The following is a 115,343-nucleotide window of genomic DNA, read 5'->3' on the forward strand; positions in this document are numbered from 1 at the left end:
GAAGAGATATGATCTACACCAAAAACCTTGCATATGCCCATCCCAACGGGCGTTTGCTGCAGTTCCCGGACATTGCCTGCGAAGGCGGCCAGGCATTGCTCATCACGGGGCCTTCCGGCACCGGGAAAACCACGCTGCTGCACTTACTGGCGGGCCTGCTCAAACCGGCTTCCGGCGATGTGCGGGTGGGCAACACTTCCCTCCCCCAGCTGAAAGCCGCTGCCATGGATGCTTTCAGGGGTAAAAATATCGGGCTGGTATTCCAGCAGCCACATTTCATCGCTTCGCTGAGCATCCGGGAAAACCTGCTGCTGGCGCCTTCGCTCGTGAAAGAGCATGCGTCGGAAGAACGGCTGCGGCAGCTGGCGGGCACCTTGCGCATTGAGAACCTGCTGCACAAAAAGCCCGCGCATCTCAGCCAGGGTGAGCAGCAGCGGGCGTCCATCGCACGGGCGCTCATGCAAAGCCCGCAGGTGCTGCTGGCAGACGAGCCCACCGCCAGCCTCGATGACCATAACTGCGCTTCTGTCGCGCAATTGCTGGCCTCGCAGGCACAGCAGCAAAATGCCGCCCTGCTCATCGTTACGCACGACAACCGGCTGAAACAAATTTTCCGGGACCATATCCAACTCTCATGATCATCCGCATCGCTTTTAAGAACCTTCTCCATAAACCGCTCTACGCCGTGCTTTGCTGGCTGCTGCTGGCTTGCAGCACGGCTGTGCTGCTGGTGCTCATTTCATTGAACCGCCAGTCGCGCGAGCAGCTGGAAAAGCAGATAGACGGCATAGATATGGTGCTGGGCGCCAAGGGCAGTCCCCTACAGTTGATCCTCAGCAGCGTCTACCACCTGGATGCGCCCACCGGCAATATTTCCCTTGCAGCAGCCAGCCGCTTCATGCAGCACCCTTTGGTGGAATCCGCCATTCCCCTTTCCCTCGGCGATTCTTACCACGGCTACCGCATCATCGGCACCACACCCGCTTATCTGGAAAAATACCAGGTGAAACCTGCTTCAGGCAAAGTATTCTCCAAATCCATGGAAGTGGTGATCGGCGCTACTGTTGCAAAACGCACCGGGCTCGGTATCGGGCAGACCTTTGCCGGAACACACGGCCTGGGCGAAAAAGGGCATGTGCATGAAGAACATATGTACGTGGTGACAGGCATTTTGCCCGCTACCGGCCTTTCGCTGGACCAACTCATACTCACCCCGCTGGAAAGTGTGTGGACCATCCACGAAACCGTGAAGCACCATGATGAGCACGATCATGAAGAAGGTGAAAACAGGGATGAGCATGATCATGAAAAAGAAGACGCGGCAGGTTTAACTTCGCAGAACGGACACCATCACCGGGAAACCGGCAGATCAGCACAGCCTGCCGACAGTGACCCACACGACGATCACGACGAACAGCAGGCGCAATCGCCGGCGAACGGCGGCGCGGGCATGCCTTTCATGGCCATGCAGCCCACGCCGGGCACGGATCCCGGGCAGCAGATCACCGCGGTGCTGATCAGGTTCAAAAGCCCGCTGGCCCAATTGCAGCTGCCGCGGATGATCAATGAAAACACGAATATGCAGGCCGCCGTGCCCGCCATAGAAGTGAACCGCCTGCAATTTTTACTGGGCGCAGGCACGGAAATACTCCGCATCCTGGGCTGGCTGTTGGCCGCGCTCGCTGCCTGCAGTATCTTTGTGATGCTGGTGCAGGGCACGCATGAACGCCGGTACGAACTGGCGTTGATGCGCAGCATGGGCAGCAGCAGGATGAAGCTGCTGGGCCTCGTGCTATCCGAAGCGGCTATGCTGGCTCTGGCAGGCATTATCAGTGGCTTTTTGCTAAGCCGCGCGGCTCTAATCCTGCTGCAACAGGAGATATTCACGCATTATCACCTGGACTTTTCCAATGCCTGGAAAATCGCCGGTGCAGACCTGTATACCGCGGCCGCCATCCTGGCCGCCTGCTTGCTGGCTGCGCTGTTCCCGGCTGTGAGGGCTTTCAGGCTCAATATTTCTAAAACACTTGCCAATGCATAAAACAGAAAAGATATTAGTGGGCCTGATGGCTTTTTTCCTGGTCTCCTGTTCCAATATTTCCCAATACTGCAAACACGGCATCAATGCCGGCTACCTGGGCCGGGTGCTCCGGCTGCAACAACAGGCCGGCAACAACGTGCCCACATCCACCGTAGACGTCCCTGAAGCCCGCACCTGGGCAGATACCACGGCAGTGAACGTTACCTGGAAACAATTATCGGATGTGATCTTCGACCGCAAGTGGGACGAAAAGATGCAAATGCCGATGCTCTATCCTTCCTTTTCCCGCAACATTAAAGCCATGAATGGCAAAACCATCACGATCAGCGGGTACGTGATACCGGTAGACGTGAAAGGCGGCATGTATGTGCTTTCCGCCAACCCAAACAGCTCCTGCTTCTTTTGCGGCGGCGCGGGCCCGGAAACGATCATGAACCTGAAATTCAAGTCCGGCAAACCGGCATTTGAAACGGATGATTACGTGAAATTCAAAGGCCGGTTAAGGCTCAACGAGAAAAACATTTACGAATTATATTATAACCTGGACGATGCCGTGCTGATCAGCAAATAGTCGTAACTTTACAGGTCAGATTTTAAGCGCAATTGATATGTCAAAAAAAGCAGTCTTCTATATCATCTTTTTCGTGGTGCTGAGCGTGGGTTTCATGGTGTTTTCGGGCCTGATGATCAAAGAAGGCACGGGTGAGTTTTTCGGGAAAGAAAAACTGCCGTTGCTGGGCACGCCCGGGCATAAAGTGCAGGGCTTTTCTTTTACGGACCAGGAAGGGAATACCGTCACGCAGGACCATGTGAAAGGGAAGATCTATGTGGCGGAATATTTCTTCACCACCTGCACCAACATTTGCCCGGTGATGAACAAGAACATGGAAAAGGTATACGCAGCCTATAAATCCAACCCGAACTTCATGATCCTGTCCCATACGTCGGACCCGGATTATGATTCCATTCCTGTTTTGAAGGCTTATGCTGAAAAACATGGCGCGGATGCGAAGAACTGGCACTTCCTCACCGGCAACAAACGGCAGCTGTATAAAATGGCCCGCGAAAGCTACCTGGTAGACGATGGCCATTTCACCGGGGAAGATGATTTCGTTCACACCCAATGGTTCGCGCTGGTAGATGGAGACGGGCAGATACGCGGGCTGTACGAGGGAACGAAAAATAAAGATATTGACAAGCTGATCAAGGATATTGACCGCCTTGTACACGAATAAAATAGTTTTAACATGCCTTCAAAGAACAAAGAACTCATAGTAGAGTTATTGAAGTCCAGTAAGCTGAGCATTACGGAAACGCGGGTTAAAATACTGGAGTTGTTTCTGAAAAGCAACGGTGCGCTGGAACATGCGGATTTTGAGAAATTAAGCGGGAAATCTTTTGACAGGGTAACCATTTACCGTACCCTGCAAACTTTCCTCGATAAAGGGATCGTGCACAAGATCCCGACCACAGACACTTCCGTGCGTTATGCCATCTGCCGGTCCGAGTGCCGGGAGCATGAGCACCATGACCATCACGTGCATTTCCGCTGTGAAGAATGCGGCAGCACGCAGTGCCTTGACGAAACCGACATCCCGGTGATCTCCTTACCGAAAGGCTATGACGTGCACAACGTGGAAGTGGTGGTGAGCGGGGTTTGCAAGGCCTGCCACTGATGAAGATCCTGCGGTATTAACCATATTGAAAAAGAGCGTTCTGACAATAGAACGCTCTTTTTTTATGCTTTGAATTTCGCTTACACGATCTTGTCGATCTCCTGCTGCACGAAACCTGCCAGCTCTTTCACATACTCCGGTGAGAAGTCGAAGCGGATGCCTGCGGCGGTGTAGAGTTCGCGCAGTGTTTTGGTGTAGCCCAGGCTAAGCGCTTTTTCGTAGTTGTCGAGCGCCTGTTGGGGATTCTCTTTGTATTGTTTCCACATGGCGATGGCGCCCAGCTGCGCGATGCCGTATTCGATGTAATAGAACGGCACTTCGAACAGGTGAAGCTGCCGCTGCCAGCTGCTGGCGCGGAAGTGCTCAAAGCCTTTCCAGTTCACGTTGCCGGGGGAGAATTCGTCCAGGATGCGCGTCCAGGCGGCGGTGCGTTCTTCCACGGTATGTTGCGGGTGCTCGTATACCCAGTGCTGGAATTTATCGATCGTGGCGATCCAGGGGAAAATGGTGATGGCCCTTTCCAGCTGCTGCAATTTCGCACGGCGCAGCTCTTCCGGGCTGTCGAAGAAAATATGCCAGTGGTCCATCGTGAAAAGCTCCATGCTCATGCTCGCCACTTCCGCGATCTCCATCGGGTATTCCTTGAACGCGCTCAGCTTCAGCGGGTGGCTCAGGAAGGAATGAATGGCATGACCACCTTCGTGCACCATCGTGGTAAGGTCTTTCATTTGTCCTGCGGCATTCATGAAAATGAAAGGCACGCCGGTTTCCGCCAGCGGACAGTTATACCCACCGGGCGCTTTATTCTTGCGGCTGTCCAGGTCCAGGCGGCCCATGTCTTTCATCACAGTAAGGCATTCCCCGAAAAAGGGGCGCAGTTCGTTAAAGCACTGGATGGATTTATTGATCATTTCTTCCCCGCTTTTGAACGGCTCCAGCGGCAGCGTGCCTTCGGGCTCCGCGTCGCTGTCCCAGGGCCTCAGTTCATCCAGCCCCAGCTTCACGCGCTGGCGTTCCAGCGACTCCCGCACCAGCGGCAGGATGTGTTCTTTGATGGCGGTGTGGAACTGGAAACAATCTTCCTTGCTGTATTCGAACCTGCCGAGCTCCACGAACTTATAATCGCGGTAATTCTCATAACCCGCGTTCAGCGCTACCTGGTGGCGTTTTGCAACGAGGGAGGAATAGAGCTCGTCCAGCTTGTCTTTATCCTGCAGGCGGCGGGTATTGGTTTTGGTGAACACTTCTTCGCGCAGGTTGCGGTCCGGGCTTTCCAGGAATTTGGCGGCTTGTTGCAGCGTATATTCCTGGCCGTTGATGTTGATGGTCATTGCGCCGGAGATCACGCCGAACTGTTGCGCCATCACGCTTAGTTCAGCCTGGATGGGAATGTTCTGTTCATTAAAAAGCTGTATCTGTTTTTTGACGTTGCGGAGGTAAGTGAAATACAGTTGCTGATCCAGCTGGTCTTTGTATTTACTGGCCATCAGCTTGCGGTTGAGCGCATCTGCGTAGGGTTGCAGCTTGGGCTGTATCTCCATGCAGAAGTAGGTGAATGCTTCTTCGTAGGATTTGTTGGCCGTGTCGCGCGTCATGCGGATCTGGCGCCAGCAGGCGTCTTCACTGATCACGGCTTCCAGTTCGCTGAGGTCTGCCAGCCATTGTTCGAGGTCTGCCTTGCTGTTGATCTCCCTGTTCTGCAGCGTTTCAAAATACGGTTGCAGTGCATCCCAGGTGGTCAGCGTAAAGTCTTTTGGTAAAAATTGCCTTGGCGGCGCGGTTATATGTGCATTTTGCATGACGTAAAATTAGGTCCGTAAAAATAAAGAAAAGGGCCGTACCAGGTTCAAGGTACAGCCCAACTCTACATATCGGCAGTTCGAAACTATTCTTCTGTTTTCTTCTTGCGGGTGGTCTTTGGTTTCTTTTCCTCTCCTTCTGCGGGTTCCGCGTCTGCAGCTGCTTTTTTAGCGGCGGCTTTCTTTTTCGGAGCTGGTTTCTCTTCTGCTGGCACTTCTTCGCCGGCAGCTTCTTCTTTCTTCGCTTTTGCCTTGGCTTTGGGTTTGGCTTCCTCTGCGGATGCAGCAGGGGCGGCTTCTTCCGCTGCCGTTTCTTCAGTTTCTTCCTCAAATTTGAGCAGGTCGTTCTTTTTGAGGATGGCGAACCATTTCACCATTTTTTTCATATCGCTTACGTATACGCGGTCCTCGTCGAATTCGGGGAACACGTTCTTAAAGTAAGCTTTGATAGCGTTGTTATCCGCTTTGGCGTCAGCCGGGGCGAATTGCGCTTCTTTTTCCTGCATTGCTTTGAAAACCGCTGTCAGGTTCACGTTATCACCCGTTGTAAATACTTCAATGCTTTCCAATGGGGTAAAATTATGTACCCGGGAAGACACGAAGCGGGTGCTTTGATCTTCCAGCGATCTTACAATAGCGCCGTCCTGTTTGCTGGCCAGCAATTGGAATAAACCGCCTAATCCGGTTACTGCAACAATTTCTCTGTACTGCATGAATTCATTTTTAAGAACGGCAAATATAAAAAATTAGCAATAGATATAACGCTGACAAATTTTCACCCGGCCGCCGCAGGGGCCGGGCATAGACCTCCCTTCAGCCATAGAAGCGGGTTCTGGCGGGAAATGTTAATCTCCCGGGAAATGGCTGTTCCGGGGTAAAAATGCCCTGTTTATCATAATTTCCCATCAATGCCACCTGCCAAGGCCGTCTTTGCCCAAAATGTCGTCATTGCGAGAAGCAGCGGGGGTTTCGTGCAGGAGCTGCGACGAAGCAATCTCCAAATACCGGGTACATCAATCCAATGCGGGGGATTGCTTCATCGCCCCGTTCGCTTTGGCCTTGCTGCTTCTCGCAAGGACAGGTTACCAGGCTTTCAGCCCTCCACACAATGATGGTTTATCTTCTCTTCAACACTACCGCCTGCTTCCAGGACTTCACCTTCCCGCCCGTATCAAACGCCCTGGTAAAAATGATATAAATGCCCGGCAACGCGGCCATTCCGCCTTCTTTCTGGCCATCCCAGCCAATGCGGCCCGTGTTACCGGCCAAAAGATTCCTGGCCAGGTGCCGGGCGATGCGGCCCTCTGCATCGTACACCGTGATATTGACGGTAAAGCCCGCTGCCGGAAGGTTCCAGCTGATGAAAGCCAGGTCGTCCACGCCGTCATTATCCGGGCTGAAAACCGGCGGCGCCACACTGAACCACTCTTCGCCCTGCATTTCCGGGGCCTGCTGCGAATTGCGGTAGCCTGGCGTGGCATAACCCGCCGCAGCAGCCGCGGAATGCCAGTTCCCCGGCTGCTGCGCGGGCTGCTCCATCGACAGCCTTTCGAGAGACACGCCCTTGGTATCATGTAAGATCCCGGCATGCATATTTTTGTGATAACTGCATTCATCCAGCACCAGCCCGTCTGCCTTCAGCAATACGATAGTCCCCACGTCCTGCGGCATCGAAGGCAGGGCCGGAACAGGCTCAACGCGGCCAAGGCAGGTATAATGCCGGCAAAGCGCCGCTGCATCTTCCGTAAAAGCGATGTATTCGCCGGGCATCAGCAGGTAAGGCGCGCGCAGCAAGGGCGACGGCGGTTTAAGCACACCCGGCTCATCGCGCTGGGCAAGATAAAGACCGTTCAGGTCGATGGCTTTTGTGCTGCGGTTATACAGCTCCACGAAATCCTGCGCGCCCTGCGGAGGATCAAACAAAAGTTCGCTGAGCACCAGGTCTCCCGCTGCTACCTCCTGCGGCAAAGCGTAGGATGCGGCGGTGGCGGGCATTTCCCGGCCAGTGCAATCCTGCAGGCCATGCAGGTTAATGTTGTAGATCTTCCCGGGAAGCATCGTTTCAGGCAGGCGCACTGAAAGCGTAGAAAATAAAGGCGCTTCGGCAATACCTATGTGCGAGGCGGACACACTGTCGAGCCCGGCGGTGTAGTGCAGGCGCAGGTGTTGGGAATCGATGACGGAAATACGTGACAATCCGGGCAGCGCAGGAGCCGGAATATTTACTTCCACCATATTCTTTCTGCCCGGCGACCCGCCCGCAGCAAAATTCTCCCCGCCCGCGCAGGGCCATTTCACATCTTTCATCTCCAGGCTCCAGCCGCCCTGCGCTTTAATGCCGCCGCCATACCACTCCGCATGGTAATCAATAGCATGGATCACCTGGCCTTTGTTGTCATACAACGTAAGCAGCTCGCCTTCATTCAAAAGAGAGAATGAACGTCCCGCGCTGAGAGAAGGCTGGAACATTGAAGCATTGGATGAGGAGGAGATCACCACTGCACTGTCCTGCAACAACTTGTAAGCGGGCAGCACCGCGTGTATGCTGCGCCCCTTCAGCAGCCAGCCGCCAAGGTCGATCTCATGGCCGCTTACATTGCGCAGCTCGATGTATTCGGCTTCGGGCAAACCTGCGGATGGCGAAGGGTCTGCCATGATCTCGTGTATCAATACATCATAACGTTTCGCCACATATGGTGGCATAACGTCTAATGACTTAATAATCACGTCATCAAAAAAATGTTCCGTGGGAAATGACGTGTCAGGTTGAAAATGCCGGCTCCGCAGTTTCCCGGCCTTCACCCCGAACGAGGTCCCGGGCGGGTTCTGTGCAAAATTTTCACTGGTAAATGATGCTGAAAGCTGCGCCTGTGCAGCAATGGGTAACAGGGCCAGCAGGAGGCCGCAAACAATGGGTTGCATGATCACAATATTTAATAGGTTAACAAACTCACCGAATATAACAAAATCTTCTTTTTCTGTATTAATTTTGGGTCCTCATTTTAATAATTAAATAACACAATGAAAGTAGCCGTAGTAGGAGCTACCGGACTGGTAGGCTCTAAAATGTTGCAAGTACTCGCGGAAAGGAATTTCCCTGTGACGGAACTGATACCCGTAGCTTCCGAGAAATCTGTTGGCAAGGAAGTGGTATTTAAGGGTAAGCCGTACAAGGTGGTGAACGCAGATACGGCTATTTCCATGAAACCGAACGTAGCCATTTTTTCCGCAGGCGGCAGCACATCGCTGGAATGGGCGCCCAAATTTGCGGCAGCAGGTATTACTGTGATAGACAACTCTTCCGCATGGCGCATGGATCCTTCCAAAAAACTGGTAGTGCCCGAAGTGAACGCGCATGCGTTAACGCCTGAGGACAAGATCATTGCAAATCCCAACTGTTCCACCATTCAAATGGTACTGGTACTGGAACCGCTGCATAAGCAATATGGCATTCAGCGCGTTGTGGTTTCCACCTATCAATCCGTTACAGGTACCGGCGTAAAAGCCGTTGACCAGCTGATGAATGAGCGCAAAGGCGTGGATGGGCCCAAAGCATATGCGCACCAGATAGACCTGAACGTGATCCCCCAGATCGATGTGTTCCTGGACAATGGTTATACCAAGGAAGAAATGAAGATGGTGAAAGAAACCGTTAAGATCATGGGCGACGAAAGCGTAAAAGTAACGGCCACGACTGTACGAATTCCTGTAATGGGCGGGCATAGCGAAAGTGTGAACATACAGTTCGCGAAAGACTTCGACCTGGCGGAAGTACGCAGCATCCTGGCAGCGGCTCCCGGTGTTGTGGTGACGGATGATCCTGCAAATGCAGTATACCCGATGCCGAAAGATGCGCATGATAAAGATGAAGTTTTCGTGGGCCGTATCCGCAGGGATGAGTCGCAGGCTAACACGTTAAATTTGTGGATCGTGGCAGACAACCTGCGTAAAGGCGCGGCAACAAACGCTGTACAAATCGCGGAATATCTTAATCAAAAGAACTGGTTATAAACCAGTTGAAAAATAAATTATAAAAGGCCGGAAAGTGTTATAACATTTTCCGGCCTTTTTGTTTGAAATTGTTATAAAGCTGCTGCTCAATCACTTACCCCTAGCTAATTTCAACCGATTATCAAATAGTTTGATCTGTCCGTTTCCATAATGGTACCATCCACCGTTTAGTGTCAAGGAATTATACAATTGAACATTTGGAATTTGTAAAATTTTAATGTAATTTCATTTCCCCGTCAAAAAAATACGATGAGGGTTATACGAAAAATCTGTCCTTGAGTGCACTGAGAGGGTGCCACCTGTCCAACTATTATTTCTTCGTTCATTTTTTGTTAATGCAGTGCACATAAAAACTACACAGAAGTAGTATTGATATGTGGGGGATAAAGTCCAACTTTGATATTACAATCCTATGCTAATAAATTCTTTATCTGAAATTTCCATGAAAACTAAACTATCAAACTAAACACCCTTTATCCTATGAAAACCAACACGAACCGTGAACTTTTGTTAATGCACAAGTTTACCGAAGAGTGGAGCACTAATTTTTCCTCGCAAGTCTCCCGCATTATGAACATCGTAGATCAGAAAGATACGCTCGACGGTATCATCCCGATCATCGAAGTTGCCAATGTCTACAATCAGAAATTTGCACAAACCAGGGTTGACAAAGAAAATTTATTGAAGAACCGTAAATCCCGCCCGTTTGAGTTTTTGATACACAAGAATTGATTTACTGTTTTCCTCAACATGTTTCCGTCCTGTTACATGTACGAAATTTTACACTAGTTGCCGGGAGAACTTACGACAAGTTTTTCTCCGGTAACTAGTATAAGAAGTGGGTGGTAGTTTTTATTCTTCCTGTGCGTGGTTTAGAAAATTGATAAAGGGTTGCATGACGGCGAATTTTTTCAGTAATTCCCGTACAAGTGTCGGCTGGATGGTTTCTTCATCGGTAATGCCTGCATTCACCACGAGGCTCTTGAGTTTGATATAAGCAATAGCGGGATTGTCTTCATGATATCCCTGGGGCGCGGTCTTCAATGAATCGCCGTTCACTTTCCCGAATACACGGATAAAATCCTTCTGTCCCACGATCCCCTGGAATTCTTCGAAATTATAATCTATTTCCTGGCGTACCTTTTTGAGCATGGGCGCTTCCGGCATCCACAGGCCGCCGGCTACAAAGCTGTTCCCTCCCGGCTCCAGCTGGAAATAATAACCTGCATACGGGCTCTTTTTGCCGCCTTTGGCAAAGTATGCGCCCATATTGGTCTTGTAAGGGGTTTTGTCTTTGGAGAACCGTACGTCCTTATAGATGCGGAACACGCAATCCTTAACGCTCAAGGCTTCCATTGCCGGGTCCATACGGGCCAGCCCGTCTATTAATTGCTGGGTGAGACTGTCGAAATCCTCTTTGGCCTGCTGATACTGGGTCTTGTTGTCGTCAAACCAGGGTTTATTGTTGTTCTGCCTGAGGTCTTTCAGAAATTTCAATGTGGAACGTTGTAGCATATAATATAGCCCCTTTGGAGGCCATAAGATACAAAAACTCCTGTTTGCCAAACGGAAATTTTCCGCCGGGCAAACAGGAGCCTGGTAAAGGGCCGGCTAAAATAACCGGCCCTTGTGCATAATGGTTTGGTTAAACCTTCTTATATGAGCCTGTGATTAAGATCAGAATTTATAGATCGCCGCCAGCAGCACATTAGCGGAAGAGCTCTTGGGCATATTCTCCTTGTCGAAGAACACGTCTTTGGACCCGCTGTCGAACCGCACCTCGGGGATCAGCGTGAAACCGCCGATCTTGTACTGCGCGGAAAGCGTGAGTGCAAAGATGTTGCCGCCTTCAGGATACTCTGTTTTATCTGTATATACTTTGATGTTGTCTTTATCGCCGAAGTATTCGCCACGCAGCGTCAGGCCGATGGTTTCGTTCGGGTCGTAGCTGAAGTACAGCGCAGAACCGTACCAGTTGGTGCTTACGCCGTTCTTATACATGGAGTAAGTACCGTTGTAACCGATCCCGAATTTGGGGGCTACCTGGTAAGTGATCACCGCATCCAGCTGGTCGTTGCGGGTCTGGAAGGTGTCCCTGCCGCCGATGTAGTTCAGGTAGAATTTTAAAGGCACGCTCGCCGGCGCAAAGCCGTACTGGGCGCCGATAAACTTGATCCCACCCCAGGTGGCAGATTTGAAGTCAGTCGGGTTAAACACCCCTACCATAAAGCTGTGCTCCCCGAATGTCAGATCTGCCTTCACCCCGGTGTGGAAGAAGGGTCCGTAGGAAAACATATATGACATGCTATAGTTCCTGTTGGCATATGCGTCCACCAGTTCGTAACCTACGTGCGTAGCATAACTACCCATGGTGAATTTCAGCCAGGAAGCCGGAGCATAGGAAATGTACAATTGTTTGATGGCCAGGCGGGTCTTCTCATCGTTGTAAGAGAAATCTTCCGCTCTTTTACCGAAACCGATATCCGCTACCATGCCCACGTTTTTGAAGGAGCTTTCGAGCTTGAGGGATATCATATTCAATTCAAATGAGTTGTGCGTATTGGTAAAGCTGGTCTTACCGTCTGTGCTTTCGTTGAAGTTGTATTTATAATAAACATCAGCGGAGCCGGAGAGCTTAAAACCAGGGGGCAGCAGGCGTAAGGAATCCTGGGCTTGGGCAGACATAGCGAATAAGACAGCCAGGAGTGCGAATAAACTTTTTCTCATCATGGGAATTTTGAATTTGGTTAATAAAATGATTAAGGGTTTGGCTGCTGATTTTACGTTGAGGTGCTGATTCCTGCCGGGCAAAGCGATTCCGGATCGCTCGCCGCCACGGCGCTTTTGGCTACCGTGGCGACAAACAATGTATCCGGATCAAACAAAAGGAACTAACTATAGTGGTTGATAAAAATTGTAAGGGATAAAGGACTAGTGGTGCTGAACACCTACTTCTTCTTCAGCGATCTTGCCATGACCGTTTACGCTCATCATGTTGGGATGATAGATCTCGTTGTGCTGGGTAACGTCCAGGCCGAGTTCTTCTTCTTCTTCAGTAACGCGCAGCGGGTGGATGAAGTTGATCACTTTGAAGATCAGCCAGGATACGGTGAAGCTGTAAGCTACTACCAGGAGCAGGCCGAGTACTTGTTTGTAGAACAGGCTGAAGTTTCCGTAAGCCCAACCGTCTGCAGCAGCAGGGTTGATAGCGGTGGAAGCAAATACGCCTGTGAGGAGCATGCCGGTCATACCGCCTACACCGTGGCAGGGGAATACGTCCAGCGTATCGTCGATGGAAGATTTGTTTTTGAAGTGAACCACCAGGTTGGAAACGATGGCTGCAACGAAGCCGATGAACAGGCTCTGCGGAACGCCTACGTAACCTGCAGCGGGTGTAATGGCAACCATGCCAACTACTGCGCCGATACAGAAACCAAGCACTGAAGGTTTGCGGCCGCGGATCACGTCAAAGAAGATCCAGGAAAGACCGGCAGCAGCGGTGGCAGTATTGGTAGCAGCGAAGGCTGAAACAGCCAGGCTGTTGGCAGCCAGGGAAGAACCGGCGTTGAAACCGAACCAGCCGAACCAGAGCAGGCCTGTACCGATCAGTACGAAAGGAATATTCGCAGGCTGCAGTTCTTTTTTCTGAATATGATCCTTACGGCGTTTCAATACCAGGGCACCGGCGAGGGCAGCGCAACCAGCGGAAATATGCACCACGGTGCCACCTGCAAAGTCAAGCACGCCGAGCTTGAAGAGGATACCGTCTGCATGCCAGGTCCAGTGCGCGATAGGCGCATATACCAGGAGGCTGAACAGTACCATGAACAGTACATAAGAGGTGAAGCGGATACGCTCTGCCACAGCGCCTACCACGAGGGCCGGGGTGATCACCGCGAATTTCAGCTGGAACAGCGCGAACAATAATAAGGGAATAGTACCCCAGGGCTGTCCCGAACCTACATTATTAAAGAAGAAATAGGTGGAAGGGCTACCGATCAGCCCACCCTGAGATTCGCCGAATGCAAGGCTGAAACCAACCACCACCCAGATAATGCTGATGAGGCCGGTTGCGATAAAGCTTTGCATCATGGTTGAGATCACATTCTTCCTGTTCACCATGCCTCCGTAAAAGAAGGACAAACCAGGTGTCATTAAGAATACCAGGGTAGTTGCCACCAGAATCCAGGCAACATCTGCAGCGTTGTACTTGCTTGCATCAGAAAAAGTAGGCACAGTTGGGAAAAAAATGCCAATTACTGCAAGCGCAGTCAAAAATATGAATGGCAGATAATCCTGAAATGAAATTTTCTTCATAGCGTTTCATTTTAAATTTCGTAATAAAAGTAGTTATGGGCTTTAAAACTTCAAATAGAAGGGCTGAAAATTGGAAAACTTTGAAAATATGGGGAAATACAGGGGCGCAAAAGCAATCACATTGCAATAAATTACAATATAAAATATGTTTTTGGGTATTATGACAAGGTTAAGAGAAGGTTAAAATCAGGTATAACTATATGATATTCATTAATTTGTAATGCTAGTCAGCTATGGGTTACAAAAATCTAATCCGCCGGTACTAATGTGCTACTGCAAAATACATAAAACCGACTGAAACGCTTGACTGTAAAGGGATTAAATATTAAAAGGGATAATACTGTTTCTCAGGAAACCGCATTATCCCTTCATTCATATTACAAATATTTCTATCTAATGTTTGTTGTTTTAGCAACTACTTCCGCTTCATATTCTCCAATTCCTGCTGCATGGCAAACATCTGGTCGCGCAAACGGGCCGCTTCCATAAAATCTAGGTCCTTCGCCGCCTTTTCCATCTCCTTTCGTACCCGCGTGATCGATTTCTCCATCTGCGGAATGCTTTGCACGGTATTCCGGTTGAAAGCAACGCCCTCATCGGCCACCACAGCCATTTCATCGTGCACGGCATACGGGCTGCTCTCGTCAAAGTTGCGGATAGACAGCACGGACGTCTGCCCCATGATCTGCTCCTTCGATTTCAGCACGGTTTTCGGCACAATTCCATGCTCCTCATTGTATTTACGCTGCTTTTCGCGCCTGCGATCCGTTTCGTCGATGGTGCGCTGCATGCTCTCTGTGATCTTGTCTGCATAAAATATAACCAGCCCATCCACGTTCCTTGCCGCGCGGCCGGCAGTCTGCGTCAGGGAGCGCTCATCGCGCAGGAATCCTTCTTTATCTGCATCCAAAATGGCCACCAGCGATACTTCCGGCAGATCCAGCCCTTCCCTCAGCAGGTTCACCCCCACCAGCACATCTATATTGCCCAGGCGCAGGTCGCGTAATATCTCCACCCGCTCCAGGGTATCCACCTCCGAGTGGATGTAACGGCTCTTTATATTGATACGGTGAAGGTATTTGTCCATTTCCTCGGCCATCCGCTTGGTGAGGGTGGTCACCAGCACGCGGTCGCCTTTCAGCACGCGTTTGTCGATCTCGTCCAGCAGGTCATCCACCTGGTTCTTGCTGGGACGCACTTCTATCGGCGGGTCCAACAGGCCTGTGGGCCTTACTACTTGCTCTACCACGATCCCCTCGGTTTGTTTCAGCTCGTATTCGCCGGGGGTGGCACTCACAAAAATGGTCTGGTTCAGCAGGTTCTCGAACTCATGGAAGTTCAGCGGCCGGTTGTCCAGCGCGCTGGGCAGGCGGAAACCATAATCTACCAGGGTGAGCTTGCGCGAGCGGTCGCCGCCGTACATACCGCTCACCTGCGGGATGGTTACGTGGCTTTCATCTATCACCAGCAAAAAGTCTTTCGGGAAATAATCCAGCAGGCAGAAGGGGCGCGTGCCGGGCCTCCGCCGGTCCAGGAACCGCGAATAGTTCTCGATCCCACTGCAATAACCCAGCTCGCGGATCATCTCTATATCATAATTAACGCGCTCGGATAAACGCTGCGCTTCGATGAGCTTGCCTTCGGCCTTGAAGTATTCCACCTGCGCGGCCAACTCGTCCTGTATTTCATGGAGGATCTGCACCATCAGGTCTTTCGGGGCCAGGTAAAGGTTGGCGGGAAATATCGCCGCCGTGTCCATCATGCCGATGCGTTTACCATTACTCACGTCAAAGCTTTCGATCTCTTCAATTTCATCGCCGAAGAAAGTAATGCGGTAACCGTAGTCTACATAAGGCAGATTAATATCTACCGTATCGCCCTGCACCCTGAAGTTGCCGCGGTTGAAATCGCCGGTGGTGCGGGTATACAGCGCGTTCACCAGCCCGTGCAGCAGCGTGTTGCGGCCAATGGTGAGCCCTTTGTGGATGCGGATGATCCCGTTCTCGAAGTCTGTAGGGTTACCCATACCGTATATGCAGGATACGCTGGCCACCACGATGATGTCCCGCCTGCCTGACAGCAGGTTGGACGTGGCGCGGAGCCTGAGCTTGTCCAGCTCTTCGTTGATCGCAAGGTCTTTTTCGATATAGGTGTCGCTCACCGGCATGTAGGCTTCCGGCTGGTAATAGTCGTAGTAGCTCACAAAATATTCCACCGCGTTCTCCGGGAAGAATTGTTTGAACTCCCCGTAAAGCTGCGCCACGAGGGTCTTGTTGTGCGTCAGCACCAGGGTGGGCTTCTGTGTGTTCTGGATCACGTTGGCAACGGTAAAGGTCTTGCCTGAACCGGTAACGCCCAGCAGGGTCTGTGCCAGTTCACCGTCCTGCAGGCCTTCCGTCAGTTGCCGGATGGCCTCAGGCTGGTCGCCGGCGGGTTTATATGGAGCATGGAGCTTAAAGGGCATAATTTTACTGATTTGTATCCGGGATCACGAATTTCGGATTTTATAAGGGAACAAACTTGTTAAAGTTTTCTCTGCTCAATTCAGAATTCCAACCGAAATTCGGGTACAAAATTCGACAAACCGCTTTACATGAAGAAGTACTTTTTTAGCCTGGCATTGACCGCCCTGATACTGGCCAACAGCCTGCAGACCCGCGCCTGGGGCCCCACGGGGCACAGGGTCACGGCAGAGATCGCGTCCTTTTACCTCAGCCCCAAAGCCAAACTGGCCATCAGCAAGATCATCGGGAAGGAAAGCCTGGCCATGATCGCCAACTGGCCCGATTTCATCAAATCGGATACCACCGGCGCCTACAATCATACGTCCCCCTGGCATTACCTGGACTTTCCCGGCCATATTTCCCGCCAGGAATTTGACCGCCTGCTGGCGGAAGCCAAGGGTGAGAACCTTTACAGCCAAACGCTGGCGATGATCAAAGAGCTGAAATCCCCGTCTGTCAAACCGGAACGTAAACGTTTTGCGCTGGCGTTCCTCGTACACATGATCGGCGATATGCACCAGCCCCTGCACGTGGGCCGTGATGAAGACATGGGCGGCAATAAGATACAGGTCAGCTGGTTCGACCGGCCTACGAACCTCCACAAAGTATGGGACGAATACCTGATCGATTTCCAGCAGTACAGCTACACGGAATATTCCAATATCCTGAACCGCGTGGTGACCGCTTCCGCCGCAAGATCCATGCAGACGGGCAGTATCCAGGACTGGATGTGGCAGTCGCATGTATTGTCTGACAAGATCTACGACCGCACCAACAGCGGCGACAAGCTGAGCTACCGGTATAATTTCCTGTTCGTGGAGGACCTGAACAACCAGCTGCTGAAAGGCGGGCTGAGGCTGGCGCAGGTGTTGAATGATACGTTCAAATAACTTCTTTCCTTATATGAAAAAAAAGAGCGTGCAGGTTTGCACGCTCTTTTTTATTAGAAATTCAATTCAATGCTATACTAAATCGATATCGAAATTGACGAGCTGAACGAATTGTTCCAGCCGTGCGCTGATATCTTCTTTGGTAATTTCCCTCAGCTTCTGGGCGCCGAATTTCTCCACGCAGAAAGAAGCCATGGCAGAACCTACGATGATGGCGGTTTTCATGTTTTCGAAAGAAATATCCTTCGTTTTGGCGAGGTGGCCTATAAAGCCGCCTGCAAAGGTATCGCCCGCGCCGGTGGGGTCGAATACTTCGTCCAGCGGCAGGGCGGGCGCAAAGAATACGTGATTGCCATGGAAAAGCAGGGCGCCGTGCTCGCCTTTCTTAATGATCAGGTATTTGGGGCCCATGGTGAGTATCTTTTTCGCGGCTTTAACGATGGAATATTCGCCGGTCAGCTGGCGTGCTTCGCTGTCGTTCACCATCAGCACATCCACCATTTTGAGGGTTTTGAGCAGGTCTTCCAGTGCAACGTCCATCCAGAAGTTCATCGTATCCATCACGATCAGCTTGGGGCGCGGGTTCATCTGGTTGATCACGCTCATCTGCACCTGCGGGGTGAGGTTGCCGAGGATCAGGAATTCGCTGCCCTGGTAAGACGGCGGGATTACCGGCTGGAAATCAGCCAGCACATTCAGTTCCGTAACCAATGTATCGCGGGAGTTCATATCCAGGTGGTAGCGGCCGGCCCAGTAGAAAGACTTTTCATCTTTTTTTACCTGCACCCCATCAAGGGCAACACCGCGGTTGGTAAGCGCATCCAGTTCTTCCTGGGGAAAATCCCCGCCGATAACAGACACCTGGTTCACAGGCTGAACAAAGTTTGAAGCAGCCCACGCAATGTATGCGGCAGATCCGCCAACGATCTTATCAGATTTACCAAAGGGCGTCTCGATATCGTCAAACGCCATGGTACCCACTACGGTAAGAGACATGTATAGAAAGGATTAGAGGTTTAAAACGCAGCAAATGTAACAAATTCGCTACTAAACCTTTACTTTCTTCCAGTTTCCTCTCCTGAATATAACAATGGCAGTCACCGCGATGGCCGATTCCGCGATCACGATCGCCCAGAACACGCCCGTGGGGCCCCATTTGAAGACGATAGCCAGCAGGTAGGCCAGCGGTATTTGCAGCACCCAGAACCCGAACAGGTTGATGTAAGTGGGCGTTTTAGTGTCGCCGGCGCCGTTAAACGACTGGGCCATCACCATGCCGAATGCATAGAACACGTACCCGATGCTGATCAGGCGCAGTCCTTCGATGCCGTAGGCCAATACGCCTGCGTCTTGCGAGAACACGCGCAGGATATAGGGCGCGAACACCATAAAAATGACGGATATGCTGCCCAGGAAAAACATGTTCAGGTAAGCCGCTTTCCAGACGCTCTTTTCAGCCCTTTCCGGCTCCTTTGCGCCCAGGTTCTGCCCTACCAGCGTAGCGGCGGCATTGGCAAGGCCCCATGCCGGCAGGATGGCGAATACGATGATGCGGATAGTGAAAGTATAACCAGCCATAGCATCCTCACCAAACTGCGAGATGATGCGCATGAGGAATATCCAGCTGGCGGAGCCGATCAGCATCTGTAAAGCGCCGCCGGCAGCCAGTTTGACCATTTTCAGGATCACGGAAAGCCTTGGCCGGGCATGCCGCCAGTTCACGGAGATCGTTTTTTTGCCGCTAAGCAGGTAATACAGTTGATACACCACCCCTGTGCCGCGGCCGATCATGGTAGCGATAGCCGCGCCTTCGAGACCCAGGGCCGGCACCGGTCCCCAGCCGTAGATCAGCAGCGGGCAAAGGACGATATTGAGCGCATTGGCCAGCACCAGGCTTTTCATGGCAATGCTGGCGTCGCCCGCGCCACGGAAGATGCCGTTGATGATGAACAGGAATACGATCACCACGTTGCCGCCCATGGCGATCCTGGTATAACCGTGGCCGTATTCCACCATGGCTGCATCCGCACCCATCAGCGTCAATACTTCCCGCGACCATATGAGGCCTACGATACTTACCACCAGGGAAAAGCCAAGCGCGAGGTATAATGCCTGCACAGCGCCTTTGGATGCGCCTTCAGGGTCTTTTTCACCTATGCGTCGGGCCACCAGCGCAGTGGCAGCCATGCTGATGCCGAATGCCAGGGCGTAAATGAGGCTCAGCACAGATTCCGTGAGACCCACCGTCGCAATGGCCGCCTTGCCGAGGTGACCTACAAAATAGGCGTCTACCAAGGCAAACAGCGACTCCATGCTCATCTCCAGCACCATCGGTATGGCCAGCAGGATCAGCGCCCGGTTAATGCTGCCTTCGGTGTATATTCTTTCTTCGCCTTTAAGGGCTTCTTTAATGAGCGTAAATAATCTTTTCGTACGCGAAATAACGTGCGCCATGTATCTGCATGCTTTTACTGAAATAAATAATCGGGTGAATTGCGTTCCAGCTGAAACGCCAGTTTTTTTGAGCGAGGTCCGTCAGCATTATGGCCGACACGTTTAGAATTTCATATGCGTAAAATTGAAGGCTACAAAGGTAGGAGAATGTTTGATTCAGCCGGGGGCTTTTTTATGAATCCGGCTCGTCCGGCAGCGTGGCCTGACGAAAAGGTTTTGTCCCGGGAATGCATGCCACAACGGGATCGCACCGCCCTATAATTTCCAGATATTTCTGAACCGTCCTGTAACTTTTGAACCCTTCGCCCGTTTTATTCCCGGTATCACAACCGGAAACATAGACTGAAGCACAAACTTATTGACGGAAACCACGCTTCAATGCCATGCCCTTACCAACCGGAACGGTAGCCGCTGAGATGTGACCATCACGCGGGCTCCTGTTCCGGGAGGGTTATGGATCTTTTTCCTCCTCCCTGATTTATTCGTACAATTTTTAGTTGATAGATGGATTCAGCTGTCCTGCTGTATGGCAGGGCAGCTTTTTTTATTCCCCGGGAAAAAATAAAGTAGCCGGGCTTCTCCCGGCTACAGATTGTATATGAATAGGATATGGTTCATGATGGGAAGGAATTCCCGGTAAGAACGACTTTACTGCTTTGCATTTAATTCCGTAATACTTTGAATTCCGTCCGCCGGTTCAGCTGGCGGCCATCGGGATTGTCCTTACCGTTGGGCAGGGTGTTAGGCGCCACCGGCCTGGATTCGCCATAACCTTTGCTGACAACCCTGCTGGTGGGAATGCCTTTGCCGACCAGGTAATCCACGCAGGATTTGGCCCTGGCGTTGGAAAGTTTCAGGTTGTAAGCGTCCGTGCCTTTACTGTCTGTATGCGCACCCAGCTCGATCTCCATTTTCGGGTTATCCAGCAGCAGGTAATACAGGCTGTCCAGGATCAGTTTCGATTCGGGACGCAGGGTAGCTTTGTTGTAATCGTAGAAAATATCGTTGATCACGATGGGTTTGTTGATCTCGAATCGTTTCAGGCACACCGTGGGGTTCATCATGGAATCTACCATGGAGAGCTGTTCGGTGTTGAAGGTGTAGTTCTTGGAGAAATAATTATCCTTTTCGATCACCACCCGGTATTTTTTATTCATTTCCACTTCGAACATGTAATTGCCTGCAATGCCCGACTGCTGTACTTCCACGGCTTTTTGCATGCTGTCCAGCAAGGTGATCTTCGCGCCCTGGAGCGGCTTGTTCGTTTCGCAATCCAGCACCATGCCGCCGGCCATTTTCACCCTTCTTTTGAAGGCGAAGATCTCCAGGCAACAGATGGATTCGCGGTCTGAGCTGATGAAGCCTTTCTGCATAGCGCTGGCCGGTGTGAGGCCGGCGTAATACTGGTCGTCTTTCGCGGAGTTGATGGGATAGCCCATATTTTCCGGGGTAGACCATGCGCTGCTGAAATCGCCTTTGCTCGAATAGAAGTCCTGCCCGCCAAAACCCACGCGGCCATTAGAACTGAAGATCAGTACCTGTTTCGCGGGATCGTAGAAGGGCGCGCTTTCGTCGCCGGGGGAATTGAGCGTTTTGCCCATATTGCTGGGTTCGCTGAGGCTGCCGCCGTTGATGGACGACACCCAGAGATCGAACTTGCCGGCGCTGCCCGGGCGGTCTGAAGCGAATAACAGGTATTTGCCATCTGCCGTTACGAACGGTTCTTTATCATTGTATTCCGCAGCTTTGAAGAGCAGTTTCGGTTCGGTCCAGCCATTGCCGGAGCGGGTGCTGCGGTAGATGGATGATTTTTTCTGACCGTCCTTCACCGTCCAGCGGGTTACGTAGAGCGTGTTGCCGTCCGGCGCAATGGACGCCACGCCTTGTTCCACGCCTTTCTCCATCGGAATGGTTACTTTTTCCCTGCTGTTGAAATTGCCCTGGTCGCCCGTTGCAACATAGAGGGTATTGATGAAGGGATTTGTTTTTTTGTTGATGAGCGAAGAGTCCGGCCGGGATGAAGTGAAATAAAAGGTCCGGTCGTTCACCGGTACCGGCGCGTAGTTGGCGCCGCCCTGGTTGATGTTGCCGGTGACCTTTGCCACTTCATACCGCGGCGGGTATTGCATTTCTTCGATCGCGAATTCGCAGTTCTTTATTTCCAGGTCCGCATTCTTCGAATGATCGTCGAATGTTTTGTATCCTCCTTTGAATTGTTTGAATTGCGCCAGCGCTTTTTCGTAATCCGCGGAAGTTTTTGCATTGGACCTCACGCATACCGCATACCAATAGCGGGCCAGCGGGAATTGTGCGGCGTCGAAGCTCGTGGCTTCCTCATAATATTTCGCCGCGTTGCCGAAGTCGTTATACATACGGTATGATTCCGCGAGGCGGTACACCACCTGTTCGTAATCTTTGAGTTTCTTCTGTTTGCTCTTGCCGTCTTTATCCAGCTGGTAGGGCCTGTATTCGCCGGGTTTCACGGAAAAGGTGCCCAGGGCTTTGCTGTAATACTGAGCGGCGGAGTAGAAGTCTTTCTGCTCGAAATACAGATCGGCCGTGCGTTTGTAGTCCTGTACGTATTGGGCTTGCAGGGAGCTGAAGAGCCCGGCCAGCGCCAATATGCATATGAGTGTAAATCTTTTCATAAGGTTCATCGTTTGATGTTACTGGGGCGGTAATTATAACCTGGGGCAAATGAAATATTCAGGCTGCATGATCCTGCGTTTGCGGCCGATGAAAGACAGCGATACTTCAAACGCGTTGCTGCCTTTAGTGAGCCTGCGCAGGTTGGAGGTATTGGCGTCGTAGCTGAGGCCGAGCGTGAAATTCTTGTAATGGAAACCCGCAAACGGCGTAAGCGCGTCGTTGATGCGGTAGTTGGCGCCCAGCAGCAGGTCAAATTCGAGGTTCACCCTGATCTGCGAATAAACGCCTGCAACAATTTCTTCTGCGTTGCCCTGGCGCATGTAAAGACCATGCGGCGTAATGCCCACCATGTCCGTCAGCCGTATGCGCGAACCGCCATGCACGGTATACCGTATGGGCAGCGACCGGCTTTCCTGGTCTTCCGCCACAAACGGGTCTTCGGGCTGGGTAAGATGCGCTCCGGCCACGCCGATGAACGGGTTGAAGCGATGGTTGGGGTTACCGTCAAACAGGAGAAGGCCGGCATTAGCGTCAAAAACAGTAGAGGAAGTGGCGCGCAGCGTTTCCCCGGAAGGAATGCTGGGATCGAAGCCCATTACGGGATTGTATTGGCTGCCCAGCTGGAATTTGGACTGGTCTACCCGGCGGTTGATCACACCCGCCTGGATGCCTGCTACCAGCTGCGTGGTACCGTTCTTGCCCATTTTAACACCGCTGTACGAAACGGTAGCCATGGCGTTGAAGTAATTGTATCCTGCATCGCCGGCAGACATATTCAGCGCTGTAATGCCCAGGCCAAGGTTCTTCTTGGTAGGCGCGTCGAACGAAACGCCGGCGGTGGAGTAAGGGTTGCCGAAATTGGCCCATTGGTTCCGGTAATTCCCGGTAAGCCTGTAATCCCCGTCTATCACGCCTGCCAGCGCAGGGTTCAGCCATAAAGGATAAGCATAATACTGGGAAAAATGCGGGTCTACCTGTGCGTTCGCGTTGTTTGCAAATAATGCGCAGAAGAACATCACAGTGATTAATATTTTATTCTTCATAGGAACATATTTTTAGTGTTTTGTTAAGCCGGAATGAAGCGGGGTTGCTTCATTCCGGCAGATTTTTGTTTTGTGCCAGCCAATTACTGCTATCTGATAATAGTGATGGTTCCGCGTTTCTGTACGGTCGTGCCATCCTGCAGGGTAGCGCGGAGTGCGTAGTTGTATACGCCTACCGGCTGTTTCTTCCCGCTCATGGTGCCATCCCATCCGCGGCCTTTGTCTCTCGTTTCAAATACCTGCTGACCCCACTGGTTGTATATCCTCATTTCAAGCGTTGCAATGGTGGTGCCGTATACATACAGGATGTCGTTGGTACCGTCGTTGTTCGGCGTGAATGCGTTCGGCACGAAGATGAGGTTGCCCGCAGGGTTATCCGTGCTGCCGCCGCCCTGGAACCATGCGCTGTTTGCACAGGCGCTGGCGCCTACAGACATCACCTGGAGGGTGACAACCTGGTTCGGCTGGAGGTTGGTAACAGTATGGGTAGTGCCTGTGAGGCCGGAGCTCGGTTGCGTGAAGGTTATACCGCCGTCTGTGGATACCCTGTAGCCCAGCGCTCCTGCTATCGCATTCCATGTGAAGGTCACTGAATTGGCCGTTCTGTTGGTCAGTGATACCGTTGGTGCAGGCAGTGCTGCGTAAATGTTCACAGTCACCGGTGTGCGCGTTGCGCTTACGCATCCGCCGTTATAGCTGGCTGCTACATAATAGGTGGTTGCTGCGGTGAGGCCCGGGGTGGTGAACACCGGTCCGGTGAATATTGCGTTGCCGCCTGTTGCGGATGTATACCAGCTGAAGGTTACGCCTGCATTGGCAGAGCTTGCTCTCAGCGTTGCGGTGCTGTCCGGGCAAACGGTGCCGGCGTCTGCTGTCACAACCGGCGCAACCGGTATGTTGCCTACAGTTGCGGACGCTTTAGCCCTGCCTGCGCTGGCGCAGCCGCCGCCTATCACAGCTTCAACATACACGTCGAGGTTGGCAGTGAGCGCCGGCGTTGTGAAGCTCGGGCTTGCGCTGCTTTGCAGGAGGTTACCGTTCACTGCGGCATCGTACCAGCGGTAAGTGGTATTCGGCAGCGGGTTTTGTACTGTGAAGGTGGCTGTTGAGCCGGTGCAAACCGCTACGGTACCGCCATTCACTAATGCAGGCGTGCCCGGTGCATCCGCGGCTATGAGTATCACCTGGCTGCGGCCATTGCTGGCGCAGGTTCCGCCGGTTACTACTGCTTCAACATACACAGTATCCCTGGTGTTGAGCGGGCTGGCGGTGGTGTACACTGAACCGGTGAAGAGAAGGGTTCCTCCGATCGGCGCGTCGTACCAGCGGTATTGCAGGTCGGTGCGCGGGTTGAGAATGCTGGAGGTTGCCCTGGTGCCGCGGCATACGGTTACCGTGCCAGCGGTTACCGCAGGTACTGCAGGGCCGCTGGTGATGGTTACGCTCACCCTTGTGCGCGTTCCGCTGGTGCAGTTGGTGGAATTCAGGGCTTCCACATAGAAGTCTTTATTAGCCGTGATCGGGCTGGTGATGTAAGTCGTGTTGGTAGACAGTACCGTACCGCCCGTTGGCACATCGTACCAGCGGTAAGTGAGGCCAGGCTGTACGTTCGTTACATGCAGGGTTGCAGTGTTACCGGCGCATACAGACTTGGTTGCCGCATCCACTGTTACAGCAGCCGGAACAGGATTCACTGTTACGGTTACCGTGGTTCTGCCCGCGCTGGTGCAGGTACCGCTTGCTGCTTCCACGTAATAGGTGGTGGTAGCGGTTACGCCTGCCGGCGCAAAGGTTGTGCCCTGTGCCAGGCGTGTACCGCCTGTTGCAGTGCTGTACCAGCTGTAAGTAAGCCCTGGCAGCGGGTTGGTAATGGTAAGGCTTACAGGCGCGCCAAGACAAACGGTGGTGCTGCCGCCCACAACCGGTAAGGCCGGTGGTTCGGTAACGGTTACGTCCACTTTTGTAAGGGCTGCACTGCCGCATCCGGCTGCGCTTTCAGCTGCCACATAATAATCAGCCGGGCCGGTGATGGCGGCGGTGGTATATGCGGTGCCGGTGAACAGCAAGGTGCCGCCCGGGGTATCATACCATTTGTAAGTGATGCCTGCTACCGCGTTCGTTACACGCAGGGTAGCCGTCGCGTTGCGGCACACCGCCACGCTGGTAGCCTCCACGGTCGGCGCGACAGGTCCTGCCGCTATCGTTACGGACACTTTGGTCCTGGTGGTGCTGGTGCAATTGCTGGCATTCACTGCTTCAACATAGAAGTCTTTATTAGCGGTGAGCGCCGCGGTAACATAATCCGGCGTAGCAGCCAGCACTGTGCCGCCTGTTGGCACATCATACCAGCGGTAAGTGATGCCCGGTTGCGGGTTGGTCACATGCAGGTCGGCGGTGTTGCCGGTGCAGACTGTTTTCGCAGTGGCGTCCACAGTTACGGCCGGCGGAGCCGGGTTCACGGTAACGGTTACAGAAGTTCTGCCTGCGCTGGTGCAGGTACCGCTCGCAGCTTCCACGTAATAAGTAGTGGTGGCGGTTACGCCTGTTGGTGCGAATGTGGCTCCCTGTGCCAGGCGCGTTCCACCTGATGCAGCGTTGTACCAGCTATAGGTAAGCGCGGGCAGCGGGTTCTGGATGCTCAGGCTGATCGGGCTGCCCTGGCATACTGTTGTGCTGCCTGTGATCACCGGCAATGCGGGCGCATCAGTTGCGGTCACGCTTACCTGCGTGAGGCCTGTGCTGCTGCAACCGCCTGCACCTACCGCTTCAACGTGGTAGGTGGCGTTGGCCACTACTACACCGGTTGTATAAACCGCGCCGGAGAAGAGCAGGTTGCCACCCGGAGCGTCGTACCAGTTATAGGTAACGCCGGCCTGCGGGTTGCTTACACGCAGGATCGCCTGCGAGCCGCGGCATACCGCTACATTGGCGGATTCAACTGTTGGCGGCGGCAGTACGGCTACTACGCTCACTGCCGCTGTTGCACGGCTGGTGCTGGCGCAGTTGCCTGTGCCTACTGCTTCTACGAAGAAGGTAGCCGTATCGGTCAATGCATTGGTAGTAATGCTGGCCCCTGTGAAGAGGAGTGTGCCGCCGGTCGCCGCGCTGTACCAATTGTAGGTCACGCCCGGTTGCGGATTGCTTACAGAGAGCGTAGCCTGCTGGTTACGGCATACGGTGGTTACCGGGCTGGCCAGTACCGGCACAGCCGGTGTGGAGTTCACATTCACCGTCACCTGCAACCTGCCGCTGCCGTTGATGCAGCCGCCTGTGTTGTTCACAGCATCCACGTAGTAGATCGTGGTAGCAGACAGGTTCGGCGTATTGAATGTTGCGCCGGTGTGTATCGGTGTTCCGCCGGATTGTACTGCATACCAGCGGATCGTGAGCCCTGCGGTTGTAGAGGTCACTTTCAGGATAGCGGTATTGCCGGAGCAAATGGTAAGGTTGTTGGATTCAAGAACCGGATCTGCAGGAGCTGTGCCAACGGTCACCGTTACCGGCACCCTGGTAGTGTTGCCGCATGTACCGTTGTATGCTTCTGCATAGTAAGTGGTATTAGCAGTGAGTGCCGGGGTAGTGAACACACTGTCCAGCGACAACGGCGCACCGCCGGAAGCCGCGGCGAACCAGCGGATGCTGTGCGCCGGGTTTACGGTTCTTGCCTGCAGTATAGCGGTATTGCCGGAGCAGATGGAAGTATCCCCGCTCACGATCACCGGCGCATCCGGAACCGGCAGCACCGTAATAGTAACCGGTGTGCGGATCGGATTCACGCAATTGGTGGATGCGCGGTAGCTTTCTGCATAATAAGTGGTAGTGATTGTAAGCGTACCGGTGGTGTACACTTTGCCGGTGAATACAGGCACGCCGCCAACCGCTTGTGTATACCAGCGCACGGTTGCACTGTCTGAGGCTGTGGCCGTCAATGTCGCCTGGCCGCCGGCGCAGAGCGTTGTGCTGGTAGCCGTTACCCTGGGCGATGCCAATACGCGGTTCGCATAATAAATGTTCATGTTCAGCAATGCACCCACAAGGCTCCTGAGCCTGATTTCCACTCTTGTATATGGAGCACCTGGCGCAAACAGCACCGCCTGTTGATTAGCGCCGCCCAGCAGGACGATGCTTAAAGCACTGCTGCTCAGCGAGCGGGTGTCGTTGTTGGAAGCGGCGCCATTATAAGAGGTCACTTCGATGTTGGACAATGCCGCCGCATCCAGCAAACCTGCCGGGGTGGAGAACCTGATCTTCACGGTGTCTCCTGCTGCTGCAAGCCCGCCGAAATCGAAGGTGTAAGCCACGTTCGCGGCAAGGCCAACCGGCACCTGGATGTTCGCGAAATTGGTGGTATCAGTATCTACGGCGTTATCAGGATTGGTCACAGCACAAAGCAGGCAAATACCGTTCACCACGTTGGTTTGCGCGTTCGCGAAGTCGCAGCCCGGGTTAAAGTTGCGGTTCACGTTCACGGTAACGGACGTACGGGTTGTGCTGGCGCAGCCGGTCGGCGCCACAGTTTCCACGAAGTATTTGGTGGTATTGGCAAGCTGCGGCGTTACGTACTGTGCTCCTGTGAATATGGGCGCTGTGCCCAGTGAATCCAGGTACCAGCGGTAAGTGGCGCCGGCAGTGGCCGATGTAGCGGTAAGCGTTGCCGTCTGCCCGTATTCGATGGTGCCGGATGCAGGCAGTATGCTTATTGTCGGCTTCGCAGGCGCGGGGTTCACCTGTACGGTCACAGACCGCGGTGTTGCGCTGATGCATTGTCCGTTGGCCGCAGCTACGAAGTAAGTGGTGGTTGCATTCAATGCGGGTGTAGTGAATACCGGCCCGCTGAAGATAATGCTGTCCAGCGCGGCGCTGGCGTACCAGTTGAAAGTAACGCCCGGCGTTGCAGAGCTTGCGGTAAGCGTTGCCATACCGCCCGCACAGATAGATGTTGTACCGGCAGGCGTGATATCAGGCGTACCCGGACGAACGGATATATTCACCTGTACCGCGGTGCGTGAAGTGCTTGCGCAGCCTCCGGAGGATACGGTTTCTGCATAGTACACCACCGAGCTGTCCAGCACCGGGGTGGTGAACGTTGCCCCGGTGAATATAGCCGTGCCGCCCGTTGGTACATCGTACCAGCGGAAAGTGGCGCCCGCCGGGCCTGTTGCCCTGAGAACGGCGCTGCTGCCGCTGCAGGTCGTAACAGAGGTGCTTTCAAGCGTCGGCGCAACCGGAACGCTGTCTATATCTACCACACCGCGTGTACGTACCGGGTTCGCGCAGTTGGTGGAAGTTTTTATTGCTTCCACATAGAAGGCGGTATCGGTCGTAACAGGGCCGGATTCGAATGAAGTGCCGGTGAACAGCGGCGTACCGCCCGTAGGCGTACTGTACCAGCGGAATATGGTATTGGGCCTGGGCGCCACGCTCAGTGTGGCGGTGCTGCCCGGGCAGGTAGCTACAGTGTCTGACACAAGCACCGGCACTGGCACAAACCGTTGCGCGTAGTGGACATTCACTGCGCTCAGTGCCGTTGCAACACCAGCGTTCATACGCAGTTCCACCCTGTCGAATATCGCGGCGGGCGCAAAGGTCACAAGGGCCTGCGTATTGCCGGGCAACAGGCTGAGGTTAAGCAATCCGCCATTCAGCGTAGTGCGGTCGTTGTTATAGGTAGCGCCGTTATAAGTAGCGAGTTGCAAGGTGCCCAGCAGTCCTGCATCTATAATGGATGCCGGGAAGGAGATCAGCAACCTTACACTGTCTCCCGCGTCGCTTGGAGCGGGGAAGATGAGCGTTTGCTGCACATAGCCTCCCAGTAATCCCGCCACCACATGCAGGGTGGAGAATGTCTGGGTGCTGGCATCCACGGCAGAGCCCTGGTTGTCCACATAACATCCCAGGCAGATGCCGTTGGCATTGCTGATCTGTGTAGTGGCAACATCGCAGGGCGCATCAGGATCGGAGATCACAACATTTGCGATCACAGGGATGCGTATAGCGCTCACACAACCGCTGTCGTTGCTGGCTTCCACGTAGAAAGTGGTGGTGGCATTCAATGGCGGCGTGGTGAAGCTCGGGCCGGTAAACAGCGGCGTACCGCCTGTGGGCACATTGTACCAGCGATAGGTCAGCGTGCTGTCCGGCGTATTGACGTTAAAGGTGGCTGTGCCGCCTTGCGGTATGGTCACTGAATTGGCGGTTACGGAAACCGTGGGCAGACCTACTTTCACGAATACAGGGCTGCGCACTTCACTCGCGCAGGTGGAGCCAGCAGACACTGCTTCCACATAATACACCGCATCGGCGGTGATTTCCGGGGTGGTGAAGGTAGCGCCGGTGAACAGCAGCGTACCGCCAGTGGGAGCGTCATACCAGCGGAAAGTGGCGCCGGCAGGACCGGTGGCATTCAGCACGGCGGTTGAGCCACTGCACACGTTCACCGTATCAGAAGCCAGCGTTGCACGCGGCGTTATTTGCTGTACGTAGAATATGTTGATCTCAGTAAGCGCCGATGCAACACCAGCAATCCTTATTTCTACTTCATCAAACACGGCGGAAGGCGCAAAAGAAACCACCTGTTGTGAGCCGCCGTTCAGCAGCTGCACGTTCAGCAGGCCGTTATTCAATGCTCTCACATCAGCCGCATTTTCTGCACCGTTGTTGCGGGGGCGGATGGTAACATTACCAAGCAATTGCAGGTCAAGCAGGCCCGTGGTGGAACCTACCACTATGCGCAGGCTGTCGCCCGGCGAACTTTGGTTGCCAAACTGGAAACGCTGGTAAGCACCGGCGCCCAACAGGCCCACGGGTACGTGGATAGATGAAGAGGTTTGCGGATTGTCGTCCACCGCCAGGGCTGCATCCTGGACAGAGCACAACAGGCACAGCCCAAAAGTGGAGTTGGTTTGCGTAATGCCGCGGCCGCAGGACAGGTTGGGGCTGGCCGGACCAACAGTTACCGTAATGGGCACTGCGGTACGGATATAGCTCTTCAAACCATCGGGCGTGGAGGCTTCTACATAGAATGTCTTATCAGCGATCAGCACCGGTGTATTAAAGGTAGGCCCGGTGAAGAGCGGCGTGCCGCCTGTAGGCGTGTCGTACCAGCTGAAAGTGGCATCCGGCAGCCTGATGGATGCCGTGATAGTGGTATCGTTGCCGAATGGAACGGTTAATGACGGCGGTGTTGCGGTTACCGGAATGAAGGCGGCCGCTTCGTAGATATTCAAGCTGCTGAGCCCGGAAACAAGCCCGGTAAGATCCACCTGCACACCATCAAAAACAGCATTTACGGGAATGGATACACGGAATTTGCTCACGTTGCCGGTCACATCCACCCCGAGGAGCTGGAGATTCACCAGGTCGTTATCAAGCATAATAGCATCGTTGTTGGGTGTAGCGCCATTGAAGGTCTGCACCCTGATGCCGCCGAGCAACTGGCCGTTGAGGAACTGGCCGGGCACGCCAAGGGTAAAGGAGATGCTGTCTCCTGCCTGGTAGGTGCCGGGGAATTGTATGAGCTGGCCTACGGAGCCGAGGGCGCCCACTGTTATGATGGCCGTTGAAGCAGTTGTGGTATCGCCATCCACTGCCAGGCCGGGGTTCTGCACTACACAGCCCAGGCAAATGCCGCCAACGATGGGGCTTTGCTCGTTATCGCCATATGTCCACAACGGGCCGGGGCCGCCGCCAACAGTAACGGGAACGGCTGTACGGGTAAAGCTTTTCTTTCCGTCCGGCGTGGAGGCTTCTACATAATATTGTTTGCTGCGCGTAAGCGGCGGGGTGGTAAAGCTGGCGCTGGTTCCCAGCGGCGTGCCGCCTGTGGGTGAATCGTACCAGGCATATGTTGCACCCGGCGCTCTCACGCTGGCAGTCATGCTGGCGGTAGTACCTGAAGGGATCACCGGCGCAGGCGGAGTAACGTCTACGGGCATGAAGGCTACTGCTTCATACACGCGCAGGTTGCTCAAAGCGGAAAGCGCTGATGAAGTACCAATGCTCACGCCATCAAATGCGGCATTCACGGGAACGGTTACACGGAATTTGCCGGTGGATCCAACGCCCAGACCAAGAGGTTCCAGGCGCACCAGGTTATTATCGAGTGTAATGGCGTCGCCGTTGGGTGTATTGCCATTGTAAGACTGAACGGTAAGGCCGCCCAGCGCTGCGAGGCTGAACAACTGGTCGGGCAGTTCCAGGTCAAAAGCCACACTGTCTCCCGCTTCGTAGGTGCCGGGGAAATGGATCAGCTGCGAAACGGCGCCCAGTGCGCCTACCGTAGTGGTGATCAGCGAAGAGGTGGTGGTATCTCCATCCACGGCATTATCACCGTCAGTAACGCCACAGCCTACACAAATGCCTGTGATCACCGCCCCGTCCTGCCGGTCACCATACGTCCACAGCGGACCAGGCCCGCCGCCTACGTTCACCGTGGCTGCGGTACGGGTAAAGCTGGTCTTGCCGTCAGGCGTGGAGGCTTCCACATAATAAGTGGTACGGCGGCTCATGGGCGGCGTCACGAAGCTTGCGCCTGAACCAACGGGCGAACCGCCGGTGGGGGAAGTATACCAGTTGAATGTTGCGGTGCTCAGCCTGTTGGCCGCGTTGATGGTAGCGGTTGTTCCGGCAGGCACTGTTTGCACCGCGGGCGTAACCGTTACCGGTATCATGGCGGTGGCTTCAAATACCTGCAGGTTGGCAAGGCCTCCTGCTATGGGTGCAAGTGATATCTGCACTGCGTCAAACGGCGCGGTGGCGGGCAGGGTAACCCTGAATTTACCGGTAGGTCCTACCGCGATACCCAGCAGCTGCGCATTCCCGAGTGCCGTGCTGAAAGCGGCTGCGTCGTTATTGGAAGCAGCGCCGTTGAAGGTTTCCACGCGGATGCTTGACAGGAACTGCGCGCTCAGCAATTGCCCTGCGGGAATAGCCAGGTCGAGGATGATGCTGTCCTGCGCCTGGTAATTGCCTGGGAAGCGGATCAGCTGGCCGGCGGAACTTAATACGCCGAGTGGTATGCTGATGTTGGAAGCAGTAGTCGTATCATGATCTATCGCGAGCCCGGGGTTCTGTACGGAACACCCAACGCAAATGCCACTCAGTTGCGGGCTTTGCTCTGTATCGCCGTAGCTCCACAGCGGACCGTCGGCGCCGCCCAGTGTAACCGGTACCGCGGTGCGCAGGTAGCTGGTCAAACCATCGGGGGTGGAGGCTTCCACGTAATAGGTGGTGCTGCGGGTGAGTTGCGGCGTGGTAAAGGCTGAGCCGGTGTGAACAGCGGTGCCCCCGGTAGGCGTGGTGTACCAGCTGAGGGTAGCGCCAGCCGGGCGAACGGTGCCGTTCAGCGACGCGGTAGTATTATAAGGTATGCGGGCGGGCGAAGGCGTAACCGCAACGGGTATCATGGCGGCTGCTTCGTATATGCGCAGGGCGGCCAGTTCGGCCAGTACTGCGTTCAGTTTTACTTCCACGCCGTCAAACGCGGCAGTGGCGGGTATGCTCACCCGGAATTTATTCGTGCCGCCAATGCCGATGCCCAGCACCTGTACATTGATCAGGTCTGTGCCGAGATTGGTGGCGGCGCCGGCTGTGGCGCCGCCCAGGTAGGGCTGTATGGCGATATTGGTCAGTATTGATTTGGTGTATAATTGCCCGGGAAGTTCCAGGTCGAGGATAATGGAATCGCCGGGCTGGTAAATGCCGGGGAACTGGATAAGCTGCCCCACGCTGCTGAGCGCACCCACAGGGGCGGATAGCAGGGAAGAAGTGCCGGGGTCCGCATCCACGGCGTTCTGCGGATCAGCGACGGTGCAAAGCGCACAGATGCCGCCAAGGCGCGGACTTACTTCCTGGTCGCCATACGTCCACAACAGGCCGGGACCGCCGCCCACGTCTACGGTAACGCCTGTACGAATATAACTTTCACGGCCGTCCGCCGTAGTGGTGGCGGCTACGTAATAAGTATGAACACCGCGGGTAAGCACGGGAGAAGTGAAGGTGGATCCGGAACCGAGCAGGTTGCCGCCTGTAGGCGCATCGTACCAGTTGAAAGTAGCGGCGCCCAGGCGCATGGATGCGTTGAGCGTTGCGGCAGTGCCTGCCGGGGATATCACAGGGCGGGCGCTGGGCGTAATAGTAACGGGCACCATGGCGGTCACCTCATATATGAGCAGGCTGCTGAGCGTGTTAAGCACTGCGCCGATGGTCACTTCCACGCGGTCGAACTGGCCGGGGACGGCCACTACGGCTCTCCGTTTGCCGCTGGCGCCTACGCCGAAGGCCTGTACATTGATCAGCGGGGAGTTGAGCGGTACGTCCAGCACAGGCGTTGTAGAGGTTCCGTTGAACACTGCAAGGCGGATACCGCCAAGCAGCGCGGCGTCCACAATGGCGGAGGGCACCTCAAAATCTACCACCACACTGTCTCCCGCTTCATAAGTACCGGGAAAGATAATACGCTGGCCGGTAGACGCGAGTATGCCCAGCGTGGCATTCACCTGGGCGGCGGTATTGACGTCGCCGTCGTGGCTGAGCGCATCGTTGGTGATGGAGCATAGCGGGCAGAGCAGGATGGAAGGTTTGATCTCCTGGTCGCTTGCGCCCGGGCTGTAAATGGGGCCTGCTGCAAAAAACGCGTTAGCGGCATTGCTGCCGGCGATCAGCGGGGATCTTCCATACCAGTCTTCCGGCACAGCGGAAGCTGTATTGGCTGAGGGATACCACCAGTACTGCGCAAGGGCTGAGGGGACAGCTTTTGCAGCAGCGTGCGCGCCTTCAACCGGCCAACCAAAAAGCCAGGTTACTGAAAAGACAATAAGGGTGCGCAGAAGGCATTTAGGAGTAACATTAAAACTCATATACAATGGTTTGGGTTATAATAAAGTAATGTTTGCTGTAATCGGGACGCCCGAAACGGGCTACCAGCCTGTGTATGAACAGGGGTTATGGTTTTCTGAAAAGCCAATAGTTATACATATAGGAAATGGTTTGCAAGAATGGTTCTGTCAAAAAATCCAGGTATCGGAACTGTTCTTTAGTTTTTGATAGGATACATTCCAGTTAAACAAGTCACAATGATTGATACGATTGATACAGGTATATTCGGAAGCACATGATCTCTGACTCCACGAAATTAAAGGGGTTCGCACATGAAACGATGTGTCATTCTTATTCATTCCTGTGAACAGGATTGAGCTTGTTCATTATTTGAATAGCTGTTCATTTTGTTCATTTTAAAAAAGATTGAACAAAACGCGTTCAAAGAATGTAAGGTGTATTCATTGTGAATGTCACACACCCGTAAAATCAATTCATTTTTATGCATAGCTTTCACTCCTTTATCCATTTCCATCATCCTATTAGAAAGGATTATCCGGCAAAAAAATTTTCTGAAATTTTTTTCCTGTACCATAACCCATCATTTAATTGATAATCAAACCGAAAAACATGTTTGTTCAATTAACTATTTCCTATTCAGTTTATTCATTTACGGAAGCGCCAAATCCAAACATTCATTCGCTTACGTATCTATTCATTCGTACCATTATTCAGGCGTCTCTATAATCCTAATCCATTAATTGTGTGCCCTTATGATCGACCTGTCCTACGACTTCATCATCACCCTGCAGGGTGAGGTGCTGCGACAATTCGGGGTGGAAAATCTTCAGCCAAATCAATGTAAACACCTCGCCCAGGCTATACTTAACCATACCGGAAAACTCGTCAGCGAAACCACACTCAAACGTGTTTTCGGGTTTGCGGTCACGCAACACAGCTTCTCGCGCTATACCCTCAACACACTGGCGCAGTACTGCAGGTTCCGCGACTGGGAAGAGTTCCAGACCCACTTCTACAAAAAAACATTCCGCCGCCCGCCGGAAGACCATTCCAAATGGGGAGACGTGCGAAAGAGAGCTGCCGCCGTTTCGCATTACACCATGCTCACCCTCAAGAACCGCTGCGGCATGCCTTTCGAGAACACCGTGCCCCGGCAATACTGCCTCTCCCACATCGAAAGATTCCTTGAAAGCAGCCACGCCGCCACTGTCCTGATCGCACCCGCAGGCTGGGGAAAATCACTCGCATTGGTACACGCAGCGGAACATTATTGGTTCGGAAGAGACCCTGCGTATCAAAATGACATCTGCTGGTTCATCAACGCGCACGCCGCCGGAAGCCTCCTGCTTAAAGGATTCTCCCTCTCCGCCTGGCTGGACAACCAGCTGAGCCTCGGCAACGGCGACAACTTCCGCGAATACTTCTCCAACCACGCCAACGAAAAAGGCGGCCGCCTCGTGCTCATCATAGACGGCTTCGACGAAATAGCCATGGGCGCGGATAAACTGAAACTGCTCTATAACAAACTCGAAGATTTCGTTTACTCCAACGACCAGCATCCCTGGGTGAAAGTGATCCTCTCCATCCGCTCCAGCACCTGGGGCGAGGTGTTCCACCAAAGCCACCAGTACCCTTCATTCCGCAAATACTGGTACCTGGGCCCGGAAATGGATGAAGACACCAATACCAATATCCCCCTGCTCACCGAACAGGAGGTAAAATCAGTGCTGTATAATTTCGATTTCGACCCGGCCACCGTACGACTGTTCTCAGACAGCTTCCTGCAAAAACTTAGGCATCCTTACTACCTGCAACTCTTTTCACAACTCAATTCCACGCCTGACCAGTCGTTTGTAGACGAGAACCTGAGCCTCTTCGAAGTGATCAGCCGCTTCATCCAGAACCGCGTCTTCAATTCCACCGCCAATTCCTTCAAAGTGCGCATCATTGATAAAATGCTGCAGCTGCTGGATATGGGAAAAGCGGGATTGTATACAGACAAGTGCACACTGCTGAATAAGAACGCAGACCTTTTCCCCGCGTATAAAGAATTGATCGCGGATAATATTCTCGTGGAGGAGAACCTGAGCCAGGAGATCATGTTCAACGTGAAAGTGCGTTTTGCGCACAATTCGCTGCTGGAATACTTCACTGCCATGCATTTCCTGGCGGAGCACGAACAGGCCGTATCCGAACCTTTGCTGCGGCATGTGCTGGATTATTTCCCGCAAAGCCCTTTCCGCATAGCAGTGTTCAAATGGCTGTTGCGTTACGCCATCACGGGCAACCAGGTGGAAAGCATCCGCAATTTTTTCATGCTGCCGCTGGCCACGCTCGAAAAGGCTCACCTGCTCGAATACGTGGTGCTGCATTACCAGCAGGAAGGCTCGCAGCAATTACAGCTCTCCACTATATTCCCGCCGGGCTGGTTCAGGAAGAACCCTTTCAGCCAGTTCATCAACGACGACTTCATTCATTTCAAAAAACGGAAGGTGCTCAATACCCTGCTGGGCATGGCCGAGTCGCCGGACGATAAGCTCAAGATCCGCAGCAACCTTTTTGTGATGGCGCTTATGCAGCTGGATGCGGAACAATGCGAGATAGAATTGTCCAATATCAAAAAGATCTGCACCGGCGGCGAAATGGCCGGTGAAATGTGGATCAGTCCTTACGAAGCCTTCCTTTTCATCTACGAATACCTCAAGTTCGGGCAGGTGGATGAGAAGATGAAAGAGAAGATCTACCATTACGTAGAGCACTGGAACTTCGCCAACCAGAAAACCTTTACCGTAGGGGAAGAAGCCGTGTACCGCGCCATGTGTTTCATTTTTCTCATGCTGGGCGATTACCAGCAGCTGCTGCTGTTTACACAACGGCTTTTCCAGCAGCATCCTTCCATCCTCTTCAACCGTACCGATCCTTTCCGGCTGATGCTGCTTTGCTGGAAGGCCCAGGCGCACATCAGCACCGGCGATATTCCCGCTGCGGCCAGGATCAGCCAGCACGTGGAGAGCGTACTGAAGTTCTATTCCTCCGACTTCTTCAACGGCCGCCATCTTGACACGCTGCAGAAGATCATCGCGGCGCAGATTTATTACCAGGAAAAAGAGTTCAACAAAGCCATCCGGGCCGCAGAATCCGCCATGGATACGGCGCAGAAACTGGACTTCAAAATATTCGCGCTCCTCAATTACGGTGTACTTAACCGAATATACCACCACCTGCAAATGGAAAAGCAGAAGAAAGACGCCCTGCACAAAATGGAGCTGATCCGGGAAAGCACGTCCTTCAAACAGACACTTCCCGCTTTTGAGCCCATATAACAGGGACTGCGGCGCCCCGGGAATGTTGATAGCATTTTAACAATATTTCCGGGGCTGCACAGCACAAATTGGCATAATTTTACGGTACCAGATACCGTAATGCCGATCGATCAAAGCAAATACTCCACCTTCCAGCACTTTTTGCTGAACCTCCTGAGCCTGTTGACCATACTGCCCCTGGCTCCGTATATCAACCGGTTCATGCCTGTTGTGCAGCTTGGGCAGTGGCATATCGACCTTTTCCTTTCCATCCTCATCGCATTCCTGTTCACCCGCCTGCTGCTGTGGATATTTAAACCGCTGATCATCCCGGCATTCGTGCTGGTGGCCGGCATCCTCGTGTTCAACTTCTTTACCGGCCGGTATTCCTTCTCCAACGTGCTGAACGACTACCAGGGCATGGTGCAGGGCAACTGGGGCACGCGGGACAATAAACAGCTGGACATCCTCAGTTTTTACCCGCGCAAGGTGGAGACCTATATGGACAAGACCGTTCGCGGCATCCGGGAGAAGGCCGTTTATAAAGATTCGCTTGTCCGCAACTTTTCTGTTGAACATTCGCTGGATTATTATGACGAATACTTTCCCAAGTACGGCAAGGTGGTGCGGTATCTCTCGCTTTTTAAATACATTCGCCATCATTTCAAGTATGTGAATGACAGCCAGCGCGATGAATACTTTGCCACCCCCATGGAAACCATCCGGAACGGGCTGGGCGGGGATTGCGACGATCATTCCATCCTGATGGCCAGCTGTATGCAGAGCATAGGCGCCCGCACCAGGATCGTACTGATCAAAGGACACGCTTACCCGGAGCTGTATTGTGGAAGCAAGGAGGAGTTTGAAACGATGAAGCAGGCAATTGTCCACCTGTTCAACAATCCGCCTGTTAAAGAGTTATATTATCATGAAATGAAAGGCGAATACTGGATCAACCTGGATTATTCCGCATGGAATCCCGGCGGGCGTTATCTGAACGATAAAGTATATGCGCTGATAGAACTATAGATTTTTTACCCAAAAAAATTATAACCATGAAAGTAAACACCGGAGTTCCCGAGAAACATTTGCAGGCAGTTGCAGATAAATTGCAGGTTTTGCTGGCCGACGAACATGTGCTGTATACCAAAACCCGCAATTATCACTGGAATGTGGTCGGGGACAATTTTCACGAGATGCACCTGTTCTTCGAAGGACAGTATGGCGAATTGGCAGAGATCATTGACGAAGTTGCAGAGCGCATCCGTATGATCGGGCATTTCAGTACTGGCCGCATGGTCGATTTCCTGAAACTGACCAACCTGCTGGAACCCGAATATACCAGCGACCAGGCCCAGCAGATCAAGAACCTGCTGGACGACCATGAGACCATTATCCGCTCGCTGCGTGAGCTGATCACCGAGTTTGCCGACAAACAAAAAGACCTTGGCTCCAGCGATTTCGTGACCGGCCTGCTGCGCCAGCACGAGAAAATGGCCTGGATGCTCCGTGCTTACCTCAGCAAATAACCACCCGGGATACAATTGGAAAGGCCGGTCCATCAAGGGCCGGCCTTTTTTTGCCTGCTTGCCGGTATATAATTAATCCGATCCTTTATAGATGATGATCTCCACCCGCCGGTTGCGTTGCCGCCCTTCCTGCGAATCGTTCGGCGCCACGGGATCCGCTTCGCCCAGGCCGGATACATGCCGGATGTATTTCTCCAATCCTTTGCCCTTCAGGTATTCAGCGACCGCCGTCGCGCGCATACGGCTCAGGTTGAGGTTATAGGCTTCCGTGCCCACATTGTCCGTATACCCGAGGATCTGCAGCTGGATGGTATCGTGGCGCGGGATGCGCGCCACCAGGCTGTCCAGCGACTTAAACAGCTTCGTGTTCAGCTCGCTGCTGTTGAAGCGGAAAAGCACATCCGGGATCACCAGCGTGTCCGGCACGGGTGGCGGCGGAGGCAGGGCGGCAACGGGCGGTGGCTTCGGATGACAGAATTCTATCTCCACAAAATTATTTTCTTCCTTACCGGCCTCGGTGGTGGTGTCGTAACGCGGTTCCATATTGCCCCTGCCGTATACGTCCACATCGTCCATCGCGAAGCCGTGGCGGTATACCAGCACGTCTTTCAGCTTCTGGGCCTGTACTGTAGACAGGATCTTGTTGTACTCGGCCGTTCCGGGTTTAAAGGCATAGCCGGTCACGATCACTTTCGTGCCGGCGTACGGGTCGTATACCCTAATGATGGAATCCAGCCTGACAGCGGTTTCCGGGTATTTTGAACGGCCTTTCGGCGTGAAAATGCTTTCATCTTTTACGGTGAGGGTCAGGCAGTGGCGTTTGTCTTTTTTTATTTCGACTTTTGTTTTTTCTTCGATAACATATTTACGCGGCACGGTGTGGCGGTGATGCCAGGCGTAGAGCGTGTCTTTCACGGCCCGGGCTTCCGGGCAGAGCGGTTGCGGGTCCAGCGGCTCCAGCCCGATGCTGTCTATGTACAGGTATTCTTTCGCGTAGTTACTGCGTTTGGTCTTGTTGAAGTTGCCGATAATGATGTGGGTGGCGCCGGCGGGCGCGGTGAATACCTTTTCCATGCGGGTGAATATCCCGTCTTCCTGGTTTTTCGGCAGCGCGTCGCCGCCGCCGAGCACGATGGTGGGAGGAAGCGTATCCAGCGGAACGGCGGCCAGGCGGTAGATCCAGGTAGTATCCAGCCGGATGCCGATCTCCACGGTTTCATGGCTTTCAGAGCCCGCTACTACTGTGATCTTGTATTGCCGGCCGGCCACTACCGGGCACAGCAGCCTGCTTTGCGCGTAATTGCACATGCCTCCATGGCCGCGGTACATCAGCTTCAGCAGCTGCACTCCTTCCACGGCGGCGCCGGAATACAGGTAATCTATCCGCATATGCTCCGGCGACACACTCACCCAGGCTGAGGGATTGCAGGGTGCATGGTACTCCGTGCAAATGTTCACATCTTCAAAACTTGGATTGGCAATAAGATTCTGCGCATTGCCGGTTGCAAAGCGGCCAAGAACGGGAATTAAAAATACTATATGCCTGTACGTTAGTTTCATAGAGCGGGAACTCTATCATTATAACAGAAAAACACATTAATTATTATATACTTATGGCAAGGTAACACAAATGTGCGAGAGAAGTCACAATTGGCGGAAGTCCTGGTGCAGTGCCGAGGGCTTTTTTTATGCCCTCCTGAAGGCCCGCAGGCCGAAAATCCCGGGTTCCCGCCGCTCATCCAAACAGTTAAAGAAAGATCGCATGCAGGGCAAAGATTATCGGAAAATTGACGTCTTACCTTAAGATGCCCCTTCCGTGAATACCGGCAGCGTGTACGTTACCATTTATCCTGCATATCATGCATATGTGTAAATGTTACTGTTAACAAAAAGCGGGATCGTATTTTTCGGTCATCAACCTATACGTTAAGAATAGATGAGTATCAAGCCAAAATGCGGCACGTCTTTCCTGTGCCTGCTGGGATGTATGTTTTCATTTTTTACGGCACAGGCGCAGCAGCCCCCTTCCAATAAGGATACGGAAACGGGCGCCATCAGCGGGAAAGTTCTTCAGGCTACCAACAAAGAACCCATTCCATTCGCTTCAGTCGCGTTGCTGAATGAAGATGATTCCACTATCGTGACCGGCGTTGCAGCCGATGAAAAAGGCGGTTTCCTCCTGAAACCTGTGCCCTATGGCAGCTACCTCGTGAAGATCGGCACGCTGGGATACAGCCCCTATTTTGTGCACGTAAAGCTGAGCGCGGAAAGAACCCAGCGCGACCTGGGCACCGTGCTGCTCGAAACCGGCGCCCGCAGCCTCAAAGAAGTGACCGTGGTGGGGCAGAAGCAGATGTACACCATGAACAAGGACAGCATCATTTTTACACCGGATGAGAACTTCCTGCCCGGCGGCACCGGCATGGAACTGCTGGAATACGTGCCCGGCGTGACGATCGACGCGAATAATAATATCACCATGGAAGGAAAGGACCGGGTGAAATTTTATGTGGACGACAAGCCCATCGCCCTCACCGGCATGGACGCCAACAGTTACCTGAATAACCTGCCTTCCTTCATGATAGAACGCATTGAAGTGCTGAAAGCCCCGCCGGATGCGGTAGAGGCCGAACAGGCGCTCGTGGAGGGACGGACCAATATCCGGTATATCAACATCATCACCCGCAAAGTGCAGTTCCGCGGCTATTCCGCAGCGTTCACCGCGGGGGTGGACAGCCGGCGCAACCTCAACGCAAAGATGCGCTACAACCTGAACCTCGCCCCTTTCCAGGTTACCTATTTCAACAACGGCCAGTATAATTCAGACAGCAGCTACGTGAACCGCACATATTTCCCGAAAACACCGGGCGGCGACAGCTCCTACCTCTCACAGAAGAATTTCCGCACTTCCTATAACTTCAACCACAACCTGAATGGCCGTTACGAGTTGAAGATCACGGAAAAAGAAAGGCTCCGCGGCTCTGTAACCCTCGGCTGGACGGGCGATGGTAGCGATGCGGAAAACAACAGCATCAACAGCAACTACGCCCAGAAGCCCACCATGATCAAAAACCAGGACAGCCGCAACCGCCGTAATGGCTACCGCGCCGTAACCGACTGGTATTATTTCAAAGAATATGAAGAGAACTCCGAGAAGAAGCTGGAAGCGGGTTTCAACTTCGTGAAAGGCGGCGGCTCCGGTTATGGCAACAACGATTATTTCTATCTGCTTACAGACGATACTTCCCTGCAGCGCAACGACCGGAAGAACGGCAACTTCAACCTCCGTTCCAACATCCACTTCCGCCAGCCACTTTCAAGTGGAAAATATTATGACCTCAGCGCCACGGCAGAACTGAGCAGGGGCACGAACCTCAACAATGCCACACGCAAAAATGTGAACGATCTTGAACTGCTGCCCGCTCCGCAGCTCTCTACCGACTACAGCGACTTCAACCAGAACTACGCCGCCAACGTATCAGTAGGGAAACGCAGCCGCAAGCTGGGATACAATTTCACCGGGCGCCTGGGCTACATCGGCAACAGGTCTGAAGAACTGTATGCCGGCAACCGCTTCAACAATGAAACCTACGAAGTGCGCAGCTCCATGGGCATCAATTACAGCCCCTGGAAAAATCACATGGCCAATTTCCGTTTCAACCCGGGCCTGCAATACTTCAACCAGCTGGCCTTGCTGGATTCACTGAAAAGCAGTGTACCGTTCAAATACACCAACTTCTCGCCAGGCTTCAACTTCCAGTACGATTACAAGCAGCAGCAGCTCACGTTCAACTTCAACCGGAATATGGACCGCCCTTCGCCTGAACAGCTGAATCCTTTCGTGAACACGGCGGACAGCTTCAATATCCGTACCGGCAATCCCAACCTGCGCCCGTCTTTCACAAGGGACTACCGGCTGGAATATACCGCGCAGATCAAAGCCCACCAGGTGAAAATAGGTCTTGAAAAGCAGGACGCCAGCGACATCATCAGCCGTTATACGCAGGTGGAATACATCAACGACAGCACCATCATCAATACGAGCACCTACGTGAACCTCGCGTCCCGCACAGACAGGAGCGCGTATGCCACGATCAACTCGCATTTCTTCAAAGCGCTGGGCAACAACAAAGGTTCGTTCAACATGAATGTGAGCGGAGGTTTGAGGTATTATGAAACGATCACCGACGGCGGGGAGGAAGGAAGGAATGCGGTGAGTGAGAAATTCGCGCACGTATCCGGCTGGACCTCCAACCTTACCATCTGGGCGGCTTACCGCATCCGCGTGTTCTCCATTTCCGTGAACGGCCGCTACAACGGGCCGCGCTACTATTCTCAGGGCAAGCAGGAAGCGCGCTTCAACAGCGGGCTGCGCGGGCAGGTGAACCTTTTCCAGCGCAAGCTGAACGTGGCGTTTACCTGTGAGAACATTTTCGGTTCCAGCGTGCGGAACTTCTACGAACTGACCAACACTTACGAACAATACTCCAACAACCGGAAGAATGTGCGTTTCTTCAGCCTGAACGTTACGTACAACATCCGCAAATTCACGAAGCTGGGCCAGAAAGGCCCGAAAGATTTTGAAAAGGAAGAACCGCTGTAGTTAAGCCATCATGCGCGATTTCAGCTCAAGGTACTTGTTCACCACGTCTACCGTCAGGTGCTCCGGCGTGGTGAGCAGCGACATGATGCCGTACTGCGCCAGCTCCCGCACGATCTGTTTCTTTTCATGCGCGAACTTCTGCGCGATCACCTGGATGTAGATCTGCTCCACATCCTGCACCTGTTTTTCATTCAGTTTTTTGATCTCCGTGTTTTCGAAGAACACGACCAGCAGCAGGTGGTATTTTGCTATCTGGCGCAGGAAGGGCAGTTGCCTTTGCAGGCTGGTGATGGATTCGAAATTGGTGAAGAAGATGAGCAGCGAGCGTTGCGACAGCGAAGCACGCAGGTGCACGCCGAGCCTTTCCACGTCGCTCTCCGTCCAGACGGTGGTTTGGGCGTAGAGCTGCTCTAATATTTTATTCAGCTGCACTTTTTTGCTGCTGGCAGCGAGGATTTCAGTTTGTTTGCCGGTGAAAGTGACGAGGCCGGCTTTGTCCCCTTTGCCGAGCGCCACGTTGCTGAACACGAGAGTGGCGTTGATGGCGTAATCGAGCAGGGTGAGCCCGTCGAAGGGCATTTTCATGGTGCGGCCTTTGTCTATCACGCAGTACACCTGTTGTGAACGTTCTTCCATGAAGTTGTTCACCATCAGCGTACCGCGGCGGGCGGTGGCTTTCCAGTTGAGGGTGCGCACATCGTCGCCGCGGGTGTATTCTTTGATGTGATCAAACTCCATGCTGTGGCCTATTACACGTTTACGGTGAACGCCCATTTCGCTCAGCTTGTGTTTGATGGAAAATAATTCGTAGTTGCGCAGCTGCATGAAGGAAGGGTATACTTTCACCGTTCTCTCCAGCGCTTCCGTGTACCGCCGGGTAACCAGCCCGAAGGCGCTCCGGACATATAATTGCACGTTGCCGAACTGGTATTCCCCTCTTTCCACCGGGCGCAGCTGGTATTTGTACAGTTTCTCTTCTTTGGCCTTCAGGCTGCCTTTCAGGGAAAAGTTGCGCAGCTGGAACTGGAAAGGCAGTTCATCCACGATCTCCAGCTGCACGGGAAACGTGTAGCCGTTGCGGATGAGCAGTTCCACTTCGTTGTTGTCGCCGTTGCTGAAGCGGTCGCTCATGCGGCGTTCTGCCTGCAGGGCGCGGCCCGGCAGGTACAGCAATGCCACATCCAGCAGCAGCACGACCGAGCAAACGATCAGCGCGGTGATGGCAGCCTGGAAGAGCACCGGCACGAAAAAGGCGGTCACAAATGCCATGATGATCACGCCCAGCGCCAGGTAGAGCCTTGTGCTGAGAAAAAATGAACGGTAGAACCGGGTGAGTATTCCCATGTTATTCCTGTTTATCTCGGTACTTCCACCGCTTTGAGAATTTCTGCAATGATCTCGTCCGGCGTGATGCCTTCCATTTCGCGTTCGGGCGTGAGCACAATGCGGTGGCGCAGGATGTGCGGAAGGATGTATACAATGTCGTCCGGCGTTACGAAGTCGCGGTTGTTCATTACTGCTACGGCTTTGGCGCAGTTCATCACCGCAATGGACGCGCGGGGCGAAGCGCCGAGGTAGATGCTAGGGTTCATGCGCGTTTCATTCACGAGGCTGGCAATGAATTGCAGCAGTTTTTCTTCCATGAGCACTTCCCGCACTTTTTGCTGCAGGCGGAGCACGGTAGCGGCGCTCACCACAGGCTGTATCTGCGCCAGCATCTGGTGCTGCCCGCCCTGCGTGTTGGCGGCCTGGAGGATGGAGATCTCATCCTGGAGGGAAGGATATTTCACTTCGATCTTGAACAGGAAACGGTCCAGCTGGGCTTCCGGCAGGCGGTAGGTGCCTTCCTGCTCTATCGGGTTCTGCGTGGCCACCACCATAAAAGGCTGGTCCAGCAGATGGGTCTGCCCGTCGTTGGTGACCTGGCGCTCTTCCATCACTTCAAACAGCGCGGCCTGCGTTTTCGCCGGGGCGCGGTTGATCTCGTCTATCAGGATAATGTTCCCGAAGATGGGACCTTTTTTATATTCAAATTCCTTGCTCTGCGGGTTGAAGATGGAAGTTCCCAGCACGTCCGCCGGCATGAGGTCGGGCGTGAACTGGATGCGCGAGAACTTAGCGTCTATGGCGCCGGCCAGCAGCTTGGCGGCCAGCGTTTTTGCCACGCCCGGCACCCCTTCTATCAGGATGTGGCCGTTGGCCAGCAGGCCCGCCGTGAGCAGGTCCACCATCTGGTGCTGGCCTACGATCACTTTTGCAATCTCTGCTTTGATGGCCGCAATCGCTTCGTGAAGCTCGCTGAGGTCCGTGCGGGGCTCAAAGGTGTTTATTTCCATTATTTCGCTTTTAAATAGAATTGATAGATGCTGTTATAATAGTGCTGTAATTGTTCATCGCTGATGTTGTCCGTCAACTTCACTTCCATGACCATGCCCATCAGCTGTTCTATGAATTCCCGCGGCTGGCCCGACTTGCGGCTGAGCGCGGTCACGAATTCGCCGGAAATGGCGCCGGTGTTCAGGTAATAATTCTGGCGGATATATTCCAGCAGGTGCTGGGTCATTTTGTTGGCCAGGTTGCCGTTGTTGTGATGCAGGTAATACAATCTCCCGAGCGTTTCCGCGAAATCGAGCGAAGTGTTGGCCAGCACAGGTTTTGGCGGAATGAGCCGCTGGCGGCGTTTGCCTTCGAACAAAATGTAGAGCAACAGTAAAACAAGGGCTAGGATAAGCGCCCAGCGCAGGGAAGAATGTTTCAGCAACACCTGCCAGTCGGAAAAATCGTCGCGCTGCGGGCCGTAGAGATGTTTGTAGTATTCATCCCAGTACACATTCAGCGGAAACTCCGGCAGGTAGGACATTTGCAGCTCCAGCGCCCTGATGTTGTTTTTCTTCATCAGGAAATAATTCGTCCAGGTCATGGGGTTGAGCATCACGATCAGCTGCCCGTTGCCATGCGGCACACGGAAAAAATTCGGCTGATGGCGCGCGTTGGTGCCCAGGATGGTAATGATGCCCGAATCCGGCGATGCAAGGTGTCTGTTCTGCGTGAAGCCCCTGGCGGTAAACGTTGTATCCGCGCCGAAATGCGGGTTGGAGAAATGCTGCGTTACAATGGAGTCTCCGGAGGTTTTATTGACCAGCACAATCGGTACGGGAACTGATGTTCCTCTTTTTACCTTGAACCCGAAAGTGGATTCCAGCAGCGAATCGGTTTCTTCTATGGCCAGGAAAAGCTTGTTGCCGTCCTGCACGTAGGAAGACATAGCCTGGGCGTCCGCCTCCGTGAGCCACAGCCGCTCCGCTACAATGATGTAGGCATTGTTCTGCCCTTTCAGGCCGGAAGTGTTGGCGTATGTTCTTGCGAAAGAGCGTGTGGCGGTTTTCGGTTTGGTTCCCTGGAAAAAATTCTCCATCACTTTAAACGGCACGTAGCTGCCGAAGGGCGCTTTGTCGCGGCTGCTGTAGGTGGCCAACCCCGGGTGAAGCCGGGTTTCCTCCGCATGACCGCCCCCGCCACGCGTATTGGCGCCGATGATTATCAACATGAGCAATGCCACGATGATAACACAAATACTTATGATGAAGCCGGTTCTCACGAGAGCTGTTTGATAGATTGGGAAAATGCGGCAAACTGGTCGTCCAGCCGGGAGTACTGCCCGTTGCTGAGCGGGAGCTTCCCGTACCAGATGTATTCGTAATGCAGCGTTAATGCGGCAAAGGGTTTATGAAATGTAGTGCGGGAAAGCTCGCGCAGGAAGTCCATGTTCGTTTTGTCTTTCCCCGGCGCTATCAGTTGCCGCGCTTCCAGCAATTGCAGCGTATGCAGATAACGGAAGCGCACCGCGTCTCTCAGCCTCCCTTCCGCGGCAGCGGTGCGGGCCAGGGCCTCATAGTTCTGCGGACCTTCATCCACGGCGGCTTCCGGGCCATCGTAATTATTCCTGCCGCCGGAAGACCAGCGGAAAGCGATATCGTTCTTATGAATAAACATCACCAGCACGCTCAGCAATAAAACGCCGAGAGAAATGTAGAACGCCATCATGACAGCCTCTTCGTTCCTCCTCTCCCAGGCGCCCAGCTCGTAGAGCCAGCCGCTTTTTTGTTTTTCTTTACCGGGATTCTCATCCTTGTCGTAGTTGAGTGCTTTCATCTTCCGCAGCTCTTCCATGTCCGCGGTTTTCACCGGGCGTATCACCAGGCGCACCTGCGCGCTTTCGTCCCAATCGCCCACGGGCTGCCGGTCCCAGCGGGAGTAAGGCGTCACGCCGTTCCATATTTTTTGTTCGAGGGTGGAATTGTCGTAGGTTTCTTCATCCGCATAAGTGGTGTCGGTCTCTCCCGTCTCAAGGCTGTCGGCGGCATATGCATCTTCAATATCCCCTTCCGCCACGCTATCCACTCCGGCAGAATCGATCACGCGCCATTCGGTTTCATCGAAGTCTTCCTGTTTTTGTTTTTTATCCTGCGCGGTTGCCTGCAGCGCGCAGCAGAACAGGACCGGCATTATCCAGTATCTTAACAGTTTCATGCGGCAGCCGGTTTTAAAAGTTTGCCCTCTGCATCAAGCCGGTAGCCCATTTTCTCCACCCTCAGGGGATAGATCACGAAGTACCATATGATGAAAGCGGCTGATAATGCGAGGATGCTGATACTGAGCGCCAGCGGCATGCTGGTGTGGCGGGTCACGAAACTTTCCAGGAAAGCCGCCACGATGAAGATGGGAACAAGCGCCACAATCACCTTCAAACCATCCATGGCGCCACGTTTCAGTGATTCGGTGCGTGTATGCGTGCCGGGAAACAGCAGGCTGTTGCCCATGATCATACCCGCCGTGCCGGCGATGATGATGGAAGATATTTCCAGTGTGCCGTGAATCCATATCACGAGCACAGACGGCCAGCCCAGTCCTTTCGCGAAAAAGAAATACTGGAAAGAACCCAGCATGATGCCGTTCTTAAATAATATCCACAGCGTGCCCGCGGAAAAAGCAATGCCCATCACGAAACAGATCATGCTTACCTGGATGTTGTTGTAGGCGATGCGCACCCACATCAGCCATTCGTTCTCATTTTTATATACGCCGAAGGGGTCGCCGTTCGCAATGTTCTCCTCCGTCATGTTCACGTATCCATCACCGAGCACGCCGCGTACAAAGGTTTCGTCGTGTGCCGCGGAAAATGCGCCGATGATGCAGAACAGCAGGAAGTAGCAGAATGTGAAAAGGAACAGGCGGTGATGTTTGCGGATGAGCAATGGCAGCAGGTAGTAGAAAAAATTCCGGATGCGGCCTTTATCGCCTTTGTGATTGCGGTATATGCGCTGGAAGATGCCGGATGCCATCCCGTTGATATAGTGGGTCACTTTGCTGTGGCTGTAAAAAGTTTTGGCATAAGCGAGGTCATCAAGCAGGGAAGTGAATCGTTCCGCCATCACATCCGGGTCTTCGGTGGGCTCCTCTTTGATCTTTTTCCACCGGTCCAGGTTCCGTTTTATAAATGAAGATTCTCTCATCCGGTACGGGTCATAAAAATTACTGAAGTGGAAATATAATAAATTTTAAATTTGTTTATGCCTATTATCAAAATACCTACAGTTTTTAACATTGACCTCGAGTTTGAAGCGGCAGACCTGGGGCGTAGAGGCGTGGCTTACCTGGTAGACCTCCTGATAAGGGGCGCATACCTGTGGCTGATGAGCTTTTTCATGAGCAAAGCAGGGCTGAACAGCAACCTGGCGGGTATTTTACTGATCGGGCTGCCGGTTTCCTTTTATTACCTTATTTCAGAGCTGATCATGAAAGGGCAGAGCATTGGCAAAAGGGTGATGGACATCAAGGTGGTGAGCCTGATGGGCAATGTGCCCAGCCTGAGCCAGATATTGCTGCGCTGGATGTTCCGGCTCGTGGAATCGCCGATATTCACCCTTATTTTTATTTTTTCGCTGATGGAAGACCAGGATGCCTGGGCCGCCCTGCTGTCGCTGCTCTTCGGCGTGGTGCCGCTGATCGTGGTGCTGAGAAGCCCGTACAACCAGCGCCTGGGCGACCTGGCGGCGGGTACCATTCTCGTGCGCACACGGGAGCGGCATACCATCCAGGATACGATCTTCCGGGAGATCCACCAGGCAGACTATACCCCGCAGTTCTCCCAGATCCTGCGCCTTAGCGACCGCGACCTGAGCAAGATCAAATCTGTGCTGGACAGTGTTTCCCGCACGGGCGATACTACCATGGCAGAGCGCATTTCCCTGAGGATCAGGGAAGTATTGCATATAGAAACCGATATGGACGCCGTTCAGTTCCTGGAAACCCTGCTGAACGATTACAATTATCTCGTAACAAGAAGATAATTTTTGCCCCGGACCCAACCTTCTCCTCCGGAAAGGGCGTCTTGTAAGATTAGTCCAGTTGGAACCGCAACATCCATACAGACCCGGCGCGGCCGCTGAGCCGGACCATCTTGCATTGCTGCTGGAGGGGTGCCGGAGGCATGACCGTTTGAGCCAGGAGAAGCTGTACATGCATTTCTTCGACAAAATGCTGGCCGTGGTGAAGCGCACCTTCCCGGACCAGGATGCGGCCATCAGCATATTGAACAACGGGTTCCTGAGGGCGTTCACGAAGATCGGGCAATACAGCGGGAGCGGGAGTTTTGAGGGCTGGCTGCGCAGGATCATCCACCATGCGGCGGCCGATTATTTCAGGGAGCACCGGCAGCAGCTGGAAACCGCGCCACTGCCGCCGCATTTGCCGCTGGCGGATGGGCACGACCAGGCGGCTTACAAAGAGCTGTTGCAGTTATTACACTATCTGCCGCCCGCTACGCGGATGGTCATCAATCTTTTTATTATTGAGGGTTATGCTCATAAAGAGATCGGCGCCATGCTGAGCATCAGCACAGGTACCTCCAAGTGGCATGTGTCTGAAGGGAAGCGGCTTTTAAAAGAATTACTTAACCAACAATATGAACGGACAAGGACCCGATATTGAGCGATTGCTGAGAGCTGCGGCCCAACAGGAGCCGGAGCCTGCCGCGCCTGCCGTAAAAGAGCAGGCCTGGGAGCAGCTGCGTCATATGCTGGACGGGCAGGCAGCGCCACCGCCAGGCGGCAGGGGCTGGTGGTTCGTGCTGGCGGAGGTGTTCGTATTGCTGGCGGTTGGTTTGTTGTTTTTGTTCAATAGTGGGCATGGCTTGAAGTCTGAAAGCGTAACCGGGGATAGTGTGGCGGCAGAGAGCGACCTTGCAGGGGGAAGCGTCGATAGCGCGGCAAATGCAGGGAAGGCGGGAAATAGTGATCGTGTTGCGGACGAAAAGTTTGCAGAAAAGAACAATGATAGTGCTGAAGAAGGCAGCTTTGTGAACAAAAGCAATGATAGCATAGAAAAAGCGGGAAAGGAAAATGATAGTGGTGTGGATGGAAGGTTTGTTGAAAAAAACAATGATAAGGAAAATAATGATGGCCTGGCAAAGAACACTCTTTCGAAAGCCGCATGGGAAGTGCATTTGAAGCGGGATGGTGATAAAGCGGAAAAAAATGAAAACAATGGGCCTGGTAATACAAATGGCCGGGGAGAAGGAGCAGGTAAAGGGGGAAAGGAAAAAATTGAAAAAGCGGGAAAAACTTTGACGGATGCGGATAAACCTGTTGATAAACGAGCCGGGAATACCGGGAAGATGTTCAGCGGGGAAAATACCGGTTACAATGCCGGCCGCAGGCAGGATTCCATGTTGGCAAATAACAGGAATCCTGAAGAGAACGCTGTCACTGGAAAGCCTGGTATTCCCAACAGCCCTGGCTTCTTTCCGCTCAGCCTGGAACCTGTTTATCCCTATACTTCATCCACACAAAATGTTGTGGCAGCCAGCCAACGATTACCGCTGAAACCGCACGATTTCCCTGTTTACAGCATCAGCCCGCTTAACCTGAAAGCGGCCGTCATTGGCGCGGACCGCCGAACATGGGCGGGCAATCTGCAGGTGGAATACACATACCGTCTTTCGCCTGCATTTGCTTTCCGTCCATCGGCGGGCCTAACCTATCTTGCCGGGGCGGACAATGCCTATGAACATTTCTACCAGGATGTAAGACCCGACACCGGCACCACTTTCAAAGTGGACACCGCCCGCACCTGGTTCACCCTCAAAAGCACGCTGCATGCCAATATCGGCCTGCAGTTGGCGTACAACGCGGGGAAATGGTCGGTGTTCACCGGCATCACTTACCAGTACCAGCTGATGCAGCAGGGAAGGGACAGCTCCGTTCCGGGCAGCTACAACATTCCCTTCGATTCCCTGCCGCATTACCCCGACCGTTTCAACGCCAATAAACTTCCCGGCAGGAATTTCGTGCAATGGCAGGCTGGCGTGGACTACCAGCTGAGCCCCGTATGGCGCATCGGGCTGCAGTACAACCTGGGCTGGGGTGGCAGCAACGGCAAAGGATTCATGAACGACATCCCCCGTTATCCCAACCGGCAAAGCCTGGAATTGCAGGTGCGTTATTATTTCAGGAGAAAAAACTGATCTCACCCAACCTTTTTATACTTCGCGTTTGTCTTTCATAGAAATAAAACAAACATTCTATGAAAAGGATTGTGCTATTGCCATTGTTTATACTTGTAGTCACCTGCACAATTTTCAGCTGCAGCCAGGAGGGGGAATTGTCTGAGGAAGATGCCCGTACGGGCGATTTAAGAGACAGTACGGATTATATAGACACTGATACGATCCCTTATACTGACCCTGCCTACAGGCCTCTTGAAGGGTTGAATATCACGCCGCGCTCTTCGGGCCGGGGAATATTACTCAGTATAGAGACCAAAAATTATTACCCTCACAAATATGTGACCCTCATGCTGTCCAACTATAATCTCTCCTTCTGGGAGATAACCGTGCATAATGCCTACCCGGTGAAGCCGTATGACCTGGTGCCCTCCAGGGCCAGGTACACGGTACATAATTTTTATGTCAGGGGAGAAACTTCATTCACCATCAAGCTGAGAGACGTGAAATACAGCGGCACGCTGACCGAACTCAACAATATTTATACCTTCAACTGGACACATGATTCGGTGATCACCATCTCGCCCAAATCATTCTCCCGCTGATGCAGGGTGATCACAACCTTTTCAGAAAAACTATCCTCACCCAACCTTTCCTCATCACACTCCCGTCTTTAATGATATAAACAAAAACATTCTATGAAAAGGATTTATTTATTGCCATTGCTTATGCTTGTAACAGCCTGCACAATCTTCAGCTGCAGCCAGGAAGCCGTATTGTCTAAAGAAGACGCCAAATTTGATCTCTCCAAGCTGCAGGACAGCATTCCCGTTGATTCTATTGACTCTACGGACACGCTCCCTACCGACACGGTGCCGCATACAGACAGCACTTATTTCCGCATCGAAGGCCTGAACCTTACGCCCTCTTCCGTTAACGACACCGCCGTGCTGCTGGAAATTGAAAGCACCAACACTTTCCCCAGTGAAAATGTATTGCTCGAAACCTACAGCAACAATGTCGATTCCGGCTGGAGCATCAACGTAACCAGGGCGTATCCTGTTTATCCCTTCAATCCCGGCCCGTCTGTGGCAAAACAAAAAGTATGGCACCCATCGTTCACCAATGGCACAAGACCTTTCAGCATTACCATCGTAGGGGCTACCTACCATGGTACGCTGACCGCCACCAGCACTGGTTATACTATCAGCTGGGCTCACGACAACGTGGTTAACATCAGCCCGAAGTCGTTTCCCCGCTGAAAGCTTTAATAACTGGTGACATAGGACAAAGGGTTGATGTATTCCTGCATCAACTCTTTTTTATGCCTTAAAAAATTCTCCTTTGATGTAAGTGCCGTGCGGCTGGAATTGCCCGTCGAAAATGGTGAGATAAGCAGGTTGGCCGGGTGTGATCAATCCTCTTTCCGGGTGGCCGATCACACGCGCGGGATACGTAGAGGCCATACGTAATGCCTCTGCAAGGTTGATGCCGGCATGTTTTACGCAATTCTCCACTCCCTGCAGCAGCCTGACGGCGGAGCCGGACAAAGTGCCGTCAGGCAGCGTATAGCGGTCGCCTTTGAATACGTGGGGGTAAGCTCCGGTGCTGGGTTCTACGGCGTCCGTGATGAGGAACAGGCGTTCGCCCATTACTTTTTTTGAAACAGACAGTGCTTCATAGTCCACATGAATACCATCGGGAATGATGCTGGCAAAAGCTGCGCTTTGATACACCGCGCCGGGCAAGCCTGTATCGCGGTGATGGAAAGGGCTCATGGCGTTGAAGAGATGCGTGGCGGTTTGAATGCCTCTTTTGAAACCTTCGGCGGCCTCCGTGAAAGTTGCGTTGCTGTGCCCTGCTGAAAGTATCACGCCGTTGGCAAGCAGCAGTTCTATCACTTCCAGGCTGCACATTTCCGGCGCGATGGTCATCATTTTGATGGCGCCCTGCGCCCTGTCCAGCAAGGCTTTCACCTCATCCGTCGACGGCTTTTTGATGCAGGAGAGAATGTGCGCGCCGCGTTTCACCGGGTTAATGAAAGGGCCTTCGAGATGCAGGCCCGGCACGGCGGGATGCGGGTGGTCCCTCACTGTGTCTATCGCTTTTTCAAAAACGCTCATCTCGTTGGTGGCCAGCGTGGGCAAAAAGCCCGTAATACCCGTTTTCACCAGCGCGTCCGCGATGTTCATCAATGCAGATGGGGAGGGGTCGTCCGAAAACAGCTGACCGCCTCCCCCGTAGATCTGCAGGTCCAGCAGGCCGGGTGCAATGTACCTGCCGTTCTGTTGAATGATATGGAAATCTGATGGTATGTTCCCTTCTTCCGACCAGCCCTTTACAACGCCGTTGTCCAGTAATAAAGCTTTTCCTTTGATCTCTTCCTTTCCTGTAAATATAACCGCCTGGGTGAGGGCTGTAAGCATGGTATAAAATTTTTAGATGGAGCCTTACCAGCCTTTGTTCTGCGACAAGGTTACTTTTTTGTCGGAGAACAGTTTGATCTGGTCTTGTGGTATCGGTTCCAAATATACTTTATCGTTGTCATAAATCCGGTCTGCCAGCGGGGAAACTGATGGAATGATGTATCCTTCCTCCGGCCCTTCAAGCGTAACGTTGTTCAGCCATGAACCGCCGGGAGGGTTGGGTTTCAGCCATTCGCTCCGCTTGATCCACGCGCCGCGGTTGAGGTCTGTATGCACGCGGGTATCCATGTAATCCAGCTTGCGCCAGCGGCGCAGGTCGTCGAAACGGGTGCCTTCCATGGTGAATTCCACGCGGCGTTCGCGGCGGATCTCCCAGATCATGTAGGTCACTTTTCCATCGGGGTCTTTCTTTGGATCGTGGTACACGGCGCCGTTCACCGCGGGCTCTCCGCCCAGCACCTGCAGAGGAGGCAGCGGCGCAGGGTTGCCCACGGTGCGGGCGCGCAGCTTGTTGATGGATTTGTCCAGGTCTTCCTGCGTGAGCCCGCCCAGCTCTGCCGCGGCTTCCGCGTAGTTGAGCATCACTTCGCCGAGGCGGATCACCGGGGCATGGGAAACGTTGAGGTTCGATTCGCCGGTGGGCGCTTCGCGCAGGGCGTCGTTGAGGAACTTCCAGGTACAGTAACCTGTCGTGCTGATGCCCAGGTTGTTCGTGCGGGTGCGCGAACCGTTGGGGCGGAGCTCGGGATTGAAGGTGTGCAGCATACGGCTGTCGCGGTTGGCCAGCACGTTTTCGATGGTTCTGTCTCCCTGGTACAATGGGGAAAGGTCGATGGGCAACCCGTCCGTACAGAGGTACGTTTCTATCAGGTTTTTGTTGGGCCCGGTTTGCGGTTCTTTATTGTTGTAACTCATCAGCGAATGCGTGAGCATTCCCGGCGCATAACGCCGGTAAAGAATGATCTCTTTATTGGACGCGAGGTCCGCCGAGTTGAAGGATTCGCGGTAGTTGTGCGAGAATGAGTAGCCGCCTTTGGTGATCACTTCGTTCGCCGCCCATTTAGCGGCTTCAAGGTATTCGCGGCTTTTTGCGTCGCTCAGCTGGTGGTATTTCTGCCAGGTACCTTCAAACAGCATGATCCGGCTCATGAAAGCAAGGGCCACCCATTTGGTAACGTTCAGCCCTTTTTCGCCGTCTGTTTCGCGGATGTTATCTGCTGCAAACTGCAGGTCAAGCAGCATGCTGTCCATCACGAGCGTACGGCTGTCGCGGGGCTTGTATAATTGTTGCTCATCGGCCACTTCCAGCGGTTTGCCGTACCATTGCACGTCGCCGTAGGTTTTTACCAGCTTGAAATAAGCCATGGCCCTAAAAAAGCGGGCCACGCCCATCCAGTGGTTGCGGGTGGCCTCATCCAGCACGCCCATGCCCCGCACGCGCTCCAGCATGATGTTCGCTTTGCGCACGTTGGTAAAATCCCAGGCGGTGCCGGTGGCGGAAGCTGGAACGGTTTTGGTGAAAGACACCGGAGCAGTAGGCGCAAAATCGTCGTTCAGCGGCTGCCCGGAGAAAAAGTATACTTCCAGGGCGAAAAGCCGGCCGTAGCCTGGGAAGTAGGTGGGATAAAAACCATACGCAAAGGTGCGCACGTTGTTTTCGTTGGTCCAGTAAGTGGCGTCGTCCATCTGGTCCAGCGGGAGGCGGGTGAGGAAGTCTTTTTTACAAGCCGTTCCCAACGCCGCCAGCAATACCGCCCATAATATTTTCGATTTCATACCAGTCAGTTTTTCGCTTTAGAAAGTGATTTGAAGGCCAAAAGAAAATTCCTTGCGGTAAGGATATACCCTTCCGAAAGCGGAGCGGTCTGTTTGCTCTGCGGTGTAATCGATCTCCGGGTCGATGGGCACGGACATATGATCCCAGGTGAGCAGGTTCTCGCCGCTCACATACAGCCTTGCGGCTTTGATATGCGCCCTGCGGCTGAGGCTGGCGGGAAGGGTGTAGCCCAGCGTCACGTTCTTCAGGCGCAGGTACGACATGTCCAGCAAATAACGGCTCTGGCGGAAAAAGTTCTTATTGCTTTCAGCACGGTCATGGTTGGTAGGACGGGGATAAAATGCATCGGTGCGCTGCGGCGTCCAATAGTCCATCTGGTGGGAATACCAGGCTTCTGCTTCGTTGAAGCCGGGAATGAAGATGGGGCCTGAAGGCCACAGTTCTCTTTTGCCTACGCCCTGGAAGAACACGCCGAGGTCTATGCCTTTCCAGTCTGCGCCCAGCCTGATGCCGTATTGATAACGCGGGGTTGAATTACCGATCACGCGCAGGTCTCCCGGGTCGTCCGTGGTTTCGGAGCCCCAGGTTATTTTACCGTCGCCGTTGATGTCTGTGTATTTCACGTCGCCGGGTGTGTAATAGAACCATGCGCTGCCTTGCGTCAGCGCGCCCTGGCCGGGGATGCCGGCTTTGGGTTCCCATTTGTCGCCTACTTTGTTGAAGTCACTTTCCTGGAAAAGCCGGTCTGTCACATATCCCCATATCTCTCCTATCTTCTTGCCCTGGTAATTGCGGTACACGTTGGTGGTGGCGCTGGCAAAGCGGGTAAGCTCTTCCTGGAAGTCAGACAGGGTGCCGAGCACATGCAGGCGGATACCGTTATCGAAAGTATGGGTGTAATCGATGGCCAGCTCCCAGCCGCGGGTCTGCATTTCGCCGAAGTTCTCCTTGGGCACGGCGCCGCCAAAAGTAGCAGGCAGGCCTACGGGTTCGCCGATCATGTCTTGCGTGATCCTGTTATACCAGTCGAAAGTGAGGCCCAGCTTGTTGTCCAGGAAACGCGCGTCCAGCCCGAAATCCAGGGTGGAGATGGTTTCCCAGGTGAGCGAGCGCGGTACGAGGTTAGGCGTGCTGAAGGTGGTCATGTTGTTGTTGCCGATCAGCCAGTTGGAATTGCTGGCGGTCATGACAGACAGGAAGGTAACGTCGCCCACGTTCTGATTGCCCACGGAACCGTAGCTGCCGCGCAGTTTCAGGAAGGAAAGGAATGGTTTGGCCATTCCCATGAAGTTCTCTTCTGAAAGAATATAACCCGCGGAAACGGAGGGAAAGAACCCGAACTGGTCGTGCTTCGGGAACTTGGAGGAACCGTCGTAACGGCCATTCACTTCCAGCAGGAACTTATTTTTATAATCATAGTTGATGCGTGCGAAATATCCGTTGGTAGCCCAATGCCCGCGTTTCCCCGAAACAAACTGGTCGCCGGTAGCCAGGTTGATCTCGCCAAGGTTGGGATCTATCATGCCTCTTCTTTCAGACACCTGCGACCAGTTGCGGTAAAGGTCCACATCCATGCCCACAATGCCTTTCAGGTGATGGTTTTCGCTGAGGTTCCTGGTGTAAGTGGCAAATGCGCGGCCGGTGTTCATATCATTCCAGTTGGAAGTATATTTTACGCGGTTCCACTCGGGACCCTGGTAGTTGGATACGTAACTGAAGTTGCCGAACCAGAAGTTGATAGCGCCTGTTTCCCCGCCCACGGAGTGAATGTGCTGGTTGGTATTGGAGTAGGTATAGTCCACGTCAATGGTCAGATCTTTCAGCGGCCGGAGCGTAGCGCCTACCTGCACGCGGGTAAAGGTGCTCTTGTCCTGGTCCATTTTAGCCTGCTGCATTTCCGTGACGGCGCTGCGGAAGGGTTTGCCCTGGTAGGTGCCGTAGGGATAAACTTTCGGCCAGCGGTAGAGGTAGTACCAGGGGCCCAGCTGCGCGGCGGAGAAAGAGAATGGCGTTTCGAGCCTGGATTGTGAAAGCATCATTTTCCCTCTCACGTCCAGCCAGTCTTTCACGGTGGAGTTTACGCTGAGCGTGGCATTGTAACGGTCGAAGCGGTCTGTTTTGAATTTGAGCATACCGGTCTGGTTGAGATAACCCAGGCCAAGGTGGTAGCTGGTTTTGTCGCCGCCGCCGGTTACGGAAAGATCATGTTTCTGCTGGAACGCAAATTTTTTCATATAGCGTTCGTTCGCGTCCCAGGGCCGGTAGGGATAGAAGTTGCCGTTCCTGATCTCGAAGTCGCGGCCCGGCACCATTTCATCGCCAAGGTCCTGCCCCGCGTATTTCTCTTCCCATTCTTTCATTTTCTGGATGCTGATATCATCGAAATACATGCCCAGTACGCCGAAGGAGTTGATGGCGGGGTTGTTGCTGGAACGGCGGCGGTTGAGCAGCACGGCTTCCGCGCCTTCTACGGCGCCGGCAATTACAGGCACGGCGGTGGGTTTGCTCCAGGAGAAATTGTTGGTGTAGCTGATGGCTGCGGGCGCGCCTTTCGCGCCTGATTTGGTGGTGATGAGTATCACGCCCCATGCGCCGCGGGTGCCGTAGATGGAAGCGGAAGCAGCGTCTTTTAATACAGAGATGGATTCAATGTCTTGCGGGTTGATCATCTGCAGGCTGGGGATCTCCACGTTGTCTACCAGTATGAGCGGCTGGGCGCCTGCCGCGCCGGCGTTCAGTGAGCCGGTCATGCCGCGCAGCCTGATGTTGGGATTGCGCCCGAGGTCGCCGCTGGATGTGGTAATGGTGAGGCCCGGCACCGCGCCCTGGAGGCCGCGGCCCACGTCGGTGACGGGCCGCGATCCCAGCGTGCGCTTTACGTCTACGGCAGACACGGCGCCGGTAAGGTTAGCCTTGCGCTGCCTGCCGTAACCTACCACCACGATGTCTTCCAGCCTGCGGCTGTCGGTCTTCAATATAATGCTGATATGGGCAGTATTCCTCACTACATACTCCTGCGGGATAGTGCCCACGGAAGTGAACAGGAGCACCTGCCCGCGGCCGGCAGACAACGTGAATGCGCCCATCCCGTCCGTGAACACGCCCCTGGTGGTGCCGTTCACGCGAACAGACACGCCGGGCAATGGACTGCCGGTCTCATCCAGGACCTTGCCTTTCACTTCAATGGCAGTGTCTGTACCAGGTTGAAAAGTGGCCAGGACAAGCGGCTCGTCCTGCTTCGGAACGATCATAATGGTGTTATCTGTGAGCTGGTAGCCCAGGCCCGTTTGTTTCAAAAGGGCCGCCAGGGTGGCGCTCACGCTGCGGGTAGCCATGTGGAGCTTCACGCGGCTGTAACGCTCCACTTTTTCAGAAGCGTAGGCAATGTGAAACCCGGACAGCTTTTCAACCAGCGACAACGCCTTTTCCAGCGTAACGTTAGACGCCTCCATGGTGATCTTTTTTTCATCCAGCGCCTGGCCTTTGACGGGCATGGCCCACAGGAGGTGAATGCTAACCAGCATGCAAATGATGGTGGTAAGGCTCATTCTCATAATGAAACACATTTGCTTGGAACAAACTGCTGATGCAAGGGCAGGCAATAGCCTGCCTTTAGCAAAAACCATTGATTTTTGCATAAATTGCAATAGTTTAAAATGATGAGAATCAGCCCCAGGGCTGTTTGAATTTTAAGCGAAGCCCCTCCCGACCTACCACAGCACGGAGGGGTTTTTTATATCCATAATTATCAGGAAGGCGGAAACATTTTCCAGCTCATGGCATAAGATTTTGGTACCCGGACATTGTTAGCTGTGTGCGTATCGTGTTATTCTTTCATGCAACCCTCACCGTTGATCGTCACTTCATTATCTTTGATAGCGTAAGAAGCGTTTCCAACAGTACATAAGATATACAGTATTTTATCGAGCGTTTCAGTGCCTTCAAACGTAGCGCGGATGCGGCATTGCCGGAGCGCGTCGTTTGCAAAGCCGATCTTTACCTGGTATTGTTCGCCGATCTGCCGGGCAATTTCCCCGAAGGGCACGGAGTTGAAGTCCATTCCTTTTTTCACCCAGGCTACGGTTTCCACGGCTTTCACAGGTTTGGTGGCCGCCGTTTCGTTTTCGTATACGATCTGCTGGTCTGGCGTGAGGATGCCGAGAAGCTTATTGCTGCCGCCTTCTTCTATCTTCACTTTTCCCCTGGTAACAGTAACGGTCACGGAAGGTTGGCCGGGATAGGCTTTGATGTTGAAGGAGGTGCCCAGCACGGTGGTGACCAGTTTGCCGGAACGGATGCGGAAGGGTTTGCCCGGCTGCTCTTTGATATCGAAATACCCTTCCCCGGTGAGCGTTACTTCGCGGGTCTTGCCTTTAAATGCGTTTGGATATATGAGGGTGCTGCCCTCACGCAATACCACGGTACTGCTATCGGGCAGCAGGATGAAACGTTTACTGTCCGGCTCCGCCGGCACTACCGCCAACACCGGCCCTGAGGCGGGTTCTTTTACGGAAGGGCGGCTGATCCACAGCAGGGCGCCGATGCCGATGATGGGTAAAGCCACAGCTGCGGCTTTCCACCAGGTATTGCCTGCGCCGGTGCGGAACAGGGCTTCCTTGCTGCGGCGCATCTCACGAAAGTCCTGCAGCAGCTCCTGCGCCAGCTCTTCGTCCGGCCGCCACTGCACAGGCCCGGCATCAGGATGGCGCCAGGTCTCATACCATTCTTCCAACGCCTGAAGCTCTTCCGGGGTGCAGGTTCCGGCTTTGTACTTTTCCAGCAATGTTTTTAAATCGACTACGCCCATAGGCTGTAATTATACGAATGTTACCCAATAGGACAAACAACCAAATACAAACCGTTAGTCCTGCTAAAAAAATATTTCTTTTTGTTTTGGTTTTGAAAATAGCCCTTATTTTTCCTTACATTTAACTTACGCTAACAACCAAGGTCTATTCCACACTATACACACCATACGGATGTAGATTTGCTCGCATGCTGGAAAAAGGGCGACCAGGCTGCGTTTGACGCCTTGTACGAACGGTATGCGGTGCTATTGCTCAAGAAAGCATATGAAAAGACGGGCGATAAGGAAATTGCCCGCGAATTTGTACAGGAAGTGTTCCTGGAATTGCTGGAACGGAAAGACCGCCTCGATATCCACACCTCTTTCAAAGCATATATTTTCACCGCCCTCCGCAACCGTGTGCTGAACTACCTGCACCGCCGCTACATCCATCACAAATACGAGGCATTCCAGGAAACGCGGCCGCCCGCGGCGCTCAACGATGTGGAAACTTATCTCTCCCATAAAGAACTTTCGCTGCAGATGACGGACGCCATCCGGCAGCTGCCGGATAAATGCCGCCAGGTGTTCCTGCTGAGCCGCTCGGAAGAACTGAGCAATAAGGAGATCGCCGAACGCTCCGGTATTTCCGTGAACACCGTGGAGCAACATATGCGCAAAGCCTTGCGCTTACTGCGCAACGGGCTGCAGCGCACCACCCTGCTCATCGGTTTCCTGGCCGGCTGGTTATAGCTCCTTCATTTTCTTTCAACGCCAGCAAATAGATCAGCGACGCTGTGCCATCCATGGTAGGTTCGTTTGTACTGTAATCCCCGTAATCATCATGGTACACCACGAGGCTGCTTTGAAACGGCGCATATTCATCGGGCTCTGCAAGACGGATGCCGATCAAACTGTTGTAGATGCTGCCGTACACGGGGCCATCCACGAGGCCGCCGTTTACCGGGTAATTTTTGAGATGCGTGAACGCGGAGTGCGGGTCTGCCGGTGTATCGCCATGCTGTGGCAAACCATATACCATGGCCGTTCCCCAGGGATTACATCCGAAAAGCCAATCCACGTTCGCCTGCGCAAGCGCGGCATAATCGCTCTTCCCGCTCAGCGACTGGTACCAGTAACATTGTATCGCGAAAGCAGCGGTCAGGTTATTGCTGCACCAGATGAAAGGAACGCCGCGGTAGAACGCATTCTCTTTCGCCTTTTGCCATACCTTTTCAATGCCGGACCTGTAATAGCCCAGCAACTGTTTTTTCGCGGCGGCTCCTGCCTGGCGGGCCATTTCGTAATGACCAATATTGATGAAAGGATACCACTGGTAATGGCTGGCCGTATCCGCGCCCAGCCAGGGCGTAACGGTTTCCGCGGCGGCGTACCGCATGCCTTCGGCGAGATAATGTTCGTCCTTCGTAATGGCAAACAGCCGGGCGGCGGCCAGCTCCATGTCATCCGTCCAGTTGTCTTCCGCGTAAATGTAAGGAGACAACACCGAAGCGGTTTGTTGCACGCCAGGTAGCTGAACGCCTAAGGCGTATGCCGTGCCTGCTTTTGTTCTCAGCTTATTCGCGTAAGAGGAATCTTCATTTTGCAGCACTGAATAACCCAATGCAAAGGCGCTGGAAAATTTGCCGGCGGTAGAAGCCACGCCGGTGCTTTTGTTCATCTTTTTATATTTCACGCCCTGCACCTGGGGCTTGCCGGAACAAAAATAGACCGGCCTTTCAAAGCCGCGCCCGTAAAATGAATCCAGCGCAGGAATGCGCATGCCGCGATGGTCGCGGTCGTCTGCTATTTGGTTGAACAGCCAATCGCGCTGCGGATGCATGCGCAGCAGCCAGTCCAGCCCCCAGCGTGCCTCGTCCAGCACATCGGCGGTGCGGTTGCTGCCGGGCAGGCCGTTGGCATCGTGCCGGTCTGTAAATACGCGCGGGAAATCGCGGTAGGCGGCGAGAAGATGGTAAACTGTATTGGCGGAAGTAGTGGAGTATTGCAGGTAATCGCTGGCATCGTGCCAGCCTCCAATGGCGTCTATCCTGGTGCTGTCGGGCATAGGGCCGTAGAGCGTGTAGCCGTCGAAGGTATGGCAGGAGTCTTTGAGGAAAGGATTAAACCCGCAGCGCTGCTGCCGGAGGTAACGCAGGCAAAAATCCGCCGCGCCTTTGTATACATCGCTTCCAATGCGGAACACGGGAGATACGGTGTTGCCCGCTTTCAGATAATAAATGCCGGGAGTTGAAAATGAGGAAAAGTTGAGGCGGTATGTTTGCGCGAAAGGGCCATAACCGCCGAAAGCCTTGCCTGCCGGGGCGGTAAACACCGCTTTGCCGTTGGCGGAATCTATGAGCTGGAACGATTGAAGGGAAGCGGGAGAAAGGCTTCCCCATACCGCTGCTTTAACGCCGGAAGGCAGATACCCGAGTTGATTGATACGGATATACGCTTCCGGCGTTTCTTTTTTTGCAGCTATCAGTAATGGTAAAAAAATCAATAAGAGTATGCAACGTTTCATGATGGGCCGGATATGTTCAAAAATAAGACAATCCGGGCGTTATGAACCGTTATGCAGCGTGCTGCAGCAGCTTCGATGCAGCAATGTATTTCACATCAGGACTGTACATGAACAGGCAGGAGCCGTTCTGTATCTTGCTGATGATCTTTTTATGCAGCGCCACGGGAACTGCAGGGCAGCCAAGGCTTCTGCCAATGTAACCCTGCCTGCGGCCGAGCTTTTCATTCACATAATCCGCCGCATGCATCACAATACCTCTGTCCATGGCGTTGTTGTTGATGCCATCCTCTTCGCCTTCAAGCCTGAGCGAATACCCATGCTGGCCGCGATAGGTGTTGCCGGTCACGTAAAAACCGAGGCTGCTTTTGAAACTCTCGGGAGAGTTCGAAAAATCCGTGGCCATATTCTTACCGGAGTTCCGGCCGTGGCTCACCAGCGAATTGAACAGCAGCTTGCCCGAAGCAATATCTATCACGAACAGGCGCTTCTGCGTGGAAGGCAGGCTGAAGTCCACGATAGATAATATATCGTCATTGCGCAGCTTTCCTTCTTTCAAAAGGCGGTCGTAACCCATAATGGCATACTCATACGCTTCACGGGAAAGCCCCAGGGAATCCAGTGAAAGATGCTCATACAAAGCAGCTGTAGCGGAAACAACAGGAGCAATAGCTACCGGCGCGGTCACACCGCTGTTTTTCTTACCGATCGAGGATACTTTGAGACTAAACAGTGAAGTCAATGCCAGGAAAGGGAGTATGTATCTTTTTTTGCTAATACGTAAATTCATCCACTTCATTTCTTTCTTTTAACAAAAACGGTTTTTCAATAATGGTTGTTGCGAGCACAAAGATACGAAAAATATTACATGGGTATTGTTGTTACAATCATCGAATTGTCTAATTCCAGTCAAAAATGTTCTATTGAAAATCAATTCTTTGTAAACGTCAGGAACTCGGCGCTGCTGGCGTTGTCGTCCGTAAGTTTGATCTCGCGGTCTGTGAGGGAGATCACCATCCAGTCGTCCGTGAGTTCGCCTAATGGTTTATTTGCATCTGTTTTCGGCCCGAAATCAATGGAAAAGCGGGTGCTGGTGCTGTTCAGCGACCAGCTGCCGGATTTGCTCACGCCTTGTTTCACGGCAGAAGCGCTGCCATTGCCTGCAAACGTGAACGTATACCCCGAAAAATCGCCGGTTTCATCGTTTCCCCGTTCTGAAAAGTGGCTCACGCGCCAGGTGCCGGCGGTTACGGCGTCCGGGTTATTATCGCTGCTGGAAGAGCATGCGGTGAAGAGCGCCAGGAATAACAGGCTGAAGGACACAAGCTGCTTCATAAAAGTGGAGGTTGATTTACCGGTTATACGCAAAATGTGGGCGGGTGGTTGCCATGTCGAGGTTGCTTATAATCCTCTTGATAATATAATCAGTAATGGCCGTCACTGCGTAAAAAAACCGTCATTGCGAGAAGCGGAGGGGGGGTTGTGCTTGGGGCTCCTCGCAATGACGGAATTCCTTGCCATGACGGGCCTGCAAATATTTTATTCCTTCGACACCTCCAGTTCCAGGTTCGGCATGCCCATCTCGTCGTGCGGCGTGAGCGGGCGGGCCAGCTTCCAGCTTACGGGGTAATATTTCCCTTTCTCCATCTGCACTGCGGGCAATGTTTTGCGGTAATACACCTGCGGTACGGCGTAATCGATATTAAAAGGAAGCGAGCGTTTGAAATGATTGAAAAGCTTTACCACCAGCTGGTTCTTCCCTTCCGAAAGCGGCAGCAGCACATAATGGACGATGCTGTCTTTTTTGTAAGGATTATTCTGGATGAAAAGGTTCTTCCCGTTCAGGAATACCATCACCGCATCGCCGCTGGTTACCTTCACCAGCAGCTGCTGCCGGCGCGGGGAGGTGATCTCCTGCAAAACGTAATAACCTGTCATCAAACCTGCGGGCAGCTGGTAGCTTGTGCCGTTCTTATATTCAGCATGTTTCACCCAGGGCTTCCCGTTGTTGCCGGGCCAGGGTTTGCCCGGGTCGAGCGCGTGAAGATCGCCATGGGAGCCGCCTACGCCGGAAAACAGCGGGCCTTGCAGGTAGAGCTCGCTGAATTGTATGGCGCCAGGATCGTTATTTAATTTTATTTCTTCGCCGTTGTTCAGATCTACTTCGCTGGTATTTGCGCCCAGCTGCAATGTTATTTTCTTTCCTTTTTCTTCCGCCGCGTAAGTCAGCACCGGCTTGTAAGTGCCACTGCGGGCGGGCGCCAGCGTCCAGGCGTTTTGAATGGTGCTGGTGAAGCTTGTATTATAATCTACGGTCGCGTTGCTGAAATATTTAAATGCGTTGTCATTATTCAATACTACAGGCTTGTCCAGCTGTTGGATATTCACCGGCGGAACGGTATATCCACCGGGTATTTCCAGCACGATCACTTTAAACCACCGGTTTACATCCAGCCCGGCGGGTACCTGCACAGTTATGCCGGCCGCGGTGGCGCTGGTTTTCACCGGCGTTTTATCTTCCAGGAAATATGCTTTAGCGATCTTTCCTTTCAGGCCCGGCAGCAGGATGGTGTTGTTCTCAGGCTGCGTCATTACATGCAGGTAGAGTTTGTTTTCCTTACTGGTAATACTTCCCCAGCCGAAGGGCACATGGAAAGGATCGGGCTGTGTGCCGTAGATGGCTTCGCTGTTCTTTTTGAGCCAATCGCCGATGGCCAGCAGCGTTTCTTCTTCAAAAGGCACTACGGTGCCATCGCCTTTGGGACCAATGTTCAGCAGGAAGTTGCCGCCGCGGGAAGCTACCCGTACCAGGCTGGTGAGCTTTTCCCGTTCTTTTGCACGGATGTCACCCCGCTCCTGCCAGGAACGGTAGCCCCAGGTTTCATGGAAGAACGATGCGGGGCTCTGCCAGGGCACGCCGATGATGTAGTCGGGCTCCTGGTTGTCGCCCATCACGGTGAAGTCGCCCATATTGTTGCCAATGCGGCTGCCGATGAGGCAATCGGGCTGAAGGCGGTGCACCAGTTCGCGCATTTCCCGGCTTTGCTCCAGGGTCATGCTGCCCATGTCGAACCAAAGCTCGGATACGGGGCCGTATTTGCTGAGCAGTTCCGTTACCTGGTTTTTATTGTAGGTATGATGATCGGGCGGGATGGAATCCGAGTTGTGACCTGAAATAGGCATGGCCGCGGGGAAATGCCAGTCTATGAGCGAAAAGTATAGTCCAAACGCAACGCCATGGCGCTTGCAGGCTTCAGACAGTTCTTTGAGGATATCTCTTTTATAGGGTGTGGCGTCCATGATGTCGAAAGTGGTAAAGGCACAGTCCCAGAGCGCGAAGCCGTCGTGGTGCTTGGAGGTGATCACGATGGAGCCCATGCCGGCGTTCTTCGCCAGGATGGCGATGCTGTCCGGGTTCCATTTTTCCGGGTTGAAGGTGGCGGCTACTTCTTCGTAGGTATCGCTGTACAGGCCGGCTGAGTGCGCCCTGATCTGTTCGCTGAGGCCGCGGCTGACGGGCTTATCCTCCCATACCCCGCCCAGTTTTGAGTACACCCCGAAGTGAATGAACATGGAGTATTTGCGGTCTTTCCATTTCTGCATGGCAGCCGGGCTGATCTGCGCCGAAGCGCCGGAATATGCCAGGAGGCAGGCCGCCATGATATACAATATCCTTTTCATCTGTTCAAGGTATTAAAAGATTTTTAAAATTGCTTATCTTCAGCCTGTATCAACTACAACTGTTCGACTGAGATGATGAGTGTGAATGAGCATAACCATTGTTCTTACCGTACAGCTTGCAGGGATGCCGGCGCTAAAGAACTATACCATAGCCAGGAAATACGTGCACAACAAATGAATACGAGCGCCACGCTGCACCCTGCGATTTTAACATTCAATGCCGGCGTTTGCATGGCAGCCGCAAGATGATTGCAGCATCCGCGGAACCGGAACGGTACAATTTACCGGGGAGGGTTTCGTTTAAGGCTTGCGCTCTCTATCTTGCGCGAAAGAACATCATGATGGGGTATTTTTCAGACAAAGTGGTGTGGATCACCGGCGCATCATCAGGATTAGGAGCGGAGCTGGCCAGGCAGCTTTCCCGCGAGGGCGCCAGGCTGATACTTACCGGGAGGAACGCCGCTGCGCTGGAAGCAGTGCGGCAGCAATGCGAAACACCTTGCCAACTGCTGCCTGCAGACCTTGAAAAGGATGCTACGCCTGCGCTGGCAGCTGCTGCGATGGCGGCTTTCAACCAGGTGGATATCCTGGTCAATAATGCCGGCATTACGCAACGGGCCCTGGCGGAAGACACGCTGCCGGAAGTGGAGCGCAGGCTGATGGAGATCAATTTTTTTGCGCCGGTAATGCTCACCCGCCAGCTTTTACCGCATTTCCGCGAACGGAAAAGCGGGCAGGTGGTGGTGATCAGCAGCATGGCCGGCCTGATGGGCTTTCCGCTCAGAACCACCTATGCCGCCTCCAAACATGCGCTGAAAGGCTATTTCGAGACCCTGCAGGTGGAACATACCATTCCCGGGTTCCATATCACCATCGTAAGCCCGGGACGTGTGAACACGCCTATTTCCCTGAGCGCAGTGACCGCCTCCGGCGCCGCACATAACCAGATGGACGAAGGACAGGCAAACGGCATCCCCGTGGCAGACTGCGCCGCGAGGATACTGAAGGCAATGAGAAGAAAAGAGAAACACGTGATCATCGCCAGGAGCGAAAGAGTGCTCTGGTGGTTGCGCAAAAACATCAGCCCTTTGTACTATACCATTGCCCGGAAAGCCGGGATGAAACAATCATAATCCTTTATTATGGCATATATCACAGGAATACAGCAAATCGGGATCGGCGTGAAGAACGTGCGCGAATCCATGTTAGGGTATAAGGACCACTTCGGTATGAACGTGCTCATTTTCGACGACACGTCCGAAGCCGCCCTGATGACGCCTTACACAGGAGGCACCGTATATCGCCGCAGGGCAGTACTTTCCCTGAATATGCAAGGCGGCGGGGGCTTCGAGATCTGGCAGTTCCAGGACAGGCAGCCCGCAGAACCTTTACAGAAGCCGCAATACGGCGATCTCGGCATTTATGCCGCCAAGATCAAGTGCCGCGACCTCGCCGCTGCGCGCAGGCACCTGCTCCAGTATGAAGGCCTGCAGGTAGGCGAGCCCTACAAAGACGCGGAAGGCCACATGCGCTTCCTGGTAACGGATGCCAATAACAACCACTTCGAATTCGTGCCCGGCCATCATTGGTTCCACAACAACAGCGGTGTTTGCGGCGGCGTGTCTGGCGCGGTGATCGGCGTGCGGGATATGGATAAGGCTGTCCGTTTCTACCGCGACATCCTGGGCATCCGCGACATGATCTACGACGAAACCACGCCCTCCTTCCGGAAAGTGTTGCTGCGCAAGCATCCCGGCGGCATCGGCGCGTTCAACAAGCTGCTGGGTTCCGCTGAAATAGAGCTGGTGCAGGCCCTGGACCGCGAGCCGGTGAAGATCTACGACAACCGCTTCTGGGGCGACTGCGGTTTCATCCACCTTTGTTTCGACGTGATCAATATGTGCGCGCTGAAAGAGCATGCTAACGCACATGGTTATACTTTTTCTATTGACAGTGAAGATTCCTTCGCGATGGAAAGCGCGGCGGGCCGCTTCTGTTATATTGAAGACCCGGACGGCACGCTGATCGAGCTGGTGGAAACGCATAAGGTTCCCCTGTTCAAGAAGTGGGGACTGTACCTGAACCTGAAGAAACGGTCGCTGGAGAAGCCGCTGCCGGATTGGATGATCCGCATGCTGTCACTCAGCCGTGTGAAATAAACGATATTCTTTATAGGCCCATGCGGTGAAAGGCAACAGCGGCAACGCGAGCCAGCCCCATGGGCCTGTTGTTGATACCAGTAGTAACGTGACCGCCAGTACGAAAAGAGGATAGGTCAGCATCAGCAGGCAAAACACTACTGAATCGTAGAATACCGTATTCTTCGTTTTTTTCCTTGCAAAGTTCCGCCAGCAAACATAGAACCAGCGCTGCGTTATATACCCGAGCAGCGCGGGCAGGACCAGCAGGATGGAATGGCCTTTGCGGGTGGCGGCAGGCTGCATACCGGCCTGCAGGCGGTTGTACAGCATTTCGTTCAGTTCCCTCACGTTATTTACATCTCCTTTCCTGATCTGTTCCCCGAATGTTACCTCGATGTGTTTCGGCACGGCGGTAAACGAGCTGTAGTTGATGGATACCGGCTGGATCATGAGATCGTCCAGCCCGGGCTCTTCCCAGGCGCTGAAGCTCAGCCTGGCCGTGCCTTTTTTCAGCGGGCGGACGTTGTGTTCGTTCACGCAAATACCTTCCGGGAATATAAGGATGCAGCCGTTTTGCCGGAGCACATGCAGGGAGAGGTTGAAAGTTTCTTCGTTGCGCTGGAGGTTTTCTTTTCCTTCGCTCAGCCTGAAGATGGGGATCATGTGCATGGCCCTCAGCAGCGAGGCCACGCGCGGTTTGCGGAAGGCGTCGCCGCGGGCGAGGAAGTGCAGGCTGCGCGGCATGTAGGCTCCCATCACGATGGCGTCCAGGAAAGAATTGGGGTGGGTGCAGGCCAGGATGCAGGGCGCGTTGCCGCCTTTGTAACGGAACGTGATCTTCCCGCAATAACACCATAAAGCCAGCCTGGCCCAGATTTTCAGCAATGCATACAACAAGTTCGGATCAGGTTTTACTGCCTGTTTACCGGCGAAATTCACATGACGCTGACCGGTAAACGAAATGATTGATTAGTCCGGTTGTAATATCGCTCAATGTTTTCCTGAAAACAAGCCCTCGGGAGCCAAAATTGTGCTAAAATGAGGGAATGCCCGCGGGGCGGGTATCCTGGCGGACAGTTCCTCACAGTGATGATCTCCTAATCCCTGTAATTACTAAGAAAAGGCGTCCAGTCGAAAGGCTGGAAGCGGATGGTGTCAAACTCGGGCAGGCCCAGTCTTTGGAGGATGCCGCGGATGCCTTTTTTGCCGCCGAAATCCCCGCGGTACCAGCCCATGAAAGCAGGCAGGAAGATCGCGCCGGGCGTTTGCCGGGCTTCTTCTTCGAGGTGGCTTTTCATGGCGAGGTTCAGCTGTTCGTCTATCCGCGCATCGTCGTAATAATCGATCGGGGGACAGCTCCTGGCGCCGTAGTTCAGCGCAAAATGGATCCGATGGTCCAGGCGGCTTACGCGGGTTTCTTTTTCAAACTTACCCGGCGACAGTTTTAACAACTCCCCGTTCCTGAATGTGAACGTGCCCCTGCGCAGGATGCCGTGTTCGATATCATCGAGGCTGAGGGCATGGCCGGCTACAGTGATGAGCTTCCTGCGGAAAAATGCGGCCCTGTCGCGATACAGGGCGCTGTTGCCCTGCAGTGCAATCTGTGCGGCAGCATTATATATATTGATCCAGAAGGTCTTTTTCAACCGGTCTGAATCCAGCTGCTGTACCAGCTCTTCGCGGCTTAAGGTGGAAAGCGCCTCCAGCTGCGCATCTACGGGGTTGCCGGTGCGGGCGGCAAAAAGCAGTTCCTGTGAAAGCGGGATCAATGCGTCCTGCGCTTCGTTAATGTATTCGTGGCTGCTCAGCACTGTGTAACAAACGAGATATGGCTTGATGAGATGTTGCATCGTACTACATACGTATTTAAGGGGTGAACCAGATGTTTTTTTGGGGCGTTTGCGTAAAGTTACATTTTACAAACGCGACGTCCAACCTGGTGCGTGGATAACTTATCCACCAATTGAAATAAAAGTTTCTGCATCCCGTCCATCCTGCACATCACCTGCCGCAGGCTTTCCTCTTCCTTCGATTTGTTTTCACCTTTAATGAGCCCCAGCAGGTCGTCGGGCCCGAACGAATAAAAGTTCTCAAGAGTAAGCCCGTATATCGCCAGTATGTCTTCCACCCTGCCCATCGGTATCTTCCTGGTACGGCCCCTTTCCAGGTCTATATAAGCAGAGGTGGAGATCCCTATTTTCCGGGCGACGTATTCCTGGGTGTACCCGTGCAGTATCCGGATGTAATACAATTTTTTACCGGTGCAGTCTTTCATATCAGATTAGAATTTAATTGGTTAACAGAATTAATTTATCGCGCCTAAGTTCTGCCATCCTGTTTTCAGTATTTCACAACTGTGAAAAAAATGGCGTTGGTGAATGATGATGCGAAGTTCTGTTATCCGGTTTTTCTAATACTTCACAAATGTGAAAAAATTTCACGCCGCTCCTTCCTGATCCTGCTAATGGTTCCCGGGCTGACGCCCAGGTAGGAGGCGATAAAATTGAGCGGGACCCGGGCTAACAAATCCGGGTGGTTCTTCTCCAGCTTGGCATATTTCTCTTCTGCTTTATCCATACGCAAAGAGAATGCCCTTTCTTCCATCTGGATATAGTATTTCTGGGTCAGCTCCCGCCCGATAAAATTGAATTCCGGGTATTTCCGGTAAACCGCTTGCAGGGATTCGTAGGAAAGGCCTATGCAGACCGTATCTTCCAGCGCTTCGATCACTTCCCTGCTGGGCGCCTGTTCAAAAAAACTCTGCACTGTAATAATGATATCTCCTTCTTTCATGAACCACGACGTAACACCACGGCCCTTTTCGGTGATGTAATACGCCCGCGCCAGCCCGCAGCCTGCAAAATAACAATACCTGCAAAGCTGCCCGTGCCCGAGGATGATGCTGCCTTTCCGGAACTTTACCACTTCCGAAAGCCGCACGATCTCTTCTTCCACTTCTTTTTTAATGGGATATATCTGCCTGAAATATCCGAACATTCTCTCGTACAATACCACTGATAATTCTTCAGACGGCAACTTCCATAATTCGGGTCTATTAGTGCTCATTGCCCCCGGGTTAAAAGGTTGATAAAGGAATATGGCCGGTTAACAGTGGGTTCAGGCAAATATAAGGAAAGAAGCGGATGAATTACAGCTATCCTTGTTATTCATACTTGTTTGCGCTATCAGGCATATGCTTTGAATGATGATCATTGAACCAAAACAATTTCCATGATCCAGAGAGACGGTCATTGTACCAGCTTATGGCAGGACAGTGGCCATTCCTACAAGCCAGCCCCTCTCAGGAATGTGCAGCAGTACGACGTGATCATTGCGGGCGGGGGCATTACCGGCATCAGTACTGCGCTGCTGCTGGCGGAGCGGGGCAAGCGCTGCCTGGTGCTGGAAGCCCGCGAACTGTGCTTCGGCACTACCGGCGGCACTACCGCGCATATCAATACTTTGCTGGATACGCCTTATAAGACAATAGCAAAGAACTTCGGGAAAGAGAACGCCAAAGCCGTGGCACAGGCCGTGAGAGACGCGCTACAGCTGATAAAAAGCAATATTTCGCGGTTAGGTATCGACTGTGGATTTTCCGAAGCAGATGCGTATTTGTTTGCACAAAACGACGCGCAGGATAAAGAACTGGAACAGCTGTTGGCCGCCACCAAAGAGGCGGGGCTTGAAGCGGACCTGGTGGATGATATACCGGTTCCCATTCCATTTACCACTGCCATGCGTGCAAAAGAACAGGGGAAATTTCACCCGGTGAAATATGTGTTCGGCCTGGCCCGAGCTTTTGAAGCGCTGGGTGGCGGTATCATCCAGCAAACGCGGGTAACCGGCGTAGAGAACAACGATGATGGCGTGATCGTGGAAACTGACCAGGGCCGTTTTGCAGCCGGCGAACTTATTTACGCCACGCACATTCCGCCGGGCGTGAACCTGCTTCACCTGCGCTGCGTGCCTTACCGAAGCTACGCCATGGCCGTTCAGCTGGAAGATGGCGCTTATCCTGAAGACCTGAGTTATGATATGGAAGACCCGTATCATTATTACCGTACGCAGGTCGTGAAAGGCCAGCCTTACCTGATCGCCGGCGGTAAAGATCATAAAACAGGCGAAGCGGAAAATGCCAACGCGCATTTCCTGCAGCTGGAAAGCCATATCCGCAAATATTTCCCCGTGAAAGAGATCAGCTACCGGTGGTCTTCACAATTTTTTGAACCGGCAGACGGCATTCCTTACATCGGGCATTTGCCGGGGCAGCAGGAGCGTATTTATGTGGCTACCGGCTTCGGTGGTAATGGCATGATATACAGCAGCGTGGCGGCCATTCTTCTCCGCGACCTGGTGTGCACGGGCATTGCGCAATATGAAAAGCTGTTCAGCCCGAACCGGCTGAAGCCTGTGGCTGGGTTCACCAATTTCATCAGTCATAATGCGGACCTGGTGAAGCAGTTTGCCATGAAGCTGTTCACCCGTGAAGACCTTGCGCTGCTGGCCGACCTGGCGCCGGGTGAAGCAAAGGTAGTGGCCTACGAGGGTGACAAGATAGCGGTGTACAAAGGCGAGAACGGCGCCATTCACGCTGTGAGCCCGAGCTGCACGCACCTGCAATGCGAGGTGAAGTGGAACAATGCAGAGCTGTCGTGGGACTGCCCCTGCCATGGCGCGCGGTATGATGCTGCGGGCAGGGTGCTGAACGGGCCTGCGTCTATGAACCTGGAAGAAGTAATGATCAGCAAGGAGGCAGAACATGCTAAGTAATAAAATTGCCCGGGCAAAGCCGGCGCGCCCGAAAGCAAAAGCTGCCGGGAAGAAGGCTGCTGCGAAAAAAACGCCGGCAACTGCGAAGAAGGGCACTGCAAAGAAAACCATTGCCCTGACGGCAGCCGTGAAAAAGGCGCCCACGGGCCCGTTCCCGGGAAATGCCCAGCCGATGCTGGCTACGCTGGTAGATAAGCCTTTCGACCGGGAAGGCTGGCTGTATGAAATAAAATGGGATGGTTACCGCGCCCTCGCTTTCATGCGCAAAAATGAAGTGGAGCTGAAGTCGCGAAACAACAAATCCTTCAATGAAAAATTCTATCCTGTATATGCAGCCGTGCAGGATTGGGGCATACAGGCCGTGGTGGATGGAGAGATCGTAGTGGTGAACGACAAAGGCACGGCTAACTTTTCCGCCCTCCAGCAATGGCGCAGCGAGGCAGACGGCGAGTTGCTGTATTTCGTATTCGACCTGCTCTGGTACGAAGGCAAAGACCTGCGAAACCTGCCGCTCACCGAACGGCGGGATCAGCTGAAAAAAATTGTTCCACCGAAAGGGCTCATCCGCCTGAGCCATGACTTTGAGACCTCCGGCACTGAAATGCTGCGCGTGGCGCAGGAGATGGGGCTGGAAGGAATTATTGCCAAGAAGGCGGACAGCCTTTACCATAGCGGTGAGCGGACGAAGGAGTGGCTGAAGATCAAATCCTCTCGGCGGCAGGAAGTAGTGATCGGCGGCTATACGAAGAATGAAGATTCGGCCAAACCTTTCAGCGCGCTGCTGGTGGGCGTTTTCGAAGATGGAAAGCTGGAATACACCGGGAAGGTCGGTACCGGTTTTGGCCTTCAGCAGCAAAAAGAAATGCTGCAACAGTTCAAGCCGCTGCTGGTAAAGAAAAGCCCGTTCACCACTGAGCCTGATATCAACAAGCCTTCCCGCTTCAGGCCTAACCCGCCCAAGGCAAAGGCATTCTGGCTGAAGCCGGTTACTGTTGCGGAAGTGAGTTTCGCAGAAATGACGCCGGACGGCGTGATGCGGCATCCTTCCTTCGAGGGGTTGCGCGAAGACAAAAAAGCGGTGGCCGTTGTGCTGGAAGAGCCGCTTCCTGTTTCAAAGATCGTTTCTCCCATGGCAGGCGTCGTTCCTCCCGGGGAAAGCAGCCGCAAAACGTTGCTGAACCCTACGGACGAAACGCAGGTGCGCAAGGTGAACGGCCAGCAGCTGAAATTCACCAATCTCAGTAAAATTTACTGGCCGAAAGAAAAGATCACCAAACGGGACCTCATCAATTATTATTACCGCATTGCGCCTTTCATATTGCCTTACCTTAAGAACAGGCCGCAGTCGCTGAACCGCCATCCTGACGGCATTGAGGGCGAAAGTTTTTACCAGAAGGACGTGACCGGCAAAGTGCCTGCCTGGATAGAGAAATATCCTTATCAAACGGACGATGGTGCGAAGAAAAATTTCATGCTCGCCACCAACGAAGCCAGCCTGCTTTACATGGCAGGCCTTGGCTGCATAGAACTGAATCCCTGGAGCAGCACTATCCAGAAGCCGGACCATCCTACCTGGTGCATCATTGACCTTGACCCGGCCAAACAATCCTTTGACCAGGTGATACAGGCCGCGCAAGTGACCAAAGCCGTGCTGGATGACATGGAAGTATCTTGTTACTGCAAGACCAGCGGTTCCACCGGTTTGCATATTTACATCCCGCTTGGCGCGAAATATACTTACGAGCAATCGAAGGAATTTGCCCGCATCATTGTGACGCTTGTTCACCGGGAGATCCCGCGCTTTACGAGTATTGAGCGGCAGGTGAGCAACCGTGGCGGCAAAATGTATCTTGATTTTTTACAGAACCGTCCGCATGCTACGTTGGCTGCGCCTTACTCCATGCGGCCTAAGCCAGGGGCCACAGTATCTATGCCGCTGGAATGGGACGAGGTGAAGAAAGGGTTGAAGATGAAAGATTTTAATATTTTCAATGCGGCAGAGCGGGCTGAGAGTATTGGAGATATATTTAAACCTGTGCTGGGCGCGGGGATTGCATTGCAGAAAGTCATTTCAAAATACAGGTCAAAAAATGGATAAAGTTCTCCAGGCAGTAAGGGACTTCGCGGACAAAGCGCACGGCAGTCAAACCCGGAAGTATTCGCCGGAGCGGTACATTGTGCACCCGGTGCGGGTGATGGAGACCTGCCGGGAATATACCGCTGATACAGCGATCCTCGCGGCGGCTTTGCTGCATGATGTGGTGGAAGATACGCCGGTTACGGCTCAGCAGGTGCTTCAGTTCCTTGAATCCGTCATGGATAAAGATACAGCTTCCCGTACTCTTAGTTACGTTACAGAGCTGACGGACGTTTTCACCAAAGCCGCATACCCCCGCCTCAACCGCCGGATGCGGAAAGCCAGGGAACTGGAGCGGCTGGTTTCAACGTCTCCCGAATCGCAGACCATCAAGTATGCGGATATTATTGATAATGCGAAAGACGTGGTAGAGCATGACCCGGATTTTGCGAAGGTGTTTTTGATGGAGTACAGGGCGGTGTTGAAGAGGCTGGATAAGGGAATAGACGATCTGAGGGTGAGGGCGGTTTCATTGGTGGAAGAGGGATTGGAAAACGGTGATTTGTAATTCATATGAACACGCAGCCTTTCCATATCAATATCGATCAGGCCGTACTGGATGACCTGCAACGCCGCATCCATCAGACCCGCTGGCCTGATGCTCCCAGCCTGTCTAACTTAAAAGACCTGGTTGCTTATTGGGCGGACGGTTTCGATTGGAGAAAGACGGAAACCGCTGTAAATGCTTATCCCCAGTTCATCACGGAGATCGACGGTTATAAGATCCATTACCTGCATATCAAAAGCGCGGCTGCCGGTGCGATGCCGGTCATTATCAGTCATGGCTGGCCGGGTTCTTTTATAGAAATGCTGAAAGTGATCCCGCTGCTGGATGATTTTCACCTGGTGATCCCTTCGCTGTTAGGTTTTGGCTTCTCGGACAAACGTGGCGGCAGTACTTCGCTGATGGCAGAGCTTTGGGTGAAACTTATGATTCAGCTGGGTTACGAACGTTTTATTGCGCAGGGCGGGGATTTCGGCGCTACGATTTCTACGCGCATGGCGATGAAATACCCGCAAAACCTGGCAGGGCTGCATCTCAATTATATTCCTTTCAATTACCGGCCTTATTTCCCTTCAGGTGCGGAGCCGGGCGCAGCACAGGAAAAATTCTTTAAAGCAGAGGGCGCCTATTCGCAGGTACAGGCTACCAAGCCAGGGGTATTGTCCTGCGGGTTAAATGATTCCCCGGTTGGCCTTTGCGCCTGGATCCTTGAGATATTTAAAAGTTTTTCCGATCCTTCAGCGTCATTAGACCAGCTTTTTGACAGGGATCAGCTGCTTTCACATATTACTTTGTATTGGGTGACGCAGTGCGTTTATTCTTCCATGTTGTTGTATAGCGAAAAAGAAGGGCTGGATTTTGGGCCGGAGGATTTTATTGAAGTGCCCGTGGGCGTGGCGAAGTATCCTTTCCCGGATAGTTTCCCGAAGAGGGCGTTCGTGGAGAGGGGGTATAACGTGGTGTATTGGAAGGAGAAGGAGGTTGGTGGGCATTTTGCGGGGATGGAGGTGCCGGAGGTGTTTGCGGGGGATTTTAGGGCGTTTGTGCAGGAAATTTTGTTGCATTTGCAACATTTTTAAAAATTGGCGTGGTGTAATTTTAGGAAAATTTCACGCATGCATTTTTTGTACCCCCCTGGCTTCAACAGCACCGACATCCAGCCCCCATATGAACAAGGGTTCCTGCTGCCTTATGCAAGCGCCCGCCATGTGACAGGCCCCTTCGGCGACCTTTTTACCCAGGCCATTTACGAAGAGCAATATTACATTGACTTACAGGTTGCATTCAGTAAAGAGCCTTTTATATTCACCGCCGTTCGCGAACGGCAGTCTACAGTGCTGCTGTATGTATTCCAGGGTGATATTGCGCTGGTGAACGAACGCGGCAGGAAACGAAAACTGGAAGATTTTTCCTGCTATATTGCTTATCTGCCCCAAGGGCATTATACCGTGGAAGTAGGCACGGGCATACATTGGGCCGTGCAGATCGAATTTCCTCCATTCGCGCTTTTCCAACTGGCCAAGTACTTCGAGATATTCATGCTTTGGAATCTTGCTGACAGGGACTCCCGCGCCGATGCGCTTCTCTATATATCCGAAACCAGCAACAAAGTGTCTGACACGATCAGGAATTTATTGCACTGCCCGCTGGCAGCTGAAGAAAGGACACTGTTCCAGATGGGCCGGATCATGGACCTGTTGGTATTCCTGGCCGAAGATATTACCGCTTTGTATAAGGATTCAGCCGGCGCACTGAAATTTACTCCCGATGATATCAAAGCAGTACAATATGCGCTGGACCTGCAAGCCGATCCCGAAAACACCGTCACACTCTATGAACTCGCCCGCACGGTGAATATGCATCCCAGGAAACTCACTGAAGGTTTCAGGCTGCTGAAGGGTAAAACCTCCCGCGAACTGGCCACAGAGGCCAGGATAGAAAAAGCGAAGAAGCTGCTCAGTGAAACACGGATGCAGATTTCGGAGATCGCGTATGAAACAGGTTATTGTAACAGTTCCGCGTTAATCAGGGCTTTTAAGCGCAGTGTGGGCATATCGCCCTCAACATACCGTAAATGAACACCGGAGTACTAGTACCTCCGGCGTTTTTTACGGCCTTGCCCTGTTAGAGCTCCAGTTCCGCGCTGGTTTGATTACCCGGCAGGTCGCTGGCCGTTACCTTTGCTTTAGCCGCCGCGGGCTGGGCTTTGGCGAGGGTGTAGGTCCAGGTATCTGCGCTTTCCGCGGATGCCGTGGCCGGGCCGTCTTCGAGGGTGTTCCCTGTTTCATCCATGATCTGGACATGCACGGACTGGACTTTGAAGTCGTCCGTTGCGTGGATGCGGATCGTGTCTCCGGGGGAGCCGCTGAAGTTTTGGGCTTCGGCTTTTTGGATGGTTGGAGGCTTGAAGTAGTCCGCCAGTGCCAGGTTGTACGGCGTTTGTGCTGCATTTGCTTTGGCGGCATACGCTGCCTTCGTAGCAGAATTTGCCAGTGCCGCTTTCGCGTAAGCGGTTGCTTCCTGGAACCTGGTTCTTACTTCTTGCTGTGATGCTGTGGGATTGTCTGCCTGGAATACCGGCGGCAAGCTGATGATTGTTTTGCCTGCCCGTTGCCTGAATACCAACTCATCTCCCAGGGCGCCACTGGCGCCGCGCATGATTGAATTACGGTTTTGTTTCATAAAATTTAGTTTTTAAAAGGTGAAAAAATTTTGTTTCTACTGTAACTCGTGGATCCTTTCGTTACGATGACAAAGTTGGGGCATTGCGCGGCGGGAGGATTTATCGGATCGGAAAAAAAGTATACCGAATTGGAAAATCCGGTGAGGTGTGTATTATTTTAACTTATGGCTTAGGTGAAGGATGGATATAGGATAGATAAAGGATAGTTATAGGATAGGGCTTAAAGATGTGGGGTAAAATAGTATTACTAGTTTGTTGGTTAACTGAATTTGATTCTGTCTGTGAGGGCGTTGAAATATTCCGGGCTCCAGATATTGAGTACTGTGTCGTCAGGAATGAACCTGACAATATCTTCCCGGATGGCATCAAAGGAAACCGCGCTGATCTTTTCTTTTAGTAGTTGGATTACATCGTCCTGAGTGATAGTATCGGCGATCCAGTCGCCGGTATCTTGCGCTCGGAGAAGGAAATGGGCCAGGTCCAGGGGTACTCCTTTTTTTACGTACCATTCCAGGTCATACCAATCGCGGCCTTTCACCCGCTGTTTCCAGTTCCGGAACAGTAGCGCATGCATTTTTCCCGCGAACAGGCTGGGCAATGTAAAACACTTTACATAAAACGAAAACGGGCGCAGCAGTAGTTTTTCTTCGGTCTCAAATCCCAGCGGCGGTTTCCTGTCCACTTCCAGTTTGATCTTAATTCCCGGTGAAACCTGCACGCCAGCCTGCGGGATAATACCATCCAGCACCAGTTCCTTCCAAACCGTCTCCGATTTAAGGAATGCAGATTCGATATTAGACTGGATGGATTTCTTCTTTTCTTTAATTGATACCGTCATTCCCACAGCTTCGAATTCAGTTACGATGCCTTCAAAATAAGGCTCCAGGGAAAAATCCGGGTCAACTTCCAGCAGTGAAAAATCCAGGTCTTCAGAAAACCTGTCAAGGCCGTAAAAGATCCGCAATGCCGTGCCGCCGTAAAAAGCGGCTTTTTCGAAGAAGCCGGTTCTTTGCAAGCCCGCCAGTGCAACCTCCTGCATGATTTCTCTTAAGGCAGCCTCGGCTTGCTCTTTGTTTTGCGGGTTATAGGTTTGTATCCATTCTTTGATCATAAGTTCTTCAGTGTTTTTACGAGCATGTCTAAACTGCTTTTTTTGGGGGCATCGTTGACCCAGGAGTTCATTTCATCCAGGTTCAGCTTTCGCAGGGAATCTTCGTCTATCCGTAAGTCGTCGGTCAGAAATTCCCGCGCCTGTTTTACACTTCGGAGATAGATGCCGGATGTCATGACGATTTTATCGCAAAGGGCTTTTTCAGGCGAGGCGATTAAAACCACCTGCCTGGGTGTGAGCGATACACTCCGAATGCCAAATGCATAATAAGGCAAAGCGGCATGGGCATATGTGAATCTGCCTACTGACGTTTTATAGGTTTGGGCAGGCTTGATTGTTATAGAACTAACCTCGTATACTCTTTCAGGAATGAAGCCCCAGAAAGAAAGAGCAGATTCCAGGGATACATAACTTGGCCCCCGGAGGTGGTTGGCCAGCAGGAAAGGCTCGGGCTTAGCGATATTTATCTTAGCACCGGGAATGTAAAGTCCCTTTTTTACGGCGATGAGTTCACCGCTTTTAACCAATTCATTGATCTTGTCGTTAGGGCGTTTGTATTCTCGTAGTAAATCCATCATTAGTTGCCTTGTTAAAGGCTCTTCTGCATATTCTTGGACGCTGTCTCGGAAAGTCATTCTGCTGAAAATTTACATGAAAATCGGATTTTTTCCGATTATTGGCAAATAATTTAGCATAAAACTAGTAGAATTTGTGGTGCTATTATTGAAAATATATTGATTGTCGAATTGAATTTATTACACTAGATAGCAATAATATAAACTAATAATTAATCATTTACATATAATATAACTTGATGTTCAATTTGAGCGTAGGCCATGTTCCAAACTCTTATTATATTACTTCCCAATTTGAAGTTACCATCGCTAAGTAAAGCATCTTGAAGATCTTACGTCCCTTTTAATCCATGCGTACCCAGATGGTTGTTCCTTTTAAATAAATAGAATAAAAACAGTTTCGGCCAATATATTTTAGCTATGACCTTTCAGAAAATCCTCGAAAAATATAGGAAGATATCTTATTCCGAACGCGATAAAGGTGAGCGTTTCGAACGTCTTATGCAGGCTTATCTTCTCACAGACCCCCAATATGTATATCAATTCAAAAAGGTTTGGCTCTGGAATGAATTTCCGGGCAAAGACGATCTGGGCGGAGGTGATACAGGCATAGACCTGGTGGCGCTTACTCATCAGAACGAATATTGGGCTATTCAATGTAAATGTTTTGCGGAGAATGCGATAATAGACAAACCTACCGTGGATAGTTTCCTTTCCACTTCCAGCCGGGAGTTTAAAGGGGAGGATTTTAAAACTACACGCTTCTCACAACGACTTTGGATCTCTACGACTAACAATTGGGGGACTAATGCTACCGAGGCGATTAAAAATCAACATCCTCCGGTAACGCGTATCAATCTGCATGACCTTGCAGATGCTCCCGTTGACTGGGAAAAACTGGAACAAGGCATTCATGGCGAAAAAGGAAGGACAGAAAAGAAAAAAGTTTTTCCGCATGTTTTGGAAGTGCGCGACAAAGTGCACGCTTATTTCAAGGAAAATGAAAGAGGAAAACTGATCATGGCCTGCGGTACTGGTAAAACTATGACCTCTTTAAAAATTGCTGAGAAAGAAACCAATCATAAAGGCAACATCTTATTTCTCGTTCCTTCCATTGCTTTAGTTGGTCAAACATTGCGCGAATGGACCTCACAGGCCGATGAGCCTATTAACGCCATTTGTATTTGTTCAGATCCTGAAATCTCCAGGAAGAAAAGTAAGGATGATGAAGACCTTACCAGCACTGTTGATCTGGCCTGGCCCGCCTCCACCGATCCTGATTACGTGCTTAGGCAATTCCAGCATTACAAACATGTAAAGGAGAAAGGAATGACGGTAGTGTTCTCAACCTACCAATCCATAGAAGTAATAGCCAAAGCTCAAAAGGTACTGCTGAAAAACGGATTTCCTGAATTTGATCTGATCATTTGCGATGAAGCGCACCGTACTACGGGTTACACTATTCCCGGCACTGAGGATTCAGCTTTCGTAAGAGTACACAACGCGGATTTTATCAAAGCGAAAAAGCGCTTGTATATGACAGCCACTCCCCGTTTGTACGATGTAGACACGCAATCCAAAGCAGCAAAGAATAATACGCCGCTCTGGTCAATGGATAATGAAGAGCACTTTGGAAAAGAAATTCATCGTATTGGTTTTGGCGAAGCTGTTGAAAAAGGTTTGCTCACCGATTACAAAGTGATCATCCTTACATTGAATGACAAGGATGTGCCGCCCGCGGTGCAAAAGATGATTGCCAAAGGCGAATCTGAAATTAAGACAGATGACCTGACTAAACTGATTGGAAGTGTTAATGCTCTTTCCAAACAATTCCTGGGCAACCAAGCTATAAAAGTAGAAGGCGATGAATTACCCATGAAACGGGCAGTTGCTTTCTGTGGAAATGTTTCCAATTCAAAAAATATTTCTTTGACATATAATCAGGCGTCAGAAAATTACCTGGAATCATTGCCTGAAGATAAACGTAGCAAAATGGTGACCGTGCAGGCCCAACACATGGATGGCTCCATGGCGGCTCCGCAACGCGACCAGATGCTTTCCTGGCTCAAGGAAGAAACACCGGGCAACGAATGCCGCATCATCACCAACGTAAAAGTGTTGAGCGAAGGGGTGGATGTCCCTTCCCTGGATGCGGTACTATTTCTATCGGCTAAAAACTCTCAGGTAGATGTCGTGCAGTCTGTTGGTCGCGTAATGCGCAGGGCTCCCGGCAAAAGATACGGCTACATTGTTATTCCGGTTGTTGTGCCTTCAGATGTAGAACCAGAACGTGCATTGGATGATAATGAGCGCTACAAAGTGGTTTGGACCGTGCTCAATGCATTGCGTGCGCATGATGACCGTTTTAATGCCACGGTTAATAAAATTGAACTCAATAAAAAGCGCCCGAATCAAATACTAGTAGGTGGAACTGAAGTCTCTTTTGATGAAAACGGAACGCCCATTGAAAAAGACCGAAGTGGTGCAGACCATAGCGATCAAACAAAAGAAATAGGCCGGCAGATAGCCTTGCAATTTGAGCAACTACAGAATGTCGTCTTTGCCCGCATGGTAGAAAAAGTAGGGGACCGTGGGTATTGGGATAAATGGGCGAAAGATGTGGCCCAAATTGCCGAACGGCAAATGGAACGCATTACCTACCTGATCACTGAAAAGAAAGACCAGCGGGATGCTTTTAATAAATTCCTGGAAGGCTTACAAAAGAACATTAACCCCAGCATCAACCAGGAACAGGCCGTGGAAATGCTTGCTCAGCACATCATTACCCAGCCTATTTTCGATGCACTGTTTGAAGGTTACTCTTTTGTAAAAACCAACGCTGTTTCCATTGCTATGCAAAGCATGATGGACGCGCTGGAAACCGGGAGCAACCTCGCCGAGCAGGACGAAACCCTGCAAAAATTCTACGACTCCGTACGAAAACGTGCCGAGGGTATAGACAATGCTGAAGGCAAACAACGCATCATTATTGAGTTGTACGATAAATTCTTTAAAATCGCCTTCCCGAAAATGGTGGAGCGTTTGGGCATTGTGTACACGCCTCTGGAAGTAGTAGATTTCATCATCCATTCAGTTAACGATATCCTGAAAAAAGAATTTGGCCGCAGCATTAGCGACGAGAATATCCACATACTCGATCCCTTTACCGGCACCGGCACCTTTGTGACCCGCTTGCTGCAAAGTGGCTTAATAGAGGGAAAGGACCTGGAACGAAAATATAAACATGAGCTGCATGCCAATGAAATTGTATTGCTGGCGTATTACATTGCTGCCATTAATATAGAAAACGCTTATCATGACGCCACACCCGATCCGTATGATGGTATTGGGAAGGCCAATTACACGCCTTTTGAGGGTATTGTACTCACCGATACCTTTCAATTAGGTGAAACTGAAGACGGGGAGAAACTCTTTTCTGAAATGTTTTCGCAAAACTCCGAACGTGTAAAACGTCAAAAGAAAGCACCACTTAGAATAATAATGGGGAATCCGCCATATTCTATCGGGCAGAAATCTGCAAATGATAATGCTCAAAATCAGGATTATCCTAAGTTAGACCAACGTATAGCGGATACGTATGCCAAACTATCTGACGCCGGCCTGAACAAATCTTTATATGATGCATACATAAAGGCATTCAGATGGAGTACAGACCGTTTAGATAAAACAGGAGGTATTATATGTTTTGTATCAAATGGGGCTTGGTTGGATGGAAATAGTACCGATGGTTTTCGCAAATCTCTTGAAAAAGAGTTTTCCTCCGTATATGTATTCAACTTAAGAGGCAATCAACGCACTAGCGGGGAACTAAGTCGTAAAGAAGGTGGTAAAATATTTGGCAGTGGCAGCCGCACCCCTATTTCCATCACCTTATTGGTAAAGAATCCGGATGTAAAAGGGGAAAAAGCCGCAATCTTTTACCGCGACATTGGCGATTACCTCAATCGCGAAGAAAAACTGAGAATTGTCAATGACTTAAAAACTATTACCAATTCGCAACTGGAACTAGAAACATTGCACCCTAATGAACATGGAGATTGGATCAGTGTCAGGAATGATAATTTCAGTTCGTATTTGCCATTAGAGCCAGAAAAAAAGTTTGACATTAAAGCAGAATCAATTTTCAATACGTATGCAGTTGGTATAAATACTGCTAGAGACGCTTGGGTTTACAACTTTTCAGGTTATTCGATCAAAGCCAATATGGGGAGAACAATTATGTTCTATAATCAGATGCTAATGAATTATGAAGTCAGCTTAAAAAACAATCCAAACGTCGAAATTGAGGGATTTATAGATAATGACGATAAGAAAATTAGCTGGTCAGTAAATCTAAAAAGAGATTTTGCAAAACGAGTAAAAAAAACATTTGAAGATAGCGAGATAAAAGAAGCAATTTATCGGCCATTTGAAAAATTAAATTTGTATTATGAACGTTCATTTATTGAGCGCCCAAGTATATTTTCTCAGTTATTACCAGAAGCTCATTCAGAAAATAAATTTATTGTAGTAACAGGAGCAAGTGCTAGTAAAAAATTTTCAGTAATAATAACAAAAAACTTAACAAGTTTCGATACCATTGAAAAGGCTCAATGCTTTCCCTATTACTACTATGAAGAAAATAACGCTGCTCAAAAAGGCTTGTTTGATGAGGATAACAGACAGCAATACATCCGCAAGGACGCTATAAGTGACTTCATTTTGGAACGAGCCAAAAAACAATATGGCAAAAATGTAATCAAAGAAGACATATTCTACTATGTATATGGCTTCCTGCACAGCAAAGAATACAGAGAAACCTTCGCTAACGATCTAAAGAAGATGTTGCCCCGCCTGCCATTGGTAGATGATGTCCGGGATTTCTGGGCATTTAGCAATGCTGGTCGCAAACTGGCAGAACTGCATTTGAATTATGAAACCGTTGTCCCATATCCTGAAGCAATAGTTACGGGTGATGATAGTGCCTTTTATACTGTGGACAAGATGCGTTTCCCTAAAAAAGGTCAAACCGATACCATCATTTACAATAGTCGTATAACTATCTCTAACATTCCCACAAAAGCTTATGAGTATGTAATAAACGGAAAGTCGGCTATTGAGTGGATTATGGAACGTTATCGGGTAACCACCTATAATGACAGCGGCATCACCAACAACCCCAACGACTGGGCAACTGAACACAACCAGCCACGATACATTTTAGATTTACTGTTGAGCATCATAAATGTCAGTGTCCAAACGGTAGATATAGTCGGGAGTTTGCCCAAACTACAATTTGACGTTTCCGATCAGGCTGAAACTGTTACCGTTCCGAAGGCTGCTGAATTTATTCCATCTGAAGCTCCCTCTTCCAACGTAGTTCCTTTATATAATCTGAAAGCAGCAGCAACCAATTTTGACGAACGGCCAGAGGTCGAAGTAAATAGATGGGTTCCATTACCCGCTCATATTAAGCCGTCTAAAGATCTTTTCGCCTTCGAAGTAGTTGGGGAGTCTATGAACAAGATCATTCCCAATGGATCAATTTGTTTATTTAGAAGATATGACGGCGGTTCGCGGAATGGAAAAATTGTTCTGGTACGGTATAATGGTCTCCCTGCTGAAGATGTAGAAAAAGGCTATACGATAAAAGAATATAGAAGTACGAAGCAAATTAACGAGGATCAATGGAACCATGAGTCAATTATATTACGCCCGTTATCGTCGGATCCTTCGTTTCAGGATATTGTACTGGTGAATGATCCATCTATAGACTTTAAAGTATTGGGTATTTTTGAAATGGTGTTACCTACAAACTGACAAAAGATAGCGGACGATACATGCGTGTCCATTTGCTAATTTTCTTTTAGGAACAAAACGGATAGATAGACTGCATTTTATTCAATACCAAAGATTATGCCCATACCCGACTATCAAACCATCATGCTACCCCTCCTAAAGCTTTTGGCAGACGGCAAAGAATATGTATTCAAGAATGTCATTCAAAAGCTAAGCATACAATTCGAATTGACGGAAGATGATCTGAACCAACTCCTGCCCAGCGGGCAGTCATTCATTTTTGACAACCGCGTTGGCTGGGCAAGAACATATTTAAAGAAAGCCGGACTTTTGGCTTCTCCCAAAAGAGGTATGATAGTTATTACACCAAGAGGTATCGACATCTTGAGTAAAAACCCGGCAAAAATCGACAACACCTTATTGAAGCAATTCCCCGAGTTCCTGGAATTTCAAAATTTAAAACGGGAAAATACAGGGTCGGCTTTACCAATAGAAAACTCCCAGGCGGAAAAACAAACGCCTGAGGAAGTCATCGATGACGCCTACCAAAATATCCGTCAATCACTCGCTCTGGAACTGATCGACACGATCCGCGGCATTTCACCTGCATTCTTTGAACGGTTGGTAGTAGAATTATTAGTGAAAATGGGATACGGCGGCTCTATTAAAGATGCGGGAAAAGCTATCGGAAAAACAGGGGACGAAGGCATAGACGGCACTATCAAAGAGGATAAACTAGGCCTGGATATCATCTACATCCAGGCGAAAAGATGGCAAGCCGGTAACATCGTGGGAAGACCAGAATTGCATAAGTTTGTCGGGGCATTAGCCGGTCAGGGAGCAAAGAAAGGAATATTTATCACTACATCATCCTTCTCGAAAGACGCTTTGAATTATTCCCCTAAGAACGAAACCAAGATCGTATTAATCGACGGTGTTCAATTAGCCCAATTAATGATCGATCATAACCTGGGTGTTTCTTTGCAACGTTCGTATGAGATCAAACGATTGGATAATGATTATTTTGAAGAGAGCTAATTCTATACCCAGGCATTTTAGAATAAATGCTTTTTTAATCGGCATAAAAAATAAAGACAAGACCGCTGCCCTGCGGCTTTTCTTATACCCCTCTCCGGCTTCTACATTATTTCCGCCCACCCCATCCCTCAATCTGTCCACTTCCCCGAAAACCCTTTCCCCTCCCGCTGGTTTCGCCCCACCTTTGTTTCACCAAACACATAAAACCAGCGATCATGAATTTAAAAACAACACAGATCATTTATTGGACAGGCGCAATATTAACCTCACTCTGGTTCGGCGCCAGCGGCTTTTTTGAATTGACAAAAAATCCAATTGTATGGGATATCACCGAGCAGCTGGGTTATCCGCCGCACTTCATTTATATCCTGGGCGTAGCTAAACTCTCGGGGATTGCAGTACTGTTAACGCCTAACAGGCTGCTGAGGTTAAAAGAGTGGGTGTTCGCAGGGATATTTTTCGACATCATTTTCGCCTTCTTCTCAAAATTAAGCGTGCTGGAACCGGCATCCGCGGTAGACGCTGTGGTGGCGTTCGCAATGGTAAGCGTTACTTACGCGATGTTCAGGAAGTTGTACCCGGCTGATTATAGCAGGCTGGTTTGACAAGCAAATAAGTGAGGAAGCCCTGCAGAATTGCAGGGCTTCCTAGCTTTTGTGCCTCCTCCGAAACACCCGCGCAAACCCATGAAACACCAACACAAACGGATTATAACTCACAAACCCCTCCGTAATCCCATACCGCACCTTCTCCGTCTCCGGCTGGTAAGTACCAAACACCCTGTCCCACAGCATCAGCACGCCGCCGAAATTCTTATCGATATAAATGGGATTGCAGCCATGATGTACGCGGTGGGCGGAAGGCGTGTCTATAATGCCTTCCAGCTTCCCGAGCTTGCCAACGGCTTCGGTGTGCATCAGGAATTGGTAGAGGAGGTTCAGTCCTACGGATAAGGCGATCATCAGCGGGGGGAAGCCCAGCAGCGCCATGGGGACATAGAAAAACGGGGTCACGGCGGCAGAGAACCAGTTGATGCGGTACGAGGTGGTCAGGTTCATCCAGGGGCTGGAATGATGGGTGAGATGAAAGGCCCATAGCGGCTTCCAGGCGTGCGATGCGCGGTGGAACCAGTAGTAAACGAAATCGCTCAGTACAAAGGTGGCGGCGAATAACCACAGGCCGGGTTCAAAATCAAATACCCGGTAACGGTAGGCCCAGCTGAGCAGGCCTATCTGCCAGCTGGCAAACAGCAGCTTGGATAACTGGAAACCAGCCATGATACCCAGGTTGGCCAGCGTGTCCTTTACCTGGTAAACCTTCTTGTCGTGGCGCCAGCTCCATATCATTTCCGCGATCACCAGGATCAGCAGCAGGCCGGCTATCCATAGCTTGTAAGATGATCTTTCCATTTTATACTATTTATAGATCACAGTTTTCCTGACCACGACCCTTGCCGGGCGGACTACAACGGGCACAGGTCTTACGACTACAGGGCGTACCGCCACAACAGGACGCGGAGCAACCACCACCCGGTACGCCGGGCGCTTCACAATTACAGTCTGCGCCTTGGCTGCAAAGACGGGAAAGCTCAATGCCGCCACCAGGGGAATAATTAGTTTTTTCATGATCTTCATTTTTTAATGTTTACCAAAACTACCACAGCAGGCATTGATAAAAGGATGCAAACACCATGAAAAGGACAAATCGAATGTTGAAAGAACACGCACTTTTGCCGCGCTCATATGCTTTATTGTCCGCTTCATGCCTGGTTTAACACACCCTGTCCGATCATTTGGTATTTTCGTTTTATGAAAAAACCTTACCTGGTTACCGGGCTCGTCATGTCGCTGTTTATAGCGTTGCTGGGGTATGCGCTCCGGCTGAACCGGGAAAATATCGGGGCGTCACTGTTCTCGTTCACCACCTCATTCGTGAATGCATTCCTGAGCTGGCTGCTGGTGCAATACATCCTGCAGTTAAAAAAACCTGCGGGCTATGGCTGGAAAGCCATCGCAGCCATTGCAGGCTGCATGCTGCTCTCGCTTTTGCCCATTATGATCACCAGGCATTTCGCGGAAGTGCGCAGCAGGATAGACGCGGTTCCCAATGGCATGAACGCCATCAGCGTCCTGTTGCTGACGCGGGGATTGGTGATCGGCGGTTTCCTATACTTCATCGCTTACCTGCTGCGGATATCTGAATTGAAACGGCAGTCTGAACTGGAGAACGAACGGCTGAAACAGGAAAACCTCCAGGCCCGGCTGAGCCTCCTTCAGGAACAGGTAAGCCCGCATTTCCTGTTCAACTCCCTCGGCACATTGCAAAGCATGGTGGAAGAGCCCGCCCCGCGGGAATTTATACAACGGCTCTCAGAAGTATACCGCTACCTGCTCAGCAACCGCATGGCAGACCTGGTGCCATTACGGTCAGAACTGGATTTTACACAGGCCTATCTTTATATCTTAAAAGAAAGGTTCGAAGATGCACTGGTAACACAGATCAATATTTCCGAAAACGCCTTGCAGCAGCAACTGCCCCCGGCCAGCCTGCAGTTGCTGATAGAAAATGCGGTGAAGCACAATGTAGCCACCACCGAAACGCCTCTCACCATCAGCATCGACACCACGGAAGCAGGATGGCTGGCAGTAAGCAATTCCCTGCAAAAGAAGAGCCTGGTGAGGAATAGCCTGGGCAGCGGGCTCAGCAACATCATGGAAAGATACCAGCTGCTGGCAGGCCTGAACATTATCATCGAAGAAACCAATACCCGTTTTACCGTACGCATTCCATTGATAACGAAAAGCCAGCAACATGGATATCCTGATCATCGAAGATGAAGCCAAAACAGCGCGGGAACTGAAGAATATGATCCAGCGGCTGGACGACCGGCTGACCGTCACCGGCATTATACCCTCTGTAAAAGCGGCGGCAGACTGGTTCAAAAACAATCCGTCCCCCCAGCTGATCCTGTCTGATATCCAGCTGGCCGATGGACTGAGCTTCGAGATCTTCCGGTCTGTAAACATCTCCTGCCCCGTTATTTTCTGCACCGCCTTCGATTCCTACGCCATTGAAGCTTTCAGCACTTACGGCATCGATTATCTGCTGAAGCCGGTAGATGAAAATAAGCTGGCCGCAAGCCTCCGAAAATATGAACAGATGAAACAGTGGATGGCGCCAAAGAACACCACGGACTACACACAGCTGGAAGCGGTGCTGGCAAAGCTGCAGCCAGCCTATAAAAGCGGCATCCTGGTGTTCAGCAATGAAAAGATCATCCCGGTAAAAACAGCGGATATCGCATTTATACATTCCGCAGGCGGCGTGGTGAAAGTATGTACCAAAAACAAACAATATTACCTGATCAATGAAGTGCTGGACGACCTGGAACCGCAGCTGGACCCTTCCAGGTTTTTCAGGGCCAACCGGCAATACCTGGTGAACAGGGATGTAGTGATAATGGCAGAATATTTTTTTAACCGCCGGCTGGTACTGAAACTGAACATAGAAACTCCGGAGCCCGTCATTATCAGTAAAATGAAAGCCCCGGAGTTGATGGCCTGGATGCAGCGTTGAATAGCGGCTATTCCAGTGTATGCCGGCTGAAAAATTCCCAGATCAGGTCGTTGGCGTCTATCACCTTTGATGGAAGATCGGCCCCCGGCCGCGCCTGCTGGCCTCCCGGCCAGGAATGCCCGCCGTCTTTGGTAAGATAATGCACGATAGACGGTTCCCCGTTTTGATCCAGCCACTGAACAAGTTTATACCGTTCATCGTCGGTCACTACCTGCTGCTCCGGGTTGTAGCGGTTCCGCAGGCTCCATACCCGCAATACCGAATCTACCGGGGAGAAATAATATCCCGCCTTGTTGATGCCGCCGTAATAAGGCACTATCTCATCCCAAACAGAATGCAGGTGGAGGATAGGCACCGCACGCGCCTGTGCCGCAGGCGGGTTGCACACCATGTTGCTGCTCACCGGGGCAATAGCTGCGATCTTGCCGGGCAGTTCCGCCGCGAGCCGGTAAGCCATCATGCCGCCGTTAGACATACCGGTTACATATACCCGCCTGGGATCAACACGGTAGCTGCTGGTCATTTTATCGATAAGGTTGCTGATAAATTGCACATCCGGGATATTGTTCCTCATCGCATAGTCGCAGCAGCTGCCCGCGTTCCAGGAGCGGATAGCCATCCGGCCGTCGCTGGATACACCGTTAGGATATACCGCAATAAACCCCGCCTCGTCCGCTTTCCTGGAAAACCCGTAATGCTCTTCAAACTGTTTAGCATTGCCGCCGGTGCCATGGAGGCCGATTACCAGCGCATAGGTAGCAGTATCTTCATAATATGCCGGCGGAAGGTTCACTAAATAATCGCGGCGCAGGCCGTCTACGTCTATGGCAGCTTCAAAATTCCGCGCCGGCGGCGCCGGATCGTCTTTACATCCGCCGGCCAGCTGCGACATACACAATAGCAGCGCGCCTGGTATAACTTTACTGATCGTTTTCATTTGTTTGATTGATTGTTAACTGGAATGGAAATACCTTTTCTTGTCCTTATGTCCGTTTACTTCTTATCTCCTTCTTCATTTCCTGCTGCATTTTTTGGTACACGGCATACTGGTCTTTATCCAGCACAGCCTTCATCTCCTTGTCCCGCTTGTCGCTGAGCTTGCGGAAAGCTTTCAGCTTCGCCAGTTTTGACCCGCCGGATTCTTTTATACCGGCAAGCTCTTCGAAGTACGCGGTATTGATGACCTTCACCTTTTCCTGCTGGGCCTCCGTCAGGTTCAATTCTGTTTTGTAGGTCTCAAATTTTTCCTGCAATTCCTTTTTTTTCTCCTCTGTTAATTTGGACTGCGCATTTACAAGCCCTGGCGCAAGAACCGCCAGCAGCAGAAACATGATTGTGAATAATGATTTCATGAGTCGATTTTTTTTTCAAAAGTCGGTCATGCATTGAATCATGAAAACAGGAAACCTTATTAACAGGACAAAAAGGCCGATAAAAAGACAAAATCCGCGGCAAGCGCGGATTTTGTTGATAAATATTTCCAGTAAACCGGTCATCACCGCCTCTCCACCACCGGGAACTGCGACACCCTCAAATTCGTACATCCATACGGTACAAGGATGATCTCTTCCTCTTCCTTTGCGGATTCAAACCTGTACGTAATACTGAACGGCAGCGGCCCGGCCATTTCGTTGTACAATTGCCAGGACGGGATACGCCGCGCCCTGGTGCGGATGCTGACCGGCGCATTCTCCAGGTTCCAGGGATATTTGCTCATCGTGGCGCTCCTCTCCACTTTGTAATGTTCTTCCATCTTATCGCGGTCGGTTTGGATGAGACCGTAGTTCCAGGGAGTGGTGGGGCGCACTTCGTAGAATTCTTCGCCGCCATATGATCCTGGCGGATTGGTGTTTTTAACCAGCTTCATTTCCTCTCCGATCTTCAGGCCGTAAGTGATCGGACCACGTTCGATGGAAATGGAATGTTCCTGCCAGGTATTGCGGAAGATGTGCATCGGCAGCGTCAGCTCCACTACATCGCCGGATTTCCATTCCCGTTCTATTTTCACCACCTGGGCGCCTTCGGCTTGCTTCCATGCCTGGCCGTTGATCCTGATGGATGCGCTTTTGCACCATGCGGGTATTCTCAGGTGGAAAGGGAAGTTCACCTTGCCGGGTTTCTTCGGCATGCTGAGCGTGAATTTGATGTCTTCGCTGAAAGGATAATCCGTCTCTTCTTTAATGGTCACTTCCACGCCGGCGGCCTTTGCCTTTACTTCGCTGGGAGAATATACCAGCGCGGCCAGGCCGCCGTCTGCAGTGGCATACCAGAGGTTCTGCGTAAACTTCGGCCAGCCCTGGTGCATATTGGCTGTGCAGCAGGGGTATCCGGTAAGCAGGCCGTAACATACGTCCGTGCCGTCGTGGTTGGTTTCAAAGTTCCGCATCTTGTTCGTGGCCATCACCTGGTTGGCCTGCTGGAAATACTGCCGGTACATGAAATCGTCTGTAGCCTGCGCCGGCAGCGCGTTGAAGGCGATCTTCTCCAGGTGGTCCGCAAAGCCGGGCTGGCCCGTGATCTCCAGCATGCTTTCCAGTGAAAACATCATTTCTACCGCCGAACAAAACTCCGAACCCTGCGTGGGATTGTTGCCATGAAGGGTTTCATCGCCGCCATACAGCCCGTGCGCCATGCCGTTGAATTTGCGGATGTCCGCAAAGCCGGTCTTCACGGCATCCAGGTATTTTTGTTCGGGATGATGCTGGTAATAAATAACCGGCTCCTTGATCCCCTGCGCCAGGTTCACACAGTGAATGCTCCCCTGGGTAGCCAGCATATTCCTTTCGAGGAAGGCGCCCGTGTAATCGAAGGTTTGCCGGTGAATGAGCTCTCCCAGTTCCAGCAGGAAGGCGTCGCCGGTGATGTTGTACAGCCAGTATACCATCATGAGGTTGTCGCCGCCGCGATATTTCGCCCAGAAGGTCCAGTGGTCGAGGGGTTTGGCGGGCAGCTCTTTCAGCTGGTAACGGAAATAATTGGTCATTAACCGGATAACCCTTTTATCGCCGGTGGCGGAATAATATTGTTTGAGCACTTTCAGCATCACCATCTTCGGCCACCAGTCCCGGCTGTTGTCCCGCTGCACGCCGGGTTCAGGACCGTAATCTTTGGAAGGGCCGAAGTAGCCGTCAGGTTGCTGGCTGTTGATGGTCCATTCCACCCAGGGTTTGGTTTTGGCGATCAGTTCCTTGTCGTCCAGGATATAGGCGAGAGGCAGCAGGCCATCGATCCAGTAGGGGCCGCGCTCCCATTGGTCGCCGTCGCCGCCCAGCCATCCGTTGCGGTTGTTCATCACCAGGGGGTAGAGTTTGTCCAGGTTGCCCGTTGCTCCGCTTTTCTGGCGCAGCAACATTTCCTTAAGCCATCCTTCAGCCCTGATGGCGCCAAGCGGCAGCTCCATGTAAGGGTTCTGCCGCAAAGGCGCGCGGCTCCCCGCTGTAGTGCCGTTGCCCTGCTTTTTTTCCTGGGCCGCTGTTTGCAACATCAGTCCTGTACATACAGCAGACAGTATCAATAGTAATCTCATATCCTGCATTTTAGAGCCACAGCAAGTGCGGGCCTAAAGGACAAAATACTTCACAAAATCTGATAAAGAAAGGCCTGCATTTCTGCAAGCCTATCTTTTTAACCCGCCGCAAAGAGCGGCCTGTTGAGTGGGGTGGGAATAATTCAGGACTTAATAAACTCCAGCAGATCCGCATTGATCCTCGCAGCCTCCGTTGCAGGCATGCCATGCGGAAAACCAGGATACGAGATCAGCTTCCCGTTCTTTAAAAGTTTTATCGACTTTTGGCCTGTCAGCGGGAACGGAACGATCTGGTCGTCTTCGCCGTGCATCACCAGCACGGGCACGTCCACGCTTTTCAGGTCTTCCGTAAAATCGGTTTCGGAGAATGCCTTGATGCAATCATAGTGAGCCTTCGCCCCACCCATCATGCCCTGGCGCCACCAGTTGTCCCTGATGCCCTGCGATATTTTTGCGCCTTCGCGGTTGTAGCCGTAAAACGGGATGGTAAAGTCCTGGAAAAATTGTGCGCGGTTGGTGGCCGTACCCTCGCGGATCCCATCAAATACGGATAAAGGAATGCCTTCGGGGTTGTTGGGTGTTTGCACCATGATGGGAGGAACAGCGCTTATCAGCACTGCTTTGGCCACGCGGCCGGCCCCATGTTTTGCCACGTAACGGATCACTTCGCCGCCGCCGGTGGAATGGCCGACGTGTATGGCATTTTTCAGGTCAAGCGCTTTTGCCAGCTCCGCTACATCCGCTGCGTAGGTATCCATATCATGCCCATTGGGGGGTTGAGACGATCTCCCGTGGCCGCGGCGGTCGTGCGCAATCACTCTAAATCCCTTGTTGAGGAAAAACATCATCTGTGCATCCCAATCGTCTCCCGATAAAGGCCAGCCATGATGGAAAACGATCGGTTGCCCGGTTCCCCAGTCCTTGTAATAGATCTCTGTCCCGTCCTTTACTGTGATCTTGCTCATACTCGATTTTTTGATGGTTATTGAAGAATTTAAAGGTAGGTTTTAAACAGATGGAGAAAACAACAGGGTGATTCCGTTTTCGTGGTTTCTTTGGTATGATCGGCGGTTTATTCCTCTAATAACAGGATCATGGAAAGAAGAGTTCACTTCTACCAAACCGGCACAGACCCGCACTAATCTGCGTTTTTCCGAAAAATTCCTGCATTATTTTGCGGGAATTGAAGGTTTTTCGCTACTTTAGGTACAGATCAGCCAATCTGCCGCTTATGCTCAAGAACGAACGTCTAAACGTGATTCTGCATGAAGTAAACCTGCACAACAAAGTGCTGACGACCTACCTGGTAGATCGTTTAGGCGTGTCTGAAGACACCATCCGCCGCGACCTCAACGAGCTGGCCGAAATGGGCAGGATCATCAAAGTGCACGGCGGGGCGCTTTCCAAATCTTTCCACAACTCCTTCAATCCAACAGAAGTATACGCCCGGCCGGAAAAGAAGATCATCGCGCATAAAGCGGCACAACTGGTCCGGAACGGGATGTTCGTACTCACCACCGGCGGCACCACCATCCTGGAGCTGGCCCGCGCCCTGCCGCAACAGCTGCATGCCACCTTCTTTACCGGCAGCCTGCCCGTGGCTTTCGAATATGCCCAACACCCACATATAGACGTGATCCTTATCGGCGACCGCCTGCTTAAAAATTCCAAGATCACCGTAGGCGCCGCCGCCATCGAACAGATACGGCAGGTAAAGGCAGACCTCTGCTTCCTCGGCACCAATGCCATCGACCTGCATGCAGGCCTCACAGATAACGACCTGGACGTGGTACAGGTCAAAAAAGCGATGATCGAATCTTCCTCCAGGGCTGTGTCGCTGGCGATCTCGGAAAAGATCAACACCTCGCAGCAGCTGAAAGTGTGCAATATCAACAGTATCAATACCATCATTACAGAACTCGACCCGGACAACGAACTCCTGCAACCCTACAAGGCTGCAGGGCTGGAAATAATTTAACTACCGGCAGGCTCAGACCAACAAACAACGCAACAACGAAGCACGGCTTTAACCTAACGAAACGCGACCGTAGTGAACAATGACCGGAAGGTGCGGCTATTCATTTCTATGAATAACAGCCCCTGCCAACATCCGTTTTCCCTTTTCATTTTTTATAAACAGATCTCTCATGACAAATCCTTTTAGTAATCCGCAAAGGAGATGGAAAACGTTCCCGTTTCTCCTTCTCTTCCAGCTGACGGCCTGCATTGCGATGGCGCAGGTCCGCTTCAGCGGTAAAGTAACTGCACCAGACGGTTCGGCCATTCCCGGCATCACCGTCGTGCTGCGCAACACATCATCAGGCGCCACTACAGACGGCAACGGCCAGTACAACTTTACGGCCAACGTACAGGGAACGAGCTACACGCTTGAATTTTCGGGCGTCGGGTTCAGGACCCTCAGCAAAACTGTGACCGTTAGCGGCGGCGCGGCCACAGCCGACGCTGTGATGGAAGAAGACGTATTGAAAATGGACGAAGTAGTGGTGATCGGTTCATCTCTCCGCCAGTCGCGCAAGCAGCTGGGCAACACGGTGAACTCGGTAGATGCAAAACAGCTGCTGAACACCGGCTCCGGCAATCTCAGCGCCGCATTGCAAGGCAAGGTGCCCGGCGCACAGATCACCCAGACCTCCGGCGACCCGTCGGGCGGCATCTCCATCCGCATGCGCGGCACCAGCACCATCATGGGCTCGTCTGAACCCCTTTACGTGATCGACGGCGTGGTGATCAGCAATGCCACCACCAATGTGACTAACCTCAACGTGCAGAGCAGCGGGAACCTCGGTCCTGCCGGCAGCAACCGCGGAGAACTGGGCACAAACCGCATGGCAGACATCAACCCGAATGATATCGAGAAGATCGACGTTATCCCCGGCGCCTCCGCATCCGCCATCTACGGCTCGCGGGCAAGCAACGGGGTCGTGCTCATCACCACCAAATCCGGGAAGGCTGGCCAGCTGCGCATCGACTTTGGCACCAGCATCATCATGAACGAGCTGCGTAAAAAAGTGTACATATCCACCTACGGCAAACAATTTGGCTCCACTTCGCTGCGCCTCGGCAACATCAGCGACGGCCCCGCGCCGAACACCGTTTACACCCGCCCTGACGGCCAGACGCGCCGCCTCTCCACCGACCTCGTGGATGTAACGCGTTACGACTACCAGGACCATATCTTCCGGACCGGCTTCGGCACGGATAATTATGTATCTATGAGCGGCGGTACGGAGAAAACGAAATACTATTTCTCCGGCGGCTTTTACAAAAATGAAGGCATCATCCGCAACACCGACTTCCGCCGTTTTAACTTCAAAGCGCGCGTAGACCAGGTGATCAACAAATACATTTCCATCACCGGCGGCGTAGCCTACACCAACAGCTTTTCCAATGAAAAGCCCAACGGCAACGTATTCTGGAGCCCGATCAACTCCATCAACATTACCAATAACATTTATAATATCGAAGAAAGAGACGCCGGCGGCAACCTCAAAGCGGTGGAACCTACGCGCGTAAACCCGCTCAGCGTGATCGAGGATATGTCTCTCACACAGTCCGTCAACCGCACTATCAGCGACTTCCAGGTGAAGATCAAGCCGGTGGAAGGGCTGGGCATCGACTACATTTTAGGTGTCGACAATTTCAGCCAGGAAGGCAACAACTTCATCAAACGTTATCCTTACATTTCCGCGCAGGAAGGGCTGGGATATGCGTCTGTAGCGAACATCAACTCTTTCCTGATCAACAACGACGTCAACATTTCCTATAACGCCAAGCTGGGTGATTTCTCTTCGCAGACCAACCTGGGCTTCAACCACCAGTACCAGAAGATCACGGGACAGTTCAACGAAGGCCGTGATATGTTGCCCGGCATTACCACCATCAACGGCGCCGCCACCAAGCTGGATCCCCGGTATACATCCGACCAGCGGCAGGTATACGGCGCATTCCTCCAGGAAACTTTCGGCTACCGGAATATCTTCTTCCTGACGCTGGCCGCCCGCATCGACGGGTCTACCAGTTTCCCGGAAGACACGCGCAACTACTGGTATCCAAAGGCAAGCCTGGCTTGGAACCTGAATGAAATGGATTTCTGGAAGAACATGGGCACCTGGTTCTCTTCCGCCCGCCTGAGAGGTTCCTGGGGCCTGGCAGGCAACCTGTCCGGCATCGGTTCCTATTCCCGATTCACATCGTATACTTCCGCTTCGCTTAACGGTACTGCCACTTATAACCTCAACCCCGCGCTGGGCAACCCGTTGGTGGAACCGGAGCGCGCCAGCGAACTGGAAGGCGGCGTGGACCTTTCTTTCCTGAACAACCGCCTGGGCATCGTGTTCACCATGTACAACAAGAAGATCGTCGGTAATTCGCTGTTGGTAGAACGCACCCTGGCGCCGTCCAGCGGCGGTTCCAGCCGGGTAGAGAATGTAGGTGACCTTACCAACAAAGGCTGGGAGCTGGGCATTACCGCCACGCCGGTGACGAATAAAAATTTCTCCTGGAACCTTAGCGCTTCTTTGAACCGCAACAAGAACCTGGTAACATCCTCCAGCCAGGTGACGCCTATCACACTGATCAACGTTGCGGGCGCACCATCGGTGATCCTCGCCGGCGAACCCATCGGCGTATTCTACGGCAACTACTTTGAGCGCGACGCAAACGGCAACTGGGCCGTAGACGCGCAGGGCCGGCCTATCGCAGCCATCAACAATCCCACGCAAAAGGTATTGCTGCGCAAGGTGATCGGGAGCCCGCATCCTGACTGGATCCTCAGCTTCGGCAGCTCGCTCGCTTACAAAAAATTCACCTTCAACTTCCTTTTCGACGGGGCACTGGGCCAGGAAGTATTCAATGCAGACCGCCGCACCCGCCAGGGCGTAGGTATCGGGGACATCTCGGAAAAAGAGATCAGGGGCGAACTGCCGCGCGGTTACATCTTTGCCGTTTACAATACAGAAGAATACCGCGTGGAAAGCGGCTCTTACGTAAAGCTGCGCGAAGTGTCGCTCAGCTATGACCTGCCGTCTGTGGCGCGTTTCATCCGCTCTATGACCGTATCGCTGACGGGCCGCAACCTGGTGAGCTTCGACAGCTACGAAGGTTACGATCCTGAAACGAATGCCGGCGGCAACAGCGCCGTGCTCCGCGGCATCGATTTCGGCAACGTGCCCATTCCAAGAACATATCAATTATCGCTTCGCGCCAGTTTCTAAATCCAAATGCTTTGTAACATGAAAACGCATCATATAAAACGATTAGCCGCTGTACTCCTGCTGGGAAGCTCGTTACTTCCCGTCACGTCCTGCAACAAGGAGTACATCAACCCGAGCGAAGCCTCGGTGCCCAGCGTGATCAACAACCCGGACGCGCTGATGACGCTCTGCGCCGGACTGCAATACCGGTATACGATCCGCCGCCAGAGCCCGCTTTACTGTTATGCCGTAGGTGGGGGATACAGCGTGTACGCGCTTTACACCCTCAACATCGGTAACACCAGTGAAAAAGAAATAGAAACGGGCAAAGGTGCCATTACCCTGAATAATTCCTTCATCACGCAGATGTGGACACAATGCCTGCTGACGCGCACTGAAGCAGAAACGGTACTGGCCAACCTCAACGTAGCTGCCGAAGCTGGCGACCGCGTTGGCCTGAAAGCGTATGCCAGCATTTTCTACGCACTCAGCATGGGCATGCTGGTACAATACTATGAGCAGATCCCGCTGGTGAGCGGCCACCATGCCACTTTCAGCCCGCGTGCTGAAGCGCTGAAGAAGGTGATCGCAACACTCGAAAGCGCCGACGCCGAACTGAACAGCACGACGATCAGCACCAAGTTCCTGTCTAAAGTACCCGCCGGCATCGACGCGAAGAACACCATCAAAGCGTTGCTGGCGCGATTCTACAACATCCAGAGCATGATCTCCGGCACTTACAATGCGGCGGACGGCACCAAGGCCATCACTTACGCGCAGGCCGTAGATCCGCTGGTGAAATCTGAATTCCGCTTTTCCACCGCCACCACCAACCCGGTAGGAGAGCTGGCCGCGACAGTGAATGTCTTCGGCGCCATCGACTCCACGCTGGGCCTGCGTAACGGTCTTGCCCCCGTGCCCGCCTCCAGCGACCCGCGCGTGGGTTTCTACATCAGCCGCACGAACGCCACCACTTACCCGCTGAAGGCCTTCGCGCTGAACACCACCGCATCGTACCCGGTATACCTGCCCGGTGAAATGACCCTGATCATCGCTGAAAATTACGCGCGGCAATCGCAGTTCGTCAATGCGCTCTTAGCGCTGAACGCCGTGCGTACAAAAACGAATGATATCTATGGCATTGGCGCCAACCAGCCGCCGTATACCGGGGCAGTGAACCAGGCCGCGATCCTGGCGGATATTTACAAACAGCGCCGCCTGGAGATGTTCATCAGCGGCCAGGAACTGGAAGACAGCCGCCGCTTCGGCCGCCCTGGCCCGAACCAGCCCGGTGAAGAAAGGAACCGCAATTTCTATCCTTACCCGCTGACCGAAAGGGATAATAACCCGAATACGCCGGCGGACCCGACGATTTGAGTAGAATGGAATCAAAAAAAGCCGGTTGCAAAAAACGCAACCGGCTTTTTTGTGGGATATGAAATTTTGTTACGGGTTCGGAGTTGGAATTCATTGGGGTTGTATATGCATTTGCGTATGATTTTCCAATATTTATGATCTTATATGCATTTAGATATAAAATCGCATACCCAATCGAATATTTGGCGCCATGCACTTTACCGGTGAATTAAATATTTCACTAATTTTGCACTCATGAGGATGTCTCCAACACTTTAATACTTCTTCTTTCTTTTACATTTCGCATGTGACAGCTATCGCATGCGCTGTTGTTCCTATTATTCATCCTCATAACATTATTTTATGGAAGAAGTATTGAATTCAATTCAAATAAAACAGTTCATTGAAGAAGGTTTTGTCCGTATAGACAATGCATTTCCCGCTGAAGTCGCCGCTGAGGTCCGCAGTATTTTATGGAAAGATATAGATGCTGATCCCAACGATCCGGCTACCTGGACGAAACCCGTTATCCGCCTGGGCATGTATTCGCAGCCGCCGTTTGTACAATCAGCCAATACGCCAATATTGCATGCTGCCTTCGATCAATTGGTGGGGAAAGACAAATGGATACCGTGTATGAGCATGGGCACATTCCCGGTGCGTTTTCCATCAGCGGAAGACCCGGGCGATACGGGCTGGCATGTGGACGTCAGTTTTGGCGACTCAGCGAATTTTTTAGAGTGGCGCGCAAACTGGCGCTCGAAGAACAGGGCCTTGCTGATGTTATTCCTTTATTCCGATATCGAGGAAAATGATGCGCCTACAAGAATTAAGGTGGGCTCGCATCTGGATATCGCCCGCTTATTAAAATCTCATGGGGAGGAGGGTTTGTCGCTTTTGGAGATGGTTGCACAATTTCCGTCGTTGCCGGAAAGGGAAGAAATAAACGCTACGGGCAAGGCTGGCACCGTATACCTGTGCCATCCTTTTTTAATACATGCTGCACAACGACATCAGGGGGCAGAGCCACGATTTCTGGCGCAGCCGCCGTTATTGCTTAGAAAAGAACTGATGCAGGGAAGCGAAACAGGGGTTTTTTCTCCTGTTGAAATTGCGATACAAATTGGAATAGGCGGGTGAGATAAAAGAGAGGCGTTTGAAGCGCCTCTCTTTTTATTATGAAATAAATTATCAAAAAAGAAAATGATACGTGATTCTACATTGCCGCATCAGATAAACCGGATGATTAATCAAGCCGTGATGCCGCCGTCGATGGAAAGACTGCTACCTGTAATATAGCCCGACTCAGGGCCTGCCAGAAAATTGACTAATGATGCCACCTCCTCAGGTTTTCCAAAGCGCCTGAGTGGAATGGCATTGGTAAAAGCTTCCCGTATTGTTGCATCCCCTGGCAACATATCTGTATCTATGGCTCCCGGCTCTACCGTGTTAACCGTTATGTTCCTTGGCGCAAGATCCCAGGCTAATCCGCGGCCGTAGGCGCTGATTGCAGCTTTGGTGGCTACATAGTCGGAAAAATACGGGCTGCCGATACGCCTTCCCCCGACAGAACCGATATTGATGATACGGCCGCCATCGGGCATATGTTTTTGGACTGCCCTTACCGCTTCAGCAACTGCGCGGATATTGATATCAATTTGCCGGTCGTAGTCCGCAGCCCGGCCGGCAGCACCTTCTATCGGGCCATTCACGGAAACCGCCGCATTATTCACCAGTATATCGATCCTTCCAAATTTTGCCGCGGCATCTTCAATGGCATCCTGAACGGCATTTTTTATCGCCCCGTCCGCTTTGATGGCAAGGGCTTTCCCGCCCGATTTCAAAATATCTGCAACGACAGCTTGCGCCTTTTCATCAGATTGAGCATAGGTAAAAGCAACTGCTGCACCTTCAGCAGCCAACCGTTTCACGATGGCTTCCCCCATTCCGCGTGTGCCGCCTGTCACGAAGGCAACTTTATTATTTAATGATTTCATACTTGTTATTTGATAATGTTTAACTTTCAATTCCGTCAATGGTCAGGTAAGTTCTTTCCAGGCGCAGGGTTTTAATCTTCCATTCGCCATTTACTTTCTCGTACGTTTCATGATAGTGACCGTAGCCATGGAATGTTTTGAAAGGGCCTTCCACGCCCTGAGGAAACCGTATCTGGTCTTCCAGCGCCCATATGCCCTGCGCAGTTGTATCCGACAGGATTTCAATTTCCGGGTTGTGCACATGATGTGCGGTTTTCGCTAATTGTATCGGCTTTACCACCTCCACGAAGGATGCACTTTCATGAAAGGTCATTTCAACCTCTCCCTTGGAAGAAATGAAGACCAGTTGAGGAGAAGGAGCAAATAGCCTGTCCAAAGCTTCCCATTGTTTTGTATCTACCGCGCGGGCGTATTGGGCCTTCAGTTTTTTAATAGCCTCTATTTCAAGAAGCGTGTTTATAGTGTTCGTTTCCATTTTTGATAAGTTATAATTGAATAATTATTTTACCCTGTGTATTATTTTTTTCAATTTCGAGATGCGCAAGCGGGATTTCTTCCAGCTTAAACGTTTTGCCGATATGAGACCGCAATACCCCGTTTTCCAATAAGCGGGCTATTGCTTTCATGTCATCACCATTGGATGTCACGGCATTATAATAGGCCATCACACCTTTTTCTTTGGCAACCTGTTCCCAGCGTGTACCTTGTACTTTATTAAAAAGGCTGATAAGATGGCCGCCCGGTTTAACGACATTTAATGTTCTTGCAAGGTGTTCATCGCGCAATGCTTCCACTACCACATCAACCCTCCCGATGACATCTTCAAACCGCTGAGTTTGGTAGTCAATATGTTCATCAGCACCCAGTTGCAATACAAACTCCCGTTTAGCTGCCGACGCCAGGGCGATCACAGAGGCACCAAAGTGTTTAGCTATTTGTACCGCATAGTGACCTACTCCGCCACCAGCGGCCGTAATTAGTATCCTGTCTCCTTTTTTGATCCCGATCCTGCTTAAAGGTTGCCAGGTCGTTAGAGCAGCCAGAGAGGCCGCCGCCGCCTCAGCGTGCGTGACGTTGGCAGGTTTTAACGCGAGGTGGCCGGCGGGGGCTGCTACGTATTCAGCATAAGCCTTTCCATGCCCCGGGTGGTTTACCATGCCGAACACTTCATCCCCGGCTTTGAACGCAGTAACGTTTTTCCCGGTTTGCACAACCACCCCGGAAATATCCCATCCTAATATCTTCGGCGTTTCTCCTTTAAATATCCAGTCCAATGCTTTATCCTGCCTTACATAAGTCTCAGATGGGTTGATGCTGACTGCCTTTACAGCGATCAGCACTTCATCGTCACCAGGACGGGGTACAGGCAGTTCCACCATTTGTAGGTTCTCTACGCCTCCCTGGGTTTTTAAAATAATTGCTTTCATAAATTCATATTGGAATTACAAGTCCAAAATTAAACATTATTCTGGAATCAAAGTTCCAAATATGGATTTCATGTAAGAATTTAACGTTTTTCTGACAATTGGAATTATAATTCCACAATTGCTTATATTTGTATATAAATCCTAAAAAATGGCCAGAGCGAAAAATTTCGATGAGAACGAAGTGTTGGATAAAGCGGTCGACATTTTCCGGCGGCGCGGGTTCAAGACCACAACACCGGAGGAACTGGTGACGCATTTGGGCATCAGCAGATCCAGTTTATACAATACATATGGAGATAAGCATACCCTCTTTATCAGGGCGCTGCAACGTTACCAGGAACAAACATCTAAAGCGCTGAACGACCTGGCAAACGGCAACGACGATGCTATGACCGCCATCCGTAAAATATTCAATTTCACTGTCAATAACTGCCTGGAGGATGCCATGCCCAAAGGCTGTTTTCTTGTGAATTCGATCGTTGAATTCGGGCCGGATGATAAAGAGACGGTTGATATTGTGAAAGAAAGCATGGATACCAACAGGTCCACGCTGTTGCGTATCATAAAAAAAGGGCAAAAGGAAGGCTCCATTTCAAATAGTGCGAAACCAGGGGCATTGGCTGACTACCTGGTAAATTGTCTTTCGGGTATAAGCGTATCCACGAAAGGTGGCGCAGACCGGGCAACCTGTGAGGCTATCGTCAGGAACTCATTGGCAATTCTCCAGCCGCAGGAAGCTCACGTATCTGCCTGATGAACTACGTCTTCCCAGCTCTTATTGTCGGAACGCGGGCGGGCGCGGAAGTAAAAGAAATTCCTCTTTTATAATTTATGTATCAGACAATGCTTAGTGCTTTTAACACTTGCCGGCGAATTATTAGAAAAAATAAAAAAGGTCACCGAAGTGACCTTTTTAAATGTTTGACAACTTTCTGCTCCCCCTGCTGGACTTGAACCAGCGACCCTCTGATTAACAGTCAGATGCTCTAACCAACTGAGCTAAGGAGGAATTTTTCCCGCTTTACCATTGAATCTCAATCGCAAATTGGGATTGCAAAAATAGACAAAATTTTATTTCTGCAAAATCTATTTCAACTTTTTTTCTAAACACCCCTATTTCAGATATCTTTATAGCAGCCAGAATTAATATGAAGTGGATCCTGTTCACCCTGCTACTGCTTTTAAATGCCAGGGCACATGCCTTGCACGGTAAAGACAGCCTGCTGCATCAACTTAACATCATAATCGAAAAAACCGGGGAATTCGATGCGCAAAAATATGCCCAGCTGAGCTCCCTCAAAACAGCTTTCCACAACGCCCGCCTTCCCGAAGAAAAATACGCCGCCTGCCTCCGCCTGTATGACGCCTATAAATCTTTCAACTACGACTCCGCCTTCTCATACGCCCTGCTCCTCGGCTCCCTCGCCGATAAAATGCAGGACCCCAACCGCATCGCATACGCCAATATCAAGCTGGGCTTCATTTTGCTCTCCTCCGGCATGTTCCGCGAAACTGCCGCCGTTATGGACACCCTCCGCATCATGCACCTGCCGGATTCCATGAAGGCGGAATATTACGTGCTCATCCGCCGCTATTACTACGACCTGGCCGATTATGTGAACGACCGCCACTACTCCCCCCAATACCTCCGTCTGGCCAATCAATATACCGATTCAGCCGCCGCCATGTACCCCGAGAACCACTTCGAACGGCTCAGCTGCCTGGGATACAAATTCTTTAAAATAGGGCAGATGGACTCTGCCCGGCATTACCTCAACCGCTCCCTCGCCCTCAACCTCTCCTGGCACCAGCAAGCCATGATCAAAGCCAATCTCGGTTCCATATATGTCGCTTTAAAAGAATACGACAAAGCGATCGAACTGCTGGCGCAATCCGCCATGGCAGACGCCCGCGGCTCCATCAAGGAAACGACGGCAGCCTTCGCCCTCGCCTCCATCCTGTTCCAGACGGGCGATGTGAAAAATGCCTCCCATTATATAGAACGCGCCATCAAAGACGCCACTTTCTACGGCGCCCGCCAGCGTAAAGTGCAGGTAAGCGCCATCCTCCCTATCATCGAAGGGGAAAGGTTCAACACGGTGGAAAGCCAGAAAAACCGGCTGTTCGTTTACCTCGCCATCGCCATTTTCCTGCTGTTGGCCTCTATTGTACTGTCGTTCATCATCTTCAAACAGTTCCGCAAGCTCAAAACCGCGCAGAACATCATTACCAAAGCCCACCTCCGCCAGCAGGAGATCAACGACAAACTGCTGGAATCCAATAAGATAAAGGAAGAATACATCGGCTACTGCTTCCACATCGCCTCGGCCTTTATCGACAAGATCGAGAAGCTGAAAAACCAGGTAGACAGCCGCCTTACAGATCACAAATACGCCGAGATCCGCTATATCGTCAACAACATCAATATCAAACAGGAAAGAGAAGAGCTCTTCCACAACTTCGACCGCATCTTCCTCCGCATCTTCCCCAACTTCGTCTCCGAATTCAACTCCTTCTTTAAAGAAGAAGACCAGGTGCGCCTCAAAGAAAATGAACTCCTCAACACCGACCTCCGCATCTACGCCCTCATTCGTATCGGCATCAGCGAAAATGAAAAAATAGCCCGCATCCTCGAATATTCGGTGAACACCATTTACGCCTACAAAACCAGGATAAGGAACAAATCAACCGTTCCAAACGACGAATTCGAAGACCGGATCATGCAAATTAAGATATAAAACCACTAATATTAAGGATATTTATATATAAATATAACTATTTAATCCCCAATAGCTTAAGTCGAGCCACTAGGCAAATTGACCCAATAATTTCTATAATCAGGCCATACTAATTTGCCGCCACTGTTATACCCGTTTACTTTGATCCTGTTCAACCAAAAACGAATTCCACGTACAGTATTCCACCCACTGTACTTATCCTAAAAAATCTCTAAATAACTACGTTATGACCAAAACGCGACTACTAAAAGCGCTGCTTTTCTGTCCGCTCCTATTCCTGGCGACAGCTGTCCTGGCCCAGACAAAATCCGTTTCCGGCAAGATCACCGACGAAAAAGGCGAGATCATCATCGGCGCCAGCGTCCAGGTGAAGGGAACGACCACAGGCACCGTAACGGACCAAAACGGCGTGTTTAAACTCAATGTTCCTGCTTCAGCCACTACCTTGCTGGTGAGCTTCATCGGTTATACCCAGCAGGAAGTGAGCATTGCCAATACTTCCGAAGTAAAGGTGGTGCTGCAAATGGAAAATACCACCCTTACCGACGTGGTAGTGGTAGGTTACGGCACTGCCCGTAAAAAAGACCTTACCGGTTCCGTGGCCACCCTCAAAGCCAAAGACTTCAATAAAGGCATCGCCAACGCGCCGGACCAGCTCATCCAGGGCAAAGTGGCCGGCCTGATGGTGGTGAACACCAGCGGCGCGCCCGGCGCGGCTACCACCGTGCGTATCCGCGGGGTATCGTCTGTCCGCTCCGGCAACCAGCCGCTGTATGTGATAGACGGGGTGCCCTTAGACGGCCGTGTGGCCAGGCCCGGCATCAGTGCAAATGGCCTTGGCGTTACGCCGGATGCCAACCCGCTCAACTTCGTAAACGCATTCGACATCGCTTCCATGGACGTACTGAAAGACGCTTCCGCCACGGCCATCTACGGCTCCCGCGGCTCCAACGGCGTGATCATCATCACCACCAAAAAAGGGGTGGAAGGTCCTGCCAAGCTGGACTTCAACTATTCAGTCGGCGCATCCACCATTATGAAAAAACTGAAAGTGCTGAATGCGGGCGAATTCCGCAAGGTGCTCGATGACTATAAATTCACCAGCGGCGACGGCGGCGGCGACGAAGACGCCATGAAAGCCATCACCCGCACCGGCATTACCCAAAACTTCAACCTGGGCATCAGCGGCGGCTCGGAAAACGCCCGCTACCGTGCCTCTTTCGGCCTTATGAACCAGGATGGCATCGTCCTCAAATCGGGCCTGAAAAAATATACGGGCAACCTCTCCGGGCAGTTCAAGTTCCTGGAAAGCAAAAAGCTCGGCCTCGACTTCAACCTGATGGCCGCACAAACCATCGAAGAGCTTGCGCCGGTTACCAACAACGCCGGTTACCGCGGCAGCCTCATCGGCCAGGCCCTGCAATGGAACCCCACTGTGCCGCTGCGCAATGCAGACGGCTCGCTGAACCAGCTGAGCGGCAACGCGGCGGTGAACCCGCTTGCCATGTCTGAAGCCTGGAACGACCAGGCAAATATCTCCTACATCCTCGGCAGCATCAGCCCATACTTCAAGATCACCGACGACCTGGAATACCGCTTCCTGTTCTCCATCAACAGGCAGACAGGCATCCGCCGTACCGAGCTGAAAAGCTACATCACCCTGCCGGAAGTGGAAGGCTTGGGCCAGGCCTATTACGGTAATTCCGAACTGACCACCAAGCTGTTCACCCACACCCTGAGCTACAACAAACAGATCTCCACCGCCTTCAACCTGGGTGCATTGGTGGGTTATGAATACCAGGATTTCGTGTTCAAAGGCGTAGACCTCGGCGCGCTCGGTTTTACGACGGACGCGTTGCCATACACCAGCATCCTCCAGAACGCGCTGCAGACCAATACTTTCATTTCATCTTACGTAAACCCGCAGTCTGAGCTGCAATCCATCTTCGGAAGGGTAACGGCCAACCTGCGCGACAAATACCTGCTCACCGCCACCATGCGTGCGGACGGCTCCAACAAATTCGGGAAGAACAACCGTTACGGTTATTTCCCCTCATTCGCGGCTAAATGGAACATCAGCAGCGAAGACTTCATGAAAGGCGGCACCTTCTTCCAGAACCTCGCCCTGCGCCTCGGATGGGGCATTACCGGCAACCAGGAATTCCCCGCAGGCGCTGCGCAGGAGCAATACATGCTGGCCGGCGCAGGCGGCGCCTCGCAGCTGAACGTGGCCAACCCCGACCTGAAATGGGAGAAATCGAACCAGCTGAACGCCGGCCTCGACTTTACCATCCTGGACAGCAGGATCACGGGCAGCGTGGACTACTTCCATAAAAAGACCACGGACCTGCTTTTCAACTACACCGCCATCGTGCCCGGGCCCGCTTCCAACCTCTGGATCAACATGCCCGGAGACATCACGAACAAAGGCGTGGAAGTGGCCCTGCGCGGGGACATCATCCGCAAAAAGGACCTTACCTGGAGCCTTGGCGTGAATGCCACTTTCATCAGCAATGAACTGCAGAACTACACCGGTCCCGACGTGCTCACCGGCGCCATCAGCGGCCAGGGCGTATCAGGCGCCACCGTACAGCGTTTCGCCAACGGCCACCCGCTGAACGTGTTCTACGTGCGCAAATACGAAGGGCTGGATAAAGACGGCCTGGCACAGTATGCGGACAACGGCAACACCATGTACTACATGGGCGACCCGAACCCCAAGCAGCTGCTGGGTTTCACCACCGACCTTTCGTACAAAAAATGGTACCTGGCCATCAACTTCAACGGCGCATTCGGACAGGATATCTATAACAACACGGCTAACACCGTGCTGCCGGTGAACAACCTTTCCTCCCGCAACATCGCCCGCAGCCTGATAGGTAACAACGAAAACCTCGCGAACCCGATCACCACTTCATCCCGCTATCTCGAAAAAGGTGATTTCGTAAAACTGACGAATGCTACCATCAGCTACAGTCTTGGCAACATCGGCAAAACATTCAAGAACGTAAACATCTCCCTCACCGGGCAGAACCTTTTCGTGATCACCAATTACAGCGGCTTCGACCCGGAAGTGAATACGGATAAAAGCATCAACGGCGTGAACTCATTCGGCATAGAATACTCGCCCTACCCAACGGCAAGGAACATCATCCTCGGCGTAAGCGTTTCACTCTGATCCATTATTCACTTAAAAACTACTATCATGACTTTCTATAAAAAAATATCACTGCTTGCGCTCGCCGGCCTCACGCTGGCCAGCTGCACCAAGCTCGATGAAAAACTAGGTTCCACCCTGGAAAGAAGCCAGGCCGATTCCGTGATACAGGTAGCCTCTTTGCTGAAAACCGCGTACGACGGGCTGCAGTTGCCTTACCAGGACCAGAGCAATCTCTGGGCCCTGCAGGAAATGCCTTCAGACGAAGCGGTGGCGCCTACGCGCGGCGGCGACTGGGACGACAACGGCCAGTGGCGTTCCCTCAAAACCCACACCTGGACCGCCGAGCACCCTATGATCGGCTCTACGTTCACCAACCTGTTGCTGCTGCAATATGCCGCTACCAACGTGCTCAACTTCCGCCCGTCCAAGCAGCAGGCTGCTGAAGCGCGTTTCCTCCGCGCCCTGTCCATCTTCTCCGTGCTGGACGCATTTGGCCAGGTGCCGTTCCGCGAGCCGGGCGAAGACCTGCGCAAAGCGCCCAAAGTACTGACAGCTACAGAAGCCGTGGCATTCGTCATTTCAGAGCTTACCGCCATCATGCCCGACCTGCCCGAGCGCTCCACCAGCGTGCGCGCTTACGTGGCCACAAAGGACGCTGCCCGCGCGCTGCTGATCAAAACCCACCTGAACAAAGGCGCGTTCCTGAATCCCGCCCAGCCTACATTTGATGCGGCGGATATGACGCAGGTGATCACACTGGCAGACCAGATCATTAACTCCGGGCGTTACTCGCTCGCCAATAATTATTTTGACAACCTGGCTTATAACAACGACGCGATCGGAACGGAGAATATCTTCACCCAGCAGAACGGGCCCGGCTTCAGCACAGTGCGCTCCGGCAACGCGGCATTCTGCCACTGGGCGCCCACCCTGCATTATCATCAAACGCCTGGCGGCTGGAATGGCTTTGCTACCGTATCCGTTTTTTACGACAAGTTTGAAGCGACAGACACCCGCCGTGGCGGGCCTTATCCCAGCGTAACGCCCGTTACCGGCCTCAATGTAGGCTTCCTGGTGGGCCAGCAGTACGACAAGAACGGCACCGCGCTGAAAGACCGCAAAGGCAATCTGCTCGCCTTCACCCGAGAACTGGCATTGCAGGAAAGCGGCAACGACCTTGAGATCAAAGGCATCCGCGTCGTGAAATACCCGCCAGACATGGTTACAGACGGCGGCTCCAACGGCAACAACGCGAGCAACGACTGGGTGTTTTTCCGCCTGGCAGACGTAATGCTCATGAAAGCCGAAGCCCTGCTTCGCACCGGCAATGCGGCCGGCGCATTGCTGATCGTAAATCAACTGCGCCTGAAACGCAAAGCCTCCGCACTGGCTGCCATCACGCTGGACGTGCTGCTGGACGAGCGCGGCCGCGAAATGTACTGGGAAGGCTGGCGCCGCCAGGACCTGATCAGGTTCAACAAATACCTGCAGCCCTGGCAGCTGAAACCTTCCGACAATCCGCGGAACCTGTTGTTCCCGATACCCGTAAGCGATCTGGCTGTTAACCCCAACCTCAAACAGAATCCCGGGTATTAATTCCTCGTTGAACAGGAAAACATCCCAGCAAGGGGCGTATAGCGCCCCTTGCCGGATTCTTTTTTGCAAAAACCCAAGAGAGATGACAGGAAAAATAATGTTATACTGCTGCCTGCTGCTGCCCGCGGCACTGGCGGCGCAGCCGGTGAAAACGCCCGGGAAGGTGACCGCCGTGAGCATCAAAGGCCAGGAAGTGAGCATCACCACACAAAACGGTCACGCGCTGGTGACGGCCTACAGCCCTTCCGTGATCCGCGTGAGGATGGACAAACAACCGCTGGGAAAAGATTTCTCCTACGCCGTTATCGCGCAGCCGCAGGCATTTTCGCCGCAGGTTACGCAGAACGGGGAGGAAGTGCGGATAGAAACAGATTCATTGGTGGCGCGCATCGGCAAAAATCCTTTCTCGATTATTTTTTACACGAAAACGGGGGAAGTGATCAATGCGGATGAGCCAGGGCTGGGCACCAGCTGGATCGGTGAAGAAGTGACCACGTACAAGACCATGCAGGAAGGCGAACGCTTCATCGGTCTTGGCGAAAAAACCGGCAACCTGGACCGCAGGGGCAGTTCTTACACCAACTGGAACACCGACGCATACGGCTATACCGTCACGCAGGACCCGATCTATTCCACCATTCCCTTCTATATCGGCGTACATCACGGCCTTAGCTACGGGATTTTTTTTGACAACACCTACCGCAGCGATTTTAATTTCGGCGCAAGCAACAACCGCTTTTCATCTTTTACTGCCAACGGCGGGGAAATGAATTATTATTTCATCTATCATCCGCAGGTTGCGGGCATTGTTTCTGCCTACACGCAGCTCACCGGCCGCATGAAAATGCCGCCCCTCTGGAGCCTGGGCTACCAGCAGAACCGCTACAGCTATTATCCTGAAGCGGAAGTATTACGCATCGCGCAAACACTGCGTGAAAAACAGCTGCCGGCAGACGGCATTACGCTGGACATCCATTACATGGACGCCTACAAACTTTTCACCTGGAACAATCAACGCTTCCCCGATCCCGCGGGTATGAATGCGCAGCTGCAAAAGCTCGGCTTCAGAACCACCGTGATCGTGGATCCCGGCATTAAAGTGGAAAAAGGTTACCATGCTTACGAAAGCGGTTTGAAAGAAGACATTTTCATCAAATACAGCGACGGCCAGAACTACACCGGCCAGGTATGGCCCGGCTGGTGCCACTTCCCTGACTTCACCAGCGCCAAAGGCCGCAGCTGGTGGAAGCAGCAGGTGAAAACCTTCACCGGCGCCGGCGTTTCCGGTCTCTGGAACGATATGAACGAAATAGCCACCTGGGGCCAGCGCATGCCTGATAATGTGCTCTTCAGTTTCGAAGGCAACCCCGTTACCCACCAGCAGGCGCACAACGTGTACGGGCTTGCCATGGTGCGCGCCAGCTACGAAGGCGCAAAAGAGGCGGCGCCTAACCAACGGCCTTTCATCCTCACCCGCGCCGGCTATGCAGGCCTGCAGCGTTACTCCGCCATCTGGACGGGCGACAACCGCGCGGAAGACGATCACATGCTGCTGGGCGTGCGCCTGATGAACAGTCTTGGTCTTAGCGGCGTTGCCTTTACAGGTATGGATATCGGCGGGTTCACCGGCAACGGCGGCCCCTCATTATATGCCCGCTGGATACAGATCGGCGCATTCACGCCGTATTGCAGGAGCCACACGGGCATCAACACCAAATCCGCCGAGCCCTGGGCCTTTGGCGAAGAAGTGCTGGAGATCTCGCGCAACTATATCAACTTCCGTTACAAGCTGCTGCCTTACATCTACTCCTGTTTCTACAACGCCACGCAAACAGGCCTGCCGCTTATGCGCACGCTCGCGCTCACGGATACGCACGACCCGCTGGTGTACGACACGCGTTTCCAGAATGAATACCAGTTCGGCCCCGCCTTCCTCATCGCGCCTTTTGAAAGCAAGCAGGCCTATGCGCCCGTGTACTTCCCGAAAGGTGACTGGTACAATCTTTATAACGACGAAAAGGAAGCAGGGGGAAAAGAGAAGATGCTCACGCTGGGCATGCACACGCTGCCCGTGTACGTCAGGGAAAGCAGCATCATTCCCATGCAGTCGCTGGTACAGACCACGCAGCAAAAACCCTCGGACACGCTGTTCCTCCACGTGTACAAAGGCTCCGTCAACAACGATTTCAGGTATTATGAAGACGATGGGGAAACTTTTGATTATGAGAAAGAAGAATACTTCCAGCGCAACATTTCCTACCGCCCCTCGGAAAATTCACTCACACTGGAAAAAGTAAGCGGGAAGCTGGCGTCGAAGTTTAAGCATATCCAGCTGATCCTGCATGGGTTCGGCGGGCAGGAAAATATTTCAACAGACGGAAAACCAGTGAATATTGAGAAAGGTACGGTAGCTTTCATTCAACCCGTATCCCGCTTCGATCCGCAGGGAGAATCCAACCCGGTGGTGAGTTGCGGGGTGCTGAAGGTGGTAGTGCCTAACAGTGCTGATGCGATCAAATTCAATTTTGGTCAATAACGCGCCGGTGGACTTTTCCACCGGCACAGGCCGCTCCGGTGGGGGCGGCCTTTTTGTTACCAGCTCAGCCAGCTCTTTTCAAGGCCGAGATACAGCCCGTCTTCC

At 52.3% G+C, this 115,343-nt stretch carries 82 protein-coding genes and 1 tRNA gene (1 of these 83 cut by a window edge); 39 read left to right on the forward strand and 44 right to left on the reverse strand.

All coding sequences use genetic code 11. The features are described 5' to 3' along the window. Positions 1-8 precede the first annotated feature (8 nt). From R3I13_RS04895 to R3I13_RS04915, 5 genes are read left to right on the forward strand one after another with little or no spacing between them, the layout of a single operon-like run. Complete coding sequence (locus tag R3I13_RS04895) at positions 9-638, forward strand: ATP-binding cassette domain-containing protein (RefSeq protein WP_346316807.1); 630 nt, start codon at positions 9-11, stop codon at positions 636-638. Next, positions 635-2,041, forward strand: a complete 1,407-nt coding sequence (locus R3I13_RS04900) for an FtsX-like permease family protein (protein WP_346316808.1) — start codon at positions 635-637, stop codon at positions 2,039-2,041. The genes R3I13_RS04895 and R3I13_RS04900 overlap by 4 nt, the downstream gene beginning before the upstream one ends. Beyond that, the gene (locus tag R3I13_RS04905) at positions 2,034-2,612 is read left to right on the forward strand and encodes a hypothetical protein (RefSeq protein WP_346316809.1); all 579 of its coding nucleotides are present in this window, start codon (positions 2,034-2,036) and stop codon (positions 2,610-2,612) included. Before R3I13_RS04900 ends, R3I13_RS04905 begins: the two co-directional genes overlap by 8 nt. A gap of 37 nt (positions 2,613-2,649) precedes the next feature. Continuing rightward, entirely contained in the window at positions 2,650-3,276 is a 627-nt protein-coding gene (locus tag R3I13_RS04910) for an SCO family protein (RefSeq protein WP_346316810.1), read from the forward strand. Positions 3,277-3,288: 12 nt separating this feature from the next. Continuing rightward, positions 3,289-3,717, forward strand: a complete 429-nt coding sequence (locus R3I13_RS04915) for a transcriptional repressor (protein WP_346316811.1) — start codon at positions 3,289-3,291, stop codon at positions 3,715-3,717. A gap of 80 nt (positions 3,718-3,797) precedes the next feature. Here R3I13_RS04915 and R3I13_RS04920 read toward each other — a convergent pair whose 3' ends face one another. The 3 genes from R3I13_RS04920 to R3I13_RS04930 form a co-directional block, all read right to left on the reverse strand. Next, positions 3,798-5,516, reverse strand: coding sequence for a M3 family oligoendopeptidase (locus tag R3I13_RS04920; RefSeq protein WP_346316812.1), 1,719 nt, complete (start codon positions 5,514-5,516; stop codon positions 3,798-3,800). An 86-nt stretch (positions 5,517-5,602) separates the two neighbouring features. Next, on the reverse strand, positions 5,603-6,229 hold the full coding sequence (locus tag R3I13_RS04925) for a DUF5606 domain-containing protein (protein ID WP_346316813.1): 627 nt from the start codon (positions 6,227-6,229) through the stop codon (positions 5,603-5,605). Positions 6,230-6,632: 403 nt separating this feature from the next. Next, positions 6,633-8,438, reverse strand: a complete 1,806-nt coding sequence (locus R3I13_RS04930) for a lamin tail domain-containing protein (RefSeq protein WP_346316814.1) — start codon at positions 8,436-8,438, stop codon at positions 6,633-6,635. Between the two features lie 99 nt (positions 8,439-8,537). Here R3I13_RS04930 and R3I13_RS04935 point away from each other — a divergent pair, with 99 nt between their 5' ends. Together R3I13_RS04935 and R3I13_RS04940 are read left to right on the forward strand one after the other, a co-directional pair. Continuing rightward, positions 8,538-9,527, forward strand: a complete 990-nt coding sequence (locus R3I13_RS04935; protein WP_346316815.1) for an aspartate-semialdehyde dehydrogenase — start codon at positions 8,538-8,540, stop codon at positions 9,525-9,527. 480 nt (positions 9,528-10,007) lie between these two features. Next, positions 10,008-10,259: a hypothetical protein gene (locus R3I13_RS04940; protein ID WP_120517340.1), complete on the forward strand. Its 252-nt coding sequence runs from the start codon at positions 10,008-10,010 to the stop codon at positions 10,257-10,259. Between the two features lie 120 nt (positions 10,260-10,379). Here the strand turns inward: R3I13_RS04940 and R3I13_RS04945 are convergent, their stop codons facing one another. From R3I13_RS04945 to uvrB, 4 genes are all read right to left on the reverse strand, one after another. Then, a complete protein-coding gene (locus R3I13_RS04945) occupies positions 10,380-11,024 on the reverse strand; it encodes a DUF2461 domain-containing protein (RefSeq protein ID WP_346316816.1) in 645 nt (214 codons plus the stop codon). A gap of 180 nt (positions 11,025-11,204) precedes the next feature. Beyond that, positions 11,205-12,254 (reverse strand): porin, encoded by a 1,050-nt coding sequence (locus R3I13_RS04950; RefSeq protein WP_346316817.1) that lies wholly within the window; start codon positions 12,252-12,254, stop codon positions 11,205-11,207. A gap of 204 nt (positions 12,255-12,458) precedes the next feature. Next, a complete protein-coding gene (locus R3I13_RS04955; RefSeq protein ID WP_346316818.1) occupies positions 12,459-13,844 on the reverse strand; it encodes an ammonium transporter in 1,386 nt (461 codons plus the stop codon). 415 nt (positions 13,845-14,259) lie between these two features. Then, positions 14,260-16,308 (reverse strand): excinuclease ABC subunit UvrB, encoded by a 2,049-nt coding sequence (gene uvrB, locus R3I13_RS04960; RefSeq protein WP_346316819.1) that lies wholly within the window; start codon positions 16,306-16,308, stop codon positions 14,260-14,262. Positions 16,309-16,437: 129 nt separating this feature from the next. Here uvrB and R3I13_RS04965 point away from each other — a divergent pair, with 129 nt between their 5' ends. Next, positions 16,438-17,238 carry a S1/P1 nuclease gene (locus R3I13_RS04965; RefSeq protein ID WP_346316820.1) on the forward strand — a complete coding sequence of 267 codons (801 nt, stop codon included), beginning with the start codon at positions 16,438-16,440 and terminating at the stop codon, positions 17,236-17,238. 72 nt (positions 17,239-17,310) lie between these two features. Here the strand turns inward: R3I13_RS04965 and R3I13_RS04970 are convergent, their stop codons facing one another. From R3I13_RS04970 to R3I13_RS04990, 5 genes are all read right to left on the reverse strand, one after another. Then, a complete protein-coding gene (locus R3I13_RS04970; RefSeq protein ID WP_346316821.1) occupies positions 17,311-18,234 on the reverse strand; it encodes a PfkB family carbohydrate kinase in 924 nt (307 codons plus the stop codon). Between the two features lie 51 nt (positions 18,235-18,285). Further along, the gene (locus R3I13_RS04975) at positions 18,286-19,692 is read right to left on the reverse strand and encodes an MATE family efflux transporter (protein WP_346316822.1); all 1,407 of its coding nucleotides are present in this window, start codon (positions 19,690-19,692) and stop codon (positions 18,286-18,288) included. A 662-nt stretch (positions 19,693-20,354) separates the two neighbouring features. Further along, entirely contained in the window at positions 20,355-22,340 is a 1,986-nt protein-coding gene (locus R3I13_RS04980) for an OmpA family protein (protein WP_346316823.1), read from the reverse strand. Between the two features lie 33 nt (positions 22,341-22,373). Beyond that, positions 22,374-23,384 carry a PorP/SprF family type IX secretion system membrane protein gene (locus R3I13_RS04985; RefSeq protein WP_346316824.1) on the reverse strand — a complete coding sequence of 337 codons (1,011 nt, stop codon included), beginning with the start codon at positions 23,382-23,384 and terminating at the stop codon, positions 22,374-22,376. An 89-nt stretch (positions 23,385-23,473) separates the two neighbouring features. Next, positions 23,474-34,240 (reverse strand): gliding motility-associated C-terminal domain-containing protein, encoded by a 10,767-nt coding sequence (locus tag R3I13_RS04990; protein WP_346316825.1) that lies wholly within the window; start codon positions 34,238-34,240, stop codon positions 23,474-23,476. A gap of 732 nt (positions 34,241-34,972) precedes the next feature. On the opposite strand from R3I13_RS04990, the gene R3I13_RS04995 reads away from it, so the two are divergent. The 3 genes from R3I13_RS04995 to R3I13_RS05005 all read left to right on the forward strand — a co-directional run bounded on the left by R3I13_RS04995 (position 34,973) and on the right by R3I13_RS05005 (position 39,051). Then, a complete protein-coding gene (locus R3I13_RS04995; protein ID WP_346316826.1) occupies positions 34,973-37,543 on the forward strand; it encodes a hypothetical protein in 2,571 nt (856 codons plus the stop codon). Positions 37,544-37,642: 99 nt separating this feature from the next. After that, positions 37,643-38,551, forward strand: a complete 909-nt coding sequence (locus R3I13_RS05000) for a transglutaminase domain-containing protein (protein ID WP_346316827.1) — start codon at positions 37,643-37,645, stop codon at positions 38,549-38,551. A gap of 26 nt (positions 38,552-38,577) precedes the next feature. Beyond that, entirely contained in the window at positions 38,578-39,051 is a 474-nt protein-coding gene (locus tag R3I13_RS05005; protein WP_346316828.1) for a DNA starvation/stationary phase protection protein, read from the forward strand. Between the two features lie 72 nt (positions 39,052-39,123). Here R3I13_RS05005 and R3I13_RS05010 read toward each other — a convergent pair whose 3' ends face one another. Continuing rightward, complete coding sequence (locus R3I13_RS05010; RefSeq protein ID WP_346316829.1) at positions 39,124-40,611, reverse strand: OmpA family protein; 1,488 nt, start codon at positions 40,609-40,611, stop codon at positions 39,124-39,126. 376 nt (positions 40,612-40,987) lie between these two features. On the opposite strand from R3I13_RS05010, the gene R3I13_RS05015 reads away from it, so the two are divergent. After that, positions 40,988-43,654, forward strand: a complete 2,667-nt coding sequence (locus R3I13_RS05015) for an outer membrane beta-barrel protein (RefSeq protein ID WP_346316830.1) — start codon at positions 40,988-40,990, stop codon at positions 43,652-43,654. Here the strand turns inward: R3I13_RS05015 and R3I13_RS05020 are convergent, their stop codons facing one another. The 5 genes from R3I13_RS05020 to R3I13_RS05040 are packed head-to-tail and all read right to left on the reverse strand — an operon-like array spanning position 43,655 to position 49,167. Then, entirely contained in the window at positions 43,655-44,998 is a 1,344-nt protein-coding gene (locus tag R3I13_RS05020; RefSeq protein WP_346316831.1) for a DUF58 domain-containing protein, read from the reverse strand. 11 nt (positions 44,999-45,009) lie between these two features. Then, positions 45,010-45,990, reverse strand: a complete 981-nt coding sequence (locus tag R3I13_RS05025; RefSeq protein WP_346316832.1) for a MoxR family ATPase — start codon at positions 45,988-45,990, stop codon at positions 45,010-45,012. Beyond that, positions 45,990-47,201: a DUF4350 domain-containing protein gene (locus R3I13_RS05030; protein WP_346316833.1), complete on the reverse strand. Its 1,212-nt coding sequence runs from the start codon at positions 47,199-47,201 to the stop codon at positions 45,990-45,992. The genes R3I13_RS05025 and R3I13_RS05030 overlap by 1 nt, the downstream gene beginning before the upstream one ends. 47 nt (positions 47,202-47,248) lie before the next feature. Continuing rightward, complete coding sequence (locus R3I13_RS05035) at positions 47,249-48,184, reverse strand: DUF4129 domain-containing protein (protein WP_346316834.1); 936 nt, start codon at positions 48,182-48,184, stop codon at positions 47,249-47,251. Further along, complete coding sequence (locus R3I13_RS05040) at positions 48,181-49,167, reverse strand: stage II sporulation protein M (protein WP_346316835.1); 987 nt, start codon at positions 49,165-49,167, stop codon at positions 48,181-48,183. The genes R3I13_RS05035 and R3I13_RS05040 overlap by 4 nt, the downstream gene beginning before the upstream one ends. 57 nt (positions 49,168-49,224) lie before the next feature. On the opposite strand from R3I13_RS05040, the gene R3I13_RS05045 reads away from it, so the two are divergent. The 5 genes from R3I13_RS05045 (at position 49,225) to R3I13_RS05065 (ending at position 53,419) form a co-directional block, all read left to right on the forward strand. Beyond that, positions 49,225-50,004: an RDD family protein gene (locus tag R3I13_RS05045; RefSeq protein ID WP_346316836.1), complete on the forward strand. Its 780-nt coding sequence runs from the start codon at positions 49,225-49,227 to the stop codon at positions 50,002-50,004. A gap of 58 nt (positions 50,005-50,062) precedes the next feature. Further along, a complete protein-coding gene (locus R3I13_RS05050) occupies positions 50,063-50,644 on the forward strand; it encodes a sigma-70 family RNA polymerase sigma factor (protein ID WP_346316837.1) in 582 nt (193 codons plus the stop codon). Beyond that, complete coding sequence (locus tag R3I13_RS05055; protein ID WP_346316838.1) at positions 50,619-52,178, forward strand: autotransporter domain-containing protein; 1,560 nt, start codon at positions 50,619-50,621, stop codon at positions 52,176-52,178. The genes R3I13_RS05050 and R3I13_RS05055 overlap by 26 nt, the downstream gene beginning before the upstream one ends. Positions 52,179-52,237: 59 nt before the next feature. Further along, positions 52,238-52,762 carry a hypothetical protein gene (locus tag R3I13_RS05060; RefSeq protein ID WP_346316839.1) on the forward strand — a complete coding sequence of 175 codons (525 nt, stop codon included), beginning with the start codon at positions 52,238-52,240 and terminating at the stop codon, positions 52,760-52,762. A 93-nt stretch (positions 52,763-52,855) separates the two neighbouring features. Further along, complete coding sequence (locus R3I13_RS05065; protein WP_346316840.1) at positions 52,856-53,419, forward strand: hypothetical protein; 564 nt, start codon at positions 52,856-52,858, stop codon at positions 53,417-53,419. Positions 53,420-53,479: 60 nt separating this feature from the next. On the opposite strand, the gene nagA is transcribed toward R3I13_RS05065, so the two are convergent. The 4 genes from nagA to R3I13_RS05085 all read right to left on the reverse strand — a co-directional run bounded on the left by nagA (position 53,480) and on the right by R3I13_RS05085 (position 61,167). Next, positions 53,480-54,583 (reverse strand): N-acetylglucosamine-6-phosphate deacetylase, encoded by a 1,104-nt coding sequence (nagA, locus tag R3I13_RS05070; protein ID WP_346316841.1) that lies wholly within the window; start codon positions 54,581-54,583, stop codon positions 53,480-53,482. A gap of 24 nt (positions 54,584-54,607) precedes the next feature. Continuing rightward, entirely contained in the window at positions 54,608-56,359 is a 1,752-nt protein-coding gene (locus R3I13_RS05075) for a RagB/SusD family nutrient uptake outer membrane protein (RefSeq protein WP_346316842.1), read from the reverse strand. 18 nt (positions 56,360-56,377) lie between these two features. Then, a complete protein-coding gene (locus tag R3I13_RS05080; RefSeq protein WP_346316843.1) occupies positions 56,378-59,914 on the reverse strand; it encodes a TonB-dependent receptor in 3,537 nt (1,178 codons plus the stop codon). Positions 59,915-60,186: 272 nt separating this feature from the next. Continuing rightward, positions 60,187-61,167 carry a FecR domain-containing protein gene (locus tag R3I13_RS05085; protein ID WP_346316844.1) on the reverse strand — a complete coding sequence of 327 codons (981 nt, stop codon included), beginning with the start codon at positions 61,165-61,167 and terminating at the stop codon, positions 60,187-60,189. 180 nt (positions 61,168-61,347) lie between these two features. On the opposite strand from R3I13_RS05085, the gene R3I13_RS05090 reads away from it, so the two are divergent. Next, positions 61,348-61,899, forward strand: a complete 552-nt coding sequence (locus R3I13_RS05090; RefSeq protein ID WP_346316845.1) for an RNA polymerase sigma-70 factor — start codon at positions 61,348-61,350, stop codon at positions 61,897-61,899. Here R3I13_RS05090 and R3I13_RS05095 read toward each other — a convergent pair. From R3I13_RS05095 to R3I13_RS05110, 4 genes are all read right to left on the reverse strand, one after another. Then, on the reverse strand, positions 61,871-63,673 hold the full coding sequence (locus tag R3I13_RS05095) for a glycoside hydrolase family 9 protein (protein WP_346316846.1): 1,803 nt from the start codon (positions 63,671-63,673) through the stop codon (positions 61,871-61,873). The two genes, R3I13_RS05090 and R3I13_RS05095, sit on opposite strands and share 29 nt — an antisense overlap. A 49-nt stretch (positions 63,674-63,722) precedes the next feature. Beyond that, entirely contained in the window at positions 63,723-64,460 is a 738-nt protein-coding gene (locus R3I13_RS05100) for a murein L,D-transpeptidase catalytic domain family protein (RefSeq protein ID WP_346316847.1), read from the reverse strand. A gap of 140 nt (positions 64,461-64,600) precedes the next feature. After that, positions 64,601-65,005, reverse strand: a complete 405-nt coding sequence (locus R3I13_RS05105; protein WP_346316848.1) for a hypothetical protein — start codon at positions 65,003-65,005, stop codon at positions 64,601-64,603. Between the two features lie 204 nt (positions 65,006-65,209). Then, entirely contained in the window at positions 65,210-67,351 is a 2,142-nt protein-coding gene (locus R3I13_RS05110) for an alpha-L-fucosidase (RefSeq protein WP_346316849.1), read from the reverse strand. A gap of 338 nt (positions 67,352-67,689) precedes the next feature. On the opposite strand from R3I13_RS05110, the gene R3I13_RS05115 reads away from it, so the two are divergent. Beyond that, positions 67,690-68,484, forward strand: coding sequence for an SDR family oxidoreductase (locus tag R3I13_RS05115; protein ID WP_346316850.1), 795 nt, complete (start codon positions 67,690-67,692; stop codon positions 68,482-68,484). 9 nt (positions 68,485-68,493) lie between these two features. Then, entirely contained in the window at positions 68,494-69,510 is a 1,017-nt protein-coding gene (locus R3I13_RS05120; RefSeq protein WP_346316851.1) for a VOC family protein, read from the forward strand. Here the strand turns inward: R3I13_RS05120 and R3I13_RS05125 are convergent. The 4 genes from R3I13_RS05125 to R3I13_RS05140 form a co-directional block, all read right to left on the reverse strand. Continuing rightward, entirely contained in the window at positions 69,490-70,389 is a 900-nt protein-coding gene (locus tag R3I13_RS05125; protein ID WP_346316852.1) for a 1-acyl-sn-glycerol-3-phosphate acyltransferase, read from the reverse strand. The two genes, R3I13_RS05120 and R3I13_RS05125, sit on opposite strands and share 21 nt — an antisense overlap. A gap of 200 nt (positions 70,390-70,589) precedes the next feature. Continuing rightward, on the reverse strand, positions 70,590-71,342 hold the full coding sequence (locus R3I13_RS05130) for a DUF547 domain-containing protein (RefSeq protein ID WP_346316853.1): 753 nt from the start codon (positions 71,340-71,342) through the stop codon (positions 70,590-70,592). Between the two features lie 59 nt (positions 71,343-71,401). Continuing rightward, on the reverse strand, positions 71,402-71,767 hold the full coding sequence (locus R3I13_RS05135) for a helix-turn-helix transcriptional regulator (protein WP_346316854.1): 366 nt from the start codon (positions 71,765-71,767) through the stop codon (positions 71,402-71,404). 143 nt (positions 71,768-71,910) lie between these two features. Further along, on the reverse strand, positions 71,911-72,558 hold the full coding sequence (locus R3I13_RS05140) for a Crp/Fnr family transcriptional regulator (RefSeq protein ID WP_346316855.1): 648 nt from the start codon (positions 72,556-72,558) through the stop codon (positions 71,911-71,913). A 165-nt stretch (positions 72,559-72,723) separates the two neighbouring features. Between R3I13_RS05140 and R3I13_RS05145 the strand changes: the two genes are divergently transcribed. From R3I13_RS05145 to R3I13_RS05165, 5 genes are read left to right on the forward strand one after another with little or no spacing between them, the layout of a single operon-like run. Beyond that, positions 72,724-74,265, forward strand: coding sequence for an FAD-dependent oxidoreductase (locus R3I13_RS05145; protein ID WP_346316856.1), 1,542 nt, complete (start codon positions 72,724-72,726; stop codon positions 74,263-74,265). Continuing rightward, complete coding sequence (ligD, locus tag R3I13_RS05150) at positions 74,255-76,363, forward strand: DNA ligase D (RefSeq protein WP_346316857.1); 2,109 nt, start codon at positions 74,255-74,257, stop codon at positions 76,361-76,363. The genes R3I13_RS05145 and ligD overlap by 11 nt, the downstream gene beginning before the upstream one ends. Further along, positions 76,356-76,910: an HD domain-containing protein gene (locus R3I13_RS05155; protein WP_346316858.1), complete on the forward strand. Its 555-nt coding sequence runs from the start codon at positions 76,356-76,358 to the stop codon at positions 76,908-76,910. Before ligD ends, R3I13_RS05155 begins: the two co-directional genes overlap by 8 nt. Positions 76,911-76,915: 5 nt before the next feature. Next, on the forward strand, positions 76,916-77,986 hold the full coding sequence (locus R3I13_RS05160; protein ID WP_346316859.1) for an epoxide hydrolase family protein: 1,071 nt from the start codon (positions 76,916-76,918) through the stop codon (positions 77,984-77,986). Positions 77,987-78,022: 36 nt separating this feature from the next. After that, positions 78,023-78,985 (forward strand): AraC family transcriptional regulator, encoded by a 963-nt coding sequence (locus R3I13_RS05165; protein WP_346316860.1) that lies wholly within the window; start codon positions 78,023-78,025, stop codon positions 78,983-78,985. Positions 78,986-79,031: 46 nt separating this feature from the next. Here R3I13_RS05165 and R3I13_RS05170 read toward each other — a convergent pair whose 3' ends face one another. The 3 genes from R3I13_RS05170 to R3I13_RS05180 form a co-directional block, all read right to left on the reverse strand. Beyond that, positions 79,032-79,589, reverse strand: a complete 558-nt coding sequence (locus R3I13_RS05170) for a hypothetical protein (protein ID WP_346316861.1) — start codon at positions 79,587-79,589, stop codon at positions 79,032-79,034. A gap of 260 nt (positions 79,590-79,849) precedes the next feature. Further along, positions 79,850-80,701 carry a nucleotidyl transferase AbiEii/AbiGii toxin family protein gene (locus R3I13_RS05175; protein WP_346316862.1) on the reverse strand — a complete coding sequence of 284 codons (852 nt, stop codon included), beginning with the start codon at positions 80,699-80,701 and terminating at the stop codon, positions 79,850-79,852. Then, positions 80,698-81,336 (reverse strand): hypothetical protein, encoded by a 639-nt coding sequence (locus R3I13_RS05180; RefSeq protein WP_346316863.1) that lies wholly within the window; start codon positions 81,334-81,336, stop codon positions 80,698-80,700. The genes R3I13_RS05175 and R3I13_RS05180 overlap by 4 nt, the downstream gene beginning before the upstream one ends. A gap of 360 nt (positions 81,337-81,696) precedes the next feature. On the opposite strand from R3I13_RS05180, the gene R3I13_RS05185 reads away from it, so the two are divergent. The 3 genes from R3I13_RS05185 (at position 81,697) to R3I13_RS05195 (ending at position 88,718) form a co-directional block, all read left to right on the forward strand. Next, positions 81,697-87,096, forward strand: coding sequence for a type ISP restriction/modification enzyme (locus tag R3I13_RS05185; protein WP_346316864.1), 5,400 nt, complete (start codon positions 81,697-81,699; stop codon positions 87,094-87,096). Positions 87,097-87,192: 96 nt separating this feature from the next. Next, positions 87,193-88,113, forward strand: a complete 921-nt coding sequence (locus tag R3I13_RS05190; protein WP_346316865.1) for a restriction endonuclease — start codon at positions 87,193-87,195, stop codon at positions 88,111-88,113. A gap of 215 nt (positions 88,114-88,328) precedes the next feature. Beyond that, positions 88,329-88,718, forward strand: coding sequence for a DoxX family protein (locus R3I13_RS05195; RefSeq protein ID WP_346316866.1), 390 nt, complete (start codon positions 88,329-88,331; stop codon positions 88,716-88,718). A gap of 42 nt (positions 88,719-88,760) precedes the next feature. Here R3I13_RS05195 and R3I13_RS05200 read toward each other — a convergent pair whose 3' ends face one another. Both R3I13_RS05200 and R3I13_RS05205 read right to left on the reverse strand, forming a co-directional pair. After that, positions 88,761-89,522, reverse strand: coding sequence for a sterol desaturase family protein (locus R3I13_RS05200; protein WP_346316867.1), 762 nt, complete (start codon positions 89,520-89,522; stop codon positions 88,761-88,763). A 6-nt stretch (positions 89,523-89,528) separates the two neighbouring features. After that, positions 89,529-89,747, reverse strand: a complete 219-nt coding sequence (locus R3I13_RS05205; RefSeq protein WP_346316868.1) for a hypothetical protein — start codon at positions 89,745-89,747, stop codon at positions 89,529-89,531. 174 nt (positions 89,748-89,921) lie between these two features. On the opposite strand from R3I13_RS05205, the gene R3I13_RS05210 reads away from it, so the two are divergent. Both R3I13_RS05210 and R3I13_RS05215 read left to right on the forward strand, forming a co-directional pair. Next, positions 89,922-90,950, forward strand: a complete 1,029-nt coding sequence (locus tag R3I13_RS05210) for a histidine kinase (RefSeq protein WP_346316869.1) — start codon at positions 89,922-89,924, stop codon at positions 90,948-90,950. Beyond that, positions 90,925-91,689, forward strand: a complete 765-nt coding sequence (locus R3I13_RS05215; protein WP_346316870.1) for a LytTR family DNA-binding domain-containing protein — start codon at positions 90,925-90,927, stop codon at positions 91,687-91,689. The genes R3I13_RS05210 and R3I13_RS05215 overlap by 26 nt, the downstream gene beginning before the upstream one ends. Positions 91,690-91,696: 7 nt before the next feature. On the opposite strand, the gene R3I13_RS05220 is transcribed toward R3I13_RS05215, so the two are convergent. The 4 genes from R3I13_RS05220 to R3I13_RS05235 form a co-directional block, all read right to left on the reverse strand. Further along, positions 91,697-92,626 carry a PHB depolymerase family esterase gene (locus tag R3I13_RS05220; RefSeq protein ID WP_346316871.1) on the reverse strand — a complete coding sequence of 310 codons (930 nt, stop codon included), beginning with the start codon at positions 92,624-92,626 and terminating at the stop codon, positions 91,697-91,699. Positions 92,627-92,672: 46 nt separating this feature from the next. Further along, positions 92,673-93,041: a hypothetical protein gene (locus R3I13_RS05225; RefSeq protein ID WP_346316872.1), complete on the reverse strand. Its 369-nt coding sequence runs from the start codon at positions 93,039-93,041 to the stop codon at positions 92,673-92,675. Between the two features lie 143 nt (positions 93,042-93,184). Further along, positions 93,185-95,215: a beta-L-arabinofuranosidase domain-containing protein gene (locus tag R3I13_RS05230; RefSeq protein ID WP_346316873.1), complete on the reverse strand. Its 2,031-nt coding sequence runs from the start codon at positions 95,213-95,215 to the stop codon at positions 93,185-93,187. Positions 95,216-95,358: 143 nt separating this feature from the next. Then, entirely contained in the window at positions 95,359-96,180 is an 822-nt protein-coding gene (locus R3I13_RS05235; protein ID WP_346316874.1) for an alpha/beta hydrolase, read from the reverse strand. Positions 96,181-96,446: 266 nt separating this feature from the next. Here R3I13_RS05235 and R3I13_RS05240 point away from each other — a divergent pair, with 266 nt between their 5' ends. The 4 genes from R3I13_RS05240 to R3I13_RS05255 all read left to right on the forward strand — a co-directional run bounded on the left by R3I13_RS05240 (position 96,447) and on the right by R3I13_RS05255 (position 102,924). Then, positions 96,447-97,193: a DeoR/GlpR family DNA-binding transcription regulator gene (locus R3I13_RS05240; protein ID WP_346316875.1), complete on the forward strand. Its 747-nt coding sequence runs from the start codon at positions 96,447-96,449 to the stop codon at positions 97,191-97,193. 169 nt (positions 97,194-97,362) lie between these two features. Continuing rightward, positions 97,363-100,449 (forward strand): SusC/RagA family TonB-linked outer membrane protein, encoded by a 3,087-nt coding sequence (locus R3I13_RS05245; RefSeq protein WP_346316876.1) that lies wholly within the window; start codon positions 97,363-97,365, stop codon positions 100,447-100,449. Between the two features lie 18 nt (positions 100,450-100,467). Continuing rightward, positions 100,468-101,805, forward strand: coding sequence for a RagB/SusD family nutrient uptake outer membrane protein (locus tag R3I13_RS05250; RefSeq protein ID WP_346316877.1), 1,338 nt, complete (start codon positions 100,468-100,470; stop codon positions 101,803-101,805). 342 nt (positions 101,806-102,147) lie between these two features. After that, positions 102,148-102,924: a phytanoyl-CoA dioxygenase family protein gene (locus R3I13_RS05255; protein WP_346316878.1), complete on the forward strand. Its 777-nt coding sequence runs from the start codon at positions 102,148-102,150 to the stop codon at positions 102,922-102,924. A gap of 110 nt (positions 102,925-103,034) precedes the next feature. On the opposite strand, the gene R3I13_RS05260 is transcribed toward R3I13_RS05255, so the two are convergent. From R3I13_RS05260 to R3I13_RS05270, 3 genes are read right to left on the reverse strand one after another with little or no spacing between them, the layout of a single operon-like run. Further along, positions 103,035-103,781 (reverse strand): SDR family oxidoreductase, encoded by a 747-nt coding sequence (locus tag R3I13_RS05260; protein WP_346316879.1) that lies wholly within the window; start codon positions 103,779-103,781, stop codon positions 103,035-103,037. A gap of 19 nt (positions 103,782-103,800) precedes the next feature. Beyond that, positions 103,801-104,256, reverse strand: coding sequence for a nuclear transport factor 2 family protein (locus R3I13_RS05265; RefSeq protein ID WP_346316880.1), 456 nt, complete (start codon positions 104,254-104,256; stop codon positions 103,801-103,803). Between the two features lie 10 nt (positions 104,257-104,266). Further along, positions 104,267-105,208, reverse strand: a complete 942-nt coding sequence (locus R3I13_RS05270; protein WP_346316881.1) for an NADP-dependent oxidoreductase — start codon at positions 105,206-105,208, stop codon at positions 104,267-104,269. 148 nt (positions 105,209-105,356) lie between these two features. Between R3I13_RS05270 and R3I13_RS05275 the strand changes: the two genes are divergently transcribed. After that, a complete protein-coding gene (locus tag R3I13_RS05275; RefSeq protein ID WP_346316882.1) occupies positions 105,357-105,962 on the forward strand; it encodes a TetR/AcrR family transcriptional regulator in 606 nt (201 codons plus the stop codon). A gap of 181 nt (positions 105,963-106,143) precedes the next feature. Here the strand turns inward: R3I13_RS05275 and R3I13_RS05280 are convergent. Continuing rightward, positions 106,144-106,217 (reverse strand) — tRNA-Asn (locus R3I13_RS05280). A 139-nt stretch (positions 106,218-106,356) separates the two neighbouring features. On the opposite strand from R3I13_RS05280, the gene R3I13_RS05285 reads away from it, so the two are divergent. The 4 genes from R3I13_RS05285 (at position 106,357) to R3I13_RS05300 (ending at position 115,238) form a co-directional block, all read left to right on the forward strand. Beyond that, complete coding sequence (locus tag R3I13_RS05285; RefSeq protein ID WP_346316883.1) at positions 106,357-107,946, forward strand: DUF6377 domain-containing protein; 1,590 nt, start codon at positions 106,357-106,359, stop codon at positions 107,944-107,946. Between the two features lie 226 nt (positions 107,947-108,172). Beyond that, positions 108,173-111,124, forward strand: a complete 2,952-nt coding sequence (locus R3I13_RS05290) for a SusC/RagA family TonB-linked outer membrane protein (RefSeq protein WP_346316884.1) — start codon at positions 108,173-108,175, stop codon at positions 111,122-111,124. Positions 111,125-111,151: 27 nt separating this feature from the next. Then, positions 111,152-112,702, forward strand: a complete 1,551-nt coding sequence (locus tag R3I13_RS05295; protein WP_346316885.1) for a RagB/SusD family nutrient uptake outer membrane protein — start codon at positions 111,152-111,154, stop codon at positions 112,700-112,702. 82 nt (positions 112,703-112,784) lie between these two features. Then, positions 112,785-115,238, forward strand: coding sequence for a TIM-barrel domain-containing protein (locus R3I13_RS05300; RefSeq protein WP_346316886.1), 2,454 nt, complete (start codon positions 112,785-112,787; stop codon positions 115,236-115,238). Between the two features lie 56 nt (positions 115,239-115,294). Here R3I13_RS05300 and R3I13_RS05305 read toward each other — a convergent pair whose 3' ends face one another. Then, positions 115,295-115,343, reverse strand: partial view of a Rieske 2Fe-2S domain-containing protein gene (locus R3I13_RS05305; protein WP_346316887.1) — the end only. Its footprint extends 296 nt past the window's final position; 49 of the gene's 345 nt are visible here — the last part of the coding sequence; the start codon falls outside the window, past its right edge; it ends in the stop codon at positions 115,295-115,297.

It is taken from the genome of Chitinophaga sp. YIM B06452, assembly GCF_039655965.1.
Taxonomy (GTDB): Bacteria; Bacteroidota; Bacteroidia; order Chitinophagales; family Chitinophagaceae; genus Chitinophaga.

What these genes read in the sequence shown, in the direction of transcription:
- R3I13_RS04895 (WP_346316807.1), top strand. Translation starts at nt 9, where the DNA reads ATGATCTACACCAAAAACCTTGCATATGCCCATCCCAACGGGCGTTTG.
- R3I13_RS04900 (WP_346316808.1), top strand. Translation starts at nt 635, where the DNA reads ATGATCATCCGCATCGCTTTTAAGAACCTTCTCCATAAACCGCTCTAC.
- R3I13_RS04905 (WP_346316809.1), top strand. Translation starts at nt 2,034, where the DNA reads ATGCATAAAACAGAAAAGATATTAGTGGGCCTGATGGCTTTTTTCCTG.
- R3I13_RS04910 (WP_346316810.1), top strand. Translation starts at nt 2,650, where the DNA reads ATGTCAAAAAAAGCAGTCTTCTATATCATCTTTTTCGTGGTGCTGAGC.
- R3I13_RS04915 (WP_346316811.1), top strand. Translation starts at nt 3,289, where the DNA reads ATGCCTTCAAAGAACAAAGAACTCATAGTAGAGTTATTGAAGTCCAGT.
- R3I13_RS04920 (WP_346316812.1), bottom strand. Translation starts at nt 5,516, where the DNA reads ATGCAAAATGCACATATAACCGCGCCGCCAAGGCAATTTTTACCAAAA.
- R3I13_RS04925 (WP_346316813.1), bottom strand. Translation starts at nt 6,229, where the DNA reads ATGCAGTACAGAGAAATTGTTGCAGTAACCGGATTAGGCGGTTTATTC.
- R3I13_RS04930 (WP_346316814.1), bottom strand. Translation starts at nt 8,438, where the DNA reads ATGCAACCCATTGTTTGCGGCCTCCTGCTGGCCCTGTTACCCATTGCT.
- R3I13_RS04935 (WP_346316815.1), top strand. Translation starts at nt 8,538, where the DNA reads ATGAAAGTAGCCGTAGTAGGAGCTACCGGACTGGTAGGCTCTAAAATG.
- R3I13_RS04940 (WP_120517340.1), top strand. Translation starts at nt 10,008, where the DNA reads ATGAAAACCAACACGAACCGTGAACTTTTGTTAATGCACAAGTTTACC.
- R3I13_RS04950 (WP_346316817.1), bottom strand. Translation starts at nt 12,254, where the DNA reads ATGAGAAAAAGTTTATTCGCACTCCTGGCTGTCTTATTCGCTATGTCT.
- R3I13_RS04955 (WP_346316818.1), bottom strand. Translation starts at nt 13,844, where the DNA reads ATGAAGAAAATTTCATTTCAGGATTATCTGCCATTCATATTTTTGACT.
- uvrB (WP_346316819.1), bottom strand. Translation starts at nt 16,308, where the DNA reads ATGCCCTTTAAGCTCCATGCTCCATATAAACCCGCCGGCGACCAGCCT.
- R3I13_RS04965 (WP_346316820.1), top strand. Translation starts at nt 16,438, where the DNA reads ATGAAGAAGTACTTTTTTAGCCTGGCATTGACCGCCCTGATACTGGCC.
- R3I13_RS04970 (WP_346316821.1), bottom strand. Translation starts at nt 18,234, where the DNA reads ATGTCTCTTACCGTAGTGGGTACCATGGCGTTTGACGATATCGAGACG.
- R3I13_RS04975 (WP_346316822.1), bottom strand. Translation starts at nt 19,692, where the DNA reads ATGGCGCACGTTATTTCGCGTACGAAAAGATTATTTACGCTCATTAAA.
- R3I13_RS04980 (WP_346316823.1), bottom strand. Translation starts at nt 22,340, where the DNA reads ATGAAAAGATTTACACTCATATGCATATTGGCGCTGGCCGGGCTCTTC.
- R3I13_RS04985 (WP_346316824.1), bottom strand. Translation starts at nt 23,384, where the DNA reads ATGAAGAATAAAATATTAATCACTGTGATGTTCTTCTGCGCATTATTT.
- R3I13_RS04990 (WP_346316825.1), bottom strand. Translation starts at nt 34,240, where the DNA reads ATGAGTTTTAATGTTACTCCTAAATGCCTTCTGCGCACCCTTATTGTC.
- R3I13_RS04995 (WP_346316826.1), top strand. Translation starts at nt 34,973, where the DNA reads ATGATCGACCTGTCCTACGACTTCATCATCACCCTGCAGGGTGAGGTG.
- R3I13_RS05000 (WP_346316827.1), top strand. Translation starts at nt 37,643, where the DNA reads ATGCCGATCGATCAAAGCAAATACTCCACCTTCCAGCACTTTTTGCTG.
- R3I13_RS05005 (WP_346316828.1), top strand. Translation starts at nt 38,578, where the DNA reads ATGAAAGTAAACACCGGAGTTCCCGAGAAACATTTGCAGGCAGTTGCA.
- R3I13_RS05010 (WP_346316829.1), bottom strand. Translation starts at nt 40,611, where the DNA reads ATGAAACTAACGTACAGGCATATAGTATTTTTAATTCCCGTTCTTGGC.
- R3I13_RS05015 (WP_346316830.1), top strand. Translation starts at nt 40,988, where the DNA reads ATGAGTATCAAGCCAAAATGCGGCACGTCTTTCCTGTGCCTGCTGGGA.
- R3I13_RS05020 (WP_346316831.1), bottom strand. Translation starts at nt 44,998, where the DNA reads ATGGGAATACTCACCCGGTTCTACCGTTCATTTTTTCTCAGCACAAGG.
- R3I13_RS05025 (WP_346316832.1), bottom strand. Translation starts at nt 45,990, where the DNA reads ATGGAAATAAACACCTTTGAGCCCCGCACGGACCTCAGCGAGCTTCAC.
- R3I13_RS05030 (WP_346316833.1), bottom strand. Translation starts at nt 47,201, where the DNA reads ATGTTGATAATCATCGGCGCCAATACGCGTGGCGGGGGCGGTCATGCG.
- R3I13_RS05035 (WP_346316834.1), bottom strand. Translation starts at nt 48,184, where the DNA reads ATGAAACTGTTAAGATACTGGATAATGCCGGTCCTGTTCTGCTGCGCG.
- R3I13_RS05040 (WP_346316835.1), bottom strand. Translation starts at nt 49,167, where the DNA reads ATGAGAGAATCTTCATTTATAAAACGGAACCTGGACCGGTGGAAAAAG.
- R3I13_RS05045 (WP_346316836.1), top strand. Translation starts at nt 49,225, where the DNA reads ATGCCTATTATCAAAATACCTACAGTTTTTAACATTGACCTCGAGTTT.
- R3I13_RS05055 (WP_346316838.1), top strand. Translation starts at nt 50,619, where the DNA reads ATGAACGGACAAGGACCCGATATTGAGCGATTGCTGAGAGCTGCGGCC.
- R3I13_RS05060 (WP_346316839.1), top strand. Translation starts at nt 52,238, where the DNA reads ATGAAAAGGATTGTGCTATTGCCATTGTTTATACTTGTAGTCACCTGC.
- R3I13_RS05065 (WP_346316840.1), top strand. Translation starts at nt 52,856, where the DNA reads ATGAAAAGGATTTATTTATTGCCATTGCTTATGCTTGTAACAGCCTGC.
- nagA (WP_346316841.1), bottom strand. Translation starts at nt 54,583, where the DNA reads ATGCTTACAGCCCTCACCCAGGCGGTTATATTTACAGGAAAGGAAGAG.
- R3I13_RS05075 (WP_346316842.1), bottom strand. Translation starts at nt 56,359, where the DNA reads ATGAAATCGAAAATATTATGGGCGGTATTGCTGGCGGCGTTGGGAACG.
- R3I13_RS05080 (WP_346316843.1), bottom strand. Translation starts at nt 59,914, where the DNA reads ATGAGAATGAGCCTTACCACCATCATTTGCATGCTGGTTAGCATTCAC.
- R3I13_RS05085 (WP_346316844.1), bottom strand. Translation starts at nt 61,167, where the DNA reads ATGGGCGTAGTCGATTTAAAAACATTGCTGGAAAAGTACAAAGCCGGA.
- R3I13_RS05095 (WP_346316846.1), bottom strand. Translation starts at nt 63,673, where the DNA reads ATGAAACGTTGCATACTCTTATTGATTTTTTTACCATTACTGATAGCT.
- R3I13_RS05100 (WP_346316847.1), bottom strand. Translation starts at nt 64,460, where the DNA reads ATGAATTTACGTATTAGCAAAAAAAGATACATACTCCCTTTCCTGGCA.
- R3I13_RS05105 (WP_346316848.1), bottom strand. Translation starts at nt 65,005, where the DNA reads ATGAAGCAGCTTGTGTCCTTCAGCCTGTTATTCCTGGCGCTCTTCACC.
- R3I13_RS05110 (WP_346316849.1), bottom strand. Translation starts at nt 67,351, where the DNA reads ATGAAAAGGATATTGTATATCATGGCGGCCTGCCTCCTGGCATATTCC.
- R3I13_RS05115 (WP_346316850.1), top strand. Translation starts at nt 67,690, where the DNA reads ATGATGGGGTATTTTTCAGACAAAGTGGTGTGGATCACCGGCGCATCA.
- R3I13_RS05120 (WP_346316851.1), top strand. Translation starts at nt 68,494, where the DNA reads ATGGCATATATCACAGGAATACAGCAAATCGGGATCGGCGTGAAGAAC.
- R3I13_RS05130 (WP_346316853.1), bottom strand. Translation starts at nt 71,342, where the DNA reads ATGCAACATCTCATCAAGCCATATCTCGTTTGTTACACAGTGCTGAGC.
- R3I13_RS05135 (WP_346316854.1), bottom strand. Translation starts at nt 71,767, where the DNA reads ATGAAAGACTGCACCGGTAAAAAATTGTATTACATCCGGATACTGCAC.
- R3I13_RS05140 (WP_346316855.1), bottom strand. Translation starts at nt 72,558, where the DNA reads ATGAGCACTAATAGACCCGAATTATGGAAGTTGCCGTCTGAAGAATTA.
- R3I13_RS05145 (WP_346316856.1), top strand. Translation starts at nt 72,724, where the DNA reads ATGATCCAGAGAGACGGTCATTGTACCAGCTTATGGCAGGACAGTGGC.
- ligD (WP_346316857.1), top strand. Translation starts at nt 74,255, where the DNA reads ATGCTAAGTAATAAAATTGCCCGGGCAAAGCCGGCGCGCCCGAAAGCA.
- R3I13_RS05155 (WP_346316858.1), top strand. Translation starts at nt 76,356, where the DNA reads ATGGATAAAGTTCTCCAGGCAGTAAGGGACTTCGCGGACAAAGCGCAC.
- R3I13_RS05160 (WP_346316859.1), top strand. Translation starts at nt 76,916, where the DNA reads ATGAACACGCAGCCTTTCCATATCAATATCGATCAGGCCGTACTGGAT.
- R3I13_RS05165 (WP_346316860.1), top strand. Translation starts at nt 78,023, where the DNA reads ATGCATTTTTTGTACCCCCCTGGCTTCAACAGCACCGACATCCAGCCC.
- R3I13_RS05170 (WP_346316861.1), bottom strand. Translation starts at nt 79,589, where the DNA reads ATGAAACAAAACCGTAATTCAATCATGCGCGGCGCCAGTGGCGCCCTG.
- R3I13_RS05175 (WP_346316862.1), bottom strand. Translation starts at nt 80,701, where the DNA reads ATGATCAAAGAATGGATACAAACCTATAACCCGCAAAACAAAGAGCAA.
- R3I13_RS05180 (WP_346316863.1), bottom strand. Translation starts at nt 81,336, where the DNA reads ATGACTTTCCGAGACAGCGTCCAAGAATATGCAGAAGAGCCTTTAACA.
- R3I13_RS05185 (WP_346316864.1), top strand. Translation starts at nt 81,697, where the DNA reads ATGACCTTTCAGAAAATCCTCGAAAAATATAGGAAGATATCTTATTCC.
- R3I13_RS05190 (WP_346316865.1), top strand. Translation starts at nt 87,193, where the DNA reads ATGCCCATACCCGACTATCAAACCATCATGCTACCCCTCCTAAAGCTT.
- R3I13_RS05195 (WP_346316866.1), top strand. Translation starts at nt 88,329, where the DNA reads ATGAATTTAAAAACAACACAGATCATTTATTGGACAGGCGCAATATTA.
- R3I13_RS05200 (WP_346316867.1), bottom strand. Translation starts at nt 89,522, where the DNA reads ATGGAAAGATCATCTTACAAGCTATGGATAGCCGGCCTGCTGCTGATC.
- R3I13_RS05205 (WP_346316868.1), bottom strand. Translation starts at nt 89,747, where the DNA reads ATGAAGATCATGAAAAAACTAATTATTCCCCTGGTGGCGGCATTGAGC.
- R3I13_RS05210 (WP_346316869.1), top strand. Translation starts at nt 89,922, where the DNA reads ATGAAAAAACCTTACCTGGTTACCGGGCTCGTCATGTCGCTGTTTATA.
- R3I13_RS05215 (WP_346316870.1), top strand. Translation starts at nt 90,925, where the DNA reads ATGGATATCCTGATCATCGAAGATGAAGCCAAAACAGCGCGGGAACTG.
- R3I13_RS05220 (WP_346316871.1), bottom strand. Translation starts at nt 92,626, where the DNA reads ATGAAAACGATCAGTAAAGTTATACCAGGCGCGCTGCTATTGTGTATG.
- R3I13_RS05225 (WP_346316872.1), bottom strand. Translation starts at nt 93,041, where the DNA reads ATGAAATCATTATTCACAATCATGTTTCTGCTGCTGGCGGTTCTTGCG.
- R3I13_RS05230 (WP_346316873.1), bottom strand. Translation starts at nt 95,215, where the DNA reads ATGAGATTACTATTGATACTGTCTGCTGTATGTACAGGACTGATGTTG.
- R3I13_RS05235 (WP_346316874.1), bottom strand. Translation starts at nt 96,180, where the DNA reads ATGAGCAAGATCACAGTAAAGGACGGGACAGAGATCTATTACAAGGAC.
- R3I13_RS05240 (WP_346316875.1), top strand. Translation starts at nt 96,447, where the DNA reads ATGCTCAAGAACGAACGTCTAAACGTGATTCTGCATGAAGTAAACCTG.
- R3I13_RS05245 (WP_346316876.1), top strand. Translation starts at nt 97,363, where the DNA reads ATGACAAATCCTTTTAGTAATCCGCAAAGGAGATGGAAAACGTTCCCG.
- R3I13_RS05250 (WP_346316877.1), top strand. Translation starts at nt 100,468, where the DNA reads ATGAAAACGCATCATATAAAACGATTAGCCGCTGTACTCCTGCTGGGA.
- R3I13_RS05255 (WP_346316878.1), top strand. Translation starts at nt 102,148, where the DNA reads ATGGAAGAAGTATTGAATTCAATTCAAATAAAACAGTTCATTGAAGAA.
- R3I13_RS05260 (WP_346316879.1), bottom strand. Translation starts at nt 103,781, where the DNA reads ATGAAATCATTAAATAATAAAGTTGCCTTCGTGACAGGCGGCACACGC.
- R3I13_RS05265 (WP_346316880.1), bottom strand. Translation starts at nt 104,256, where the DNA reads ATGGAAACGAACACTATAAACACGCTTCTTGAAATAGAGGCTATTAAA.
- R3I13_RS05270 (WP_346316881.1), bottom strand. Translation starts at nt 105,208, where the DNA reads ATGAAAGCAATTATTTTAAAAACCCAGGGAGGCGTAGAGAACCTACAA.
- R3I13_RS05275 (WP_346316882.1), top strand. Translation starts at nt 105,357, where the DNA reads ATGGCCAGAGCGAAAAATTTCGATGAGAACGAAGTGTTGGATAAAGCG.
- R3I13_RS05285 (WP_346316883.1), top strand. Translation starts at nt 106,357, where the DNA reads ATGAAGTGGATCCTGTTCACCCTGCTACTGCTTTTAAATGCCAGGGCA.
- R3I13_RS05290 (WP_346316884.1), top strand. Translation starts at nt 108,173, where the DNA reads ATGACCAAAACGCGACTACTAAAAGCGCTGCTTTTCTGTCCGCTCCTA.
- R3I13_RS05295 (WP_346316885.1), top strand. Translation starts at nt 111,152, where the DNA reads ATGACTTTCTATAAAAAAATATCACTGCTTGCGCTCGCCGGCCTCACG.
- R3I13_RS05300 (WP_346316886.1), top strand. Translation starts at nt 112,785, where the DNA reads ATGACAGGAAAAATAATGTTATACTGCTGCCTGCTGCTGCCCGCGGCA.